Origin of the sequence: Enterobacter cloacae complex sp. IR5412 (assembly GCF_049237385.1) — a bacterium.
In the GTDB taxonomy this organism is placed as follows: Bacteria; Pseudomonadota; Gammaproteobacteria; order Enterobacterales; family Enterobacteriaceae; genus Enterobacter; species Enterobacter intestinihominis.
On sequence record NZ_JBMKHQ010000002.1, the window covers coordinates 55,967 to 162,769 of the forward strand.

Genomic DNA, 106,803 nt, shown 5'->3' on the forward strand with positions numbered 1-106,803 from the left:
AAACGGATTACCCGGGCATTGATGGAATAAAGCGATGCCGTGTTTTATTACCTTTCGACGATTACCCCTTTTCAACGCATCATGCCTGACTTGCGCCCATAGCGACCCTGCTGGTAAAAGACGTGTAGTGAAGCCCCTGTTTCGGTGAAATTAATGAAGAAGCTGTTTGTTCAGTTTTATTTACTGCTGTTTGTCTGCTTTCTGGTGATGACCATGCTGGTCGGGCTGGTCTATAAGTTCACCGCAGAGCGTGCGGGCAGACAATCCCTGGACGATCTGATGAAAAGCTCGCTCTACCTGATGCGTAGCGAGCTGCGCGAAATTCCTCCGCATGACTGGGCACGTACGTTAAAAGAGCTGGATCTGAATCTGTCGTTTGATCTGCGTATCGAACCCATGAAGGATTTTGATTTAGCGCCGCCGGCGATGCAGCGTTTGCGCGACGGAGACATCGTCGCACTGGACGAGAAATATACCTTCATTCAGCGTATTCCGCGCAGCCACTATGTCCTGGCCGTCGGGCCAGTGCCCTATCTCTATTACCTGCACCAGATGCGCCTGCTGGATCTCGCCCTGCTGGGCTTTATTGCCATCTCGCTCGCTTTCCCTGTGTTCATCTGGATGCGACCGCACTGGCAGGACATGCTGAAACTGGAATCCGCCGCACAGCGTTTTGGGGAGGGTCATTTAACTGAACGCATACATTTCGACAGTGGTTCCAGTTTTGACCGTCTCGGTATTGCCTTTAACCAGATGGCCGATAACATCAACGCCCTGATTGCCAGCAAGAAGCAGCTTATCGACGGCATTGCGCATGAACTGCGCACTCCGCTGGTACGCCTGCGTTATCGCCTGGAGATGAGCGAGAACCTCACCGCCGCGGAATCGCAGGCCCTCAATCGGGATATTGGCCAGCTTGAAGCGCTGATTGAAGAGCTGCTGACCTATGCCCGCCTCGATCGGCCTCAGACGGAGTTGCACCTCAGTACGCCGGATCTTCCCGTCTGGCTACAGACGCATATTAACGATGTGCAGAGCGTTAACCCTCAGCGAAAACTGCTGACAGCCATTACCCCCGGCGCGTACGGCGCGCTGGACATGCGCCTGATGGAACGCGTGCTGGATAATCTGATGAACAACGCCATGCGCTACAGCGAAACCACGCTGCGCATAGGTTTAGATTTGCAGAGGAGCCAGGCAATTCTGTGCGTGGAAGACGATGGCCCCGGTATTGAGCCAGCGGAGCGTGAAAAAGTTTTCGAGCCGTTTGTGCGCCTCGACCCCAGCCGCGACCGTGCTACCGGCGGCTGTGGTCTGGGGCTGGCTATTGTCCGTTCTATTGCCCAGGCGATGGGCGGTTCGGTTCGCTGCGAAGCGAGCGAGCTGGGCGGGGCCCGGTTCGTCTTTAGCTGGCCGATCTATCACAACATTCCTCTTCCCGTACCTGCCTGAACTAAACCGCACGCTGGCCTGACCCGGCGTGTTGTGCTATATCAGTAGTATGTTGTAACTAATTAAGGACTATTATGGCGACTTACGATCTCATCGAAAGGCTTAACACCACATTTCGGGAAATAGAGCAGGCGTTACTGACCCTGACGGCGCAACTACAGGGCTGCCGCCTGTTGGCCGCCCGCGTCTTTTCCCTGCCCGAGGTGGCGAAAGGCGCGGAACACGACCCGCTGAACACCATTGAGGTAACGCAGCATATCGGTAAAGTGGCGCTGGAACTGACGTTGCAGCACTATCGCCGCCTTTTCATCCAGCAGCAGTCCGAAAATCGCAGCAGTAAGGCCGCCGTTCGCCTGCCCGGCGTCATCTGTCTGCAAACGGATACCGCAACGCGTGAAGCCATTGAGGCGCAAATTACGCATATTAATACGCTGAAAGCCGCCTTCGAGAAAATCGTGACCGTTGAGTCCGGGCTGGCACCGGCTGCCCGTTTTGAATGGGTGCATCGCCAGCTTCCGGGGCTGATCACCCTGAATGCTTACCGCACGCTGACGGTACTGCGCCACCCCGCCACGCTGCGCTTCGGCTGGGCCAACAAGCACATCATTAAAAACTTCACGCGCGACGAGATCCTGGCTCAGCTGGAGAAAAGTCTGAAATCGCCGCGAACGGTCGCCCCGTGGTCGCGGGAACAGTGGATTGAACGGCTGGAGCAGGAGTACCACAGCATTGCCTCCCTGCCGGCTGATACCCGTCTTAAAATAAAGCGTCCGGTGAAGGTGCAGCCTATCGCTCGTGTCTGGTATGCCGGACAGCAAAAGCAGGTGCAATACGCCTGCCCGACACCGCTGATTGCGCTCTACGATGCCGATCAGGGTGCGGTGGTGCCGGATATCGGAGAACTGCTAAACTACGATGCTGAAAACGTTCAGCATCGCTATAAACCCCAGGCACAGCCGCTACAGCTGATTATCCCGCGGCTGCACCTGTATGTGGCGCAGTGATTACCTGATGCTGCCCACCATCGCTTCCGGGCGGACCCAGGCATCAAACTCGGCGTCCGTCAGGTAGCCCAGCGCCAGCGCAGAGGCTTTCAGGGTAAGCCCCTCTTTGTGCGCTTTTTTAGCGATTTCGGCCGCTTTGTCATAACCAATATGGGTGTTTAGCGCCGTGACCAGCATCAGGGACTCATTCAGCAGCTGGCTGATTCGCTCGCGATTAGGCTCAATGCCCACCGCGCAGTGCTCGTTAAAGCTCTCCATGCCATCGGCCAGCAGACGAATCGATTGCAGTACGTTGTGGATCACCATCGGGCGATAGACGTTAAGCTCGAAGTTACCCGACGCGCCGCCCATGTTGACCGCAACGTCATTACCCATCACCTGACAGCACAGCATGGTCATGGCTTCGCACTGCGTCGGGTTTACTTTACCCGGCATAATGGAGCTACCCGGCTCGTTTTCCGGAATGCTGATTTCGCCGATGCCGCAGCGCGGGCCGGAGGCCAGCCAGCGCACGTCGTTGGCGATTTTCATCAGCGAGGCTGCCAGCCCTTTCAGCGCGCCATGGGTATGGACCAGCGCATCACAGGTCGCCAGCGCTTCGAATTTATTCGGGGCGGTAACAAACGGCTGCCCGGTGATCTTCGCCAGCTCTTCGGCCACGCGCACCGCGTACTCGGGATGGGTGTTTAACCCGGTGCCAACCGCCGTTCCGCCGAGCGCCAGCTCCGCCAGATGCGGCAGGCTGTTGTCTATATGCTTAAGATTGTGCTCCAGCATCGCCACCCAGCCGGAGATCTCCTGGCCAAGCGTCAGCGGCGTGGCGTCCTGCAGGTGCGTACGACCAATTTTTACAATGTCGCTGAAAGCCTGCGCTTTCTCGTTAAGCGTAGATTTGAGCACGTTGAGTTGCGGGATAAGCTGCTCGCGGATAGCGATGACGGCCGCCACGTGCATGGCCGTCGGGAACACGTCGTTGGAACTCTGGCTTTTATTCACGTCATCGTTCGGGTGAACCTTCCGCTCCATGCCGCGCACGCCGCCAAGCAGCTCGCTTGCGCGGTTCGCCAGCACCTCGTTCATGTTCATGTTGCTCTGGGTGCCTGAGCCGGTCTGCCAGATGGCAAGGGGGAATTCGTCGGGATGTTTGCCCGCCAGCACTTCGTCGGCGGCATTGATGATGGCGGAGGCTTTATCGGCATCCAGCAGGCCCAGATCCTGATTAACTTTGGCGGCAGCACGTTTGGTCAACGCCAGCGCCTGGATTAGCGAGACGGGCATTTTCTCTGTCGAAATGCGGAAATGCTCCAGCGAACGCTGGGTTTGCGCGCCCCATAGCTTGTCGGCCGGGACGTCGATGGCGCCCATGGAGTCTTTCTCGCGGCGATGCATTGTCATTACTTACTCCTTGATAACAAAGATGGGATTGCTCACATGCTTAAGAGATAAGTATTGATGACTTCTGAGAAACGTTATGGCGCTTTGTGCGCTCTTTTTGATGTCGGGTGGCGGCTGCGCCTTACCCGACCTACGAGGATGTAGGCCGGGTAAGCGTCAGCGCCACCCGGCAATTTACAGAATTACTTCACACACGCCGAACACTGGGAAGACTGGATCTGTTTGAAGAAGTCGTTACCTTTGTCATCCACAAGAATGAACGCCGGGAAGTCTTCCACTTCAATTTTCCAGATCGCTTCCATACCCAGTTCCGGGTACTCCACGCACTCCAGGCTCTTGATACTGCCCTGTGCCAGCACCGCTGCCGGGCCGCCTATGCTGCCAAGGTAGAAGCCGCCGTGCTTGTGGCACGCGTCCGTCACCTGCTGGCTGCGGTTACCTTTCGCCAGCATGATCATGCTGCCACCGTTGGCCTGCAACTGGTCGACGTAGGAGTCCATACGGCCCGCCGTGGTTGGGCCTAACGAGCCGGAAGCATACCCATCAGGCGTTTTTGCCGGGCCTGCGTAGTAGATCGGGTGATCTTTAATGTACTGCGGCAGCCCTTCGCCGTTGTCCAGGCGCTCTTTCAGCTTCGCATGGGCGATGTCGCGACCCACGATAATCGTCCCGTTCAGGGAAAGGCGCGTTGAAACCGGATACTGCGAAAGCTGCGCCAGGATCTCCTTCATCGGGCGATTCAGGTCAACGCGTACCGCTTCGCCCTCACCCGCTTTACGCAGTTCTTCAGGGATGTATTTGCCCGGGTTGTTCTCCAGCTTTTCGATCCAGATGCCGTCGCGGTTGATCTTCGCTTTGATGTTACGATCCGCAGAGCACGACACGCCCATCCCCACTGGACAGGATGCACCGTGGCGCGGGAGGCGGATCACGCGAATGTCATGCGCGAAGTATTTGCCGCCAAACTGCGCGCCCAGCCCCAGATTCTGCGCTTCGGCCAGCAGTTCCTGCTCAAGCTGCACGTCGCGGAACGCCTGACCATGTTCGTTACCTTCCGTTGGCAGGCCATCGTAGTATTTGGTTGAGGCCAGCTTAACGGTTTTCAGGGTGCTTTCAGCAGACGTACCGCCAATCACAAACGCGATATGGTACGGCGGGCAGGCCGCAGTGCCAAGGGTGCGCATCTTCTCAACCAGATAGTTCTTCAGCTTGCCCGGGGTAAGCAGCGCTTTGGTTTCCTGGTAAAGATAGGTTTTGTTGGCTGAACCGCCGCCTTTGGCAATGCAGAGGAATTTGTACTCGTCACCGTCGACGCTGTAGAGGTCAATCTGCGCAGGCAGGTTGGTGCCGGTGTTCACCTCTTTGTACATATCCAGCGCCGCGTTTTGCGAATAGCGCAGGTTATCTTCGGTGTAGGTATTGTAAACGCCGCGCGCCAGCGCCGCTTCGTCACCGCCGCCGGTCCAGACGCGCTGGCCTTTTTTACCGGTGATAATCGCCGTGCCGGTGTCCTGGCAGGTCGGCAGAATGCCTTTCGCCGCGATATCAGAGTTACGCAGGAATTGCAGGGCAACGTACTTGTCGTTCTCGCTGGCTTCCGGGTCGCTCAGAATATCGGCAACCTGCTGCTGATGCGCCGGACGGAGCATAAAGGAAGCATCGTGGAAGGCTTGCTGCGCCAGCAGCGTCAGCGCCTGCGGGTCAACTTTGAGGATCTCCTGCCCTTCAAACTCAGAGACAGAAACGTAATCGCGGGTTAACAGGTAATACTCGGTCCGATCCTGACTGAGGGGGAAAGGATCCTGATAATGGAAGGGTTTATTCGACATTGTTCTCTCACTTACTGCTTCGGTCTGTTTATTCAGGGCAGATGTTCCGCTGCCCGGCTTAAAAGCGAGTCAGCTTATCCTACACAATTTTTTAACAAAAACTGAGACTAGTACGACTTTTTACATCCGCAGGTTACTTCCATTCGGTTTATTGCTTTAATACGCGAAGTTAATTCCACATATGAATCAGGGCTTGATAATGCAAAAACTCATCAACTCAGTGCAAAACTACGCCTGGGGAAGTAAAACTGCGTTAACGGATCTCTACGGTATCGCCAACCCGGACAACCTGCCGATGGCAGAGCTGTGGATGGGCGCGCACCCGAAGAGCAGCTCAAAAATTGAAGATGCCAGCGGCCAGGTGCGCAGCCTGCGTGATGTCATCGATGCCGACAAAGCCGCGCTGCTCGGCGATAAAGTGGCGAATCGTTTTGGTGAGCTGCCTTTTCTGTTCAAGGTATTGTGCGCCGACCAGCCGCTCTCCATTCAGGTTCACCCGAACAAAAAAGCCTCTGAGCTGGGCTTTGCCAAAGAAAATGCCGCCGGTATTCCGTTAGACGCCGCAGAGCGTAACTACAAAGATCCTAATCACAAGCCGGAACTGGTTTTCGCCCTTACCCCTTTCCTGGCGATGAATGCCTTCCGCGAGTTTTCCGAGATCATCTCCCTGCTGCAACCGGTCGCTGGGGCTCACAACGCGATCGCCCACTTCCTGGAAAACCCGAACGCAGAAGCCCTGAGCGCGCTGTTTGCCAGCCTGTTGAATATGCAGGGCGAGGAAAAATCCCACGCGCTGGCGGTGCTGAAAGCCGCGCTGAACGACCAGCAGGGTGAGCCATGGGACACCATTCGCGTAATTTCCGCGTTTTATCCGGACGACAGCGGCCTCTTCTCTCCGCTGCTGCTGAACGTGGTGAAGCTCAACCCGGGCGAAGCAATGTTCCTGTTCGCTGAAACCCCGCACGCCTACCTGAATGGCGTGGCACTGGAGGTGATGGCTAACTCCGATAACGTACTGCGCGCGGGCCTGACGCCAAAATACATCGACATCCCTGAGCTGGTTGCCAACGTGAAGTTCGTGGCGAAACCTGCTGCGGAGCTGCTTACTCAGCCGGTGAAAAACGGCGCAGAACTGGACTTCCCGATTCCGGTTGACGATTTTGCCTTCTCCCTGCATGACCTCAGCGCAGACGAAACCGCCATTGCACAGGAGAGCGCCGCGATCCTGTTCTGTGTGGAAGGCGAAGCGACGTTGCATAACGGTAGCGAGCGTCTGCTGCTTAAACCGGGGGAGTCCGCTTTTGTCCCGGCAAACGAGTCGCCTGTCTTCGTGAGCGGCACTGGTCGCCTGGCGCGCGTTTTTAATAAGCTTTAGGGACTTACTGAATTTTTTAACAACTCTTGCTAAGCTAGTAACAGGCGTTGTAACACCAGGCGGTTTTAACCGCCTGGTTTCATTTTAGGGATAATCGCAATGAAAAAATCGGTCGTAGCGGTAGGAGTGATTGTTGCTTTAGGCGTGATCTGGACGGGTGCTTCCTGGTATACCGGGAAACAGCTGGAAAGCCGTCTGGCAGAGATGATGGCACAGGCAAACAGCGAAATTAAGCGCAGCGCGCCTGAAGCAGGTCTGGAGCTGAGCTACCAGAACTACCAGCGTGGCGTCTTTACCAGCCATATGCAGGTGGTGGTGAAGCCGGTAGCGGGCAATCAGAACGCCTGGCTGAAACCGGGCCAGAGCGTGGTACTGGATGAAGTGGTCAGCCACGGTCCGTTCCCGCTGGCACAGTTGAAAAAGTTTAACCTGATCCCCTCTATGGCATCCGCCAGAACCGTACTGGTAAATAACGAGGTGACGAAGCCAATTTTCGATATGGCGAAAAATGAGTCGCCGTTCGAGATCAATACCCGCATCAGCTATGCCGGTGATACGCGTTCCGACATCGACCTGAAAGCGCTGAATTACGAACAAGGCACCGATAAAGTCGCCTTCAGCGGCGGTAATTTCCAGCTTGATGCCGATCGCGACGGCAAGAATGTCTCTCTGACCGGCGATGCCGCCAGCGGCCTGGTGAATTCAGTCAATGAATATAACCAGAAGGTCCAGCTTACCTTCAACAACCTGAAAGCCAGCGGCAATAGCCGTATGACCGATTTTGACGAGCGTATTGGCGATCAGAAGCTGAGCCTCGATAAGATCGCCATTGCGATTGAAGGTAAAGAGATGGCAGTGCTGGAAGGCATGGATCTGGACGGCAAGTCTGACGTTTCCAAAGACGGTAAAAGCATCAACACCCAGCTGGATTACAGCCTGAAAAGCCTGAAAGTACAGAATCAGGACCTGGGTACCGGCAAGCTGTCACTGAAAATTGGCAACATTGACGGCCAGGCATGGCACGAATTTAGCCAGAAATACAGCAAAGAGAGTCAGGCTCTGCTGACCGATGCCGCCCTGCAACAGAACCCGCAGGCGTACCAGCAGCAGGCGATGGCCGTGCTGTTTAATAACCTGCCGATCCTGCTGAAAGGCGAGCCGGTAATTACCGTTGCGCCACTGAGCTGGAAAAACGACAAAGGCGAAACCAACTTCAACCTGTCGCTGTTCCTGAAGGATCCGGCGGCCGCGACCGGCGAGCCGCAGACCCTGGCGCAGGAAGTTGACCGCAGCGTGAAATCGCTCGACAGCAAGCTGACCATCCCGATGGATATGGCAACCGAGTTCATGACGCAGATTGCGAAACTCGAAGGGTATGGTGAAGAAGATGCAGGTAAACTGGCAAACCAACAGGTGAAAGGCCTGGCGGCGATGGGCCAGATGTTCCGCATCACGAAGGTGGAAGACAACACCATTTCCACCAGCCTGCAATATGCTAATGGCCAGGTAACGCTCAACGGCGACAAAATGCCGCTGGAAGATTTTGTCGGCATGTTTGGTATGCCGACGCTGGGCATTCCGGCACCGGCTGAACCGGCAGCGCCGCCAGCAGTACCGCAGCAGTAAACGAAAAACCCCTCGCATGAGGGGTTTTTTATTGCCGGGCGATGTGCAGCAGAGATTACTTCACCGTCACTAACCGCGCCGCCACAATCTGATGGCCGGCCTGCACGTCCGTATTTTCAATACGCTGCATAATTCGGTCTGCCAGGGTGTACCCCATTTCACGAGCCGGCGTCGTCGCCCAGACGATGGGGAGATCGTCTAGCGCATTTTCACCGACATCCGCAAATGCCCCCAGCGCTACCTGATGGCCGAAGAACGTTTCTACCCCGCCCTCACCGCTCTGGCGTCCGGCGCGGATCAAGCCGAACCACGCCCCCATCGCAATCACATCGTTATAGCAAATCACCGCGCTGATTGTCGGGCTGTTGCGAAGCAACGTGCCGATGGCTTCGGCGGCTTTTTTCTGGCTGGATTCACACTCCACCACCCATTCGCTGTGAAACGGCAAGCCGTATTTGATGAGCGTGGAGCAGTAACCGCCCACCCGCTCGGCACGCGTCAGGGACGAGCTTTTACCGCCGAGCCAGGCGATGCGCTGATGGCCGCGATGAATAAGATGCTCGGTCAGCATTTGCGCGGCCTGCATGTTATCCGGCCGAAGGGTATCGGCTTCGTCGAGATAGCTGGCGCGTGACGCAACCACCAGCGGTACGCCTTTCTGCGCCGCGCGCTCACACAATTCACTGCCCACACCGGACGCGCCGGCCACGATCACCCCATCCACCCCTTGCGTCAGCAGCATATCCAGCCTGGAGAGCAGCTGCTCCGGTTCGCGCCCACCGTGGAGCAGGAAAACCATTCGCCCCTGCGCTTCAAGCGCCTCGGTAAGCCCGGCGGTCAGTTCTGCATAAAACGGCGACGCGAGGTCGCGAACAATCAGCCCTATCACCCCGCTTTGCCCACCGCGCAGCGCCGACGCCTGGCGATTACGCACAAAGCCCAGTTGCTCAACGGCCTCGTTGACGCGCTGACCCGTAGCAGGAGAGATGCGCCCTTTCCCGCTCAATACCAGCGAAACGGTGCTAACGGAAACCCCCGCCGCCAGCGCGACATCGTTGATGGTGATCTTTTTCGCTACAGCCATGTGGTGGCGTGACTCCTTGATAATGAGATCGCTAAAACGTTTTATCAATACGTTATCTTTATACTACCAGTAAAAGCCTGAGAATGTGATTTAGCGCGCACTAAAGTTTGATAAAACGTTTTATCTTTTCGCCCCATCGCGGTCGTTAAATCTCTTTCTACCATTTAAGGAGTCGTTTTATGACGACGAAAGCAGCACAAAAAATATCGCTGTGGGAGTTTTTCCAGCAACTGGGCAAAACCTTTATGCTGCCCGTGGCGCTTCTCTCTTTTTGCGGGATCATGCTGGGGATCGGCAGCTCGTTAAGCAGCCATGACGTCATTACTCTAATCCCTTTCCTCGGAAATCCGGTACTTCAGGCGATCTTCATCTGGAGACTATTAAGTCTTTTAACGAAGTGGCTTGATGTTGGATTGATGTGCGGTAACTTCTGCTATGTTGCCGCGATACGATTTGTCATGTGCAATGAACTAACGTCGTTTCGCGGTAACTTTATGCCCCACCCATGCCCCATCACACCACCCTGTCATCCTGCATCACGCTGTTGATGAAGAACGTCACCCGCCCCATCACCTCAACCTCTTCCGCAGCCTCCCCCTCTATCGCTTCACCATCATCACAAATCAGCGCCCTGCCCATGACCCTGGCAAACTGAGTCCGTCCGCCGCTGAGGATTAGCAGAACCTGATTCTGTGCCAGTCTGGTGCACGGCTCGATAACCGCAAAGCCAGACGAGGTTTCGAGGATGCGGCTGTCCATGCCGATCCCGCAGATAATTTCCGGAGATAAACGCGGTGCTACGAAATCAGCCGCCGGTGAAGGAAATCCCATCAGTGCACCCTCCCCATGTTACGCAGGATCCAGTATCTGTTATCACTGCCGTCAGTTGTCTTGTCAGCAAAGTCTGGTTGGTATCTCTTAATCCATGCATTGGCATCTGCCTGGCTGAAATGCCAATTCCTAACGCGCAATTCAGTGATGAATTTGTCAGTGTTCAAACAAAGATATCCCTTTGGATTCTGTTGTATGGCCGCTAAAAAGGCTGCACGTATATCAGGTTGACGAGGCATGAACGCACCCTCACTCGCTTATTGACTGTATGCATATACAGTAGTATTTTTATGAAAACAGATCAAGCACAGGCAATTTTCACTTAAGAGGGGATCGGTATGTTTGTTGAACTGGTTTATGACAAGCGAAATGTTGAAGGGCTCGAAGGGGCCAGAGAAATCATACTGGCCGAGCTGAAGAAGCGGGTGCATCAGATTTTCCCTGATGCCGAAGTGAAGGTGAAGCCGATGCAGGCAAACGGCCTGAATAGCGACGCCAGCAAAAGCGATCGGGAAAAACTGAACCGCATGCTGGAGGAGATGTTTGAAGATTCTGACATGTGGCTGACCTCTGAGTCTCCTACTGTTCGCCAGGTTGGGCTTTAACTATCTATCGTGTAATATTCCCCGCGTTTGCTCGGGCGTGAACACTGAGCAACCAACCGCCGCCCGTTCTTTCTTAAGTCGGACGGCGGTTTTCTTAGCGAAGCCGTTTCAATATGCTGTCTTCAGGTATATCAAGCTCCAACCTGTTTTAGCTCATCAACCTGTTTACTAAGTTCTGCTACCTTTGCGTTAAGTGCCTTAATGGCGGCCAGAGCATCCATAAGCAATGGGTTAAGGTCAAGGGTCATTTTGCCCACTCCCTCGGCGCTGTGAACGTATTCCGGGTCAATCTTTTCAATTTGCTGCGCGATTACACCACGGCGTACTGCTTCACTGTCGTCATCCTTATACCTGAACGATACGAACTCCATCGCATCGATGTTTGCCAGCGCGATTTCCGTATCAAGTTCAGTGATATCTTTCTTAAAGTTGATATCAGATGTCCCAACCGCCTGCATCTGCGTCCACGGTATTGTGGATGATGAGGTGTTCATTGCAGATGCGATGAGGTTTCTTACAAAAAGATTACCGGATATTCCTGTGAAGATTTGCTGTCGGCGAGTTGGGTCATACCCGCATACAATTCCAGATCCTGCTTGCGGCGCCCAGGAAGTACCAGAGCCGTCAATACCATAAAACCCTGATTCGGTACTTCCTAAAACGTTAATACCTGGAGTTCCGAAACCAAAGTATCCAACACCTAAGACATTACCAGTATTAGGGCCAACATCCTTAGTGGCGGCATTTCCCAAACCGAGGTTTGTGCGAGCGTCAGCAGCATTCTTTGCACCTGTGCCGCCCTGGCTGATACTGAGCGCGGTAGTCAGGCCGCTTAGGCTGGTTATATCGCTGTTAGCCCCTTTCTTCGCCAGTGATTTCTGGCCCGGCACGGTAACGGCCACACCGTTAATCGTGATAGTGACGTCTGTAGTACCGTTCATCACATCAGCGAACCCGCTCATGTAGCGCTGGTACATCGTGAAGGTTTCAGCGATATCCTGCGCCAGACCGTCAACGCTCAGGCTGTCGCTCAGCAAAATGGAATATTTGGTTCCAGCAGGGATAGCAGGGTTAGCAGCTGGCGTAACGGTGAGAGAGGTTGCGCTTCCAATCGCGGTAATCTGGAAAACCTGCGCTGGGCTGGTCAGCGCGATAACAGTGCAGCCGTTACGAATAAGTGAGCCAGCTGCAGTGAAGTTTGTGCCGGTACCTGTAAGGGTGTTTCCGCTGATGGCAATAGTGCCAGTGGTATAAATCATGTTTTCTCCAGGCAATAAAAAACCCCGCCGGAGCGAGGTTTGTTTGAATCAGTTTGTTTATTTGCAGGTCGTGCTGGTAAATGTATTTGCACTTACCCAGGTCCAGTTAAATGGATAACCCGCTCGGTACTGAATTTGGTTATTTTGCTTGCGAACGCCATAAATTTGCACGCTGCTTTCCTGCCCGCCTACCAGTGCTGTTCCGCTACATACAGGCTGTTGCCTCTCAATAACGCCAGCACAACCTGAAAGCAAAAAAGCCAATGACAAACAAAAAATTATATTTTTCACAATGGTTCCATCCCAGGGGAACGAGGAAGTAACACAATAGCAATATGGATAACGTGGGTATAATTGATTCTGTAGATCAATTTTAGTTAATTGATCGCTTAAAACGATCAATCATAACTTGCACAGTTGATGGCCATAATCACGTTTCTTAAATTTGAATAAGCAACATTCTGTAGGCTTCCGCTCGGTGTGGTTTGCGGTCTGGCAAATATCCGCGTATTGCTTCCCTCAAGTTTTGCCATGCTCTTGTATATGGCCGAGTAGGGCTGCGGTTGACCGCCAGCCGATACAACCCCGGTAATTAGTCCCAGCATGGCAGGCATGCAGGCCCACTTCCCCGCCAGAGTTGTATTGATGTTGTATCCTGAGCTGGCATCCACCCCGGCGGTACCGAGGGTGACAACATCGCTCAGCGTGCGCGTTTCGTTTGTTAAAATCAGCGTCCCTGATGCATCCCACACAGCCAGCCCGTAGTCTGGCTTTGTCTGCGGGAAAATAGAGAAAAAATAAACGTACGCTGTGCCGGTTGCATTCGGTCTGAGAAAATCAATCGTGATGGTGTTCCCGCTTATCGTCTGAGTGATTTCGACCTCAACCGTGCAATGAACGAACGCGACAACGGGCTGACCTGCGGGGAATGTGTGCGTCACTTTGGTATTGAACCCCGATGTTCCCTGAAGTGCCGCTGTCTTTCGCGCCTGTAGAGCGATTGGCGAGCTGTTCGCGGTCACCCATACTTCCCCGCTCGTGGTCGTCAGTAAAACGCCATACTCCGCCATTTATGCCCTCTCGATCTGGAAAATGAGATAAGCCGCTGCCGCAGGCTCAGTCCCTGCTGAGTAGTCGGTATCACCTGCTGCTGACACTGTTGCTGTTCCCCCCGAAATGGTGATCTTCCTCCGACTCGTACCAAACTGATCGCCGTTCATGCTCTGAAAATAGGTCAGCCTGCAACCCGGTGGAAGCGCTACTGTGTAAGAGCCTGTTTTCTGGTTCTGGGCCAGCTGGAGATAGCCACAAACGCTGACAGGCTTAACGCCATAGTTGTTTACCTTGCCTGATGCGTCCCATGTCTGAACACCATATTCCGCCATCCAGTTCTCCTGAAAAAAAAGAGGCCCCGTAAGAGGCCTCCCGTTACCATGTTCCCGTGATTCTCCCGATCTGCACCCTCAACACATTGTTGGCATCCTTGACACTGATCGTTTGATTAGTCTGCTTCATGGCTCCCTCACCAGCTGTCGAACCGTAGTTCTCAAACGTACCTCCCTTATCCAGCCTCCATCCGACTGAGCCAGCGACATAGTTATTGGACTGGATGTAGTTGCCAATCTTGGCGTTGCCGATGGTGCCGTCCTGAATGAAGGTTTCCCGGATAAACACCTGCCCGTTCTGGATAACGAACGGCAGTGTAACCGCTCCCCCCGCCTGCGCCATGACGGCGAAGCGATCCGCCAGGAACAGCACCTGCGACTGCATGCCCGATGGAGTGTTTTCTACACCGATCCCCATTCCGGCGGCATACTGCTTTCCATTCGCGTCCACGGCAACCTTGATGCTGTACATCGCCTTCAGGTCACCACTAACGTTTGCTATCGCCTGCGCGTTGGTGGTGATCGCTGAAGTGTGCCCGTTGATGGTCGCCGTAATGCCGTTTATCTGCGTGGCCGTGGCCTGCTGATAATTGGAAAACGTCTGATTCAGGCTGTTGATTGCTGCCTTGTTGCCGTTCACGTCAGTCTGCAAACTCAGTAGCGAACGCGCTGTTGCCTCCCTGTCGCTTGCCATAACATTATCAATACGATCGATGCTGGCCTTACTGTCACCGTACTGCGCGCTGAGTCTCACCTGCTGATCAACCTGCGCCAGCGTACTCGTTATTAGCGCGATGGAGTTACTCTGAATGCCGCCGCTGGCAGTATCTGTCCTTGCTCCCAGTTCCTCCAGACGGGATGCCATTGAGGAATCGAGGTCCGTGACAACCTGGCTAAGGTCAGTGATTGATGCTGTATTCTGAGCACCTACAGCAGCTGCTGAATCAGCTTTGTCAGATGCGACCTGAGTGGCAGCCGTCAATTGACTTACCGCAGAAGCGCGAGCTTCAGTTTCCGTTGCTAACGCCTGGCGAACATCAGTAATACCCGCTTCATTCTGGGCAGTTTTCGCTTCTAGACGAGTAACATCCGTGACGCGTGCCTCCGTCTCAGTGGCGATCACCTCCCGGAGCTGTTCGAAGGTCGCAGAGTTAGCGCCCTGCTGGGCTGTCTGCCGCACGACAACATCAGCAATAGCAAGCGCGTTGCCGATGATTGCTTCTGCTGTCTGCTTATTCGATCCAACCGCCGCTGCAAGACCGTTTGCATTCTCTTTGATTGCATCAGCCAGTTCTGCGAACTTTTCACTGCTCTCCACCGCGCTCTCGATCAGGTCTTTGAACGTATCAGTCTCTTTAATCTCCTCCAGGATTGCATTGGTGATATCGCTAAAGTCATCCGTTGGCTTTCCTGAAGCCTCAACAAAATCAGAAACCCCGAACGCGTTGCGTGTCCGGACATAAACGTAATAGACGTGGTCAAACTTGAGCTTTTGAATGGTCCACTGGTTCCCCCTTCCGAGGAATTGAGTTTTGTTCTCAATATCATCGGTTAATGGGATTGGCGTCTCGCCAGCGTACCAGAACTCAAAAGAGGTATCTGATGTTGCCGTTACAGACATAACTGGCACCAGAGTGGCCTGTAATGGTCCGGGTATCCACTGAACGGAGTTAGGAGCCTTTGGCGCGCCTATAATAAGACTCACCTGAGTTTCGGCGCCTTTCATCCCGTTTTCATTGCGCCCACGAACGCCGAGCGTGTAGCTACCGGCAGCAAGGCCGTAAAACTCATACCGGAACTGGTCAGTTTCGTACTGAGATACCAGCTTCCCATCAGCACTGTAGATGTACAGCTCAAACACCAGTTTTTTAGTAGTGGTTGCCGTCTCCCACGTTGCTGTAACCTGGACGGTCTCGGTGTTTGTGTTCAGGATTCGCAGGTTTTCCACGTTAGGCACGCGGTAGCCGTTCAGCGTATCGCTGGGAACTTCAAACACTGCACCCTCGTCAACGATGGCCTGTTTGTTGGGGTCGTGCAATGAGGCCGTTATGCTGTATACGGAGTTGTTTTCCGTTTCGGCAACGCTCAGTATCCGGAAAAGGCGAATCGCAACGCTTGCGGTTGAAATGGCAAATACAGTTCCCGCCCTCACCCATTCAGGTTCGTTTTTGAGTGTGACGTTGTTTCCGTTAACGCCATCAATCTCATAGCGAGAGAACTTTCCGTCCCTCCCCATAATCGACATAGTGGAGCCGTCCGTTACTACCGAGGAATCAACCGCGTCAACCGTTATCACCCTCCCGGAATGAGAAACAATTCTCCCCCCGAGGCGAGTTCCTGCGTAGTCATTATCCATGACCTCAACGATATCACCCGGCGTGAAGTGGATAGCATCGCGTGCCATCTGGAAAGACAGTCTGCTGCTTTCACGCTTTGCTGTTTCCAGCAGCCATTTACCTGCCCGCCATGCCTGTCCGCGAGAGGTGCAGCCAAACGCCTCCAGAGTGGTTTCGTTGTAGTTCCCTTTGGCTATCATCTCATCGTCGGAAACGTACTCTTTCACCTGCTCCCATCCGTTGTCGGGGTCAGTCCAGGACACTACAACCGCATTGTATTTCTCTGAACGCTTTACAGAGCTTCGTTTGAACTCGCCATTCACAACGTTGGCGTTCGTGATTGTCGCAATCGGATCCTGTGGAGCGTCCAGCATTACGGACAGGCGCAGGCCGTCCCACAGCGCAATGCCACGGAACATGCTCGCTATCTTGTCGAGAATGTCTCGCGCACTCGCCTGCTCTGTGATGTAGGCGTTGAGCGTCATGCGTGGCTCTTTGCCGCCATACCCATCATCTACAAGCTGATCGCAATATTGCGACAGAATGTAGAGTGCGCCATCGTCAACATCGATGTATCCGGCGCGTTTCGCCAGGCCAAATCGGGTGTTTTTCGCCAGCTCACGGAACAGCCACGCCGGGTTGTTAGTCCATGCCTTTTTGAAGCCCCCCGTCCACAGACCGGAGTAAGTTCTGGCAATTGGCTCGTAGTTATCCGGTACGTCAACGATCAGCCCGCGAAGATGATATGTGCGGCTCGGCGTGTCGGTGTACTGGTCACGGTCGATGACTGAGCCGGCAACAGCAGAGAACGGATAGCTAAGGTTGTCGTCGGTGATCTCGCTGTAGCTGTTCCAAACAGTCCCGTTTGACAGCAAATCGCTGCTGCTGTCAGGCGTAATGCGGCGAACGCGGATATCAAACGGTTTGATGTCGGGGGCATCAATGACGTGCGCCTCAAGGTACTCGCCAGAGATTTTCCCTGTAATCGTCACCGTCTTCTCCATGACCCAGCCCGACGAGCCAGTTCTGGTCTCGATAACCATCGTTACAGAGGTGTTTTTCTGGTTACCCTTGGAGTCCTGCTCCATGAGCCCGGTGACGCCGATGTTAAAACGAACGCGGGTCACGTCCTGATCTGTCACGGTTCTAACCAGCGGGGTATCGTAAGTGACCTCAGTGTTAACAATGGTCGTCGCTTCGATTGCAGAGAAGCCGTTGATTGGCTCCTGAGTTTCCGATCCAGGTCGCCAGGCAACACTGATGCCGTTCACGTTGACATTACCGTTCGAGTCAGTGATAGGCGTCTTATTCAGCTTGAATGAAGACAGGTGCTCCTGATCCACCGGGCCCGCGATTGGCCCCTCAGATATCAGATCCAGTACCCGATAGAATTGTTTTGATTTGAGGTTATCGTCGAGTAGTTTTGGGGTTGATGCTTTACCGCCACCTGAAGACATAGCGCCACCTTAGCTGATTGATTCTTCCCAGTCGGAATTATTAGATGTGTCGATCCCGAGACTTATTACGTTGCTGCCGACCTCCATCTCGCCGAGGAGTATGGGGACAGGATGCCCCTGTCCGACCCTGTTTTCTGCACTGGTAAACGAGTTATTCGTGAGGGTGTTTGTTTCGGCCGCTTCCGCTGAAGTTTTGCTTTTCATGTTCCGTGACATGTAGATGGAGTAAGCAACCGAGGCGGCAGACAGCACCAGTGAGGCAATGAGAACTATCGTACTGGTCTCAAGTCCCGCCCCCTCAATCACCGGGACAAACAGCACTACAGAGCCATCCTTCAGGCGCCGATCCATGTGCCACTGCACCGAAGACGTTTCAACATCCTCACCCGCCACTCGCATTCTTACTCTGGCGTTCAGGAATGCTTTTTTGAACTCATGATTCTGAGCAAGCAAAAGGCGAATTCCCTGAGCAGGGGTATCAACGTTCAGCTCGACTTTGCGGAAATGTCGGCGTAAATGCCCTGCAAATTTAAAGATGAGCACTGTTCATGTCTCCATATGGAATGCATCTGCTTAACGTATGCCGGGCGCATTTGCTCTCTCCGGCTTAAATGCCCGGAGCAATCGTGGTGAAGAACCATATTGTCATCGAGCAGAATCATTGCGTGGCAAGGGTCAGCTCCGGGGAATGGCTGCCTGATTATTACGTCACCTGGCAGCGCTTCTCCCGGCGTGACCTGATTGAAGCCATTGCGCGACATGTTGTTCAGATAAAGGTTCTCCCCTCTCAGCCACCAGCCATTCGTCCTTTCGAAGTCAGGAAGGTCAATTCCGCACAGGTGATACGCATCACGGAATAGCGAGTAACAATCAGTCACTCCGTGCTCGAACCGCCTCCCCAAAAGGTAATCCACCGGCCTGAACGTTCTGATTTTCCCGTTACAGGCCAGCACCCATGGAAGGCCCGATGCAACCTGGCATTTACGGTCGGCGCCGGACAGAACCGGGCTGTTCATTGGGTGAGAGTGGAATACCGCAGTCACCTCTCCAGCCTCCTCGGCCGCCAGCCAGTCATCATCACTGATTCGGAAGTGATTTCCCGGCTCCGGGTGAACATTCCGACAGCGGAACAGTCGCCCGCCTTCCAGAATTAAGCCGCACACCTCATCCTGCGACGATGCCGCATAATCGAGTAATTCCTGCATCATGAAACCTTCTGAGAGCCGGGGAAGCTGCTGATCGGCATTGGTTCCGGTCGTGGATAACGGAAGCGGCAGCCGCTACGGCGGTGAGAGCACTTATCTTTCGCCGGGTCAGTGGTTGGATTGTCGCGCTCATCTGCAACCGGCGGCCCGTCATATCCGCACCCGACGCCGCGATACTGCCACTGGCACACGTCGGCAAGGATGGTTCGCGCCGGGATGATAGCGTTGTCGCAGTCAATCGGTGTCGCCAGCGTGTAGGTCACCTGCTCGAACGTCTCTTCCGTCATCTCCTCAACAACGTAACGGGAAACCGCTTCCTGCGTCGGATCTGCGTCAGGGTTGCCATTGGGGAAGTTCACCGCGTCCAGGTATTTCACCGGAACCTGACGGCGGGTGATCACCACCCCAAGCATGTCGTCGAAGTCATGGTTTATGCCCGTCAGTAAACCCGTGACGTTCGCCACCACCATTGTTGGGCGGGCATATGTGCCTTCGTTCTTTGACTCGAACCCTTCGACTGCTATCGGGTATGCCTGATACTGATTCCCCTTCCAGATCACATTTCCGTAATATCCATTGGTGCCGGAATGGAACCGGATAAGGTCTCCGCCAAAGGGTTGCAGGTCGGCTTCGAACAGGTCGATAAACGCGCCTACTCCGGAGTCGACGCTATCAATAATCATACTGGCTGGTATGTCGCGCACGGCAAACTCCCATAAAAAAAGCCACCAAGTGGTGGCTACTGTTTGAATATCAGGATGTTGCTTACTGATAACCCTGGTTAACGTGTAAGCTCAGCTCGTCAGTGGTGGGACACTGGCGTAACCATCGAAGGGGGATGGCTGATTACCTCTGATAAAGGAAAAATAATGTCAGAATTGAAATTAAACGCTATTGACTTTATTTCTTTTGCGGTCGCTGGAAATACATTTAAATTAAAAGCTAATTTGATTGGCCCTAATGACCAATTTTATTCGGTAAACCTAGATATAGCGCCAGATGAGATAAAGAATAAAACCATCGGTGAGATTGAAAAACTTGCTATTCAAGCCTTGCGTTCAGCTTGAATTACGGCAATTTGATCTAATTTCGCAGTGATTTGATTATAAGCACAGGTGTGAGCGCTAATAACTTCTTCCATCTGTGCTTTCATTGAATCAACAATAGCCTCTAACTCTTCAACACGTTGTTCTAAAGTCATAACTGTCTCCCGCCTTTCGGCTTATCGTGGTACTTGTTCAAAAGTGGCCGTCAGTTCAAACAGCGGCCCGGTCTTTGTCATATTCCAGGAGCGGCAGACAAACAGCTTCCGCACTCCCGTATCGGATGGCGTCCAGTAGAACGATTCAACCGCCCCCCTGGCTTTGAGGAATGCCTCTGCATCCTTCGCAGGGTTACTGCGGCACGCTCCGCTGACGCCGCGAAAGGTGAGCGAGTATTTATCCATCAGTGGATTGATACCCTTCACCTGTCGCTGTTCGTAACTGTCGCCGAGCTTAACGACGGCTACGTTGGGTGTGCGTTCAACCTGGTAAGCTCGCTGCGGTGTCCATGTGAATGTTTCTGGCATAGTTGCCTCAAAAATTGCAATAATTGAATTTCGCGAAAGCTCTTTTAACTACCTAGCTAATAAAAGAGGCAGTCAATGGAAAAGAACCTCCCTCCAGAAGTTGAAATATTGGCTCTTAGAACCCTTACCGCATATGTAATATCGGTTCTCGATGACAACCAAAAAGAGCGCCTTAGCCAAATGGCAAAATCCAGACCTATTGAAGTTCCTTCAGAAGGCGCTACCCCTGAGGTAATGGATTATCTGAATGGTGCCCAAGAATACATCCGTGACATTGTTAAATTAGGGCTGGGACAAGCTTAGAGCATCTGATGGCGGATAAACTCCGCCATTATCTACCCTTGCGCAGTAGACCATTTGGTCGCTGCTCATTACTTATCGCTCGTAGTGCGGCGTTGTAAGCCATTTTTTCAAATTGCTTAACGGTCTCAGGGCTGTTTGGGCTTCCATCAAAATGGTAATGGTTCGTTTGCTGCACAACCACCCCACCGCCACCTCCAACCTTATCAGCAGGAATGATCTTCCCTGACTGGTTCGGGATGAATGCCTGCTGACCCCCGGCGGTCTGGAAGATTTCAGAACGACCATCCTCGTTGACACGATAGGCGTTTCCAGCAGATACCGTGCCGCCGTAGCGACGACCGCCACTCATGGTGACACTTGCAATATTCGAAAGCAGGGAAGCGCCGGCCGAGGCGATGGCTGCGTAGTTCGCCATTTTTTGTGCTGGCGTAAGAGCAGTCGGATCGGCCATGGCTTGCATAATCGCCGTGTTAAGACTCAGGGTTGATTGCGCTATCGCGAATGCTTTTGCAGCAGCGAACATGGCAACATATGCACCACTGCTCTTTCCAGACGTGTTTGCGATAATTGACGCCAGGCTATCAAACCCCTGTGACGCCGAGCCGAGAATGGAGCCTATCGCCTCAGTTTGTGCATTGGCCTCATCTACAGCAATTTTCCTCCTGGCGTTTGCTGCCTGCTCCTGAATGGCCGTCTTGGCATCTTCGTAAAGCTGTGTATTTTCCTTGTCTATGGTCTGATACTTAGCAAGTGCCGCTAACTTCTGCTGCTCCTGCAAATCAATAAGAGCCGTTGGATTTTGCACTGCGCCCGTTACGGCGTCAGGGGTGGTCACGTTTGCAACGATCTCCTGCTGTGCAAACTTTTTACCTTGCTCGGCCTGCTGCCGCATCTTCACCGCATTGGCTGCGTCCCATTCAGCGGCAGCATATTTTCTTATTTCATCAATTTGCCCAGCCGTAGCGCTTTTATTAAGAGACTGCTCAGCCCTTAGCATGGCCTGTTCGCGTGACAAATCCTGTGTTGCCCCGGCAGCAGTTTCTGCGCGCTGCTTATAATCAGCAATTTTCTGGGCGTTGGCCTCCATCTGAGTGGCTGCGCTTTTTCCCTGCTGTTCATTCTGCTGCTGCGCTTTGCGCCGTGCCTCCTCAGCTTCCTGTAGATCGTAATTCTCTGCAGCCAGACGCTCAGCAGACGCGATCTGATTAGGGTTGTCAGTAACCTTAGATGCCGCCATTCTGGCTTTTGCCACTGCCCGCTGGCGTTCATCCTGTATTTTCAGAAGCTCGTTCTGCTCTTCAAGGTTCAGGATTACTTTATCGCCATCTGCAGTTGGAGGGGCGATCTGTAATGACTTGGGGTTGAAATTCTGCCCGGCCTGATTGGCCCGGTTAATCTCATCTGCAGTATTACCGAAGGCTTTCGCAACAGCTCCTTGAACTCTCTCCAGAGTGGTGCCTTTTTCAATGAGTTGATCATGCACACCCATCGATGAAAGCATATTATTAGTAAGCAAACGGTTCGCTTCTGAGGCAGTATTTTCTGTTCTAGCAAGCTTATCCTTTTTGTTGGCGAGATCCCGAATCTTCCCGTTCAGTTCATCTGAAACCTCAGCCTGCCGTTGGCTGAACTCTGCTCCCTGCCCCATTGAATCCGCATAAGCTTGGGCGGCTGGAGTAAAGCTCTTGTAGCGATTTTGAAGCGATGCGATATCCGACTCTAAATCAGCTATTTCATCTTTTTGCGCCCGGATTGACACATTGGCATCAGCAATGGTTCCTCGCAGTTGAGTGTTGCTCAATGATTTTAAAGATGAGTTGAGCTTGTCTAAACCATCAGCAAAGGCAATTGCCTCTTGTTTGGCTTGCTGAGCTTTCTGCCAAAAATAGAATATGGCTCCAGCCGCAATCATGGCTGCACCAGCAGGACCACCAATAAGGGAAAGAGCACCTCTCGCCAAGGCGGCTGCAGCTGAAGCCGCGCGTGATGCCACTGCTGATGCCTCTTGCGATGCGATAAATCTACCATTGGCTGCTGTTGCGACGCCAGTGGCATTAGCCAAGGCGATTCTTGCAGCGGAAACCTTAGCTTCTGCAGATGCAATTGCAGCTGCCCGGGATTGAGAGGCAGTAGCCTCGGCAGCCGCAAGTCGCGTAGTTAATGCAGCAGATGCCTGCTGCAGCTGAGCCATGCGAGTTGCAGCCTGAATCCGGCCTTGTTCGGTAATTTGAGCGCGTAAACGCTGAGCCTCAAGCGCTTTCTCAGAGTTAATTTGCGCAAGCTGCGTTCGGATGGTTTGCGCTTCCGCAGTCGCTAGTCTGACCTCTTCTACGGAAGAAGCAGCAGTTGCTTTAAGAGTGTTTAATCTGGCCTGAGCAAGATTGAGATCAGAGGTTGCTGCGTTCTTACTAGACTGAGCAGAGCGTAATTGCGCAGCAGCTTGAGCTTCAGCAGCTGAGGTAGTTACTACTGCTGCTTTGGCAGCAGCAATTTGCGAGGCAGTGTTACGAACTTGCGCAGTAGCAGCCATAGTCAGAGCGCCAATATATCGACTTCCCATTACAGCAGCGACTGCGGTCAAAGCCATGCTCAGACCTGAAATATTATTGCTTGCTGTGATTATGGCGTCATTGAAGATAGCAACACCCGCTTTCACAGAAGAGCTCTCTCCAATAAATTTAGTAATATTATTGCCAGCAACTTGCATTGCTTGGCTGATTGTTGTCGTAGTTTTGGCGAATTCAGCTCCAATGGTTGCTCCCTGGGATAGCAGGCCATTCACAACAACATCGGTAGTAAGCTTACCTTCAGCGGCTAACTGGCGCATCTGGCCAATTGTCACGCCCATTGAATCCGCAAGAGCGACAATTAGACGATTACCCTGCTCGTTTACAGAGTTGAATTCTTCCCCGCGTAATGCACCAGACGCCAAGCCTTGAGATAGCTGAATAATCGCGTTCTCTGCTTCTTCAGCGGTAGCACCTGAAACCACAAAACCTTGGTTGATTATCGTTGTGAGTTTTACAAGGTCCTGCGCACTCGTGCCGTACTGGCGGGTTGCACGCTCCAGTCGGGCATAGAGAGAGGCAGTAGCCTCCAGGCTAGAACGCGTTTGCTGAGTAATGTTGAATACCCGCTCTGTAACGTCCACCAACTCTTCATTTGGCCGCAGCGCATTCGCTAATTTGTTGTTCAGTTCGGTCCATGCATCGGCATATTGCGACACTTGGTTAACAGAAAGGATCGCCATTACAGCCGCGGCAATTTTACTCAATTCGCCCAGAGAAGAAGAAAGTGATTGCGCCGCATCATCAGCTGCGTCAAAACCATCCTGCATATTGTCGGTGGCTTTGACCACCTCCTTATCAGCACGCAGCAACTGTGCCGTATCGGCCTTAATCACATATTCAATATCGCCGACGTTCTGGGTCATTTCAATTTCTCCAGGCAATAAAAAACCCCGCCGGAGCGAGGTCTTGGGGGTAAGATGAGTCTTACTATTTTAATAAACCGAACATAAAAAGAATGAACATCAGCAAAATACCAGCGCCTATCCACTGGCCAATTGCATGACCTGTCGCCTCGCTTGATGCGGCTTGAGCGTTGAGTTTGGTAGTTTCATCATTTATTGCTGATGCTGAGGCTAGCATCTCTTCAGCGAGCGTTTCAAAAAGCACAACTTGTGCTTCTACCGGAGCTTCAGAAAAAAAGTCACTAACCTGATCTTGTAAATCTAAGGATGCGGTATGTATGTTCCCCCCATCAGCGATCACTTGCTGAATTTTCTGGTTCCGTATTTCAACAAGCGCCCTTATTCTGCTTCTGTTTGATTTATATGTTTTTTCTTCCGAGCCACTAACTGTGAAATAGTCATTGATAGCGCCCGGTATGTCGATATGCATATCCCTATCCCCATCAGTAAAAGATGGTCAAATCCTACCACCAGTTGACGGAATAATCAGCAGGGATCGGCGCAACGACAAAACCCGCAGTTAAGCGGGTTCGGATGCGCGCTTCAATCAGGCAGATTTGGTTGGAAGGTCGTTACGAATCTCTGGCTTCTTGTCGCAGGTAGTGCTGGAGAAATTGTTCTTTGATACCCACTGCCAGTTGAACGGATAGCCGGCGCGATACTGGGTCTGGTTGGCTACTTTGCGAACTCCGTAAATCTGCACGGTGGTATCTTGCCCGCCGAGCATTGCCACACCTTCACAGATCGGTTCCTGTTTCTCCATGATTCCTGCGCAACCAGCGAGGAGTGCAACGCAGATCGCAATAATTGGTAGTTTTTTCATTCCTTTATCCCTCTACGCCATTTTAGGCATTATCCTATAGCCATAGACTAAATGAGTAAACGACAACCACCCCCTCAATCTTTGTGGTTTTCAAATGCTCTATCACCGATTTTCCGCGCCATTGCGGATCTCTGATGGCCGTCAGTTTTCTGGCGGCTTCTTTTTCTCAGTAAATACCCGGCAAATACATTTGCACCTCATCAGCAACGCGATCACGCGCTGCATGGAGTAGCTTTTTGCGTCCGCCAACTCCCCACCGGGCCATCTGGCTGGCGCACTGACTGATCTGTTTGGTTTCGGTATTGATGATGTGGTCGATTTTGTTCAGGCGGGACATGGCACTGATGCCGTTTCGGATCACCATCTGAAAGGTTTGGTACACTTTTATTTCGAATTCAACACTAAGCCATGCGGCATAGCGAATCGCCACCAGTTCTAACCCCCAGATACCAGGCTGAGCACCACCTTTGATAATCTTGACCGAAGCTATTTTTGTAGCTTTGGTCAGTTCTTGCGCAAACTTTTTAATTTGGCCCTTTTGATGAAGTTACTTGGCCTCTGTGATTCCGTGGCTTTGCCTTCAGCCACAGCCGCTGTATGGAGATCAAGGAGATTAATGCGGTCCGTTACGTTGCGCGTCGATAGCCAGCATTTGCTCGGCCCAGTCCATAACCTCGTCGTATTTCTCCTGGGTTGGCACTCTGGCTTTCTCTTTCTGCGGGAACTTGGCATTCATGGCGGCGCGGAAGCTGGTCATTGTCATGTTCCAGGCATCAGACTCGCTCATGCCGAGGTGAGCAACAGCGGTGTAGACGAATGACCGTACATCGAATTTGTCACTGTATTCGCCCTTCTTACCTTCGAACTCTTCCGGCGGCTGATCGCCCATTACGCCATGCAGAATCAGGTGGCGGGCAATCTGGATAACATCCTCGATCGGGATAGCCCCAGGCTTGAACAGCAGCCGCCCTGCCGCGTTCACCGAGTACGAACCAATCAACTCTGCAACATCACCCTCCGAGCAATGGCGGACTACGTTTGCCGCCGACGCTGCCATTTCAGCAAAGCATCGGGCATTGGCCGCCTTCAGGATTTGAGTATCGGAGATTCGGTGTTTCGGGTAATGCCCGGCATGAACCTTCACGAAAGCATCAACAATCTGTTCCGGCGACCCAATACGAGACATGGCGAGGAATGATGGGTTGAGGAATATCTCTTTGCCACTGGCGCGGACAACGGCCTGGCCGATATCGGTTATTGCTTTCATGAAACCTCTCAAAAAAAAAGGGGCCGAAGCCCCATGATATCACGCTGCGTTGACAACAACCGTAGCAGACCCGGACGTCACGCTGCCCGCTGTGGAGGAAGACACCTGACAACTGTATGATCCGGCATCACCGGCAGCCACGTTTGCTTTGTTGAATGTTGCTGATGTTGCGCCAGAGATGTCACTACCCCCCTTCTTCCACTGGTAAGTCAGTGCTGAATTGTCAGACACAGTCGCAGCCACCGACAGGTTCAGCGTATCGCCAACGGTCAGCGTGCGATTCTGTGGCTGGGTAGTGATGGTGATAGTTGCGCCAACGTCACGCACGTCAACCTGACCGGCACTGGACGCTTCAACAGACCAGGTGGCAACGTCGTCGTGCGGCGCCTCATCACCCCATGATGTCACCATGAACGGCCCTTCGGTGATATCGTTCGGAGAGATGATTTTGAACCACACATACGGCTGGTTGCTGGTCTCTGCTGGCGGGTTGTAGACGTGACGCTTAAGCGCGTTCTGCGCATAAACATCCTCTTTGCGGGTCACGCCGTCACCTGAGAACGAAATATTCTTGTAGGTAACGAGGCTCTCTTGCGTAAATGCAGCGCTCATGTCGCCGGTCGCATCTGCGGTTTCCCACTCTGCATTTACTGTTTTGCCGCGCATCATGCCGAGTCGGCGGTAAGCGCTGGCGGTGGGTTGTACTTCAGGGCATCCAATCGCGTAATAAACGACGACGTCGCGCCCGGTAAAAGCGCCCGATTCACACGCCATAGTGATTTATCTCCGTGTTATCTGGAAATGATGGTTTGAAAGGAAATATCGAAGAGGTAACGCCCTTCTTCGGTCTGGATGGCGGTGATGCCGCCTATTGGCTGCATCGAAATGATGCATTCGGTTTTGTAGTCGTCGATCATCGCCTGGCGGATGGCGTCGGCGCGATCTTCAATCTCGTTAATATTGCTGTCGTTCTGGCCTGACAGGAGGAGGATGCGGAAATAATCGCGGGTTATCGCTACTTCTGGCTTGCCGCCACCGTTCTGCTGGATGACAAGGTATCTTTCCCCCTCGGTATTCTCCAACTCATTCCAGAATCGCTTCTGGACGCGATAACCAACATCAAAGCCATGCGACTGCAACCACGCTCTCAGAGCGTCATACACCTCGCTACGCGTCATACTTTGTATCCTTGCCTGATGATGGCCTTAATCTCGTTGAGGCCGTCTCGCTCAAAGCCTTTGCGGAGGAAGTCCGGTTCGCCATCTGGATCCCAGTAATTGCCGCTGCCGTCTGGCCTTGGCTTGCCTTTCAGCTTGCCCCTTGCGGCATTAACTGCGGCGGCATAGTTAGCCGTATAACCCACCCGCCCAATCATTCCTGATGGCATTGGTTCGAGTTTTTTGTATTGGCTGTTGATGAGAACTGATGTTTTCGCAACCGGAGTAATCAGCGCTGCATGGTTGGCCCCGGCATTCATGACTTCATAGAGAACCTTCTCCGTTCGGATGCCAGCGATATCACTCAGCACCTTGCGGGTGTTCATCTGAACACGCTTGATACCTTTAACGGGCATGATCCCCTCACGTCAGAATTTTGTAGTCTGGTTCTTCTTCGAAGAATGACATATCCCATTCCGTCACCGCCTTGATGACGTTTGCACCAGCTTTCAGCGGTTCGGCCTGAGATGTTGTGTCACCTCTGGCGATATACCAGTCGCGCTTCGGCATGGTCTCATCGATGCCATTACGCTTCAGTTCAGTGAAGAAAATCAGGTTCGTGGTGAACTCTTTCCCGCTGGCATCTACCGCAACTTCCTTGTTTGCCGTCCAGGTGCAGTCAATCAGGTATGGAGTTCCGTTTGTCCAGGTGCTGCTCCAGTCGTCGTAGACGCGCGGGTAGATGGTTGCAACGTTGGTGTAACTCCAGCGTGCTGTCTCAGACATTGCCATCCTCCCACCGGATCACCTCCGGTTTCTCCGCTGCAACCTTCCGGCACAACAGATACCAGTCACCGTTGCTTTTGACATAGCCGGTAACGCGCTTACCACTGTCGGTCATCACCCAGACTTTGACGAACGGCTCAGGCAATCGCTGCTTAACGGATATCCATGCCATTACTTACTCCCACACATGCATCCACCTCGGCCAATCCAGATACCAGCAAACGCTGTATTTGTCGGGTCAGGAGGGATGAGGTCATTAGCACAGCCGTGTTTGTCAGCGCCACGCAACAGTGCCAACGCCCCTTTCCAGCGATCGGTGAACGACTGATACCGGAATGAACGCGATGCACCATTGGGTGCAGTCTGGGAGCTAATGTACTTATCGCCTTGCCCCAGACCCATCAGTGCAAGCAAATACATCTGGATTGCCAACGCCTTTGATGCCGGATAGTGAGAATCAAGGCATTCCTGAATGCTGTTAACATCATCCACTAACGACTGAAGCATGAAGTCAGGAAGATTTATTCCCTGGCTCTGCAAATACTCTTTGGCCTTCTCCAGCGTTACCATAGCTATTCCAGCCCTGATAATTTATTGAGTTGCAGATCGCAAAGCGCGCGAAGATGCTTCAGGAGAATCAGTCGTTCCACGCTCGACGAGTCTTTAACCAGTTCGGTGGTACTGGATATTGCCAAACTGATCTCATCGGTGACGCTCAACGATGAAATCTCAGCAAACTGCGTGTGCGGCAATGGTTGCTTCATATCTTCTGGGATCATGTTATGCACCTTATTAGCCCCGCCGGAGCGGGGCATAAAAAAACCGCTTTCGCGGCGGTTATTCAGCAGGGAACAGTTTTTCGAGTTCACCATCAGGCAACAATTCACCGAGCTTTTCAGCCCCGAGATTGCCTTTAAACTCGATACCCAGCTCCGTCAGGCGCGCTGCGATAATCTCTTTTCGGGATTTCACATCCGTGCCAGCCTCTGGCGTCGCCGGTGTTAATGCCGCATCAGAGAGTTTCATAACATGAGGCTTTAGCGCAGGATGCAGTTTCTCAATTTCAACCACATCACCGACGTTCACTCCATGCCATGCTCTGGTTACCTGGTATTTAGCCATGCTGATCTCCTTATGCCAGATTGGCGGCGTAGACCACGCCGGACAGGCCTTCGCCGTCTTTCTTAATTTGCAGACCCTCAGCGCTCATAATCTGGAAATTATAATTCGACTGAGGCATTGGGCGCGGCAGAGGGACAACGCCGACAGCCATACCGACCAGCGGAGAAATCACGTCCTGACGACGCTCATAAGCGAGGAATTCATTACCGGAAAGCGCGTAGGTCATCTGGATAGACTTCGCAGGAATGAACTTGCTGATCGCATCCAAAACCGTGCCGCTCAGTAACGCATTGGTGCCGGTGTTAATGTCTACCAGGTATGGCTTCGCCATGTTGGCCCACACTTCCGGGCTAACCCACAGCTTGTCGTAAGCAGTTACTTTGTTGGTGCGAGCCGTCAGCCCAAACGGACCGGTCGGGCCGAAGAATGCCAGCAACTGCGCCGGGGTTGCAGTGGTGAGGTCGATGTTGGCACCGCCAGCACCGCTACCAAGGTTGATTTTCTGAGTGTTGCGGTGGTTTTTCATGCCCTGAGCCGGCATGCCATCTACAACGATGCTGGCATCGCCATTCAGGTAGAAGTTGACGCGTTTTTTGTGGAATTTACGCATCTTGGCCGACTGCGATTCCAGAGCCAGATCGATACCGACGGTGCTGAGCCCTGCAGCATGACGCCAGTTAACGCCATAACCAGCAGTGAATACCGGAACAGGGTCGCCATCAGAGCCAAACTCGGTATGGTCGAAAGAGTAAGGCGCCTGACCGTCAATGCTGATAGAGACATCATCAGCGATATCGCCGGAGACGTTATACAGCTTTGCAGTTTTGCCGATTGGCAGAATGGTCTGCACACCCATCAGGTCATTGACGATTTCCATGCCAATTTCCTGATCGCGCATCTGGATAATCTGGCGGTCAATCTCGGCCCAGAACTCACGGGCGAAGCCACCTACAGCGTTAGCTGCCAGCATTTCCGGGGTCATGCTCTGGCGATATGAGTTAACCATCATGTCGTGATGATGGTTGAAGATGTTGCGGTTGGCCCACAGCTCATTCCAGTGCCCGCGCAGTCGGCTGTTAGCAGCCAGTGTTTCGGGGGTAAAATACATTCTTGCTCTCCTTTACTCGCCGCCGCCGGTTGCCGGCGAAGCTACAGTGCCAACGCGCATACGCACGCGGATGAAATCGGTAGTGCTGGCGGCAATGGTTGCATCATCCTGGCTGTAGCCGATCACCGAATCGGTATCCGCCGTTGCCTTCGTGAACTTACCATCTGCGCCCAGCTTGATCGGGTCGTCTTTGGCGTAGGTTCCGGCGACGCAGAGCAGCGCCATCTCGCGGCCTTCTTCGACGTAGTTGCCTACAGCGGAATCACCAGCGGGAACCGCTTCTGTGATATTCAAGCCCTGATGGTAGGCCACGTCGATGATGTAGATGCGACCAGTAAGCGCAGTTGCCTGCGCAAACTGATTGTCGCCATTGATAACAGCAGCCGTACCAGGCAGCAGTGCTGCTGCGGCGGCGCGGGTTTCGGTCTTGTACAGAGACTGACCGTCGATATTAACGCGGCGATAACGTGCCATTAGTCTGGCTCCTTATTTCTTGAAGTATTCGTCAGGGTTCGGCGCACCGGTTTCTTTCTGCTGTTGCGCAGAATTAGTGCCCAGCGGCGCGGATTCACCGATGGTTTTGAACATCGCGTCCAGCGCTTCGCCAGAAAGCGCGTTGGCCACGATTTCGCCGTGAACTTTTGCGACCGCTTCACGCTTCGATTTCTCTTCGGCGCGGGAGTTGGCGGTCAGGGTTTCGGTCAGCTTGTCCTGGTTGGCCTGTAGCGCATCAACCTTCTCCGCCAGAGGCTTAATAGCCTTTTCGGTATTGGTGGCGACGGCCTCGCTAACCATGCTGCCGATTTGTTCCAGTTCTTCTTTGGTTAAAGGCATGTCGCCCTCCGTTTTGTGGTTTGGTGCAGGCTGTTCCTGCGGTGTGAAAAATGATTTGAGCTTGTTGACGACGGCAACCCATGAACTCTGGCGCTGAACATCTGTCCCGGTATCGTCAAAGACAATCTTTCCGCCCTCAGATTTGTATCCGTAAACCTTCGGATCGCCATTGTTGAGGATGATTACGGCCTGTGAGTCAGTGAAATCAGCCACCCAGGCGTATTCTTTCTCGCCGGGAGCGAATTTATCTTTCGCTGCCTTCTCCAGCCTCTGCTCACGCTCGCGATAGGTTTCCCCCACCAGAGCGCCGGAATTAGCTTTCAGTGGAGTAGCAAGATCAGCATTTACCATCATCCCTACCCCCTGTTCTGGCGTAGCTGCGCCAACCTCATCCAGAAGGATGGCGTCATGGTCCATCGCCTGAATTTTCGCAACCCATGAAGCCCCCTGAGCTTTCTGCTCATCGTTCGCTTCAAGTTCCTCCAGGAATACGGCAACGCTGGTATGGATTGGCGGAACATCCTCGCCTTTCTCCAGCGCTTCAAGACGCTCAAGGAGGCGCTTTCCGTCATCCGTGCGCTTTGCCACTTCTGTGTCGATCCATTTCTCGACGTAGACGCGGTTGCCGGACTTCTTGACGTTTTTGTTCCATGCCCCTACATAACCCACATTCAGCCCCTCAGGACTAAAAGCAGAAACAAACTGACCGTTGAACTGTGGATGTCCAAGCGGTGCCAGCGTCCCCTCCAGTCCACTGTAGTGCTGGTCAATCTCGCTGGCCGGATACAGACCGCCGTTCATGACCACGTTCGCCGGAAGGGTGTAGGAAGGAACAACCCAGTGCTCGCGTCCGTTGTGCTGTTCGCGCCGGATGGCCTTACTGTTCACCTTCGAGGTGACATTAACTTGCATTGGCATGAGTTAACCCTTAGCCCATTGGTAGCCACGGGCTTTCATTGTGTTAAATGTTTTCTGAGCTTTATCGATGATGGTGTCACTTAACGGCTTGCCGCTTTCATCGACCATAACCGCGATCGTGGAGCATTTGCAGTTCACGCCGTTTGCATCCTTAGCCCACCACTCCCGCTGCTCTTCTGCGGTATACAGATGGGCGTGACGCGCGGCATGGGTGCTTCGGGTCGTCGGGCTGAGCGCTGATATGTGCATCTGCTTTGTACGGATGCCATATCGTTCTCTGGCTTCGTCGTCTTCGTCCAGGCGCGCACGGCGCAGCGCGGTGGTAATCTCCGTCCTGGCAATACGATTAGCCCGGCGAGACTCAATCCCCGCCTGCTCAGTAAGGCGCTTAGCTATCTCCAGTGGATTTTGTCCGCGCCCAAGTCCATCGGTCAGTATCCGCGCCATATCCGCTTTCACACTGGCGCTGAGGTTCTTCATTTCCTCGAAGGTGCGAGCGCGAACCAGAATCAGTCTGCGTCGGTACGGCTCACTCAGAAGGATTGTCGATACGCTTTCCTGTCCAGCTGCGTACACGGCAGACTGCTGTGACAGATTGGCGAACTCCTGCGCCGTGCCGCGCTGATACGCCGGGTTGACGTAATCAGCCCAGAACCAGAATCCTGTCTCGTTATCTGCACCCAAAATCTCATCAACCAGCAATGAAGCATTGCTGAGGAGCATTGATAGCTGGGTGGAATCGAGGTCGAAGGTGTAACGCTGGTTTACTGATGGCGATGCAGGAATGCGGTCGAGAATGCCCTTGTACGCCTTGCCAATTCGCTTCATTCGCCTGGCGAACTCGCTCATTGCCCCGCGCTCAAGTCGGTCGGCACCCGTCGGGTCTTTAAGGTTTCCCGGAAGTATCGGTGACTTCGCTTTCCTCTTCGTCATCATCTACCTCTGGAAGTGGTTCGGGCGAACCCTCATACCCGGCGGCCACGCGAATTTCTTCACCAGTAAACACCTGCTCACCCGTGCCGATGGAAGCGCTGTTGATTTGCGACATCTTCTGAGCGGCATCCAGTTTTTCACTGTCGCTTTGCGCATTGAGGTCGTCCCAGATAACGGTCTTCTGGCTGACTGAATCGACGATCTGCAGATCGATAAGCTTGTCGCAGAAGTCCTCTATCTCGAAAGCGAGGTCTACTCGGCGCGACTGACAGCGAGCATTAAAGTATTTCTGGTCTTCAGTGCTGGACCGCTCAGCCTGCTGGTTACCAACCAGAATACGCGTAGGAATATCAACTCCTGCGGCGGCTGTTTGCAGGTTTACGTTATAGGTTGGAGACGGATCAGAAACCGGAGAAACGAGGGAGGTTACGCTGGCCCCCTGGAGAGAAAGCAGCACATCATTTCCGCGATTCATCTCGCGAGCAGCGTCATTAAATTTATCCTGCAACTCATCTACTTTAACGCCGTACATAGATGCAATGCTGCCAAAGTCGATTTCCTTGTCGAAACTAAGTGCTAACTGGCGAGCGGCGTTCTTCAGGAATGACTCACCAGACCCGCCCTCTACCTTCTCCAGGCTCACAAAGGCGTTATAAGCTGGCTCAAGGAAGCCAATAGCATCGTCTGAGTAATCACCAAGGATGAAAACGCGATCGGGGTGGATATTGACGCGGCGACTTGAACCATTCGGCAAGCGTTCGGCGTACTGCCACATTTTCGGCTGACCGTAAGTCTTCGAGTTCAGCCCAGTGTCCCACTCGCTCACCGTTAGCGATCCGGCCCATGCCACGGAAACCTTCTGCAACCCTCGCCCTTTGGTAACCGGAAGGTTCCAGTCTTTTTCATCGCGGACGTGCAGAAGGATGCCTGCATAACGACCGACAAGGCGACGACGATCCGCCTCGGCAAATGAGCGCCAGAACCGGTTGTTGAATACCTGCTTTGACTTGTTTTCCCAGGCGGTTTCGTTTTCGCTCTCGTCGGCATCGTCACCCTCGATGATTTCCGGGTTAGTCTGCCAGCATTTGCCCACCAGCTTCTCAACGGCACCGTGAGCGATACCACCGCGACGGTACAGGGAATAAAGGTTTTCGTAGGTTACTTGCTCAGGGAAGCCATACTCGCACCATGCAGAATGGCGCTTATTGTCCAGCCCCATAGTTGGCGCCATCAGTCCCATACGGGCGCGCGCCATCTGCGCATCGTTAAGAGCGTGATTTACCGCAAGTGTTAATTTATCACTCATTCGTGCCTCGCAAATTCGCCATGAAGACTCTCCCTCATCTCAATTAGCCAGGCCTCAACTACGCCTCTAGATGTAGAGAACTTGCGGTGGATTTTTCCGTTATCCCAAATTCGCCCCTGCCACCCGCAGTTTTTTGAGTGCCACGAAAGCCCCTTAACGCCGGATGAGTTATCTTTCCGAAGTGGGGTATTCTTTAGGTTTTCTGCTCTCGTTGCTGGGCGAAGGTTTTCGAGTTTGTTATTGGTGGTATTGCCGTCTTTGTGGTCGACATCAACCGATGACCCAAGCGCGCCATGCATCAATACCCATACCACTCTATGGGCAAGATACTTTTTCTTATTGATGGTGACGTAGTAGTAACCACGCGCGCCGTTGTAGCTTCCAGCATGGTCTCCGGCTTTAACTCTCCCAGAGCTTTTTATCCACACCAGGCCAGTTGGACTTAAAGGGCTGTATGCAACACACTCCCGGATTTTATGTATGTCTAAGCCCCCGTTATCACCAACGGCGAGAGTTAATTTGTCAGTCATGATTTATCCGTTGGTGGAGTTAAGGCATGAAAAAGGCCACCGAAGTGGCCTGAACTTATTGGTAGCTTTTCAACTTTATCGTATCGCCCTTAAATTGCTTCTGAAGCGCCTCTAGCAGAGCTGATTCTGTCTTCCCATTAGCAAGAACATCGTTTAGCTTTACCTGATTGCCAACCGTTGAACCCTTCGCGATACGCTGGAAAATGACGTTTTTGAAATGATGCTGCATAACTATCTCCTTGTAAGTACATCATTAATAAATAACGTCAATTCTTGGTGAATCTTTAATTTTTAACGCAACCTTTTGGGGATCATCATTCCGGCCATCTGCCCCTTACGCTTGATATGTCCGTCGAGGCTGTAGCGAATACCGTCCCAGCAGTGTTCATAGCCGTCGGCGAGTTTAGGCAAAACCTCGCCAGTAATGCGGTCCGTTTTGTACGACCACATGCGAGCCTCACGCGCCACGTTCTTGCAGCGGGGATGGATAATGATTTCGTCGAAGCCGCGAAGATGGGCGATCCCGTCCTCAACGCTACCCTGCCATTTCTCGGCAGCAGAGATGTTGAACCCCTGTCGCTTGAGATAGCTTATTGTCTCAGGTCGTGCCGAGTCGGCCTTAATTGGCCAGTCACGAGATCCGGGAATTGTGTCATACAGCTCTGGCATGTGGTCGAGCTCTGTCTGCTGACCGTACGCCTCATACTCGATGTAAAGCCGGTTATGCAGGATGAACGAGCGCACCAGCGTGTTAGGGTCTTTGGCGAAACCGAAGTCTGCGCCGAAGAACAGGCGCTCAGCTTCTTTCCAGAGGTTTTCCGAGAACTCAGCGATCCGGTATTTCCCGGCCAGCACCTGCTTATCGGAGTTTTCGAGGTAAGCGCCTTCCCACACCCATGCGTATGTCGCCGGGTCGAGGCGTCGCTGATCGTTCTGTCGCTCACCTTCCAGCACGTCAGGGAACCACGGGTTATCCGTGTAGTTCATCTCAACGGTGATGCAGTCGTCGCCAGCCTCTTTGCGGAAACGCTTGTCCGTGGCGCTACCGTCGCGCTCCGGGTTCCACGTCACCCAAATCTCTGAACCTTCCTCACGAACGGTCGGGCTCAGCTTCTGCCAGGCTATTTCGCTGACTGATTCAGCCTCATCTACCCAGCAAAGCAGGATGCGAGCTTTCGACTTGATGCTGTCGAGGTTATGCCGGAGACCGCAGAACACGTAGCTAACGCTCTTGTCGATGGTGCGGATGTACTTCTCGCCGATATCAAAGTTGGCGGCCAGCCAGGGAACAGACAGGATCGCCTGTTTCACCTCCTGCATGCTCGACTCTTCCAGCGAGTTCATGAACTCACGCGCGCAGAGCACCACGCCGCTTTCACCGTTCATCATCGACTGATACGCCTTTACGGCAGTCATCAGAGCAAAGGTGCGCGTCTTGGCGCTGCCTCGTCCACCGTGAGAGCACCGGTAACGCTTATTCACGGCGGTGAACAGTGGTGCAAGCTTTGCTGGGATCGGCAGTTGAACGGCGTTACTCATGCTTTCGGCTCAACGGGTAGTAGCTGGATGATGGTCGGTTGCGGCGTCATGCTGCCATCAGGGCTCGTATGCTCGACTTTCTGGCGATTAGTGTAGGCATCGCCCATTTCTTTGGCGGCCTGCTCGATAAGTTGAGAGGTCATGCCGTAGTTCTTCATCTTTTCAGCATTGGTCGCCATTCGGTCGAGAACGCGTAACCGGTACGCTTTGTTCGCGATCGGTATGTCGGCGATCTCATTCTGGAATCGTTTACGGGTGGCGTTGAAAAGGTCAATCCACTTCTGGCTCAACTTGGCCGCCATTGCGTTGCCTGGCGTATATTGCGACACCTGCTGTCGTGAGACATCAATGCCGTATTCAGCCTTTACAAGCTCAATGACTTTTACTGGGGTCTCGTAGCAGGCGAGTGACTGAACGATGAAGGCTTTAACCTCTGTCGATAATGCTGCCACAGGCTACCTCCATGACAATCTGAATAAAGCGTTACGCCAGCTTTAGCATGCACGTCCCGCATGACCTGGCTATATCGATGTGAGCCACTTCTGCTGGCGAATTGGCCGCATCAACGAGCTCCTGTACTTCTTTGCTGGCACCGTATCGACGTACGACACCTGTGAATTCTTCGACGTCGTGGCCACGCAGTGTAAGCACTGGCTGCCCGGTCTCTTTGTTGAACTTTGGCGCGCCGAAATCATCGGTGGCCTGGGCGATATGGTAAAGCTCATGCTCTACCAGTGCGCAGAACTCGAGGTCACTGCATTGTGAGCAGTAATCGGCTGCAAGCGTGATGATGAACTTCGGGATGCGCCCGAACCATTCATACATCTGCTGTTCCATTCTGGCTTTCTGCCAACCACCAGCGCGGAGCATTACCTGCTCGGCCTGACCGAGAACGTAACGCCCTTTCTTCGCGAATGAGTCAGACGCCCACATGAAGCAGAGATCAGCCTCTAACAGGTGTTCGTGGTCAGGGTTATGGATGCTGCCGGTATCGCTCAGGATTTGGCGGTTTATCCACTCATGAACTTCGTTTGCAGGAATCAGCCTGGTGTATGGCTGCCAGTTGTCGGAGGCGATGAAGTTAACTGGCGGATATGGCCTGCGCTCGTCATCGTTAACCATGGGTTACTCCGGCATTTCTTTCTGTTGTTCGATCGCTGCGAGAGATAAGGCTGTCATCGCATACTCTTTCTCGCTGGCATTGCTGCACAGTTTTATAATCTGCTCCTTCAGGTCGAAGATTTCGCTTCGGATCTCCTCACCCAGCGTTGAAACAGCACCTAAGATAACCAGCCTTTGAACTTCAAGCTCTTTGCTAATCGCCATGACTTACTCCGTTGCTTGTTCTGCTGGCTGTTCGGTTTGCTCTGCCGGTACCGGCGTAAACTGCACGCGCTTCACATCGGCCGGAGCGAAGTAAAGCCACTCGCCCGTCTCGGTCGCCAGCGGCACAAAGCCGTTAACCAGCTCTGGCTGGCGTCGTGACATCTTGCCCGTGAAGGTTTCGCCTGTTTGGGTGGTTAGCGTGATTTGGTAGATGTCGGACATGATTACCTCTTTGCCTTGTCGCAGCTGTTGCCCTGCTTCTCAGAAGTGCTTAGCCACTTACGGCTTACCCGTCAGCAAGATAATGATCACCGCCTTATTGGGGTTGAGCATTCTTTCCTTGTCGGGAGGATTCGATTTTGCGGATTGCCGCCTTATCCAGATTGCACTGCCCCAGCGCCGTATAGAGCTGAGCGTTTAACTCCAGACTTGCCTGCCACGTGAACGGAACCGTTATTCCGGGGATCGGCGTGTCAGCTGTCAGGTCAGCGCTTATCGGAACCACCGGGGCCGGAACGTAAACTGTCTGCGTATTCCCGCAGGCTGTCAGCAGCGGCAGAAGGAACAAGCTGGTTAGCGCACGGATCGCCTTCAAGCGCCTGCCTGATGTAGACAATGCGCGTCTCGCCTTTTTTAGCCAGTTCGTTCTTTGCATTCTGGGTAGCCTGTGAGATGTCACGGATGATGTTCATCGTGGTGATCACGTTGTTGGTGATCGCCTCTGATGTGTCTGCCCTGACCGTTGCTTTATCGCGCTGGTCTTTGTAGGTGATGGCGTTGTCGCGGTAGTGGTTCACGAAGAGCGCCAGCACGACGATTACCGCTATAACCAGCAACTGCAACCAGTAACGTTTAACCAGTGCGCCAATCACGACAGGAACAGAGCGCGCTCCGCCTCACGCCGACGGGCCAGCCCATTCAGGACCTTGCCACCAGCTTTATTCCAGCGCAGGAACTCATCGGCAGCACCAGCGTAATCACCGGCGTTGAGTTTTCGCAGGAGAGTCGATGTCGACAGTGACCGGGCGCCGAGGTTATACGTGAACGACACCAGAGCATCGAACTGCCCTTGAGTCAGCCCCACCTTAACCAGGCGAGACACGTCGCATTCGTAGCTGACCAGCCCGGTCTTCAGCAGGCGCTCTGCGGTTTCCTGCTTAATCGTCATCCCGGCGCGGATTGGTTTGCCGTCGACGGGCTGAGTCCAGCCATAACCGATCGTCCAGACTCCGACGCTGTCCGGGTAGGCGGTGAGCTTGCAGCCCTCAAACTCTTTTATCAGGGCAATGCCTTTATCACTGGTTTGCATTCTTCATCCCCGTCAGGCGCTCCCAGAAGTACGTCAGTGCTACGGAGCCCATCGCCCCGCTGATACCAGACGTAACCAGAATCATGTAAAGGCTAAGCCCGCTTTCAACGCTGATCAGGCCACCAATGAGTCCGGTAAAGCCGGACACTGCAATTTGCGCCAGCGCGTTGATCCAACTCCAGGTGGCTTTGTTCTGCTTAACGTCAATAAGGTATCGGACAAGGCCGCCCCAGCATGACAGAGCAAGGACAATCAGCCATGACACCCCGGCAATGCTTTCTTTATCTTGCATACGTTTAGCCATATCACCTCCGAAAGAACGGGGTGCTGTTTGTGTAGAGTGGAAGGATGCACGGAAGCAATGACCGGGCACCGCAAATAAAAAAGCCAGCGACAGGCTGGCAATGTGAGGGTAAGGCAATGTCGGCTCTCTGGCCGTAAATACCCTGGCTGGGTTTGGCTCGCCTGGCTGGATTCGAACCAGCGACCAACCGCTTAGAAGGCGGTTGCTCTTTCCTCTGAGCTACAGGCAAATAAAAAGCCCCGCACGATGGCGAGGCTTGGTATTCATTCATGTCACACACAACAATGGCAACATATACGAATTAGTTTGCTCATTTGTTCATTAAATTGCAAGCACGTTGTGTGATTTATTTGCAATTTTCCTCACATTTTCGCGATCGTTAAACGCATTTTGAAGCGGTTGGTATAAACAGAACAATGAAGCATTGATGATTTGCTTCACCTCTCTACGGATTGTCGAGATGCTTGGGTGTTTGTACTGATTGCCGCCACGCGTCTTCATAAGGCGAGGCTTACTTACTGCATGCTGCCATGATGCAATTCGGATCTCGCTGGAGTTGCAGACATAGTAGGCGAAGATAACCCGCCAGGCATTTTCATCCACATTCTTCAGGTAGTGGCGAATGACAGCATCAATGAGCATCCCGTCATCATCACTACATACCGGTCGTGATGCTTGCTGGGGCTCGACGGTAGCCATGAATCTGGCAATCATGTTGATCATCGCTTTATCAATCTTGCCGGTCTGGCACCATGCGCCCCACAACTGGAGCCACTGGTCTACCCATTGATGCTGGTCGTTGGTTAATTCCAGTTTCATTATGCGGCTTCCTTCTGTGGCTGGTTGGTTTTGGTCTGGCTGTGCTTTGCTACTGGCGGTAGGCTGGCGCGCTTAACGCTTTCTGCCTGGTAGCGGATAATCTGGTCACGTGTCATTCGTCCACCCTCTCGTTCTGCCAGAGAGGAAGTGGTGACTTATCCCCGGCGCGGCGTATGCGGGACTTGGCGTTCTTCTCAATCTGAATGAGCTTTTCGATGTTCTGGCGGCGCTGCTTTTCCTCGCGGCGGAGATATTTCACGTTCTCCATGTAGCGAGACTCCTGGTCGCAGAGCGTCATAAGGAAGTCAAAAGGCTCGATCAACGTTTCGCACTTCCGGCAGCGTAAAGTCCGGTCTTTTTCATTCACCCAAACAGTGGAGTGCAGGCACATAACCTTCTGCCCTTCGCGCTGAATAACCAGCCCGTCCTGTAGGTCGTTATTCTTCGTCGGGAACGCGACAATCTTGCCCAGTTCAATTTCAGTTTCTGTGCTCATGCTGCCTCCTGTCGGCGGGCGCGGCGTTTTTCCAGCGCGCGGGCTTTACGGGTGAAAATGGATTTGATTCGCTGCAGGTATGGAATGTCGAATCGGCGGACGGAGTTATCGTTGTTTATCGCCTCAACTTTTTCGGCACCGATGCGCTCAATAAGGCCCTGTTCAAATGCCTTTTGCGCGCCGTCCCGATCCTGGTTGCAATAGACACACTGGGCTGCGGTATTGTGAAGGTTGAAAGCGAGATGCGCCGCTGCGCCGCGGGTACGGTAGTGGCCGCAATCCATGGTTCCGCCAAACTTCTGCTCCGGCAGCCTGCCGCAGCTGATGCACGGCTTACCAGCATCCCTCAGGCGGACGTACCGGTTGAAAGCCGCCTGCGCTTCAGCCCTCCACTGCGGTTTAGTTTTTAGTGCCACCTTTCTCGCTTTCAGATCCCGGCGTTCCGCGCGCTCTTTCTCTTTGCGTTCCTTGATGCGTTTCGCCGCGGCCTTAACCCTCTCCTTCTCGCGTTCTTCCATCGCGAGGATTGCGCCATGTTCCGGGCTACACCAGCGGATCCGGATGTCGTGGAATTTCGGCACGAAGTATTCACCGCATACTTTGCACTTACGGCGGGATGGTTTACGCATGGGCACCACCTTGAACCTGTACCAGCGTGAGGTTTCCGCAGAACACGGCACCGGTATCGATGTACATCTGGTTGGCATACTTCAGGGGCTGGCGCGCTGGGGTGTGCCCGAAGATAAACAGATCAGCACCGGATATCGGCGAGACAATGCCGTCCTGAGCGTCGCTAACCCTCTCACGATTCCAGATGACCATATCTTTCGGGACGGGCTTATCGAACGCATATTCGTTATGCGGGTAGTCAGCGTGGCAGATAACGATTTTACGCTCAGCGGTAACCAGCTCGATGACGAGTGGCAGATCAGCTGCTTTGTGAACCAGAGCCTTAGCCAGCACTTCTTTGTCATAGTCGAGATTGAAGAACCAGCCGCCACCATTTGCCAACCAGTGATTGACGTTCCCATACTCCGATAGCCCATCAATCATCATCTGCTCATGGTTTCCGCGCACAGCCCGGAACCACGGCATAGTGATCAGCTCCAGGCACTCGACGTTTTCCGCGCCGCGGTCAACAAGGTCGCCAACCGAGATCAGCAAATCATGTGCCGGGTCGAACGAAACTTTTTCGAGCTCATTCATCAGCAGCGTGTAGCACCCATGCAGATCCCCGACGACGAAGATATTGCGCCAGTCAGCGCCATTAATGCGTTGATACATGCTCATGCGGATTTCCTCCTTGCCGCGAGACGCAGCCATTTCTGATCCACCAGGCGGGCGGTGTAGTCTTTCAGGGTCGGGATATCAGACGGCTTAACCGCAGGCTTACGCTGGCGGCGCGCTGGAACGCGGAAGATTTCGTTGGTGATGACGCGTGCGAGAGGATTACCCACGGGAAGTCCTCCACTCTTGCGCCCAGGCGATGCGCTTACTGGATGCTTCGGAGAACTTCACACCGCGGTCGGTTCCGAACCAGTAAATCGCCTCAATGACGTCGACCATGTAGCGTTTGCTGGATTTGGATGTGCGGACGCCGAAATATACGCGGCCGCCGTTGATGCCCGGCGCGGACTTCTGCTCCTGGTCCTGAGTCTGATTCACCAGAACTGTGATTAGGTCCTTCCATTCTTCGCGGGTCAGCTTTTCGCCGTGCCAGACTACCTGGTCAGACAGGTCTTTCAGTAGCGGCCACATAAGGCGGTTTTGCTTGTCGGTGCGGGTCTCTTCCCTGGCCTCGACTACCATCGGTGCGCGAGGGTTTACCTGCAGGGTGCGAATGTACGCGATGAGGTTCTCTTTAACGGTGTCGTTAACGATGCAGTAGTGCTGTTTCATACGCCACCTCCGAGAGGTAACGCAGAATGCAGAAATTCGCAGGTGCATTTCTGCATCTGTGACAAGGTGAGGAGTTCAGATTGTGGTCGCATTTAAGTCCCCTTAAATGCGCAGAAGTCACCGGAGTTGTTCAGGCTCCGATGACATGATTATGGCTGGTTGATTCAACAAAATCAACGCGAGAAAAAGGCCTCCGGAGAGGCCCTGGCTGTCGATATGGGGATTCCCATATCGCTTGTATGGCAGTTACACCAAATCGGGCAATTTGAAGCCTGCCATGTCTTCCGCCCGGATTGGAGGCGATAGGCAGTCAGCAAACACCAGGGTGCCATCGAGCAAAATCACGAAACCCCACCCCATAAACAGGTTGGCACTACACCAGTCAGCCTTTAGGGGCACATCTGGCATCTTGTCTGGAAAGACTGGGTAATGCTCAGCCAGCCACTCCATTGCGTCGCAGCGATTGAGAGTATATTTGTCGTACATCATGCCTCCTGCTGCGGTGCTGCTGGCAGCGGCATCCAGTGGGTTGGCTTGCAGTAGCAATCAAAGCCGTGTCCGTGTGCTGACCCGCCAACGTACGTTGCCATCTTGATTAATGGATCATTACTTTCCGGCGCGTCTGGACGGTACGCCAACACTTGTTCCCCTGCGGAAGGCATCCGCTCAACGCAAGCCACCCAACCATCCGGAATCACCGGAGAGTTGAGTTGTTCGGAATTACCGAACGACTGAAGCATGGCTGCGCGATAGGCGTTCCAGCCGACAGCTTTTCCGTGTTCAAACGCGCTGTCAAAGTCATCATCCATTTCCATCGCAGCGGGCACAGATACCGGCGCTGGCGGGGCGGTGTAAAGCGGCGTTACTTCTCGCAGCGGGTCGGCATAAGCATTGCCACTATCTAAGCTGACGTGGTTTTTAGCTCCGCCGCCTGACAGCAGCCACGCCACAGGCTCCGCTTCGAGCGATGCCAGCGCCGCGCACTTGGCTTCACCTTCAGCCACGCCAGCCTGGTACGCTTCGAACATGTGCTGCGTCATCTCGTACACAAAGCTTATGTCGTCTTCCATCGCTGGCGAGCAGCCGTTGTTGTTCTTGGTAAACCACTCGATAAATTTCTGTTTCATACCCCTACCCTCCCCCAAACCATCAATACCCTTCTCATCGCCGGACTGTTGCGGCACTCCTGGAAAATTGTGTTCTCGCCGTCGCGGTTGATCGGTTTCCCTTCGTCGTCTTCGGCGGCCACGTAAACATTGGTGCGCCAGTTACGTTCGCGAAGGACGATCTCGCCGTTCTGCCGCATCTTGAACGATGCTGCCAGCACCTGAGAGCGGGACACTCCGGTTGCTTCGCATACCAGCTCCGCAGTGAATGAGCCGTAACCTTCCAGATACCACTCGATAGCTTCTCTTCCAGTCATCAGAATCCCCCCTTCTTTTTCGGCTGTTGCTCACGCCCGCGGCGTTCTGCGGCGGCGGCCTGCTGGTCTGTGTCGTAAATTGCACCGTTGATCTGATTGCAATAAACCGTGCCGGTACTGCCATGGCGGTTAAGCCGCAGGATTAGCTCGGTTTCGCCTGGTGGCACGCTCTCATCGAAAGCACCTTCACGGTGGATGCCAACCCAGTAGTCGCAGTCCTGCTCAATCTGTCCTGTGTCGCGGGAATCGCTCGGTAACGGGCGTTTATTCACTCGCTTCTCCAGTTCGCGGTTGAGCTGAGTCAGCAGCACGACGACGCAGCCAAGCTCTTTGGCGAGGTTCTTCAACCCTTTAGTGATCATCCCGTAGGCCAGGTCATTACGGTCTGCCTTTTCGGCGGTCATCAGAGTCAGGTAGTCAACCAGAATCATGCCTACGCAGCCTTTCTCACGCTTAATTCGACGGCTTTCGGTAACGATGTGCGCCAGTGACAGGCCTGGGGTGTCGTCGATGTACAGCATGTCGATTTCACTCAATCGCCCTGCTGTAGCGATCGCCTTCTTAAAGTCGCCGTCGTAGTCGCCCTGGTACTGGTCATCGGCGTCTTCCGTGGCTGGCATGTAAAAAATGCTCGGGTTAACTCCAGACTTCTGACCAACCAGTTTTTCGAGGATCTGGTCGCCAGGCATTTCGAGGCTGAACATCAGCGCTGGCTTTTTCTCACGAACCGCGCAGTTTATCGCCATCTGCCCGTACAGGGTTGTCTTGCCCATCTTTGGCCTTGCGCCAATCACGAACAGAGAGCCTTTAACCAGACCTTTCGGCGCCAGCAGTCTGTCGAGGGATGGGATACCTGTACTCATGCCGCGCTGTTCGCCTGAAGGGTCAAACCGTTTCTCCAGATCCGCTACCCAGTCATCCATAACCTCGCCAAACGACCGCAACCCACGGCGACTACCGGTTTTAGAATGGTCTGCGAGTTGGGTGAAAATACCCTGAATGGCCTCGTACTTCTGCGTAGCACTCATGCCGTTGCGGGAGTACAGCAGCTCGGTAGCTTCGGTCAGTCGGTTTATACCGTAGCGCTCCATTGCGGCTTCCCGGACTGATGCTGCGTATGCCACGATGTTTGCAGCGCTGGGAGTGTTCTTGGCGATCTCCGCCAGGTATGCAAAGCCACCTACCTGTTCCGCGAGCCCTTTGCCTTCGAGCGCGTCGAACAATGTCAGACCATCGACTGGCTTGTTGTCGCGGAACATCTGGCGCATCTCGGCAAAGATCAGCTGGTGAGGTCGGCTGTAGAACGACTCAGGCTTGAGCATCGCCAGAACCTTCTGGACTCGCTCGCTGTTGTCATCATCCAGCAGCAGGCCACCGATAACGCTCTGCTCTGCTTCGAGGTTTTGTGGTACAGCCATGAAATCAGCGGTCATCACGATCCCCCTCGCGCACTTCGATGTAGAGCTTTTCGGTCAGGAACTTATCGAATTTCATGCGGCGCCAGGTCTTCCCGGATTTCTGGTCTGGTCGGTCTTCAAGCATCCAGCGGCAGTTCTGAGCGATGTAACGCAGATAACTTCTGAACCCATCCATATCCATCGGCTTGCCGTCCAGGTTGCGGGCAATCTTGTTAGCCTTACCCCAGAAGGTGCGGATCAGATTGCGTCGCTCATCAGTGAGGCATCTCCATCCCCGGGCTTCAGGCAGTTCGTCTTTCAGGCATTGCCATACTTCATCGCATGACAAACGGGACTTTTTCTCTTCAGCGGGTTTCTGGTCATTTGCGACATACTTACTACCGTTAGGTAGTAAGTTATTTAATATATTGTTATCTGTGGACACTGGCTGGACATCGGCTGGACACTCCACCTCCACAGGCATTGATATAACTGCGTTTGCGCTGGACACCGGCTGGACATCGGCTGGACAAAAATTTGACTGATATTCGTCATATTTGACCACTTTTAGAACAGTAAAACGGTTGTTCGATTTGGTGGTGATCATGCCCAGATTCTGGAATTTACGGAGAAGTGATTTAACGCGATCAGCGGTCAAACCCGTTTCCATTGCCAGTGTGTTTCGACCGGTAATGAACTCTCCGCGCTCGCAGATCACATCGCCAACATCAGTAGATACCAGTGTCTGTTCGTGATTAGCACGCAGGAGCAGGTGAACCCATAAATGAGCCGCCTCAGCGTCCTTGTAGAACGGCACATCCATAATTTTACGGTGCAGCAAGGCAAACCCCTTACCGTCATTCGTGCGCGGTTTCTGGAGCCTTCTGGCCTCTCTGGCTTCGGCTAAATTGGATACGTTACCCACGGCCACTCTCCTTACGTTTCAGCTCTTCCAGGATGGCGCGCATCTTCTCTGCCACAATCGGGTTAACCGAGCGGATGAAGCGGTCGCGGGTTATGTTTTTATGTACAGCGGTATGGTAATAGCGTGGATTTTTTGCCATTATTCCTCCTGCAACTACTCTCGTTTTTGCACCAGAAAGTCGGTTCTGTTCGCGCAGACCGGCTTTCGCCATTTCTGTAGTTCTCACATAACCCCCAGCATCGAAGTGACCATCGTCATCAGCGGGCCTGCCTGCTCAGGCATGAGGCGGAACAGCGAAGCTATACCCTCGCTTACCTCTTTCAGCTTCTGATGTTCTGGAGCGTCCAGCAGGACAGCCTGTTTAGCTTCGGCACACTCTTTCATCGCGGAGGCGATCAGCGACATCGTGTCGTTCTGTGGCGCCAGGCGGTTGCGGTACTCCAGCGGCAGGACGGCCAAGATTGCCGGCGTCAACTGGCGCACGTTCTCGCGGTACTGCTCAGAGTCGAAACGGTTATCCAGGAAGCGAAACAGTTTCTGGCGCGCCCGGCTGATGTCGTCCGGAAAGCTGATGGCGGTCCCGCCCTGCTCCCGGTATTCGTTGATGATCAGCGCCGAAACGACGTCCTGATTGTCCAGCGCCGACGACCATGCACGGACCGCATCGCGGATCTTTTCGTGGTCTGGCGCCGCTTTAGCTTGAGCGCGGTTTATCATCGCTCCCGGGTGTATTCCGGTATTGTGTTGATACGCAAGTGAATGCATTGCTTTCCTTTTCGTTGAATAGTTAATGATTGGCTGATTACTCAGCCGGTTTAATAGGGTTACAGATTGTTAAAGAGCGCGGTGCTTACGGGGCTTTGCTGTGCGGGAAAGGCTTAATCTCTTCAGCCTTAATTTTCCCGTCTGGCAGTCTGTTGATAAAAATCTGACGCCCAACCCTAATTGCCTTGCTGATTGCCGTCTGGTGTACACCGATAGCGTCAGCTGCTTTGGCTTGCCCGACTTCGCCAACAAATTCAGCTAAAGAAATCTTCATATGGTTGCTCCTTTGAGTGCATAAACAAACAATACCAGAAGTATTACATAAAGCAATACCAGCGGTATTTTTAAAATATGAGTTTTGGTATTAATATCTGAAAATGGAAAAGAAAAAGATCCTCACCCCCGCTCAAGTGGCTGATTCAAAGCGTTTAAAAGCCCTTTACGAAGCGAAGAAAAAAGAACTGGGTATTACTCAGCAATCCATTGCGGACGCGCTGGACATATCCCAGGGTGCCGTTGGCCATTATCTCAATGGAAGGAACGCTTTAAATACAGCGGTAGCATCGGTCTTTGCGAGGCTTCTTGGGATTAGTGTCTCTGATTTCAGCCCGTCACTTGCGAAGGATATCTCTGATATGAGCTCGGTGGCGTCGGAAAATACTTCTTTCGCAGGGCATTATTCACCTGGCTCAAAATATCCGGTGATTAGCAAAGTTCAGGCGGGCGCCTGGTGTGAAGCGGTTGAGCCGTACACCCTAAAGGATATAGACCTTTGGCTTGAATCAGATGCTCACATTCAAGGTGAGGCATTCTGGCTACAGGTAGATGGTGACTCAATGACAGCACCGGCGGGTCTTAGCATCCCAGAAGGAACCTTTGTCCTCTTCGATACTGGGCGCGAGGCAATCAACGGCAGTCTGGTAATAGCAAAGCTATCCGATTCGAACGAGGCAACATTTAAGAAGTTAGTGATCGACGGTGCGCAGAAGTACCTGAAGGGTTTAAATCCACAGTGGCCATTGGTAGCGGTGAATGGTAACTGTCGAATTATCGGTGTTGCTGTAGAGACGAAGATGCGGCTGGTCTGAATGGTTAGATCGTAGTTTTCTTTATCGGCCGATTCCTAATAAAAATCAAAGGAAATCAATAAGATATGGCGAATTTTGATGGTAGCGGATCCCTACACCAAATGCAGTTATTCCCTGTAGTCGAGGTTGTATCTGATGATATACCCATGGGGGTTCTTAATGATGGAACGCCATACTTAACCCTTTACGGCCTAGCTAAGCTTTGTGGCATTGATGACACGCCATTGAGGGTTTTCACATCCAACTGGGAAACAGAAAAAAATAAACCCAGAGGACAGAAAGTAGCATCATACTTGGCTGAGAAGGGATTCCATAATTTAGACCGCCTATATACAAGGGTGATGAACAGTTCAAACGTGGAGACTCATGCCTACCCGGATTATGTCTGCATGGCTGTTCTTCGCTACTATGCCCTCGATGCGACAAACTTCGACAGATCGGTAGCAATAGGTAACTTTGTTCGCCTAGCTGAATACACGCTTAAGCGGATGATCTATGAGAAATCAAACTATAATCCAAACGCCTCTATCGATGTCTCGTTCGAAAACTATCGGGCAAGAATTAAATTGAATGATCAGATACCTACAACTCACTTTGCTGTTTTCAGAGAAATAGCTGATATCGCAATGAATTTGATTGGTGGGGGATTCCCTATGGATGATACGACTTCCTTGGATGGAAGCGTTGGAAGCCACTGGGGTAAGTATTGGTCAGCCAATCGACTCTCTGAGCAATTTGGGGAAAGAGTGCAACATCCACACTTGTACCCTGATAACTACAGGCAATCAGCCGCTAATAAGTATATAACCGCCTGGATATACCCTATCGAGGCGTTAGGTATATTTAGAAAATGGCTCCACGATAATTATGCAATGGAAAAATTGCCTAACTATCTTGGTAATAAGAAGCTTAATAATGCTTCAGAGCTATTGGAGTCTATAAAAAAACCAGCACTACCCAATAGGCATTGAAAATATCACCACACTTGACCCGGCCACAGCACCGGGTTTTTATTGCCCTTTCCTCACTATCTCCGCAGCATCCCTGTTCACCTCCTTCCCTGTCACGTTTCCTGTTTCCTTCCGGTACTGCTCCAGCTTGTCGATGATGTTTTGCTGGGTCATAGGTAAATCTGCCAGTGACAACTCCATGACCGCCCGCCCCATCGCCTGAATTTTCATGCTTATACGCTCTTCATCCAGAACCATGCACATCCCTCCTGCTGTTTTTTTAAGCGTAGCACTGGTATTTACAAAAATAAAATCACATCAAATTCATACTCTTAGTATTAATCAAAGACTTATTAATACTGGCGGTATTGCTATATATTAATACCGCTAGTATTGTTAACCCATCGAAACGAAACATCGACAGCTGAGCGAAGTTAGCCAGCGGCGAAGTGGAGATTCGGTCAGTCGAACGGCGCGACAGTAAACCATGCGTCGGACCATAGGCGGGCTCAGGGAGAGCGGCAATTATGGCTAAACGATTTACCAGCATCTCTTTACGAGGGGCTGACGGTAAACAAACAGAGAGGTAATTATGCGGCCTGAGTTAAACCAAGAGTATCTCCGCACAATCCTAACTTACGATCCTGAAAGTGGTCATTTCAAATGGAACTTTAACAAAGGCGCTCGCAATAAATCTCCTTATGCGGGGACGCTAACCAGTTACGGGTACATCAAGATCCTGATCGACCAAAAGCAATACTTTGCTCACAGGCTCGCATGGCTTTATGTGCATGGGCACTGGCCTGAAGGTTTTATTGACCACATCAACGGCGATAAAGCTGACAACCGCCTCATTAACCTAAGAGAGGCTAAACGTGAAGAAAACTGCCGGAATGTTTCTCTTAAATCAACAAACACCAGTGGTTACGTTGGGATTTTCCTCGACAAGCGGAACGGTACATGGAGAGCCCAGATAACAGTTAGCAGAAAGCAAATCGTTCTTGGTTACTTCCATTCAAAAATTGAGGCGGTAAGGGCCTTTAATGCTGGCGCATCCCTTCATCATGGTGACTACGCAGTAAGAAAAATACAGCACAACGAAGAGATGCTCATGAAAGAGTTTGGGCATCTTTAGCATTTCTCCCGCATCAGCGGGTAACGACAGAGGGTAAGAGAATGGCGAGTAACAAAAAGCCGAATCACTCGGCAAAGGTTAAGTATTGGGCAGATGGCGTTACAGGTGAGTGCAGTGGTGGGATCGTAGGGTGTATCGAAATGCTTTTCTTCGCGCTGCCGAAGGATAAGCGTGAGGCTTGCCTGAAGCGATGCGAGGAGGCTCACAAGAGATGCTGTGAGCACGAAGAGAAGAAGAAAGCAGAACAAGCCGCCTAGTGCGGCTTTTTTCATAACTCAGTCGCTTCACCGAGGCGGCTTAGTTATGACAACCGGCGGCCATCCACCGCCCATTAGCGCAGAAGTCTTGTTTAACGTTCGGCGGCGCGGCCTTAAGCGCGGAGATGATTATGTCCAAACACTGTGAAAATTGCGGATGCGCAATCCGATCCGGATATTGCACAAACTGCCAGGAAGAAGCGTATATCGCGTTCGTTCAGGCTCCGGAGATGGAATTTAGTAAAGAGTTCTTACGTGAAGCATTCCGTCAGGACTCCGAATCAAATAGCCGGGAGACATCATGACAGTCACCCACAACGGCAAGCATTACACCGTCAAAAAGCTCAACGATAACGAGTGGCAGTTGACGTCGGTATCGGCACCGCGCGACAAACTGACGCTTAACCGCCAACAGATGAATATCGCTGGCCTCCTGAAACAGGTTGAGGTGAAGGCATGATTGGAATGCACTACGGCACCACCCCGCTCATTCGCCAGTGCGTCACGCCCGGCATGATGGCAATGCATGAAGGCCGCACTTATCGCGTCTCAGCAGTCATTCAGGAGCGAAAATGGGTATACCTGCACACCGATGCAGAAATCATCCGCCTCAATGACTGCGTGATTGACGTCCTTCTGGACGGTCACGGCAACCCAATCGTTCACTGAGGACGCTGATATGGAAATCAAAACGCCAGCCAACCCAAGCAAAAAGGCGACGGCCAGGGTAAAGAATCCTCTTCCCGCGCCAACCAGTTGCCACCTGTGCTCTGGTTCAGTGCGGATCGGCACTCATGGAGAAGTCTATGGGCGCGACTTCAGTGACTGGCCGTATGTATATCTTTGCGAATGCTGCGGAGCATACGTCGGACTTCATCCTTTCACTGCGATCCCGCTTGGGACTCTGGCAGACAAGCCAACCCGTGATGCCAGGAAGAACTGCAAGTCGCCATTTGAACGTATCTGGAAGTCGGGCGCCATGACTCGCACTGAAGCTTACCAATGGCTGGCTGGCAAGATGGGTATACCTGTTCATGAATGCCACTTCGGATGGTTCACCGTAGAGCAGTGCCAGACTGCAATGCATCACTGTAACGACTGGCTAAACCGCTAACCATCCTATTCAACCGATCGGCCTGGCTTTCTGCGGGCGGGATCTGCACATCCAAATTTCAGGAGTTCAGCCATGAACGCATACCTCACTTATGACCGTATCGAAGACCGGCGCTGGGTTGATCAGCAGCTCACCGACGAGAAAGAAAAGTGGATCGGCGACCGTGCACGGGAAATCATCGACATGATGCCAAAAGAACCGTCCGGCCTCTTCCACTTCACGATCCCGATTGACTCCAGCCCATACGAAGGACTTCGCAGCGATAAAGCTGGTGAGGCCTACAACGATTTCATTTCGGCAGTTGCTTACGCCCAGGCGGAATACGACTGGGAACACCGCACCGGCTGTCCGTTTTAATTTTTGAGGGGATTAACAATGAGTACTGCACTTTCCACCATGGCCGGGAAACTGGCCGCACGCCTCGGCATGGATGCCGGTACGGACCTGATGAATACGCTGAAGAACACAGCGTTCAAAGGCGGTAACGTCACCGACGAGCAGTTTACTGCCCTGCTGATCGTCGCCAACCAGTACGGCCTGAACCCATGGACCAAAGAGATTTACGCATTCCCAGATAAAGGCGGGATTGTCCCGGTCGTCGGCGTTGATGGATGGGCTCGCATTATCAACGAACATCCTCAGTTTGACGGCATGGAGTTCTCTTACGACAAAGAGGAAGGTGCGTGCACCTGCAAGATTTACCGCAAAGACCGCAAGCACCCGACAATCGTCACAGAGTACATGGGCGAGTGCAAACGCAACACTCAGCCATGGCAGTCCCACCCTACCCGCATGCTTCGCCACAAGACGCTAATCCAGTGCGCGCGTCTGGCCTTTGGTTTCGCTGGCATCTTCGACCAGGACGAGGCCGAGCGAGTGATTGAAGGAACAACGGCAGAGGTTCATGCGGGCCATGAATCAGATAGCCGCCGCCCGGAACTGATCGCAAAAGGTGAGTCCGCCGCGCGCCTTGGAACCGTTAAGTACCAGGAATTCTGGGTGGCGCTGAGCGCTGAAGAGAAACAGGTGATCGGCGCAGTTGAGAAGCGACGCATGTATGACTTGAGTCTTGCTGTCGACAACGCCGAACCTGTCAATGTCGCAGAGACGGAGGCTGAATGATGGAGCAACGCACCCCTGAATGGTTTGCTGCGCGCTGCGGCAAGGTCACAGCGAGTCGCCTGGCTGATGTCATGGCCCGGACTAAGTCGGGCTACTCTACCAGCCGCCAGAACTACATGGCCGAGCTGATTTGCCAACGGCTGACCGGGAAGCTGGAGGAAGGGTTTTCGAATGCCGCGATGATGCGCGGCACTGAACTTGAACCAGTGGCGCGCGAAATGTACGCGCTGAATGAGTTCGATGCGGAAATCACTGAAGTTGGACTCATCGATCACCCAACCATACCCGGATTCGCAGCCAGCCCGGACGGACTTGTTAACGACGACGGGCTTATCGAAATCAAATGCCCCAACACCTGGACCCATCTTGAAACGCTGAAAACTGGCGAGCCAAAGCGCCAGTACATGCTGCAAATGCATGCGCAGATGATGTGCACCGGGCGGAAATGGTGTGATTTCGTTAGTTTCGATGATCGCCTGCCGCCTGACCTCGCCTATTTCAAGAAGCGCATTCATTTCGATGAAGAGCTGGCGCGCGAAATCGAGTCTGATGTTAAGAGCTTCATTGCAGATCTGGAATCTGAAATTCAGAAAATCACAGAGCGTGCAGCATGAAACGCACACCCTTCTACCGCAGGCCCGGGCGAACCGGGCAATTCTCCGGCCTCCGTGAGCGCGTTATCTGGATGATTCAGACACGCGGGCGCCCGGTAACAGGCAGCGAAATCGCAGAGAAGTTTGGCGTAACGCTCATCGAATTTAACCGGGTCGCCAACGGCATTACCCGCGGCTCCGGACAGATAGCGCAGCTTGTTGAGTCGAAAAAATGGCTGAACGAAGACGGCATCTGTGACCGCACTTTCGACCTCGTAACGAAGCCGAAGGTCGTAACTCCGCAAGGTAAATCGCGCCTGTTCACCCGGCGCGCCATTGAGCAATCTCAGGAAGGTAGACGGCAGGAGTGCATAGCGCGTGCCGCCCGCCGTCGCCGCCTCATTGCCCAAGGCCTCTACATCGACGAAATGGAGTCAGTGCTATGAAAGCATGGTCCCTTGAAGAGCTGGCGCTACTGTGGCGGCACTCAAACGCTGAAGTCGCAGAGATTACCGGCCGCTGCATTGAAGAGGTCGGAGATAAGCGGCTGCAAACCAATATTGAACGTAATGGCTGGGATGTTAACGATCCGGAGCGGGAGGAATCATGACCGATTACACCGGAAGTAATACCCCAGCGGATCAGCGCGACCTCTGGCGCACTCCACCAGCCATCTTCGCCTCCCTTGATGCTGAGTTCTGCTTCCAGTTGGATGCCGCCGCAGCGTCGCATAACGCGCTGTGCCGGAAGTTCATCACCGCCGAGCAGAACACACTGGAAACGCCCTGGGCTGATTACCTGAATGTTCCCGGCTACGTCTGGCTGAACCCTCCATACAGCGACATCACTCCGTTCGTGAAAAAGGCCGCCACCGAGAGCGCCAATCAGATCGGCACGGTCATGCTGGTACCGGCAGACACTTCGGTTGGCTGGTTTAAGGAGGCTATTCAAACCGCCAGTGAGGTTCGCTTTATCACCGCCGGGCGACTGGCTTTTATCAACCCGGTCACCGGTAAGCCAGTATCGGGAAATAACAAAGGGTCGATGCTTATCATCTGGCGATCGTATCCGCGTACACACTGCCACTTCGCAACTGTGGACCGGGACGAGCTGATGACTTTCGGGGCGAAACTTCTCGCCCGCCGGGAGGCCGCATGACGCCAGAAACAGACAACGCCATCCGCGCCGCCTGCCGCCGCTGCACCGAGGAAATCCAGCAGGCCATGCGCAAGAAACCAAAGCCAAACTGGAACGAAACGGTGCCTCCCATCATCAACAAGCATCACAAGAAAATTGAAGCTCTGGGAGTTAGCCTCCTGGAGTTCGTCGTATACACAGGGCGCCTGAATAAAAGGTTTGGAGCTGAACAATGACCCTTACGCAAAACAGGTTAAAAGAAGTGCTTAGTTATGACCCCTCAACAGGGGTTTTTTATTGGCTAAACCCTACTGCTTACTGCATGCATCCAGGTGATGTCGCTGGGTTTGTAGATTACACAGGCTATGCCTACATAAAAGTAGACAAGGTCAAATATTCAGCACATCGCCTCGCATGGATTTACGTCTATGGACACTCACCAATTGAGCAGATCGACCACATTAACAATGTCAGATCGGATAACAGAATTGTTAATTTAAGACTGGCCACACGCTCTCAAAACATGATGAATCAACCAGCCAGAAAGGGCAGCATTTCAGGGGTTAAAGGAGTTAGCTGGGACAAAAAAATGCAAAGCTGGCGAGCAAGATGCCAAGCCAATGGTGAAAGGATAAACATTGGGTGGTTCGACTCAATAGAAGAAGCCGCAGAAAGTCTCAGAGTTTATAGACAGCAATACCACGGCGAATTTGCTAACCATGGAGATCATCATGACAACAGAAATTAAAGCCCTACCCGTCGAACGTGACCAATACGGCTACTGGACTCACCCGCTTTATGATGAATTTTGCGATGGTCGTGAATCTATCTCGCCAGCTGAATTTAACGCTTGGCTGGATAAGAACGGCCTTGAGTGGAAAGTGATTTACCGCGATGAAGATGAGGCTGATCCCGACTTGGACGGCTATGACATTTCAGCGTGGCAGCCAGAAACACCCGCCGGTGATGGTTGGTTTGTTGGATCAATTCACGATACGGAAGATGGCGCGGTCTGCATCTGGCTGCGCAAAGTTGGCGGTGCGACATGAACAGAGCCTCACCAGTTGATTTGAGGAAAAGCCTCGAAATTGCCAACAACCTCGCGCACATCGGGATTCGCTTTGTGCCGATCCCGGTGGCGACCGACGAAGAATTCCAGACGCTGGCCGCCGAGCTATCGCTACGGCTTGAGCGGATGGCAGTCGAAGCCGAGAAGAATGAAGGCGGTGCAACATGAAAGCACAAATCACCAGGTCGCTAAGTCGGCCTTTTTTATTGCTGGCGTTCGCCTTCAACAGAATTAACCGACAGTTCCGGGAGGACTGATCATGGCTGACATCATCGATACCGCAGCAGAGATTGAAGAGCTTCAGCGTAACGCTGCCCTTTCCGCTCACCGCATCGACCGCAACGCCGTATCAGCTGAGCGTTGTGAAGAATGCGACGAACCAATTCCCGAGCCGCGGCGCGCTGCCGTACCCGGTTGCAAGACGTGCGCGGAGTGCCAGGGTGTTATCGAATTGAGGAATAAGCAAAGGGGGATCCAGTGAAAGAGCGCGGAATGATTTTCAACGGCGAGATGGTGCGCGCCATCCTCGAAGGCCGGAAGACACAGACACGCAGGATCATGAAGGTACAGCCTGTCCTCAATGGTAGTTTTTATGAGGTATACGGTGCTGGATGGGTCAGGAGCATGAAATCTGTTCCTGCAATTCCAGGACACAGTCTTGCCAATAATTGTCCATTCGGCTTGGTTGGCGATCGCATCTGGGTACGGGAAACGTGGGGCGTAGTGAGTCATGAACTGGATGAAGACGGTCGCATTCAGCCATGGAGTCCTGATCGTCCTGCCACAGCCATTAACGAAATGCCGTTTGGTAATGGTTTCTACTCTGGTCACGCTATCTACGCAGCAGACGGGGATTTTACCTGGGGTGATGACGATGGCTATGAAGATGGCCGTTCGTGCTGGAAACCATCTATCCACATGCCTCGCGCAGCCTGTCGCATTCTGCTGGAGATTACCGGTGTACGGATTGAGCGCTTGAATGGCATCAGTGAAACGGATGCAGAAGCGGAAGGCATCGACATGGATGCACTTGCTGACTCACAGGACTGTTACGACTGCATTGCAGACCACAATATGACCGGAAGACCAACGGCAACAGGCGCATTTAAGTACCTGTGGGAATCAATCTACGGCGAGGAGAGTTGGAAGGCCAACCCATGGGTCTGGGTTATCGAATTTAAGGTGGTGCCCAATGTTCAGGATAATCCAGCCTAATACTTGGTACGCCGACATGTTTGGTGAACCCTGCAAAATCCTCCGCGCTACCCACGAAGTAGTCCACTACATCCGCAACGGCCGCACCTGCATTGCCAGCATGGGCCGCTTTCAGCACGAATTCGAACCGCTGACCAAAGCACAGGCCGAGCGGATCGCAGAAGAAATCGAAACAGCAGAACACCTGAAGAAGCTGCGCGCCCAGCGTGCTGCATGAGGAGAAAATATGGGAAAGATGACGTTCGTATTTGAGTATGAGGACGGTAAAGAGCCGCCGGTTAGCGCTGGCATGTCGTTTATGGGTGGGAAGATTGTAGCGGCTGCTTTTCGTGACGCTCTTGAGTGCCTCGAAGAGGATTTTCATGAATGCTCACGGGGTAATTTAACAGTTGAACAAATTATTTCTGACCTCAACGAGTCTGGTCCGATAAGCAGAGCCTTGACCGGCAATATGAATATCAAAACCATTGGCTAAACCCACCAATGAAGCAACTGATAGCCAGTTATGAGCTGGCTATTGGGTGCGAAAGCCCACCTCGTAAATACCTTGATGTTATTGCCGCCTACGGGCGGCTTCTTTTTTGCCTGGAGGAAACCATGAGCGACATTATTCAGTTGGTACCGAATAAATGGGTCACAGAGGAACTTTTAACTGCGACAACCGGCATGTCAAAGCACATGATTCAGCATGCTCGCCGGTCTACCTGGATGGAGGGAAAGCATTATCGCCATGTTGCCCCTGATATGGCACCTAAGCAAAACAGCCCAATCATGTATAACCGCGATGAGATAAACCACTGGATCGAGCACCAAAGCCCAGCGAAACGCCGGAGAATATCTGCTTAAATGTCCTTTGGCACATCAAACGAGGAATGATTATGGCAGCATACCCAACAGGCGTAGAGGTTCATGGCGAATCGTTACGCATATGGTTCATATATCAGGGGAAGCGTGTCAGGGAAAATCTCGGCGTTCCTGACACGCCAAAAAACAGGAAAATGGCAGGCGAACTTCGGGCTTCAGTCTGCTTTGCGATAAAGACAGGCACATTCAATTATGCCTCGCAATTCCCTGATTCATCGAACGCAGAGAAATTCAGCACTGTCAGAAAGCAAATCTCACTACTTGAACTGAAATCGAAATGGCTTGGGCTTAAAGAGATGGAGCTTAGCCTCGGGACGTTGAGGCGTTACGATTGCCACCTCACAACCACTATCGAAACAATTGGTGAGCACAGGTATATCGGCAGCCTGAACACTGAAGATATCCTTAGCGCCAGGAAGGAGCTACTGAACGGCTGGCAGAAGACCAGACATGGCCTAAATCATCCACCCAAAAAGGGAAGAAGCGTTCCTACAGTCAATAGCTATATGGCATGCCTTGGCGGGATGCTGAGCTTTGCTTTCAAAAGTGGCTACCTGAAAACCGATCTGATGGCAGGTATTACCCCTCTCGCAAAAGAAAGACCCATTCCAGATCCTCTTACTTCTGATGAGTATCAGAGAGTGGTTGCGGCCTGCCCAACACTACAGTTTCAGAATATGGTTATCTTTGCGGTAAATACAGGCGTCAGGCATGGCGAACTAAGCGCGTTATCCTGGGAGGATGTGGATACTGTCAACTGGACTGTTACAGTGTCACGGAACTATTCCCTGAAGGGAAACTTCACCCTGCCAAAAACCAACGCCGGGATTCGAACAATACAGCTGACCCAGCCAGCAATTGATGCACTCAAGGCACAAATGCCACTGACCAGAATGATGGCATCCCACAAGGTAAGCGTCAGCCTACGGGAATACAAAAAAAAGAGAACCGATGAATGCACCTTTGTATTCTCGCCGTCCATTACTTCAATGAACGGTAAGAAGACGATGTGCTACGTCCCCGGATCCATTAATTCAGCCTGGCGCACTGCCCTGCGTCGTGCAGGCGTCCGACAAAGACGGTCTTATGAAACCAGGAACACATATGCGTGCTGGGCACTGGTCGCCGGAGCGAACCCAAATTTCGTTGCGCACCAGATGGGCCATTCGTCAGCGCAAATGCTATTCACGGTTTACGGTAAATGGATGACCGAGAATAACCATGACCAGGTGGGCATTTTGAACGCATCATTTACTCAAAATGCCCCACTGATGCCCCATAGAAAAACCGCATAACCTTAACTATCTGATTTAACATATTAATATCACTTCAATCATGATTCATCTGGATGAGCAAGGTCGGCTCTTTTGCCTTTAGCTTCCTGCCGGTAATGTTCTGTATCGCCATTCCTCTGGGTCTGGCGCGCGAAAACAAAGGCGTGGCGGCGTTTGCGGGCTTCGTTGGCTATGCGGTCATGAACCTTGCGGTTAACTTCTGGCTGACCGCCAAAGGGATCCTGCCCACGACCGACGCGGCGGTACTGAAAGCCAATAACATTCAGAGCGTGATTGGAATTCAGTCCATCGATACCGGGATCCTTGGAGCCGTGATCGCGGGAGTGATCATCTGGATGCTGCACGAGCGCTTTCATAACATCCGCCTGCCCGATGCGCTGGCCTTCTTCGGCGGCACCCGCTTTGTGCCAATCATTACGCTGGTTGTGATGGGTCTGTTTGGTCTGATCATCCCTCTGATTTGGCCGGTTTTTGCCATGGGGATCACCGGTATTGGCCGCATTATCAACGGCGCGGGTGATTTCGGCCCGATGATTTTCGGTACGGGTGAACGTCTGCTGCTGCCATTTGGTTTACAGCATATCCTGGTTGCCCTGATCCGCTTTACTGAAGCAGGCGGCACTATGGACGTTTGCGGTCATTCCGTTAGCGGCGCGCTGACCATCTTCCAGGCCCAGCTGAGCTGCCCGACCACGCACGGCTTCTCTGAAAGTGCGACGCGTTTCCTCTCTCAGGGGAAAATGCCTGCCTTCCTCGGCGGCCTGCCGGGCGCTGCGCTGGCGATGTACCACTGCGCCCGCCCGGAAAATCGTCATAAAATTAAAGGCCTTCTGATCTCCGGCGTTATTGCCTGCGTGGTGGGCGGTACGACAGAACCTATCGAGTTCCTGTTCCTGTTCGTGGCACCGGTGTTATACCTCATCCACGCCGTACTGACAGGCCTGGGCTTCACCGTGATGGCTGTGCTCGGTGTGACCATCGGTAACACTGACGGTAACGTGATTGACTTCGTGGTATTCGGTATCCTGCACGGCCTGTCCACCAAGTGGTATCTGGTGCCGGTTGTGGCCGCCATCTGGTTCGCGGTTTACTACGGGATCTTCCGCTTCGCCATCACCCGCTTTAACCTGAAAACGCCTGGCCGCGATACCGATACGGCCACCAGCGTTGAACAGGCAGTGGCCGGTACCGTTGGGAAATCCGGATATAACACGCCGGCTATTCTGGCGGCGCTGGGCGGTGCGGATAACATTACCTCTCTGGATAACTGCATCACCCGCCTGCGTTTGTCGGTGGCGGACATGTCCAAAGTGGATACCAACGCACTTAAAGCTAACCGGGCTATCGGCGTGGTACAGTTAAATCAACACAATTTGCAGGTCGTCATTGGCCCGCAGGTACAGTCAGTGAAGGATGAGCTGGCAACCCTGATGCGAACCGTCGAAGCCTGATGCCTCGCCCCCCTCGTCATGAGGGGGTTTTACTTTACGGAGCACCGTCATGTTTGATTTTTCTACCGTCGTGGATCGACACGGCACCTGGTGTACCCAGTGGGATTATGTCGCTGACCGTTTTGGGGCTGCCGACCTGCTGCCCTTCACCATCTCTGATATGGATTTCGCTACCGCTCCCTGTATTACCGATGCGCTGCACCAGCGCATCAACCACGGCGTGTTTGGCTACAGCCGCTGGAAAAATGACGAATTTCTGGCTGCCGTGGCGCACTGGTTCCGGCAACGCTTTAACAGTCAGATTGATACCGAAACCGTAGTGTATGGGCCGTCGGTCATTTATATGGTCTCGGAGCTGATCCGCATATGGTCCGCGCCTGGCGACGGTGTGGTGGTTCATACCCCGGCTTACGATGCCTTTTATAAAGCCATTGAAGGCAACCAGCGTACCGTTGTTTCCGTGCCGATGCAGAAAACGGCGCGTGGCTGGGACGGCAATATGGCCGCGCTGGAAGCGGCGCTGGCAAAACCGGAAAACACGGTTCTGCTGCTGTGTAGCCCGCAAAATCCGACCGGCAAAGTCTGGACCCGGGAAGAGCTGGCCACTATTGCAACGCTTTGCAGCCGTCATGATGTGGCGGTAATCAGCGACGAAATTCATATGGACATGGTATGGGGCACGCATCGCCATACCCCGTGGAATGAGGTTGCACGCGGTAAATGGGCGCTGCTGACCTCCGGTTCCAAAAGCTTCAATATTCCGGCACTGACGGGCGCCTGGGGGCTTATCGCCGATGACGACAGCCGTAACGCCTATCTGAATGCATTAAAAGGGCGGGACGGACTCTCTTCCCCTTCCGTGCTGGCGCTGACCGCGCACATTGCTGCTTACCGGCAGGGCGAACCCTGGCTGGACGCGCTGCGGACCTATCTCGAAGAAAACCTGCGCTACATTGCTGACGAACTGAATGCTGCGTTTCCGACACTCAACTGGCAACCGCCAGAGGCCACCTATCTGGCCTGGATTGATCTCAGCCCACTCGGTATTGATGACAAAACGCTGCAAAACGTGCTGATTGAACAACAAAAAGTGGCCATCATGCCGGGATATACTTATGGGGATGAAGGAAAAGGCTATGTGCGACTGAACGCTGGCTGTCCGCGTAGTAAGCTTGAACAGGGCGTTAAGCGCCTTATTGCGGGTATCAACACTCTGCTGTAAATAATTTGCGCAACGGAATATTCCCTTGCGCAAATAGCTTTTTCCCCCGTTTTGTTTTTATAATATGGCGCACTTTAACCAGCAAAGAGTGCGACCATGATTGATACACGCCTGCCTTTAACTGATATTCACCGCCACCTCGACGGGAACATTCGTGCCCAAACTATTCTCGATCTTGGTCGCCAGTTCAATTTAACGCTTCCTGCCGAAACGCTTGAAACCCTGATCCCCCATGTCCAGGTGACGTCGAACGAGCCGGATCTGGTAAGTTTTCTGAGCAAGCTTGACTGGGGCGTGAAGATGCTGGCCTCGCTCGATGCCTGTCGCCGTGTCGCCTTTGAAAACATCGAAGATGCCGCTCGCAACGGCCTGCACTATGTCGAACTGCGTTTCTCTCCGGGCTATATGGCGATGACCCACAGTCTCCCCGTAGCGGGCGTGGTTGAAGCGGTCATTGAAGGCGTGCGTGAAGGCTGCAAAACCTTTGACGTTCAGGCGCGTTTGATCGGCATTATGAGCCGTACCTTCGGTGAAGCGGCCTGTCTTCAGGAGCTGGAAGCGTTACTGGCGCATCGCGACCAGATCACCGCCATCGACCTGGCCGGTGATGAGTTGGGCTTCCCGGGCAGCCTGTTCTTGTCTCATTTCAACCGCGCACGTGATGCAGGATGGCATATTACCGTTCATGCTGGCGAAGCCGCGGGGCCGGAAAGCATCTGGCAGGCCATTCGTGAACTGGGTGCGGAACGTATTGGTCACGGTGTGAAAGCCATTGAAGATCGCGCGCTGATGGATTTCCTCGCCGAACAACGTATTGGAATCGAATCCTGCCTGACCTCCAATATTCAGACCAGTACAGTGGCGTCGCTGGCGCAACACCCGCTGAAAACCTTCCTTGAACACGGGGTGCTGGCTTCACTGAACACGGACGATCCGGCGGTTCAGGGCGTGGATATTATTCACGAATACAACATCGCCGCGCCGCAGGCCGGGCTGAGCCGCGAGCAGATCCGTCAGGCGCAAATCAACGGGCTGGAGATCGCCTTCCTGACGCCTGAAGAGAAACAGGCGCTGCGCGATAAAGTTGCTCAGTAGTCCTCTTTACTGCCGGGTGGCGCTGCGCTTACCCGGCCTACGAAAGCGTTTGGCACTTATGCCAGACAGAGCGTTGCGCGATGTTTGGCGGATTCGATCCCCAGCTCGATGAGCTCCATAATCTGGATTGCCTGGCTCGCCGGAACCGGATTTTCACCTGAACCGTTCAGCGCGTCACGAATTGCGGCGTAATACGCCGGATAGTTCCCAGGCTGGGTCAACACCGTCTCTTCAACCAGTACCTCACCCTCCGCACGCGTCACCACCCCGTCCCGCATGTCGTAGCCCCAGTCCTCCTGCGGTAAGCGTTCGCCATTTTTGAGGCGCTCTTCCTGCGGATCCAGGCCGAACTTCACATAGCTGCCGCGCGCCCCGTGAAGGATATAACGGGCCGATTCCGCCGCCGCAAGCATTGTCCCGTGCAGCACAATGCGCCGCTGCGGATAACTCAAAACGGCGTGGAAATAGTCGGTGGTCTGCGCCCCCGGCCTGAGCTGCGCTAAATCGACCGTCATGCTTACGGGCAGACCAAACAGATGAACGGCCTGATCGAGAAGATGCGGCGCTAAGTCATACCAGATGCCGCTGCCCGGTCCCGCCTGCTCGCGCCAGCGATCTCGCACCTGCGGACGATAACGATCGAAGTGAGACTCAAAAAAAGCAATTTCGCCGAGTGTGCCTTCGTTTATCAGCGCTTTGATCGTCAGGAAATCACTATCCCAGCGCCGGTTGTGAAAGACCGACAATAAACGACCCAGGCTTCGCGCCAGCGCATCCAGCTCGCGCGCCTGTGACAACGTCACGGTAAAAGGCTTATCGACAACGACATGTTTGCCAGCCTCCAGCGCCGCTTTCGCCAGGGGGAAATGGGTGTCGTTAGGGGTGGGAATGACAATAAGGTCAATATTAGGATCGTTAAACAGATGCTTAGGCTCCGTTACCACCGGCACGGCTGGCCAGTCGGCATGGACTTTGGTTTCATCGCTGCTTGTGATAGCCGCCAGTTCCATTCCCGGCGTGCCGGCAACCAGCGGCGCATGAAAGGTTTTGCTTGCGTACCCGTAGCCAATAAGACCGACGCGGATGTTTTCACTCATCGTATGCCCCCTCGCTGTGCGCTTATTTATCACTGGCCTTGTGCTTAACGCACAGATTAATAACGTGCCCTGTAAGTTAAAATAGCATCTCGCGACAGCTTTTTTTGTTACCTCGCATTAAAGTGTGTATATGGGGCCCGGGAATCGTTCCCAAAGCGCTTGCTCTGTCGAAAAGGCCGCTGTAACATTTGCAATCTGTATTTATGGATAAATTACAAACACAAAATATGTCATCAATAATTAATCGAATCATTGAATTAGCGGGATGGATTGTCCTTGGCGTTTCAGTCGTGTTGCTCGGCATTGCCAGCCATATCGATAACTACCAGCCGCCGGAGCCTGTTACTGTTGCTCAACAAAAGTAAGCCGCATCGTCATAAAGCGTGACACATTACGTCATGGAACGTATTGCCAGCCGTAATGAACGGGGTTACCCTTCTCTTCCAGGCATCTGCTGATGCCTGAATCTTCGCAAAGAAAACTCCTAATTTCGTCGCGTTACCCGAGTGGACAGTTTACGTCTTTATTAATCCGTTTATTATTCGAACGCATTACCTTTATGGGTATTACCCTTTTATATGGAAACTTATTAATATGACAGTTCAGGACTATTTATTAAAATTTCGCAAGATCAATTCCCTCGAAAGCCTGGAAAAACTGTTTGACCATCTGAACTACACGCTGTCGGATAATCAGGACATCATCAATATGTACCGCGCGGCTGACCATCGTCGCGCCGAACTCGTCTCTGGCGGTCGTCTGTTCAACGTGGGGGAAGTACCTAAATCTGTCTGGCGTTACGTTGTATAAGAAAGTAGCCTTCGGCGTGAAATGTTATATACTCTCCGCCCTGCAAATTTCTGTATAACATTTCGCGCAGACTATGGGAGAGCGTATGACCGCATTGCCTGGAGAGAGAATTGGGGGCTGGTTAATCGCCCCGCTGGCATGGCTGCTGGTGGCTTTATTAAGCGCTTCGCTGGCGCTGTTGCTTTACACCACTGCACTGGTTACTCCTCATGCTATCCAGACACTGATGTCTCAGAGCGCGCTCAATATTGCGACGTGGTTTGTGTCGTTCGTTTTCGCAATCGCGATGTGGTACTACACGCTTTGGCTGACCATCGCCTTCTTCAAACGCCGCAAAAGCGTGCCGAAACATTACATTATCTGGCTGCTGGTCTCCGTGCTGCTTGCCGTCAAAGCGTTCGCTTTTTCGCCTGTGTCTGATGCGCTGGCGGTTCGCCAGTTACTGTTTCCGCTACTGGCGACGGCACTTCTGGTCCCTTATTTCAAGCGTTCGACGCGCGTTAAGAAGACCTTCGTTAACCCGTAATAACCTTACAGTTAACCTGTTGTGGCCTGTTGTCGTTTATCCGATAATAGGCGGCTCTTTTATTTCAGGCTAAATAATGACCGATTACTTACTGCTCTTTGTCGGAACTGTGCTGGTTAATAACTTCGTACTGGTGAAGTTCCTTGGCCTGTGCCCGTTTATGGGGGTCTCCAAAAAGCTGGAGACGGCAATGGGCATGGGGCTGGCCACCACCTTCGTGATGACGATGGCCTCCATTTGCGCATGGCTGATTGATACCTGGATCCTGATCCCGCTGGACATGCTCTACCTGCGCACCTTGTCCTTTATTCTGGTCATTGCGGTGGTGGTGCAATTTACCGAAATGGTAGTGCGTAAAACCAGCCCTGCCCTGTATCGCCTGTTGGGTATTTTTCTGCCCCTCATCACCACCAACTGTGCTGTGCTGGGCGTGGCGCTGCTCAACATCAACCTTGGGCATAATTTCATGCAGTCGGCGCTGTACGGTTTTTCCGCGGCGGTCGGTTTCTCTTTTGTTATGGTCCTGTTCGCGTCGATTCGCGAGCGTCTGGCAGCGGCGGATATTCCCGCGCCGTTTCGCGGTAACGCCATCGCTCTGGTGACCGCAGGTTTAATGTCTCTGGCCTTTATGGGCTTTAGTGGTCTGGTGAAGTTGTAATGAGTGCTATCTGGATTGCCATCGCGTCCATCAGCGTACTGGGACTCGTCTTTGGCATCATTCTGGGTTATGCCTCCCGCCGGTTTGCGGTAGAGGACGATCCGGTGGTTGAAAAAATTGATGAGCTTTTGCCGCAGAGCCAGTGTGGGCAGTGCGGCTACCCTGGCTGCCGTCCTTACGCTGAGGCGGTGGGCGTGCAGGGAGAAAAGATCAACCGCTGCGCGCCGGGTGGCGAAGCGGTCATGCTTAAAATAGCTGCCCTGCTGAATGTCGATCCGCAGCCTGTCGACGGCGATGAACAGGCGCAGGAGCCCGTTCGTGCCCTTGCTGTTATCGACGAAGCCAACTGCATCGGCTGCACCAAATGTATTCAGGCGTGCCCTGTCGACGCCATTGTAGGCGCAACCCGCGCCATGCACACCGTTGTGGCGGACCTGTGCACCGGCTGTAACCTCTGCGTAGCCCCCTGCCCGACGCAGTGTATAGAACTCCGCCCGGTTGAAACGACGACCGAAAGCTGGAAATGGGATCTTCAGACCATTCCGGTTCGCAATATTCCTGTGGAACAACATGCTTAAGTTATTTTCTGCTTTCAGAAAAGAGAAGATCTGGGACTTCGACGGCGGTATCCATCCCCCGGAAATGAAAACCCAGTCAAACGGTACGCCGCTGCGTCAAATTCCGCTGGCGACCCGCTACGTGATGCCATTGAAACAGCACATCGGCGCGGAAGGCGAGCTGTGCGTGAAAGAAGGCGATACCGTCCTTCGCGGCCAGCCGCTGACCTTTGGTCGTGGACGTATGTTGCCGATACATGCCCCGACTTCGGGCAAGGTGGTGGCTGTTGCCCCCCATACCGTTGCCCATCCCTCGGCGTTGTCTGAGCTGAGCGTCATCATTGAAGCCGACGGGGAAGATCTCTGGATCGATCGTGACGGCTGGAGCGACTACCGTTCCCGCAGCCGTGAAGCGCTGATTGAACGCATTCATCAGTTTGGCGTAGCAGGTCTTGGAGGCGCTGGCTTCCCGACCGGCGCCAAACTTCACGGCGGCGGCGATAAAATCGAAACGCTGATTATTAACGCCGCCGAGTGCGAACCGTACATCACCGCCGATGATCGTCTGATGCAGGACTGTGCCGCGCAGGTGGTGGAAGGTATTCGCATTCTTGCGCATATCCTGCAACCCCGCGAAGTGCTGATCGGTATTGAAGACAATAAACCGCAGGCCATTTCGATGCTGCGTGCGGTACTAGCGGACAGCCATGATATCGCCCTGCGCGTGATCCCGACCAAATACCCGTCCGGCGGGGCGAAGCAGCTGACGCAGATCCTGACCGGAAAACAGGTCCCCCACGGGGGCCGTTCGTCCGACATCGGCGTGCTGATGCAAAACGTGGGTACTGCCTACGCGGTAAAACGTGCGGTGATTGACGGCGAGCCATTGACCGAACGCGTCGTCACGCTGACCGGCGAGTCCGTCTCCCGTCCCGGCAACGTCTGGGCGCGTCTGGGTACGCCGGTGCATCATCTGCTGGAACAGGCTGGCTTCTGCCCGGGGAGCGAGCAGATGGTCATTATGGGCGGCCCGCTGATGGGCTTTACCCTGCCGTGGCTGGATGTGCCAGTGGTGAAGATTACCAACTGCCTGCTCGCCCCTTCCCCAACGGAGATGGGCGAAACGCAGGAAGAGAAAGGTTGTATACGCTGTAGCGCCTGCGCGGATGCGTGTCCTGCAGACTTGCTTCCGCAGCAGTTGTACTGGTACAGCAAAGGCCAGCTGCACGATAAAGCCCAGGCGCATAACCTGGCTGACTGTATTGAATGCGGTGCCTGTGCCTGGGTCTGCCCAAGCAATATTCCGCTGGTGCAGTACTTCCGTCAGGAGAAAGCCGAAATCTACGCTATCTCCATGGAAGAAAAACGTGCCGCTGAAGCGAAGGCCCGCTTTGAAGCGCGCCAGGCGCGACTGGAGCGCGAGAAACAAGCCCGTCAGGAACGCCATAAGCAGGCTGCCGTGCAGCCTGCGGCGAAAGATCAGGATGCGATTAACGCTGCCCTCGCCCGTGTGCGGGAGAAGAACGCGACTGCCGCTCAGCCGGTAGCGATCGTGTCTGGCCAAAAGCCGGACAATAGCGAAGCGATTGCCGCCCGCGAAGCGCGTAAAGCCGAAGCGCGCGCACGTCAGGCGGAGAAGGCGCAAAACGCCAAACCGGAAGCCGACACAGACCCGCGTAAAGCGGCGGTGGAAGCGGCTATCGCCAGGGCAAAAGCCCGTAAAGCCGGTCAGCAGACAGTGGTGGTTGAACAGGAAGCGACCGATCCGCGCAAGGCGGCCGTTGAAGCCGCTATCGCCCGCGCCAAAGCACGTAAAGCGGCACAGCTTCAGCCTGCCGAAGAGAGTGAAGCGCCTGTCGACCCACGTAAAGCCGCCGTTGAAGCGGCCATCGCCCGTGCCAAAGCACGAAAAGCGGCACAGCAGGACGAACGGCCTGCGGCCGCCAACGACGATCCACGCAAAGCCGCAGTCGCCGCCGCGATTGCGCGTGTTCAGGCAAAGAAAGCCGCGCAGCAAGCCGTTAACGAGGATTAAATGGTTTTCAGAATTGCAAGTTCCCCTTATACCCATAACCAGCGCCAGACATCGCGTATTATGATGCTGGTGTGCCTGGCCGCGTTGCCAGGTATTGCCGTACAGTGTTGGTTTTTCGGCTGGGGTACGCTTTTCCAGTTAGTTCTGGGTTGCGCCAGTGCCGTCGCAGCGGAAGCAGCGATCCTGAAGCTGCGCAAAATGGAGGTGACTCGCATCCTGAGCGATAACTCCGCCCTGTTGACCGGCCTGTTGCTTGCCATCAGCATTCCCCCGTTCGCCCCGTGGTGGATGGTAGTATTGGGAACGATATTTGCGGTGATCATCGCCAAGCAGCTGTACGGTGGGCTGGGCCATAACCCGTTTAACCCGGCAATGATTGGTTACGTGGTGCTACTGATCTCCTTCCCGGTACAGATGACCAGTTGGCTGCCGCCGCATGAGATCGCCGCCACGGTGCCCGGCTTTATGGATGCCCTGAACGTTATCTTTACTGGCCACACCGCGATGGGCGCGGATATGAACGCGCTTCGCATGGGCGTGGATGGCATCAGCCAGGCCACCCCGCTCGATACCTTCAAAACCTCCCTGCGTGCCGGCCACAGCGTCGAGCAGGTGATGAAATCGTCTATTTACAGCGGCGTACTGGCGGGTGCGGGCTGGCAGTGGGTCAATCTGGCCTACCTGTTGGGCGGTGCCTTCCTGCTGCAACAAAAAGCGATCCGCTGGCATATTCCGGTGAGCTTCCTGGTGACGCTGGCCGTCTGTTCAACGCTCGGCTGGGTCATCTCACCTGAGTCACTGGCCAGCCCACAGCTCCATCTGCTCTCCGGCGCGACCATGCTCGGGGCATTCTTTATTCTCACCGATCCGGTCACCGCCTCTACCACCAACCGAGGTCGTCTGATTTTCGGCGCGCTGGCGGGCTTGCTGGTCTGGCTTATTCGCAGCTTTGGTGGCTATCCGGACGGCGTGGCATTTGCCGTACTGCTGGCTAACATCACCGTTCCGCTCATCGACTACTACACGCGTCCACGCGTGTACGGTCATCGCTAAGGGTTACGCCATGCTAAAGACTATGCAAAAACACGGCGTCACGCTGGCGATCTTCGCCGCCGCCCTCACCGGGCTGACCGCGCTGGTAAATGAACTGACGAAAAGCACCATTGAAGAGCAGGCAATGAAGCAGCAAAAGGCGTTATTCGATCAGGTGATCCCATCAGACTTCTATGATAATGACCTGCAAAAAAGCTGCTTTGTCGTGCAGGCCCCGCAGCTCGGTAAAGGAACACACCGCGTTTATATTGCCCGTAAGGGCGAGAACCCGGTGGGTGCCATCATGGAAGCCACCGCGCCGGACGGTTACTCTGGCGCAATTCAGCTGCTGGTAGGCAGCGATTTTTCCGGCACCGTGCTGGGTACGCGCGTGACGGAACATCACGAAACGCCGGGCCTTGGCGACAAAATTGAAACACGCCTGAGCGACTGGATTTTACACTTTGCCGGTAAGATGATTCATGGCGAGGACGATCCTGCTTTCGCGGTGAAAAAAGATGGCGGTGAGTTTGACCAGTTCACGGGCGCCACGATTACGCCCCGCGCGGTCGTCAACGCCGTCAAACGCGCCGGTCTGTATGCCGAAACGCTGCCCGCGCAGATCAATCATCTTTCCGCCTGTGAGGAGTGACCATGAGCCAGGTTAAAGAGGTTATCGTCCAGGGACTCTGGAAGAACAACTCGGCATTGGTACAGCTGTTGGGATTGTGCCCGCTGCTGGCGGTGACGTCTACCGCCACCAACGCGCTCGGGCTGGGGCTGGCGACCACGCTGGTGCTGACCCTGACCAACTTCTCCATTTCTGTTTTGCGCCGCTGGACGCCATCGGAAATCCGTATTCCGATTTATGTCATGATCATTGCATCGGTGGTCAGCGTCGTGCAAATGCTGATTAACGCCTACGCATTTGGCCTGTACCAGTCGCTCGGGATCTTCATTCCGCTTATCGTGACTAACTGTATTGTCGTGGGACGCGCTGAAGCCTTCGCGGTGAAAAACAACCCGGCAATTTCCGCGCTGGATGGGTTTTCCATCGGCATGGGCGCGACTGCCGCCATGTTCGTCCTCGGCTCTCTGCGTGAAATTCTGGGCAACGGTACGCTCTTCGACGGTGCGGACGCGCTGCTTGGCGGCTGGGCGAAATCGCTGCGTATCGAGGTGTTCCATACGGACACCCCATTCCTGCTGGCCATGCTACCGCCAGGCGCCTTCATTGGCCTTGGGATGATGCTGGCGTTAAAATACCTGATTGATGAAAAACGTAAACGCCGCGCCGCTGAACGCAGCGTACAGGAAGGGATCCCCGAGAAAGCAGTATGAATAAAGAGAAACGCATTGCGATCCTGACGCGCCTGCGCGATGAGAATCCTCATCCAACGACAGAGCTGAATTTTAACTCGCCGTTTGAACTGTTGATCGCGGTGCTGCTCTCTGCGCAGGCCACTGACGTGAGCGTCAACAAAGCCACGGCCCTGCTCTACCCTGTCGCCAATACGCCGCAGGCTATGCTGGAGCTGGGGGTTGAAGGGGTAAAATCCTATATCAAGACCATCGGCCTGTTTAACAGTAAGGCCGAAAACGTCATTAAGACCTGCCGGATCCTGCTTGAGCAGCATGGCGGTGAAGTCCCGGAAGATCGCGCAGCGCTGGAAGCGTTGCCAGGCGTCGGGCGTAAAACGGCAAATGTCGTGCTCAACACGGCGTTTGGCTGGCCGACGATCGCCGTGGACACTCACATCTTCCGCGTTTCTAATCGCACCCGGTTCGCGCCGGGTAAAAACGTGGAAGAGGTGGAAGAAAAGCTATTAAAAGTGGTCCCTGCGGAATTTAAGGTGGATTGCCATCACTGGCTAATCCTTCACGGGCGCTATACCTGTATTGCACGTAAGCCACGCTGCGGCTCCTGCATTATCGAAGATCTCTGTGAATACAAAGAAAAAGTCTATCCCTGAAGGTACATCCACTTGTTACTGTTCAAGCCCTTAGATTAAACAAGGGCTCTGATATCTTCTCCCTTGGCCGTAATTTTCCCTCTCATTGTCCATAAAGTGTTGTCGATTCTGCGGATATTTAACACTCAAACAGGTTAATAGTTTTTTCATCACCAAAAATTTCTATACATCTGTGATCGCGATCACTCTGATAACTTGATGTTGGATTTTTGTTGTTAAAAGCCTCTCCACGCCTTTGCCAGACAAGATCTCATCCTTTACTCACCGCATATAAGACCAGTCATTTTTCAGAATATGGGCTATATCACTGCCTTTCACCCAAAATAGCAGAACATATCGCCATACAGCCATTCATCAGGGTCATTTACAGTGAAAAAAACCACCAATTCTCAACGGATGAAATTTAACGCTGCATAACATTTGCGTGAACCGATGATTATACCGCCACAGTTATATGTAACAGATTATTACAAACGTATTGCCAGATGGGGCTGGATAGTGAACATTACCCGCCGTTTCCCCTCCCAATATAACTATAAAGCGGATGGACTACGGTCATCACGCTATGAACACCCCCGTTAATATGGGATGTAAAAAAAGAGGTATATGTGTCTACTGCAAACAATAAACCAACAGATGAGAGCGTAAGTCTTAACGCTTTCAAACAGCCTAAAGCGTTCTATCTCATTTTCTCTATCGAATTGTGGGAGCGTTTTGGCTACTACGGCCTGCAAGGGATTATGGCCGTTTACCTGGTTAAGCAACTGGGTATGTCCGAAGCCGATTCCATCACGCTGTTCTCGTCCTTCAGCGCTCTGGTCTATGGCCTGGTCGCCATCGGCGGCTGGTTAGGCGATAAAGTTCTCGGTACGAAACGTGTCATTATGCTGGGCGCCGTGGTTCTGGCGATTGGCTATGGTCTGGTTGCATGGTCCGGGCACGATGCGGGCGTGGTATACATGGGCATGGCTACCATCGCGGTAGGTAACGGCCTCTTTAAGGCTAACCCGTCCTCCCTGCTTTCTACCTGCTACAACAAAGATGATCCGCGTCTGGACGGTGCATTTACCATGTACTACATGTCCATCAACATCGGTTCATTCTTCTCTATGCTGGCAACCCCATGGCTGGCCGCGAAATTCGGCTGGAGCGTAGCGTTTGCGCTGAGCTTCGTGGGTATGCTGATCACCGTTGTGAACTTCCTGTTCTGTCGCAGCTGGGTTAAAGATTATGGTTCTAAACCAGACTTCGAACCCGTGCATATGGGCAAACTGCTGGCAACCATCGTCGGCATTGTGATCCTGGCCGCTGTCGCTACCTGGCTGCTGCACAACCAGGGTATTGCACGTGCCGTACTGGCCGTGGTTGCGCTGGGTATCGTGATTATCTTCGCTAAAGAAGCCTTCGCGATGCAGGGTGCGGCACGTCGTAAGATGATTGTGGCGTTCATCCTGATGCTGGAAGCGATTATCTTCTTCGTCCTGTACAGCCAGATGCCAACGTCCCTGAACTTCTTCGCAATCCGCAACGTTGAGCACTCCATCCTGGGTATCGCGTTCGAGCCGGAGCAGTACCAGGCACTGAACCCGTTCTGGATCATGATTGGTAGCCCGATTCTGGCCGCTATCTATAACAAGATGGGCGACCGTCTGCCGATGCCGCACAAGTTCGCGATCGGTATGGTGCTGTGCTCTGGCGCATTCCTGGTGCTGCCGCTGGGGACGAAATTCGCGACCGACGCGGGTATCGTGTCTGTTAACTGGCTGATCCTGAGCTATGCGCTGCAATCCATCGGTGAACTGATGATCTCCGGTCTGGGCCTGGCGATGGTTGCACAGCTGGTCCCTCAGCGTCTGATGGGCTTCATCATGGGTAGCTGGTTCCTGACGACCGCTGGCGCAGCCATCATTGCAGGTAAGATTGCGAACCTGATGGCGGTACCGGACAACGTTACCGACCCGCTGGTCTCCCTGAACGTCTACGGCACCGTGTTCATGCAAATTGGTATCGCGACAGCCGTAATTGCCGTGCTGATGCTGCTCACCGCACCAAAACTCAATCGTATGACGCAGGACGACGACAAATCCGCTAAAGCGACCAACACCGCGAACGCGTAATGTCATCGGGAAACGACTGAACAGAAGCCGCTAATTGATTAGCGGCTTTTTTTTTATCTGAACGCGCACTAACATAGCGGGAACCTCAGCAAAAAGGAGTTACCGATGAAACTGTTCTATAAACCGGGCGCCTGCTCTCTTGCTTCGCATATCACCCTTCGCGAGAGCGGTAAGGATTTCACGCTGGACGGCGTTGACCTGATGAAAAAGCGCCTGGAAAACGGGGATGACTTTTTTGCGATTAACCCAAAAGGGCAGGTTCCGGCCCTGCTGCTGGATGATGGTACGCTGCTGACCGAAGGCGTGGCGATAATGCAGTACCTGGCCGACAACGTGCCTGATCGTCAGCTGCTGGCACCAACAGGCAGTATCTCTCGCTATAAAACCCTTGAGTGGCTTAACTACATCGCGACCGAGCTGCACAAAGGCTTTACGCCGCTGTTCCGCCCGGATACTCCGGAAGAGTACAAACCGACCGTACGTGCGTTACTTGAGAAAAAGATGCAGTACATTAATGAATCACTGAAAGACGATCAGTGGATCTGCGGTGCGCGTTTCACCATTGCTGATGCGTATCTGTTTACCGTTCTACGCTGGGCGCGCGCGGTGAAGCTGAACCTGGAAGGATTAGATCATATTGCGTCGTATATGGAACGCGTAGCGGCACGTCCTGCGGTTGCAGCGGCGCTGAAGGCAGAAGGGTTGAATTAATCCGAGCGCGCTGTATTGCCGGGTGGCGCTGCGCTTACCCGGCCTACACTATCCCTGCTCTTACAATTGGGTTGCGCTGAAATAATGCTCGGGCTTCGCGATGCGATCCTGCGCCGCGACCACCTGGAGCTCATATTCCTGCATCGTCTTCGTCGCAATCATGATTTCATAAACGGCTGCGGTTACGTGCTCCAGCGCATCGCGCAGGCTCGCGCCCTGCAATAGCTTCACCAGCAGCAAACCGCTGGTCACATCCCCAACCCCGACAGGCTGACGTGCACCGAAATCCACCAGCGGTCGACTGATGTGCCAGGCTTCATCCTTGGTCACCAACAGCATTTCAAAACGGTCCTGGCTCAACCCTGCGCGTGCCAGGTGCTTCACCAGGACAATCTCAGGCCCCTGAGCAATTAGCTCGCGAGAAGCGCTTACAGCCTCTTCTACGCTGTTGACCGGATGCTCGCACAGGATCTCAAGTTCAATCAGATTTGGCGCAATAATATCGCTGGCAGGCAATGCATGACGGACATGAAACTCCGCAACGCCCGGCGCGACGATGCAGCCTTTTTCCGGATGCCCCATCACCGGATCGCAGAAATATTTCGCCGCGGGGTTTGCCGCTTTCACCTGGCGCACAATGCCCAGGATATGTTCCCCCTGCTCCGCCGAACCCAGATAACCGCTCAGTACGGCATCGCAGCGTTTAAGCTGGTCGATATCCGCAATCCCCTGAACGATCTCCGTCAGATGCGACGGCGGCATCACGCAGCCGGTCCATTTGCCGTATTGCGTGTGGTTTGAAAACTGAACGGTATTGAGGGGCCAGACGTTGGCCCCGAGGCGGCGCATCGGGAATTCCGCAGCGCTGTTGCCAGCATGTCCAAAAACAACGTGGGACTGAATGGCGAGGATGTTCTTCATGTTGTACTTACCAAACCCTGTCAAAACAAAAGGGGCGTGGTTTCCCACGCCCCTGCGTACTTTTAATTACTTCCAGCAGACCAGGCAGTAATTTTTCTTACCGCGACGCAGCAGCGTGTAGCGACCATAGAGACGGTCGTTCTCGGTAAAGGTGTATTCCGGATCGGCCTGTTTTTCGCCATTAATGGTGATCGCGTTAGAGGCGATGGTTTTACGCGCCTGACCGCGAGACGGCTGGAGCTCGGAGTCCACCAGCGCCTGCATCAGATCGGCGCCTTTTTCCATCTCCACCATCGGCACGCCATCCTGAGCAAGCTGTTCGAAGTCCGCTTCGCTTAAATCGCTCAGGGTCCCGTTGAACAGGCTCGCCGTAATGCGTTTCGCCGCTGCCAGACCTTCTTCACCGTGAACCAGTTTAGTCACTTCGTCGGCCAGCACATACTGGGCGCGCGGTGCTTTACCGCTGTTCTTGTCTTCTTCTTCCAGCGCATTGATTTCTTCGATATCCATAAAGGTGAAGAATTTCAGGAAGCGATAAACATCGGCATCCGCCGTGTTGATCCAGAACTGGTAGAATTTGTACGGGCTGGTTTTCTTCGGATCAAGCCATACTGCGCCGCCTTCGGTTTTACCAAACTTGGTACCGTCTGCTTTGGTGATCAGCGGCACGGTCAGACCAAACACCTGATTCTGGTGAAGGCGACGGGTCAGATCGATACCGGAGGTGATGTTACCCCACTGATCAGAACCGCCAATTTGCAGCGACACGCCGTGCAGCTTGTTCAGGCAGGCGAAGTCATACCCCTGCAACAGGTTGTAGGAGAACTCGGTGAAAGAGATTCCCTGATCGTCACGGTTAAGACGCTGCTTGACCGCTTCTTTGTTAATCATCTGGTTAACAGAGAAGTGTTTGCCGATGTCACGCAGGAACGTCAGCACGTTCATGCCACCAAACCAGTCGTAGTTGTTCGCCGCAATCGCAGCGTTGTCACCACAGTTGAAATCCAGGAACGGTGCAACCTGTTTACGGATCTTATCCACCCACTCCTGCACGGTGTCTTCGGTATTCAGCTTACGCTCAGCGGCTTTGAAACTTGGGTCGCCAATCAGACCAGTCGCACCGCCAACCAGGGCAACAGGCTTATGACCCGCCATCTGGAAGCGTTTCAGGCATAACAATGGAACAAGATGCCCCAAATGCAAGCTGTCAGCGGTGGGATCGAAGCCGCAATAGAGCGCGATCGGGCCTTGCGCCAGTCGCTCTGCTAACGCTTCCTCGTCCGTCACCTGGGCCACCAGGCCCCGCTCTTGCAATTGTTTAATCAAGTTACTGCTTGCCATCAAATTCTCCATGTATAAACGACTGCACCTTTGCCGGTACACGACTTTTCGCCTGATGCGAAAGGACCATAGAATAAAGCGCCAGCGCGGTGTGCGCTAGCGCTTAAATCAACAAATTTTGGGGATTACGGTGCCAGTCGGTCTATTTTCCAGCCACCGTTGTCGCGCTGGTATAAAAAGCGATCGTGCAGGCGGTGCTCACCGCCCTGCCAGAATTCCATCTGCTCAATGGGGATGCGGAACCCGCCCCAGAAACTCGGCAGCGGTACTTCACCCTGCTGAAACTTCTGTTTGAGTTCGAGGAATTTACTTTCAAGTACGCCGCGGGCCGAGATTCGGCTGGACTGTTTAGAAACCCAGGCGCCAATCTGACTGTCGCGCGGTCGGCTGTGGAAATATTTCACCACTTCGAGCGTAGAGAGGCGCTCTGCCTTGCCGGTAACCATCACCTGGCGCTCAAGCATATGCCACGGGAAGAGCAGGCTAATACGCGGATTATTTTCCAGGTGATGCGCTTTACGACTGCCAAGGTTGGTGTAGAACACCAGCCCTTTCTCGTCATAATGCTTAAGAAGAACGATGCGTTGATACGGCTGACCGTTTTCATCAACCGTGGCAACGACCATCGCCGTCGGGTCGGCCAGTTTCGCTTCGCAGGCCTGTTTCAGCCAGCGTTCAAAAAGCACCAGCGGTTCGGCGGGAAGATCCTGGCGGCGCAGACCGCCTTTGGTGTATTCACGGCGCAGATGCGCAATTTGCTGTAGTTCGTCGTTATCTGACATGGCGTTAGCTGAAAGTGAGGTTGGGTGGCGCTATTGTGCGCGCCCCCTTCAAAAATCTCAACGCTTCGGATTTTCCAGCTGACAATTGTTCAGCACAATGCGGTCTCGCTTATAGACGGTGGCGCTGTCACCTTTTGACCAGAAGACGTAGATCCCATCCGTGTAACGCGCCCCGGAGGCGGACATCCCCTGCTTCAGCGTCAACAACTTATTGTCATAAACAAAGCTGGCTTCCTGGCGAGTGTTGTTCAGCTTCACCGTCAGCGGTTTTTCATCACAACGATATTCCAGCGTATCGGTTTGCATACGCTCAACGAACTGGTTATAGACGCTGCATCCGGTCATAAGAAAAGGTACAGCAATGAGAAGAAGTTTTTTCATGGGCAGATTCCGAAGACTATCCTGGTCCTGGAGGGCCTAACCGCCCTCCTGTTTTTCCCTATTTTACGGGTTATGCCTCCCGCTGAATTTCAGTTAACTCTGATTATGGCGCGGATTTGCCGGGAAAATAGCACCGAGGACGCTCGCCTCCCGCGCACCGGTTACGGAGGGTAAATTCCCGGGCAGACCGGCAACCGTACGCCAGGCAAGCCAGGCGAAGGCCAGCGCTTCCATGTCGTCTCCGCTGATCCCGGCTTCGTCAGTGGTCGTGACTTCGGTGCCCGGCAGCAGGGCGGCGAGGCGTGCCATCAGGAGCGGGTTGCGGCTTCCGCCTCCGCATACCAGCAGACGCTCGCACCCGCCGCTGAGCAACACCTGTTCAGAAATCGACACGGCGGTAAGCTCAGTCAGCGTAGCCTGCACATCCTGAGGCGCAAGGCCGGGGAAGCGTGCCAGATGACGTTCAAGCCAGCCGTAGTTGAAATACTCTCGCCCCGTGCTTTTCGGCGCTGGCAGGGCAAAGAATGGATCGCTTAAAAGGGCTTGCAGCAAGGGAAGGATCACTTTCCCCTGGCTGGCCCACTGCGCGTCTTTGTCGTAGGGTTTACCGTTCTGACGCCAGATCCAGGCATCCATCAGCATATTACCGGGCCCGGTATCGTATCCACGCACGGGCTGCCCGGGAATGAGCATCGACAGGTTGGCAATCCCGCCAATGTTCAGAACCATTCTGCGCTCCACCGGGTGCGCCAGCAGCGCCTGATGAAATGCCGGAACCAGCGGCGCCCCCTGCCCGCCGAGGGCCATATCGCGACGACGGAAATCCCCCACCACCGTCACGCCGGTTTTTGCCACAATCTGGTTATTATCGCCAATTTGCATCGTGTGCGGCGCCTCGCCGACAGGTTCATGCCAGACGGTCTGCCCATGGCATCCTATTGCCACGACATCCTGCGGATGAAGTCTTTCTTGCTGCATCAGAGCCAGTACCGCATCAGCAAACAGCGCCCCCAGACGCACGTCCAGTTGGCCCAGTTGGGAAAGCGTCAGCTGTTGCCCCTGGCAGATGCTCAGGATCTCTTCTTTTAACGAGACCGGAATAGGCCAGGTCAGGCTTGCCTGCTGCGCCACCATGTTTTCATCAATGGCGGCCAGAACGACATCCACACCGTCAAGACTGGTACCAGACATCACACCGATATAGCGACCCGATTTCATGCGCTTTCCTTACGTTACATGGGCTAAGTGCAACCACTCCATCATAAATAACGCTGCTTTGCTATCCGGTGATAATATTTTTTAACAATCTCAGACCTGTAGCACAGACGGTTTTTGTTTATGTCCCGTTAAGCCCCGTTCAGGTAAAATTTATCTATTCGGCATGCAAAGATATGAACTGTGGTCAGGAATGCCATATAATTTAGCCATAACGGATGCCCCAACCGGGCGTTTTTTGGTGAACAGGAGAGTCAAATGATTTTACGTGTACTGGGCGTTTCGCTGATTGGTTTAACACTGGCGGGTTGTGTGAACGACAATTCACTCTCCGGCGACGTATATAGTGCTTCTGAAGCTAAACAGGTACAGAACGTGACCTACGGTACTATCGTTAATGCCCGTCCTGTTCAGATTCAGGGTGGTGATGACACGAACGTCGTGGGCGCAATCGGTGGTGCTGTGCTGGGTGGTTTCCTGGGTAACACCATTGGTGGCGGCACCGGTCGCTCTCTGGCTACCGCAGCAGGCGCAGTTGCAGGCGGCGTAGCGGGTCAGGGCGTTCAGGGTGCGATGAACAAAACTCAGGGCGTTGAGCTGGAAATCCGTAAAGACGATGGCAGCACCATTATGGTTGTGCAGAAACAGGGTAATACTCGCTTCTCTGCAGGCCAGCGTGTTGTACTGGCAAGCAACGGTAGCCAGGTCACCGTCTCCCCGCGTTAATATCCCGACGGATGCGGTCCTTTCGGGCCGCATCCATTTACAAAAACTATCATTTTAAAAAATGTATTTATAAAAATACATTCACACGGCGTATAATTAATTCCCTCTGATATTGTTCCTGCGCAAAGTATTTTTTATTTCCCTCCTTTAGACTCGTCTGATTCTCTTTTTCCTCTTTTTAATTTTTTAACATTCTATGCTTGCGAACTGTCGATTTGTAATGAACCGCTTTGTGGCCTTTGCACTTGGGTGCATTTTTATCATTGCCGTGTTACAAGGTTGTTTTATAAAACTTGTTGAATGGGTTCCTTCATTCTCTCCGCTATTTTTCCCAACGCTCACTATTTTTCTTCTGGTATTCCATCTGTTTATCGCCTGTTTTATGGCAATGAAATACTGGTGTGATAAAAAACGGCTATATCTCGTTCCGATTGCGTCAGCCTTTGCCGGTTCAGCACTGCTGATGGTGGGTACGCTATCCAGTTTTCTAGGCTGGCTGGATCTCTATCAGTTCAACGAGGCGAACTATAATGACGCGATGATCTTTTATATGTTCCGACACCTCTTAATGGCGGTGCTCATGATGGCCTCAGCCTTACTTTATACGCTTCGCGTTTCCCCCCTTTCACGAAGCACCCACATCGGTATTGTTGTCGGATCGGCTCTCTTTACGGGCTGCATGCTTTGGCTGGCGTGGTTCTATTCCAGCCATTCCACGACGTTAACCCTGGATCTTGTGGATAATGAAACCCGGCAGTTCATGATTCTCTGGAGCCAGACCATCAACATCATTTTGGTCATTCTTTGGGTTGTCACATTAATCACCCTGATGGTCGTGACCCGGATAAGAAATTTGTTCTGGGCGGGCGGCAATTTTTTATGCGTCTGTTATGTCGTCACGCTGTTAATGCTGTTGTTAGGTGGATACGTAGAAGATGTATCATGGTACCGCGCCCGGTTATTCGAAACTGTCGCGACTTTAATGATTATTTTCATTTTGCTTTCCGACGTCTTTAATTTGTATCGTGACTCGCACGTCAAATACCAGCAGTCATATCAAAATTCAATCCGCGACCCGCTTACCCGTCTTTATAATCGCAGCTATTTTTATGATTCATTAAACTATGCCCTCAGCTCTGCAACGGAGGCACACCCGGTATCGGTGGTGGTAAGCGACCTTGACCGTTTCAAACGTATCAACGACTGTTACGGGCATTTGCAGGGCGATAAGGTATTACAGTTCGTCTCTAATCTGCTGACGGATTCCGTGCGCCCCCAGGATATCGCGGCCCGAATCGGTGGTGAAGAGTTTGTGTTGATGCTGACAAATACCCCTTCAGACGCCGCGCGGCAGGTGGCCGAGCGCATTCGCCTCAAGCTGAGCGGGTTTGATAAAGCCAGCAGCGGCGGTCATCTGCCGGAACCTATTACCATCAGCATGGGCGTATTCACCGCAACCTCGCCGGAAACCAGTGCGGAAACCTGCGTGGAGAGCGCGGATAAAGCCATGTATGAGGCCAAAGAGACAGGGCGCAACCGGGTGGTGGTGTTCAGATAATAAGAAAGGCCTTGATTTCGCAAGGCCTTTACGTTCGGTCAGTCGCGAGACTGCAGATCGTGGATGTTCTGCTCAAGACGGGCGATGAGTCCTATCAGCATCTCCAGCTCAGCGGGGGAAATACCTTCAAGGATCTCCCCACGCGTTTTACTGATGACAGCTTCCATCTCAGTAATAATCGGGGCCGCTTTTTCCGTCAATTTGATCCGCTTGGCGCGACGGTCGCTGGCGCAGGTTTGTCGGGAGATAAGTCCCTTCTCTTCCAGTTGGTCAAGAGTGCGCACCAGTGACGGCTGCTCAATGCCAATCGCTTTTGCCAGTTGGATCTGTGACTGGTCGGGCGGGAGCTGATGAATGTTATGCAGCGTAACCCAGTGCGTCTGCGTGAGTTCCAGAGGTTTCAGGCGATGGTCAATCAGAGCACGCCAGATGCGTACCAACCTTGCCAGATCAGAACCTAATGGCGATTCCAATTTCATCTCCTTATAATTAGCTTGCTAAGTGATTATAGTGATTTTAGAATAGTTTGCAGTATTTGTATTGCCAAAACAAATGCAATCACGGTATTCATCATTCCTGAAAGGATGATTTACACTGAACGGTAATGCGCCATCGCATTGAAATATGCCATTGTGGCCCTCACCCCACTGCAAAGGATCACTGCTTGTGACGTTCTTTTCCCTCTCCGCAGGGTTGCCCCTCCAGGATCTGATTGTCGGCGCATCGGTCTACTTTCCGCCACTGTTTAAAGCCGTGATGGTCGGTTTTGTGATCTGGCTCATTGCGCATCGTCTGCTGCGCGACTGGATGTATTCCGGTGAAATCTGGCACCCGATGTTAATGGATCTCTCCCTGTTTACCCTTTCCGTCTGTCTTGGCCTTGCCGTGTTAACCGTGTGGTGAGAATAGCATTGAAAACGTTAAAATATTTTTCCACTCTTTTCGTTTTAGCGCTGGCGCTTATGGCCGGCTGGTGGCTCTGGAATTATTACATGCAGTCGCCCTGGACGCGTGACGGCAAGATCCGCGCAGAACAGGTCAGCATCACGCCACAGGTGTCCGGCAGTATCAGCGCGCTGCTGGTGAAGGACAACCAGTTCGTTCATGCGGGCGATGTGTTATTCCGCATCGATGAGACCCCTTTCCACATTGCGGTGCTCAATGCCCAGGCGCAGCTCGCAAAAGCTCAATCAGATCTGGCAAAAGCCAATAACGAAGCCGAACGTCGCCGACATCTGTCGAGGAATTACATCTCTGCGGAAGATCTCGATACCGCCAATATCAATGTAAAAGCCATGCAGGCCAGCCTGAAGGTTGCAGAGGCAACGCTGAAACAGGCCGAGTGGCAACTGACCCAGACCGTTGTCAAAGCTCCGGTGGATGGATGGATCACGAGCCTGTCGACCCGTGTGGGGGATTACGCCACCACAGGCCAGCCGGTCTTTGCCCTGGTAGATAGCCACTCTTTCTATGTTGTAGGTTATTTTGAAGAGACTAAGCTGCGCCATATCCGCGAGGGTGCGCCTGCCCGGATCACGCTTTACAGCGGTGCAGAAAAGTTACAGGGTCACGTTAGTAGCATAGGTCGGGCAATTTACGATCAGAGCGTGGAAACCGATTCTGGTCTGGTGCCTGACATCAAACCCAACGTACCGTGGGTGCGTCTGGCTCAGCGGGTGCCTGTTCGCGTCGAGTTAGAGCAACTGCCGAAAGACATTACTCTGGTCTCTGGCACAACCTGCACCGTCGCCATCGGATCGCGATGATGAACCTGGGAGCTTTCTCCTGGCGCAATACGCCGTGGATAAAAGCGACACGGCCGCAGTGGCGTTACGCGCTGCGTAACGGCATCGCCATGTGCCTTGCGCTTACGGTAGCCTATTATCTGAATCTGGATGAGCCTTACTGGGCGATGACCTCTGCGGCGGTCGTCAGCTTCCCTACCGTCGGGGGCGTTATCAGTAAAAGCCTCGGGCGCGTGGCGGGTAGCCTGCTGGGTGCGACCGCTGCACTGCTTCTTGCCGGCCATACCCTGAACGATCCCTGGCTCTTTCTGTTAAGCATGTCGGCATGGCTGGGGCTGTGCACCTGGGCCTGCGCACATTTTACCAACAACGTTGCGTACGCGTTTCAACTGGCAGGTTACACCGCAGCCATTATCGCCTTTCCGGTCGTCAACGTGCTGGATACCACCGAGCTATGGGACATCGCCCAGGCACGCGTATGTGAAGTGATGGTCGGCATTCTGTGCGGCGGCGTCATGATGATGATCCTGCCCAGCACCTCGGATGGCACTACGCTTATCACCGCCCTTAAAACGATGCACGCGCGTTTGCTGGAACATGCCAGCCTGCTCTGGCAGCCTGATAGCAGCGATAACATCCGTCTAGCACACGAAAAGGTCATCGGCCAGATCCTGACCATGAATCTGCTGCGCATCCAGGCTTTCTGGAGCCACTACCGTTTTCGTCGCCAGAACACGCTCCTGAACTATTTACTACACCAGCAATTGCGGATGACGAGTGCGATCTCAAGCCTTCGCCGGATGTTGCTGAACTGGCCTGCGCCGCCAGCCCATACCCGGGAAGTTATCGAGGCGCTGCTCGCCGCCCTTGCGCGTCCGGATGCCGATATCTATACCGTGGCCCGCATTATCGCGCCGCTCGCCCCAACGGATGAATATGATTACCGGCACCGCGCCTTCTGGCAGCGTCTGAACTATTTCTGCCGCCTGTATCTGCGCAGCAGCCGCTGGTTAAAAGCCGTCGAAAATGCCACGCCCGTCACCGAATTTTCCGTTCCCGGTAGCCCAGCTCTGGCACGCCATACCGACGCAATGGAGGCGCTGTGGAGCGGTTTTCGTACGTTTTGCGCGTTGACGGCCGTGGGCGCATGGGCCATCACCACCCAATGGGAAGCGGGCAGTGCAGCCCTGACGCTTGCGGCAATCAGCTGCGTGCTCTATTCCGTCGCAGCTTCCCCGTTTAATTCCCTGACGCTTCTGCTGCGTACGCTGGTACTGCTGTCGCTGTTCAGCTTCGTGGTGAAATTTGGTTTGATGGTGCAGATAACCGACCTCTGGCAATTTCTGCTGTTTCTGTTCCCGCTGTTAACCACCATGCAGTTGCTCAAACTGCAAATGCCAAAACTGGCCGGTCTGTGGGGTCAGTTGATTGTTTTTATGGGCTCATTTATCTCTGTAACGAATCCTCCGGTTTACGATTACGCTGATTTTCTCAACGATAACCTGGCGAAGATCCTCGGCGTGGGGCTGGCGTGGCTGGCTTTCGCCGTGCTACGCCCGGGCTCGGATGCGCGTAAAAGCCGCAGGCATATTCGTGAGCTGCGCAGGGGTTTTGTCGATCAACTGAGCCGCAGGCCGCATCTGCGTGAAAGCGAGTATGAATCGCTGGTTTACCATCATGTCAGCCAGCTGAACAACAGCCAGGATTCCCTCTCCCGTCGCTGGCTACTGCGCTGGGGCGTGGTGCTGCTGAACTGTTCGCACGTGGTGTGGCAGCTGCGTGCCTGGGAGACGCGTTCCGACCCGCTTTCGCAGGTCCGCGATAATTGTATTTCCATGCTCCGCGATGTCATGAGCGAGCGCGGAGTTCAGCAACGCCCCCTGAGCGTCACGCTCGCCGAGCTTCAGCGTATTTGCGACGCTCTGGCGCACCACCATCAGCCTGCGGCCCGCGATCTGGCGTCCATTATCTGGCGGCTGCACTGCTCCCTGTCACAGCTTGAACAGGCGCCGCCACCCGGAACAATTGGCGATCAGATCACGCCGCAGGCATAGCGCGCCCCGCCGCCGCCAAGCGGTTTAGGTTGATCGGACATGTTATCGCCGCCCACATGGACCATCAGCGCCTTGCCTTTGACCTCGTCAATCTTTTTCAGCCGGGGCGCAACAACCGGATCGGTGGCTTTACCGTCGTTATTCACCACCAGCACCGGCAGATCGCCGAGGTGCCCCATACCTTCCGGGCCTTCATGCTTACCAGAGTTGTGCGGATCCAGATGCCCCCCAGCGGCCTCAGCGGCTGAAGGTTTCCCCTCTTTCATTGCAGGTTGACAGCTGCCTTTGGCATGAACGTGAAAACCATGTTCACCGGGTGGAAGGGCCTTGAGATCGGGAGCAAATTCCAGCCCTTTATCGGTTTCGGTGATTTTCACCGTCCCGATGGACTGGCCTACTCCCTGAGAAGTGACGAGATTCATTTCAACTTCTTCGCTGGCTGCCTGCGCTCCTGCGCAAACAACCAGCGTGACCACTGCCAGAGCAAAACGCTTCATAAGACCTCCACGGGTTATTTTTTGCACCTTAAGTCTATACCAGCGGCGCAGATTTCACCGGAAAGTCAGGTTCAGGCGTGCTCAGGGTACGTCGTAGCCCAGCGCCGCCTTGCGGATGCGGAACCACTGCTGACGCGTCATATCCAGCTCTTCAGCAACAAGCGCAGCGCGGACACGCTCAATTTTGCCGGAGCCGATAATCGGCAGCGGTTTAGACGGCAGGCGCAGGATCCAGGCGTAAACCACCTGCTCAATACTCTCCGCATTCAGTTCGCGGGCCACCGTTTCAAGCTCGTTACGCAGCGGCTGGAATGCTTCATCGTTAAACAGGCGGCCGCCTCCCAGGCAGGACCATGCCATTGGACGGATGCGCAGCTGTTGCAATTGGTCGAGCGTGCCATCCAGCAGCAGCGGCTGATGAACAGGCGAAATCTCCACCTGATTCGTCGCCAGCGTAAACGGCAGGCGAGACTGCAATAGCGCAAACTGTGCCGGGGTGAAGTTAGACACGCCAAAATGACGCACTTTGCCGCTCTGGTGTAGCGTCAGGAACGCTTCCGCAACCTCATCCGCATCCATCAATGGATCGGGACGGTGGATCAGCAGCAGGTCGATACGATCGGTGGCCAGGTTGACCAGTGACTGCTCAGCGCTTTTAACGATATGCGCGCTGTCAGTGATGTAATGCCCAAGTGCATGCTCCGGTTTTGCTGTGGTGGCAATACCGCATTTGGTCACAATCTCCATGCGTTCACGCAGCGCTGGCGCACGCTTCAGCGCTTCGCCAAAAGCGGCCTCGCACTGATAGCCGCCATAAATATCAGCGTGATCGACGGTGGTGATCCCGAGATCGAGATGCTCTTCTATAAAGTCCGCCAGCTGGACCGGAGACATATTCCAGTCCATAAGGCGCCAGTAGCCCATAACGAATCGGGAGAATTCCGGGCCCTGCGGGGCAAGGGTAATACGCTGAACCATAACATTTTCCTCAAGGAAGTCATGTCACCAGTATACGCAATTACCCTGCTAAAACAGTGAAGGTTGCTGAGGTTCTTCGGTTTCAACCGCTTTGTTTGCACGAATTTTGCGCAGCAGACGTTGTCGGCAGAGCCGTAAGACCTCCTGCTTTTGCGCGTCGCTGAAATTTTGCCAGTTAAAACGTTCATCGCGTGTGCGCATGCAGCCACGGCAGTATCCTCGTTCATCAACCTGGCAAATACCCCGGCACGGGCTCTGGACAGGGAAAAATTCCAGTTGCTCTGCCACACCTACCTCCAGAACGTCATTATTCCCTACAGTGAAGACCCTAAATGGCCTGCATGCAAGGCGTGTCCGTCACAAACAGGGCATTAAGGTTTCGCTAATCTTCCCTTCTTATACTCGCCGCATTGATATAACGAATGGTCTGGTCATCATGTGGCTCACTAAAAAGTTACACTGTAACGATACGAAATTTACCCTCGCCTGTGCGCTTTTCTTCACCGTGTTCAATGCGCTGTTTATCCAGCACAGCTGGTCAATCATCGCACCTACCCGTCTGCACGACGTGCTTTTTGCCGCCAGTGTGCCGCTGGTTCTGTTCTGCGGCTGGGTCATTGTTTTTAGCCTGCTGAATATTCCCTTTATTCGCAAGCCGCTCATGATTGCCCTGACCATAGGATGCGCCGCCGCGACCTGGTTTATGTACACCTATGGCGCGGTTATCGATCAAAACATGATTGTGAACGTGTTTGAGACTAACTCCCAGGAAGCGACAGCCCTGGTAACGCCGCAGCTGATCCTGTGGCTGGCCGTCGCGGGTCTGGTCCCTTCCGTCATCTTAGCCCTGACGCGCATTCGAACCGGAAAATGGTGGTATGCCCTGCTAACACGTTTCGCCGCTATACTGGGTGCGCTGCTGGTGATCATTCTCGTCGCGGCAGTGTTCTATAAAGATTATGCTTCGCTGTTCCGCAATAACAAAAGCATCGTCAAAATGGTCACTCCGGCGAACTACGTGAGCGCCGTTGTGAAGTACAGCAAAATGCGCTGGTTTGCTGGCGACCAGACGCTGGTCCGCATTGGCGAGGATGCCCATAAAGGGGCGCTGATTTCCGGCCAACGTAAGAAAACCGTGCTGGTTCTGGTGGTGGGTGAAGCCTCCCGCGCTGCAAACTATTCGTTAAATGGTTACCCACGTGAAACCAACCCCGAGCTGAAAAAGCGGGATGTCATCAACTTCCCACAGGCCTCCTCCTGTGGCACGGAAACCGCCGTTTCCGTCCCCTGTATGTTCTCCGGCATGACGCGAAAAAAATATGACGCGGACCTCGCCCATCATCAGGAAGGACTGCTCGATGTGCTTAACCACGCCGGGTTCAACCTGCTGTGGCGCGACAATGACGGCGGGTGTAAAGGTGCCTGCGACCGCGTGCCGCACACGGATATGACCCAGTGGAAACTGGATCAGTTCTGTAAGGACAAATCCTGTATCGACGACGTCAACCTGTACCGCCTGGACAACGTGCTGGACGGAATAAAGCAGGATACCGTACTGGTGATACACCTGATGGGCAGCCACGGTCCGGCTTATTACAACCGTTACCCGAACCGCTTCCGGAAATTCACCCCAACCTGCGATACCAATGAAATTCAGGATTGCGATCATCAGTCGCTGATCAATACCTATGACAACTCGATTCTGTATACCGATAGCGTGCTCAGCCGAACCATCGACGCGCTAAAAGCCCGGAAGGCCAGTATGAACACAGCGCTCATTTACCTCTCCGATCACGGCGAATCGCTGGGCGAAAGCGGAATTTACCTGCACGGTACGCCGTATATGCTGGCCCCGGAGCAGCAAACGCATATTCCGTTTATGTTCTGGCTCTCCCCGGACTATGCGAAAAACTTCGGCGTAAACACGGATTGCCTGCGTAACCATGCTGCAAAAGAGGCAGTTTCACAGGACAATTTGTTTGCCACGGTTCTGGGCATGATGGACGTGAAATCAGTGGTTTATCAGCCGCAGCTGGATATTTTGTCGCAATGTCGTCGCTAAGCGGGCTTGCATTAGACCGAACGGTCTATTAGAGTAAGGGCATGAGCAGACATACAGAACACGATACACGAGAACATTTGCTGGCTACCGGCGAGCGCCTTTGCATGCATCGCGGGTTTACCGGTATGGGGCTGAGTGAGTTATTAAAAACCGCTGAAGTGCCTAAGGGATCGTTTTATCACTATTTTCGATCCAAAGAGGCGTTTGGCGTAGCCATGCTGGAGCGGCACTACGCCAGCTACCATCAGCGCCTGGCAGCCCACTTCGCCAGCGGCGAAGGTGACTACCGGGATCGTGTTCTGAACTACTATCAGGAAACGCTGACGCAGTTCTGTCAGCAGGGCATCATCAGCGGCTGCCTGACGGTAAAACTGTCTGCCGAAGTGTGCGATCTCTCCGAAGATATGCGCACCGCCATGGATAAAGGGGCCAGCGGCGTAATCGCTCTGCTGGCTCAGGCGCTGGAAAAAGGCCGCGATGAAACAACGCTCTCCTTCTCCGGCGATCCGCTCACGCAGGCACAGGTGCTCTATTCCCTCTGGTTAGGCGCCAACCTGCAGGCAAAAATGTCTCGCAGCGCCGTGCCGCTCGAAAGCGCGCTGGCGCATGTGAAAAACTGTATTACTGCGCCTGGCGTGTAACCGGCGTTTTTATTTACCCTTTTACTAGTCGACTGGTCTACTCAGGAGCCATTATGTCCGCTGAAAAGCTATTTACCCCACTGAAAGTGGGTGCCGTTACTGCCCCAAACCGCGTGTTTATGGCCCCACTTACCCGTCTGCGCAGCATCGAGCCGGGAGATATCCCAACGCCATTGATGGGTGAGTATTACCGTCAGCGCGCCAGCTCGGGCCTGATTATTTCCGAAGCCACGCAGATTTCTGCCCAGGCTAAAGGCTACGCCGGTGCGCCGGGTCTGCACAGCCCGGAACAGATCGCCGCGTGGAAAAAAATCACCGCAGGCGTTCATGCTGAAGATGGCCGTATTGCGGTTCAGCTGTGGCACACCGGTCGTATCTCGCACAGCAGCATCCAGCCTGGCGGTCAGGCGCCCGTTTCTGCCTCTGCCCTGAATGCGAATACCCGCACTTCCCTGCGCGATGAAAACGGTAATGCTATTCGCGTCGACACCACCACGCCACGCGCGCTTGAGCTGGACGAGATCCCGGGTATCGTGAATGATTTCCGTCAGGCCGTCGCCAACGCCCGTGAAGCGGGCTTCGACCTGGTTGAGCTGCACTCTGCGCACGGCTACCTGCTGCACCAGTTCCTGTCACCGTCTTCCAATCAGCGTACCGACCAGTACGGCGGCAGCGTTGAAAACCGCGCGCGTCTGGTGCTTGAAGTGGTAGATGCCGTGTGTAATGAGTGGAGCGCAGATCGCATTGGTATTCGAGTTTCCCCAATTGGTACCTTCCAGAACGTCGACAACGGTCCGAACGAAGAAGCGGATGCGCTGTATCTGATTGAAGAGCTGGCTAAACGCGGTATCGCGTATCTGCACATGTCCGAGCCGGACTGGGCAGGCGGCAAGCCCTACAGCGAAGCCTTCCGCCAGAAAGTTCGCGAGCGCTTCCACGGCGTGATTATCGGGGCGGGCGCTTATACGGCAGAGAAAGCCGAGGATCTGATCGGTAAAGGTCTGATCGACGCCGTGGCCTTTGGCCGTGATTACATTGCTAACCCGGATCTGGTTGCCCGTTTGCAGAAGAAAGCCGAACTGAACCCGCAGCGCCCTGAAAGCTTCTATGGCGGCGGCGCGGAAGGTTATACCGACTACCCTTCACTGTAATCCCGCTTTGTACATTGATAGCGGCGACCTTTCGCCGCTATACTAAAACATCGTTTCTGTTCAAAAAGATAATCCATTCCACTGTTTAATGAGGAAATTATGCGCCTACTTCACACCATGCTGCGCGTTGGCGACCTGCAACGTTCCATCGATTTCTACACTAACGTTCTGGGCATGAAGCTGCTGCGCACCAGCGAAAATCCGGAATATAAATACTCTCTGGCGTTTGTCGGTTACGGCCCGGAATCTGAAGAAGCGGTCATCGAGCTGACCTACAACTGGGGCGTGGACAGCTACGAGCTGGGTACGGCTTACGGCCACATCGCGCTGGAAGTGGATAATGCGGCTGAAGCCTGCGAACGTATCCGCAGCAATGGCGGTAACGTCACCCGTGAAGCCGGTCCGGTTAAAGGCGGCACCACCGTGATTGCATTTGTTGAAGATCCGGACGGGTATAAAATCGAACTGATCGAAGCTAAAGACGCTGGTCGCGGTCTGGGCAATTGATCCCGCAGGGCGCACTATGCGCCCGTTGTTTTGCTGCATCCCCTCTCAAAATTTGCCATAATGCGCACTGCTTTTTCCCCCTTGTAAGAGACCCTGATGTCCGATAACGCTCAATTTACCGGTCTGTGCGACCGTTTTCGTGGTTTTTATCCCGTTGTCATTGATGTAGAAACAGCCGGATTTAACGCTAAAACCGATGCGCTGCTTGAAATTGCCGCCATCACGCTGAAGATGGATGAACAGGGCTGGCTTGTACCGGACACCACGCTGCATTTCCACGTTGAACCCTTTGAAGGGGCAAACTTACAACCAGAGGCGCTGGCCTTTAACGGTATCGATCCGACAAACCCGCTGCGCGGGGCGGTAAGCGAATATGAAGCGCTGCACGCCATTTTCAAAATGGTGCGCAAAGGCATGAAAGAGAATGACTGTAGCCGCGCCATCATGGTGGCCCACAACGCTACGTTCGATCACAGCTTCACCATGGCTGCCGCCGAGCGCGCCTCGCTAAAGCGTAATCCATTCCATCCGTTTGTGACCTTCGACACCGCCGCGCTGAGCGGCCTGGCGCTGGGGCAAACCGTGCTCTCTAAAGCCTGCATCACGGCGGGTATTGCGTTTGACGGCACTCAGGCGCATTCCGCGTTATACGATACCGAGCGTACGGCGGAGCTGTTCTGTGAGATCGTCAACCGCTGGAAACGTCTGGGTGGCTGGCCGCTGCCGATGGGCGACGAGGCCGATCTTCAATCGTAGACTGGGTAATCAACAGCCCCACAGGACAAAAAAAAGCGACCAACATAATGTGGTCGCTTTTTTATATTCGCAGAAAACTTATTCTGCGTCCGGCTCTTCGGTTTTATACTTCGCCGCAGTCTCTTTGATCAGCTGTTGCAGTTCGCCGCGCTGATACATTTCAATCAGAATATCACAGCCGCCAACCAGTTCACCGTCAACCCACAGCTGTGGGAAGGTCGGCCAGTTTGCGTATTTTGGCAGCTCAGCGCGGATGTCCGGGTTTTGCAGGATATCAACGTAAGCAAAACGCTCACCACAGGCGGACAGCGCCTGAACCGCTTGCGCGGAGAAGCCGCAGCTTGGCAGCTTCGGAGAACCTTTCATGTACAGGAGAATCGGGTTTTCAGCGATCTGGCGCTGAATTTTTTCAATAGTGGTGCTCATGTCTTGCTTCCTTTAACTTCTGTTACGGCATCAGTCTGACATTGTAGCGGGTCAGGCCGACATCGGAAAATAACATTTTTGTCACGTCTCATTATTTTATCCGCTATCGCGTAAAGTTGCATTGATAATGACGTTTAAGGCTACGCGCCGTGCGGTTTTGCTTAAGGAGCGAACAAGAGTGCGACAGAATGGTGAATTTTTTTGCACTTGCTAACGAAACACAATTTTTGAATGAAAAATGCTATTAACTTATTCCGATTTTATGGATTAGAATCGACTGGTTTTGTAAATCTCATGCGGGTATGTAATTTGGCTCGCACTTATCAGGGGACTGCCCAGTGGCGCGGATAACTAGAATCTCGATGACGCTCTGTGCTTTACTGTTTACCACACTCTCATTTACGCCAGCGGCGAACGCCTCCGAACAGGCGCGGCATTCTGCTGTACAAAAAACGCATCTGGCAAAAACCACAGAACGTAAGAAAAAAACCACCAGCAAAACAGTAAAGAAGAAAACCACCGCTCACACCAAAAAGACCGCCTCCAGTAAAACCAAAACTCTCCGTTCCGGCACGCACAAAACCACTCGCACGACCGCCAGCCTGGTGAATGATAAATGCACCGTGCGCAAAGGCCATAAAACGAAATGCGCCAAAGTGACGAAGCTGGCTGACGTGCATAAAGCGCGTATGCAGAAAGCGCAAAAAACGGCGATGAATAAACTGATGGGGCAAATAGGTAAACCATATCGCTGGGGTGGCACCTCTCCGCGCACCGGTTTTGACTGTAGTGGGCTGGTTTATTATGCCTATAAAGATCTGGTGAAGTTTCGCATTCCACGCACCGCCAATGAGATGTACCATCTGCGCGACGCCGCGCCTGTAAACCGTGGCGAACTGCAAAATGGCGACCTGGTGTTCTTCCGCACCCAGGGACGCGGCACGGCCGATCACGTTGGGGTGTATGTGGGTAACGGTAAATTTATCCAGTCACCGCGCAGCGGTCAGGACATTCAGATCACCTCCCTCAGTGAAGATTACTGGGTGCGCCACTATGTGGGTGCGCGCCGAGTGATGACGCCAAAAACCATTCGCTAGACCCTGCCCTGCCGCCTCCGTGGCGGGGTAAGTTCCTCTTTTGCATACTCTTTCAATTTGCTATTCTGTCCTTGTTGTCTGTAGGGTTATTGGCAACGTATAAAACTATAAGGAGAGTAGCAATGTCGTTCGAATTACCTGCACTACCGTATGCAAAAGACGCCCTGGCTCCGCACATTTCCGCGGAAACCCTGGAGTACCATTACGGCAAGCATCACCAGACCTATGTCACCAACCTGAATAACCTGATCAAGGGCACCGATTTTGAAGGCAAAACGCTGGAAGAGATTGTGCGCAGTTCAGACGGTGGCGTATTCAACAACGCCGCTCAGGTGTGGAACCACACCTTCTACTGGCACTGCCTGGCTCCAAATGCAGGCGGAGAACCTACCGGTGAGCTGGCCGCAGCGATTAACGCCGCGTTCGGCAGTTTCGCGGATTTCAAAGCGAAATTTACTGACGCCGCCGTTAAAAACTTTGGCTCCGGCTGGACCTGGCTGGTAAAAGAGGCTGATGGCAAACTGGCTATCGTTTCCACTTCTAATGCGGGTACCCCTCTGACCACCAGCGCAACGCCGCTGATGACCGTGGACGTATGGGAACACGCCTATTACATTGATTACCGTAATGCGCGCCCGAACTACCTGGAACATTTTTGGGCACTGGTTAACTGGGAATTTGTTGCGAAGAACTTCGCCGCATAAGGGACACGCAGAAGGGGCAACCCTTCTGCGTTTTTATTTATTCCGCCGTACACACCGCTTCTGGCTGTTTACGCCCGGACATCAACACCAGCAGCAAGCCGAGTGCGGCAATGATCGCCCCCATCACCGGCACAAAGCTGTAACCCAAACCACTGGAGATCACCGCCCCGCCCGCTGCGGCCCCCAACGCATTGCCCAGGTTAAACGCACCGATATTCACGGACGAAGAAAGCCCCGGTGCTTCGTGCGCAACGCGCATTACACGCATCTGCAACGGTGGCACCACGGCAAAGGTTGCGGCGCCCCACACCACCATGGCAATCGCGGCGCCCACTTCGTTTCGCGCCAGCCACGGGATCACCACCATGATGACAATCAGCAGCGTTAAAAAACCTTTCAGCGTCCCGCTGACGGAGCGGTCGGCAAATTTCCCGCCGAGATAGTTGCCAATCGAGAACCCGACACCAATCAGCACCAGCATCGCGGTAACAAAGAGTGGCGTTGCGTGGGTTATGTCGTGCAGCACCGGGGAGATATAGGTGTAGAGCGTAAACATCGCCCCTGCCCCCAGCACCGTGGTGAGCAGCGCGGACAACACCTGAGGACGCATCAGCACCGCCAGCTCTTTACGTACTTCCGGACGTTCTCCCGCACTTCCTTTCGGCAGCGAGAAGAACAGCGCGACCATCGCGACCACGCCCAGTCCGGCGGTTGCGAGGAAAGACATACGCCAGCCGATGGCTTCTCCCAGCCAGGTGGCAGCGGGAACGCCGCCGATATTAGCGATGGTGAGGCCCATAAACATAGTGGCTACCGCGCTGGCCTGCTTATGTTTTGGCACTACGCTTGCGGCAACAACCGAGCCCAGCCCGAAGAAAGCGCCGTGGTTCAGGCTGGTCAGAATACGGGAAAGCATCAGCGTGGTGTAATCCGGCGAAATCGCGGAAAGCACATTTCCGAGAGTAAAAATTGCCATCAGGAAAATCAGCGCATTGCGTCGCGCGCGGTGCGAAAGCAGCAGCGTCATCAGCGGTGCGCCCACCATCACGCCGATCGCATAGGCGCTAATCAACATACCGGCCGCAGGGATAGAGACGTCCACACCCCGGGCGATAACAGGCAATAACCCCATCGGGGAGAATTCAGTGGTGCCAATCCCAAAGGCGCCAATCGCCAGGGCCAGCAGGGGAAAATTGATTTTCATGAAAAGACTCCGGATACCGTGCCGTTGCCCGGCACAGACTAAGAAGGCAAAAGCATGACATCAATCACAAAAAATGAGAAGTTAACATTTTGGCAAAAGATTTTTGCCGGAGAGGTAACAATAGCGGCAAGGGAGGGAGAAGACTCTCCCTCCACCTAAATCAGTGCAGCGCAGCGGTTAAACCACCCGCAACAATCAGGGCAAGAACAACAATGGTGGTAAACAGCGAAAACTTCAGATCGGTACTCATCAATTTTTCTCCTTTTATTCACCCTACGAAAAGTGAGCTTGCTCATTTTTACACAGTTCAGGTCAAAAATCTTCCAGGATTTAAACGGATATCCACTTTACCTCTTCCCCTTTTCATCAAGATAGGACAAAATTCCACGCTAAATTTATTAGCGTACCGGCCACTGACCCCCTCCTGACGTCCTGTGTCGTTTTCCCGGCGTGTCGCAACTCATGTTTGCGTAATAAGGGTGAGAGAAGGCAAACGTTTACCTTCATTTTTTTCAGGAGCTTAGGATATGGTCTGGAGTGACATTTAATGGCAACAATTAAAGACGTAGCAAAACGCGCAAACGTTTCCACTACAACCGTATCACATGTTATTAACAAAACGCGTTTCGTCGCAGAAGAGACGCGTAATGCCGTTTGGGCAGCAATCAAAGAACTGCACTATTCGCCAAGTGCGGTCGCCCGTAGCCTGAAGGTTAATCACACCAAATCGATTGGCCTGCTGGCCACCAGCAGTGAAGCGGCTTACTTTGCTGAAATCATCGAAGCCGTTGAAAAAAACTGCTTTCAGAAAGGCTATACCCTGATTCTGGGCAACGCATGGAACAACATTGAAAAACAGCGCGCTTACCTGTCGATGATGGCGCAAAAGCGCGTCGACGGCCTGCTGGTCATGTGTTCTGAATACCCTGAGTCGGTGCTTTCCATGCTGGAAGAGTATCGCCACATTCCGATGGTAGTGATGGACTGGGGCGAGGCGCGCGCAGACTTCACCGACTCTGTTATTGATAACGCCTTTGAAGGCGGCTACATGGCCGGGCGTTATCTGGTAGAACGCGGGCATCGTGAAATTGGCGTGATCCCGGGCCCGCTGGAGCGTAACACCGGTGCTGGCCGTCTGGCCGGTTTCATGAAAGCGATGGAAGAGGCGCTGATTACCGTGCCGGAAAACTGGATTGTCCAGGGCGATTTCGAGCCGGAGTCGGGCTATCGCGCCATGCAGCAGATCGTCTCCCAGCCGCATCGCCCTACCGCTGTGTTCTGCGGCGGCGATATCATGGCAATGGGCGCGCTCTGCGCGGCGGATGAACTCGGCCTGCGCGTTCCGCAGGACATCTCGGTGATCGGCTATGATAACGTTCGCAACGCCCGTTTCTTTACTCCGGCGCTGACCACCATTCACCAGCCGAAAGATTCGCTGGGTGAAACGGCCTTCAATATGCTGATGGACAGGATCGTCAACAAGCGAGAACAGTCCCAGTCCATTGAGGTCCACCCGCGCCTGATTGAACGCCGTTCCGTTGCCGACGGTCCGTTCCGCGACTACCGGCGTTAATCTCTTTACGGGGCCAGCTACGCTGGTCCCCGCAACCACTCCCGGTTAAGCGTTTCGCTGTCTCCCAGATAATCCAGCAGCCAGGCCATGGCGGGCGAGACGTCGTTTTGCTGCCACGTCAGACAGCATGCAGCATCCGGGAAAGGGTTTTCCAGCGTCAGAGCCACCCACTCTCCCGCGTCGATGCGCGGGCGCGCAAAATGCACCGGCACCATGCCAACGCACAGCCCCGCGCTCAGACAGGTGGCTGACGACTCCCAGTCCGGCGCAACCACGCGGCGCTGATTATCCAGCAGCCAGGTAATGCGCTTGGGTAGCGAGCGGGAGGTATCTTCCAGCACCAGCGAGGGCCAGTTGCGTAAGGTGTCATCACTCAGCGGCCCGTCCAGCGCCGCCAGCGGGTGATCGCGCGCGACCACGCAGGTCCAGCTCAGCATGCCCATGTCGCGAAACGCGTAGCGCCCGCCAACCGGGATCGCCTGGGTTGCACCAATCGCCATCTCCGCCCTGCCGTCCGCCAGCGCATCCCATACGCCGTTGAACACTTCCTGCGACACACGCAGTTCGACGTCGGAAAAATGACGATAGAAATCGACGATCATCTGCCGGGTCCGCTCCGGCTTAACGATGTTATCCACCGCGATAGCGAGATGCCCGCGCCAGCCGTTGGCGATCTGCTGGCACTGCTCACGGGTGATCTGCATTTTTTTGATAACAGACCGGCCTTCCTTCAAAAACCACGCGCCGGCAGGCGTGAGCTCCACGTCGCGATGACGCCGCTCGAACAGCGGGACTGCCAGCCACGCTTCCAGCTGGCGCACCGTATAGCTGATAGCCGAGGGAACGCGGTGCAACTCCTGGGCGGCACCAGTAAAGCTGCCGTTACGCGCCACGGCATCAACCACTTCAAGGGAATAATCTGACCACATCTTTAGCCTGCAAATTTTTTGAATGCACCCACCAAATATTAGCGTTTCACAAGCCGCTTTGCACTCCCTACACTCTGCGCCAACGTACACCTGCCTCCTCAGGAGAAAAAAAGTGCAACCCAGGAAAGGATTTTTAGTCTGGCTCGGCGGCTTAAGCGTGCTGGGCTTTTTGGCGACCGACATGTATCTGCCCGCCTTCGCCGCGATGCAGGAAGATTTGCAAACTCCTGCCGCCGCCATCAGCGCCAGTTTGAGTTTATTCCTTGCAGGTTTTGCTTTTGCGCAACTACTCTGGGGACCGCTCTCTGATCGTTTTGGCCGTAAGCCCGTTCTGTTGCTGGGACTGGCGATTTTTGCCGTAGGCTGTCTGGGCATGCTGTGGGTCCGCGATGCCGCCTGGTTATTGGTGTTGCGCTTTATTCAGGCGGTCGGCGTCTGTGCCGCAGCGGTCACCTGGCAGGCGCTGGTGACCGATTACTACCCCGCCTCACGCACTAACCGCATTTTCGCCACCATCATGCCGCTGGTCGGCCTGTCTCCGGCGCTCGCTCCGCTGCTGGGCAGCTGGATCCTGGCGCATTTCGACTGGCAGGCCATTTTCGCCACGCTCTTTGCGATCACGCTGGTCCTGATGCTGCCCGCGTTCGGGCTTAAACCTGCGCATAAAAAAGAGACGCATCCGGACGCGAAGCCCATCACCTTTACCTCTTTACTGCGGTCGAAAGCCTATCGCGGTAACGTGCTGATTTATGCCGCCTGCTCTGCCAGCTTCTTTGCCTGGCTTACCGGTTCACCGTTCATTCTGCATGACATGGGCTACAGCCCGGCGGCTATCGGCCTGAGCTATGTACCACAGACCATCGCCTTCCTGGTGGGTGGCTATGGCTGTCGCGCCGCGCTGCAAAAATGGGAAGGCCAGCAGATGCTGCCCTGGCTGCTGGTGCTGTATGCGCTAAGCGTGATTGCGACCTGGGCTGTCGGCTTTATTCCCGGCGCCGGGCTTGCAGAAATTTTGATTCCGTTCTGCGTCATGGCGATCGCTAACGGGGCCATTTACCCTATTGTTGTAGCCCAGGCGCTGCGTCCATTCCCTCAGGCGACAGGCCGCGCTGCCGCGCTGCAAAATACCCTGCAACTTGGCCTGTGCTTCCTGGCAAGTCTCGTGGTCTCTGCATTGATTGCAACCCCGCTGCTCACCACCACCAGCGTGATGCTGGTCACCGTTGTGCTGGCAGGATTGGGTTATCGCATGCAGTCCTCCGCCCATCGCGAGCAGAGTGAAAACGCGCAGACAGAAACGTCGCACGCCTGATTACGCGGGAAACTATGTTAAAAACCAGTGATTAGGTTGCTAACAATTTTCTGTTGAATCACCAAATTTTGCGGCCTATACTGAATTTGGTTCGATTAAATACGATAAATATTAAGTGTTAACGGGAGCCGGAGCGCTCCCGTTTTACCATGGAAGGCATTTCGGCAAGGGTTATCTCCCTTCCTCTGTTCTACGTCGGATATTAGCCTCGCGGGCATTTACCGTGAGATTTCTCACAAACCAAAAAAGCGTCTACGCTGTTTTAAGGTTCTGATCACAGCAAGGTGATGGAGAAGCTATGAGTTCATCGTGTATAGAAGAAGTCAGCGTTCCGGACGATAACTGGTCCCGGATCGTCAGTGAACTGTTGGGACGTGCGGGCATTACGATTAATGGCTCATCCCCCTCCGATCCCCAGATTAAACATCCCGATTTTTTCAAACGCGTGTTACAGGAGGGATCGTTAGGGCTGGGTGAAAGCTATATGGACGGCTGGTGGGAGTGTGAGCGGCTGGATATGTTCTTCTCCAGCGTTTTACGCGCCGGTCTTGAAAATCAGCTCCCTCGTCATTTCAAAGATACGTTACGTATCGCTTCCGCCCGCCTGTTCAATCTGCAAAGTAAAAAGCGCGCGTGGATCGTCGGTAAAGAGCATTATGACCTGGGCAACGACCTGTTCAGCCGTATGCTTGACCCGTTAATGCAGTACTCCTGCGGATACTGGAAAAAAGCGACAACCCTGGAAGAGGCGCAGCAGGATAAGCTACAGCTGATTTGCGATAAGTTGCAGTTGCAGCCCGGCATGCGCGTGCTGGACATCGGCTGTGGTTGGGGCGGCCTTGCCTGGTTTATGGCGAAACATTACGGTGTCAGCGTAGTCGGCGTCACGATTTCAGCTGAACAGCAGAAGATGGCACAGGAACGGTGTCTGGGTCTGGATGTCGATATTCGGCTTCAGGATTACCGCGACCTGAATGAGCAGTTCGATCGGATTGTTTCCGTGGGTATGTTCGAGCACGTGGGGCCAAAGAACTACAAGACTTATTTCGACGTCGCCGACCATAACCTGAAGCCTGACGGAATTTTCCTGCTACACACCATCGGCTCTAAACGCACCGATAACAATGTGGATCCCTGGATCAACAAATATATCTTCCCGAATGGTTGTTTACCCTCTGTTCGCCAGATTGCGAACGCCAGCGAACCGCATTTTATTGTGGAAGACTGGCATAACTTCGGCGCAGATTACGACACCACGCTGATGGCCTGGCATGAACGTTTCCAGGCTGCATGGCCTGAAATCGCCGACAACTATTCGGAACGATTCAAACGGATGTTCAGCTATTATCTTAATGCCTGCGCGGGTGCGTTCCGCGCGCGGGATATACAGCTGTGGCAGGTGGTGTTTAGTCGTGGGATTGAGCACGGCCTGCGCGTGGCCCGCTGAAAAATAACCCCGGTTACCCGGGGTTATTTTTTATTCTTCTTCCACGGCCTTTATTATCGCCGCCTCTTTCGCCGCCAGCACGCGCTCAACGGTATCCACGACCGCCTGGGTCTGCGGATCAATTTCGATATTTACGCGCTGCCCCAGTTTTTTTGCGCCAAGCGTAGTACGTTGCAGCGTTTCAGGAATTAAATGCACGCAAAAACGCGTTGGCGTCACTTCACCGACGGTCAGACTAATCCCATCGATGCCAATAAATCCTTTATAAAGGATGTATTTCATTAATGACGGATCCTGCACCTTAAACCAGATTTGACGGTTATTTTCCGAGGTCACGATTTTCGCCACTTCTGCGGTGGTCATAATATGGCCCGACATCAGATGCCCGCCAATCTCATCGCTGAATTTCGCCGCACGTTCAACGTTGACGGTATCCCCCACCACCAGCTCACCCAGGTTAGTGATGCGCAGCGTCTCTTTCATTAAATCAAAGCTTATCTGGTTACCGTTAATTTCGGTCACCGTCAGGCAGCAGCCGTTATGCGCTATCGACGCCCCGGTTTCAATGCCGTCGAGCATATATTCAGGCAGCTCAACTACGTGAGTGCGGAAATTCGGTTTTTCATCAATGGACACCACTTTGGCAGTGCCCTGCACAATACCAGTAAACATGCTTACAGCTCCTGTTCATTCCGAACGGCGATGACACCGTATAATCCCACCACAATAACAGTTGAAAAAACAGGTTGCCAGTGATGCGCAATTTCTGGCGATTTTTTCACTAGATAATTAGTTAAACCCCGCTACAATAGCTGGCATCCCTCTGTTTTTTCTTCTTGCTGCCAGTAACGGCGGCCTTTTTAGTCTCTCAAATAACTACAATACAAAGGTGTTCACGTGCAGAAGTATATGATCGAAGCGCGTCAGTTATTGGCACTGGCCATACCGGTGATCGTCGCGCAGGTAGCCCAAACCGCAATGGGATTTGTGGACACGGTAATGGCCGGTGGTTACAGCGCCACCGATATGGCCGCCGTGGCGATCGGAACCTCAATCTGGCTCCCGGCCATTCTGTTTGGTCACGGCCTGCTGCTGGCGCTGACGCCCGTTATCGCGCAGCTTAACGGCTCCGGTCGACGCGACCGCGTAGCCCATCAGGTGCGCCAGGGCTTCTGGCTGGCCGGGGGTGTCTCCGTCCTGATTATGATCGTCCTGTGGAACGCCGGGTATATTATTCGCGCCATGCATAATATCGACCCGGCGCTGGCAGATAAAGCAGTCGGTTATCTGCGCGCCCTGCTCTGGGGCGCGCCCGGTTATCTCTTCTTCCAGGTGGCTCGTAACCAGTGTGAAGGGCTGGCAAAAACCAAGCCGGGCATGGTGATGGGCTTTATCGGCTTGCTGGTGAACATTCCCGTGAACTACATCTTCATCTACGGTCATTTTGGCATGCCGGAACTCGGCGGCGTGGGTTGTGGCGTGGCGACGGCTGCGGTGTACTGGGTGATGTTCGGCTGTATGCTCACCTACGTTAAACATGCGCGATCCATGCGCGACATTCGTAACGACACCGCCTTTAGCACGCCTGACTGGTCGATGATGAGCCGCCTTACCCAACTGGGTCTGCCCATTGCGCTGGCGCTGTTCTTTGAAGTGACGCTGTTTGCCGTTGTCGCCCTGCTGGTCTCGCCGTTAGGGATTATTGACGTGGCAGGCCACCAGATCGCCCTGAACTTCAGCTCTTTGATGTTCGTCCTGCCGATGTCCCTGGCTGCTGCGGTGACGATTCGCGTTGGCTTCCGTCTGGGGCAAGGCTCGACGCTGGATGCGCAAACGGCAGCCCGCACCGGGCTGGGCGTCGGCGTCTGCATGGCAGTCTGTACCGCGCTCTTTACCGTGCTGTTGCGTGAGCAAATTGCCCTGCTCTATAACGACAACCCGGAAGTAGTGACCCTGGCCTCGCATTTGATGCTGCTGGCGGCCATTTACCAGATCTCTGACTCCATCCAGGTAATTGGCAGCGGCGTGCTGCGTGGGTATAAAGATACGCGTTCCATCTTCTTTATCACCTTTATCGCTTACTGGGTTCTGGGCCTGCCGAGTGGGTATATTCTGGCGCTCACGGATCTGGTGGTGGATCGCATGGGGCCAGCCGGATTCTGGATGGGCTTTATCATCGGCTTAACGTCTGCAGCCATTATGATGATGCTGCGCATGCGCTTCCTGCAACGTCAGTCGTCTGCGGTAATTTTGCAACGCGCTGCGCGTTAATGACACAGTAGCCGCCGGCTGGCGGCTACTTTCTCTTCACTTTGCGCGGTAATGAAGCAATCGCGTGAAATCAGAGAGAAAAATGCATTTTCCCTCTTGCCACCTTGGGGCTGTGCCGCTAATATTCGTCCCCGTTGTCACCGACAACACAATGCGTTCATAGCTCAGTTGGTTAGAGCACCACCTTGACATGGTGGGGGTCGTTGGTTCGAGTCCAATTGAACGCACCATTCTGCGTCCGTAGCTCAGTTGGTTAGAGCACCACCTTGACATGGTGGGGGTCGGTGGTTCGAGTCCACTCGGACGCACCATTTCAGTCCTGAAATGGTGCAAAAATCCTCTTCTGAACGTCTTAATTTTTCCCTTCATTGAATGACTTAACCTTTCTCCTGCTACGCTTATTCTATGGTTCAGAAACGCAGGAACGCTTTCGATGAAAAAAATCGCCATTATCGGCTCAGGCCCAACAGGGATTTACACCTTTTACTCACTTCTTAACAACGCAGCACCGCTGTCGGTCACCGTGTTCGAAAAAGCAGACCAACCCGGCGTAGGGATGCCCTACAGCGACGAGGATAACTCCCGGCTGATGCTGGCGAATATCGCCAGTATCGAAATCCCGCCCATTTTTATCACCTACCTCGACTGGCTCAAACAGCAGAGTGAAGCCCATCTTGCCCGCTATAACGTCGACAAAGACAGACTGAATGACCGGCAGTTTCTGCCGCGTATTCTGCTGGGTGAATATTTTCACGACCGCTTTCTCGCCGTCGTTGCCGAGGCGAAAAAGGCTGGGTTTCATATCGAGGTTCATCCCAACGCAGAAGTCACTGATATTAAGGCTGATGCAGACGGCGTGGCCCTGTCAGTGAACGATGCCCCTTTCTCAAGGCGGTTTGATCTTGCAGTGGTCGCCACCGGTCACGTCTGGCCTGATGAAGATGAATCCACCCGCGACTATTTCCCAAGCCCATGGTCGGGACTGATGGACGCGGATATCCGAGCCTGTGAGGTGGGGATTATGGGTACCTCCCTCAGCGGACTGGACGCTGCTATGGCGGTAGTAATGCAGCATGGTCGGTTTAGCGGGGAGCAGTTCGTTGTCAATAAAGGTAGTGAGGGGCTAAACATCACGCTGATGTCCCGCTCGGGCGTTCTTCCGGAGGCCGACTTTTACTGCCCTATCCCTTATGAACCGCTGTCGGTGTTAACGGAGTCTGTGGCAGAAAGCGAAATTGCCAAAGGCCCTGACGGGCTGCTTGACCGCATCTTTGCGCTGATGGTGAAAGAGCTTGAGCTGGCCGATCCGCGCTGGTGCCAGGCGATAGCGATCGGCACGCTGAATGCTGACACGCTTCGTGATGTCTGGTTTGAGGATCGTAAAAAGCATGGTCCTTTCACCTGGGCCGAAGCGAATCTGAAAGAAGTGGAGCGCAATAAGTGCGAGAAACGCACCGTTGCCTGGCGCTATACCGTGCTTCGTCTGCATGAAGTAGTTCAGGCCATTGTCCCTTCACTCAATGAACGTGACAGAGAACGGTTTAAATCCGGGCTGGAGCGTGTGTTTATTGATAACTATGCCGCCATTCCACCGCAGTCTATCCGCCGGTTACTGGCACTGCGCGAGGCAGGGATCATTAGCGTAGTCGCACTCGGTGATGATTACGACCTGGATATCGGCAGCGATCAGACCGTCATCACCACGAAAGAAAAGCGTTATCGCTTCGACGTCTTTATCGATGCCCGCGGGCAGAAACCGCTCAGAAATAAGGATATTCCCTTCCCGACGCTGCGCAAACAGCTTGAGGAAACGGGGGATGAAATACCGGACGTGGGGGAAGACTACACGTTGCTGTCACCTGCGTCTCTGCGCGGACGTATCGCTTTTGGGGCGATCCCCTGGCTGATGCACGATCATCCGTTTGTTCAGGGTTTGTCTGAGTGCGCTGAAATTGGTAAAGCGATGGCGAAAGCGGCGGGGAATCCTGCGTCGGGCGTGCGACGAAAATTACCTTTCATGGAGTTTTAACAGGGCTTCCCTGCCCTGCGGTGTCGGATTACTCGAAGAAGACTTCCGGGTTTTCCGACAACGACACGAAGGATTTAGTGTTCTTGTCCAGGGCAAGGATTTTGCCGCTTTCAATATCATACACCCAGCCGTGCAGGCGAATGGCGTTGTTGCGCAGGCCTACCGCCACCGACGGATGGGTCTTGATGTTGCTCAGCTGAGCAAAGACGTTCTCCTGCACCATCGCATTCACTTTATCGATTGGCTGATCCCAGGTTTTCTTCTCAACCACCGCTTTTGCCGCATCAGAATAGCGCAGCCAGTGGGAAACGGCTGGCATCGGCTCCAGATCGGCGTTGTCAGCAATCGCCTTCATCGCGCCGCAGTTGGAGTGGCCGCAAATAACAATATCGGTCACGCCAAGGGCCACTACCGCGTATTCGATGGTTGCAGAGACACCGCCAGGCTCCGGCCCGAACGGTGGCACAATGTTGCCCGCGTTTCGAATGACAAAGAGCTGTCCTGGCTCCTGCTGCGTGACCAGTTCCGGAACCAGACGGCTGTCGGAGCAGGAGATAAACAGCGCTTTGGGATTCTGACTGGACGCTAAACTACGAAAAAGCTCTTTACGTTGCGGGAAAATCTCTTTTTGAAAGCTGAGAAAACCTTCAATGATATGTTGCATAGCCATTTCTCTTTTATCTGTTTTAGTTTAGGTATGATCGCGATCACACTCGTAAAATTTAACCACCGTGCCTTAGCGGAGACAAGCAATATATTTCTGGCCCGACCGCTGCACAATCTCATCTGCGTTCGCCGGGATGTTTTGCCCTTCAAAGGCCCCGTACAGTCGCTGGTACGTTTTCCCGGTCAGTCGACCGATCACCGCCTCAACGGTGCGGGCAGGCAGCGGCAGCATATTCGGATAACTCCACATAAACGACACGGCGTCCTTACCAGGCGTAACCTGCAAAATATCACCGGCCAGCAGCACGCCGTCGCCTGACTGCCAGTGCAGCACCGTGCCGCCTGCAAAATGCCCGCCCAGACGCAGCAGCGTCACCGACGGCATAATCTCCAGGGCGTCCTCCTCCCAGAAGCGTATCGCCGGACTGTCACGCATCACCCACTGCCGATCGCTGGCGTGCAGATAGATCGGCGCGTTAAACGCGGCGGCCCACTCCTGCATGGTGGTGTAGTAATGCGGGTGCGAAATCGCGATCGCGCTGATGCCCCCGAGCGCGTCAACTAACGCTCTGGTCGCCGGATCGAGGTTAGCGATGCAGTCCCACAGAACATTGCCCTGCGGCGTACTCAGCAGAAGCGCCCGCTGGTTGATGGCAAAAGCGGGAACGGTTTTGATGCTGAACAGCTGTGGCTCCAGCTGTTGCCATTTGTTGGTGTGCGTGGTCGTAAGGCTGTCGAAGTCCGTCCATGCCTGGCCCGTCACCGGGACATACTGGCGCTCATCGTCGCAAATCGGGCAGTTTTTGGGCTGTTCATCGTAAGCGGTACCGCAGGTTTTACAGAGTGTAATCATCGGCTTTCCTCAGCAATAAAGCACTGAGTATGGCAGGGATTATCCATATGTGCTGAGGGGTGCCTGGCCCGCTTTTTTTGACTTATACTGTGCCAGTATCAAAAACTGAATAACGCAGGTGGCACATGGAAATTGATCTCGATAACTTAGTCTTTAACGGGCTGGATGAAGCAGAAGAGCGCAACGCGGAACGTCTCGACGATGCGGATAAAAAAGCCCAGGCGATTGTCGCCGATGACGACTGCGGCGATGCCTGCAAGATCTGAAGAAAAAGCACCGGGCTCCCCGGTGCTTTTTTTATGAATACATTTGCTACCCGCTATCAGATCTCCGGCGTTTTGCTAAACCCGGTCAGCATCAGGATCAGGCTTTGTTGAGATGACCCCGTCTCAAACTGATAGTGATTTCCCTGACGATCGCCGCCGATATACCACGAAATATCGGTTTTCCCTTCTGCCAGCGCCTTGCGCACCGCTTTATCCACGTCCACCATCCGGTATTCGCGGGAGTGGTTCAGGTAAAGCACCGCATCCGAACGATAGTTGCAGGGCGGCCGTGAATGCCAGCTCACGGTGGCCGGATCCCAGTCGTTGCTCGCCGGATAGAAGAAGATTTGATCCGCGCCGTTGGTTTCCACTTTCCCGCCATAAATTCTCACGCGGTATTTAAACTGGGCAGGA

The 106,803-nt window shown here is 53.7% G+C and carries 138 protein-coding genes, 3 tRNA genes and 3 pseudogenes (1 of these 144 running past the window's edge); 65 read left to right on the top strand and 79 right to left on the bottom strand.

Features of this window, described 5'->3' with window-relative positions; all coding sequences use genetic code 11:
• Positions 1-153: 153 nt before the first annotated feature.
• Positions 154-1,452 (top strand): two-component system sensor histidine kinase RstB, encoded by a 1,299-nt coding sequence (gene rstB, locus ACOTX2_RS03570; RefSeq protein WP_045622834.1) that lies wholly within the window; start codon positions 154-156, stop codon positions 1,450-1,452.
• A gap of 74 nt (positions 1,453-1,526) precedes the next feature.
• Entirely contained in the window at positions 1,527-2,456 is a 930-nt protein-coding gene (gene tus, locus ACOTX2_RS03575; protein ID WP_022647930.1) for a DNA replication terminus site-binding protein, read from the top strand.
• Here the strand turns inward: tus and fumC are convergent, their stop codons facing one another.
• Both fumC and fumA read right to left on the bottom strand, forming a co-directional pair.
• Positions 2,457-3,851: a class II fumarate hydratase gene (fumC, locus tag ACOTX2_RS03580; RefSeq protein WP_045308487.1), complete on the bottom strand. Its 1,395-nt coding sequence runs from the start codon at positions 3,849-3,851 to the stop codon at positions 2,457-2,459.
• A gap of 182 nt (positions 3,852-4,033) precedes the next feature.
• Positions 4,034-5,680 (bottom strand): class I fumarate hydratase FumA, encoded by a 1,647-nt coding sequence (gene fumA, locus ACOTX2_RS03585; protein WP_022647928.1) that lies wholly within the window; start codon positions 5,678-5,680, stop codon positions 4,034-4,036.
• 199 nt (positions 5,681-5,879) lie between these two features.
• Between fumA and manA the strand changes: the two genes are divergently transcribed.
• Together manA and ACOTX2_RS03595 are read left to right on the top strand one after the other, a co-directional pair.
• Complete coding sequence (manA, locus tag ACOTX2_RS03590) at positions 5,880-7,055, top strand: mannose-6-phosphate isomerase (protein ID WP_032624354.1); 1,176 nt, start codon at positions 5,880-5,882, stop codon at positions 7,053-7,055.
• 99 nt (positions 7,056-7,154) lie between these two features.
• On the top strand, positions 7,155-8,681 hold the full coding sequence (locus tag ACOTX2_RS03595) for a YdgA family protein (RefSeq protein ID WP_022647926.1): 1,527 nt from the start codon (positions 7,155-7,157) through the stop codon (positions 8,679-8,681).
• 55 nt (positions 8,682-8,736) lie between these two features.
• On the opposite strand, the gene ACOTX2_RS03600 is transcribed toward ACOTX2_RS03595, so the two are convergent.
• Positions 8,737-9,765, bottom strand: a complete 1,029-nt coding sequence (locus ACOTX2_RS03600; RefSeq protein ID WP_023299968.1) for a Mal regulon transcriptional regulator MalI — start codon at positions 9,763-9,765, stop codon at positions 8,737-8,739.
• A 179-nt stretch (positions 9,766-9,944) separates the two neighbouring features.
• Between ACOTX2_RS03600 and ACOTX2_RS03605 the strand changes: the two are divergent.
• Positions 9,945-10,139, top strand: a pseudogene (locus ACOTX2_RS03605) (PTS sugar transporter subunit IIBC); the annotation flags it as partial.
• Between the two features lie 139 nt (positions 10,140-10,278).
• On the opposite strand, the gene ACOTX2_RS03610 reads toward ACOTX2_RS03605, so the two are convergent.
• Entirely contained in the window at positions 10,279-10,596 is a 318-nt protein-coding gene (locus tag ACOTX2_RS03610) for a hypothetical protein (RefSeq protein WP_045911179.1), read from the bottom strand.
• Complete coding sequence (locus ACOTX2_RS03615; RefSeq protein ID WP_058661240.1) at positions 10,596-10,835, bottom strand: hypothetical protein; 240 nt, start codon at positions 10,833-10,835, stop codon at positions 10,596-10,598. The genes ACOTX2_RS03610 and ACOTX2_RS03615 overlap by 1 nt, the downstream gene beginning before the upstream one ends.
• 99 nt (positions 10,836-10,934) lie before the next feature.
• Between ACOTX2_RS03615 and ACOTX2_RS03620 the strand changes: the two genes are divergently transcribed.
• On the top strand, positions 10,935-11,201 hold the full coding sequence (locus ACOTX2_RS03620) for a DinI family protein (RefSeq protein WP_058658498.1): 267 nt from the start codon (positions 10,935-10,937) through the stop codon (positions 11,199-11,201).
• A 131-nt stretch (positions 11,202-11,332) separates the two neighbouring features.
• Here the strand turns inward: ACOTX2_RS03620 and ACOTX2_RS03625 are convergent, their stop codons facing one another.
• From ACOTX2_RS03625 to ACOTX2_RS03660, 8 genes are all read right to left on the bottom strand, one after another.
• Entirely contained in the window at positions 11,333-12,460 is a 1,128-nt protein-coding gene (locus tag ACOTX2_RS03625) for a tail fiber domain-containing protein (RefSeq protein WP_129008744.1), read from the bottom strand.
• Between the two features lie 57 nt (positions 12,461-12,517).
• Positions 12,518-12,751, bottom strand: coding sequence for a phage exclusion lipoprotein Cor (gene cor, locus ACOTX2_RS03630; protein WP_074133710.1), 234 nt, complete (start codon positions 12,749-12,751; stop codon positions 12,518-12,520).
• Between the two features lie 107 nt (positions 12,752-12,858).
• Positions 12,859-13,530: a hypothetical protein gene (locus ACOTX2_RS03635; protein WP_213771672.1), complete on the bottom strand. Its 672-nt coding sequence runs from the start codon at positions 13,528-13,530 to the stop codon at positions 12,859-12,861.
• Positions 13,531-13,845 carry a hypothetical protein gene (locus tag ACOTX2_RS03640; protein ID WP_017382568.1) on the bottom strand — a complete coding sequence of 105 codons (315 nt, stop codon included), beginning with the start codon at positions 13,843-13,845 and terminating at the stop codon, positions 13,531-13,533.
• A gap of 43 nt (positions 13,846-13,888) precedes the next feature.
• Complete coding sequence (locus ACOTX2_RS03645; protein ID WP_332986750.1) at positions 13,889-17,638, bottom strand: phage tail tip fiber protein; 3,750 nt, start codon at positions 17,636-17,638, stop codon at positions 13,889-13,891.
• Between the two features lie 9 nt (positions 17,639-17,647).
• Positions 17,648-18,181, bottom strand: coding sequence for a tail assembly protein (locus ACOTX2_RS03650; RefSeq protein ID WP_058679064.1), 534 nt, complete (start codon positions 18,179-18,181; stop codon positions 17,648-17,650).
• A complete protein-coding gene (locus ACOTX2_RS03655; RefSeq protein WP_155033383.1) occupies positions 18,124-18,843 on the bottom strand; it encodes a C40 family peptidase in 720 nt (239 codons plus the stop codon). The genes ACOTX2_RS03650 and ACOTX2_RS03655 overlap by 58 nt, the downstream gene beginning before the upstream one ends.
• On the bottom strand, positions 18,843-19,547 hold the full coding sequence (locus ACOTX2_RS03660) for a phage minor tail protein L (RefSeq protein WP_059520813.1): 705 nt from the start codon (positions 19,545-19,547) through the stop codon (positions 18,843-18,845). The genes ACOTX2_RS03655 and ACOTX2_RS03660 overlap by 1 nt, the downstream gene beginning before the upstream one ends.
• A gap of 165 nt (positions 19,548-19,712) precedes the next feature.
• Here ACOTX2_RS03660 and ACOTX2_RS03665 point away from each other — a divergent pair, with 165 nt between their 5' ends.
• Positions 19,713-19,910, top strand: a complete 198-nt coding sequence (locus ACOTX2_RS03665) for a hypothetical protein (protein ID WP_059520814.1) — start codon at positions 19,713-19,715, stop codon at positions 19,908-19,910.
• On the opposite strand, the gene ACOTX2_RS03670 is transcribed toward ACOTX2_RS03665, so the two are convergent.
• Entirely contained in the window at positions 19,889-20,044 is a 156-nt protein-coding gene (locus tag ACOTX2_RS03670) for a hypothetical protein (protein WP_158606049.1), read from the bottom strand. The genes ACOTX2_RS03665 and ACOTX2_RS03670 overlap by 22 nt on opposite strands.
• A gap of 21 nt (positions 20,045-20,065) precedes the next feature.
• Complete coding sequence (locus tag ACOTX2_RS03675) at positions 20,066-20,413, bottom strand: phage tail protein (RefSeq protein ID WP_059520815.1); 348 nt, start codon at positions 20,411-20,413, stop codon at positions 20,066-20,068.
• Positions 20,414-20,488: 75 nt separating this feature from the next.
• Between ACOTX2_RS03675 and ACOTX2_RS03680 the strand changes: the two genes are divergently transcribed.
• Positions 20,489-20,716: a hypothetical protein gene (locus ACOTX2_RS03680; RefSeq protein WP_047653432.1), complete on the top strand. Its 228-nt coding sequence runs from the start codon at positions 20,489-20,491 to the stop codon at positions 20,714-20,716.
• A gap of 28 nt (positions 20,717-20,744) precedes the next feature.
• Here ACOTX2_RS03680 and ACOTX2_RS03685 read toward each other — a convergent pair whose 3' ends face one another.
• The 45 genes and pseudogenes from ACOTX2_RS03685 to ACOTX2_RS03905 form a co-directional block, all read right to left on the bottom strand.
• Positions 20,745-24,149, bottom strand: coding sequence for a tape measure protein (locus ACOTX2_RS03685; RefSeq protein ID WP_395034509.1), 3,405 nt, complete (start codon positions 24,147-24,149; stop codon positions 20,745-20,747).
• Positions 24,150-24,213: 64 nt separating this feature from the next.
• The gene (locus tag ACOTX2_RS03690) at positions 24,214-24,618 is read right to left on the bottom strand and encodes a hypothetical protein (protein ID WP_042889550.1); all 405 of its coding nucleotides are present in this window, start codon (positions 24,616-24,618) and stop codon (positions 24,214-24,216) included.
• A gap of 117 nt (positions 24,619-24,735) precedes the next feature.
• Positions 24,736-25,011: a phage exclusion lipoprotein Cor gene (gene cor, locus ACOTX2_RS03695; RefSeq protein ID WP_000735926.1), complete on the bottom strand. Its 276-nt coding sequence runs from the start codon at positions 25,009-25,011 to the stop codon at positions 24,736-24,738.
• A gap of 166 nt (positions 25,012-25,177) precedes the next feature.
• Positions 25,178-25,629 (bottom strand): annotated as a pseudogene (locus ACOTX2_RS03700) (KilA-N domain-containing protein).
• A complete protein-coding gene (locus ACOTX2_RS03705; RefSeq protein WP_063216497.1) occupies positions 25,625-26,278 on the bottom strand; it encodes a DUF6246 family protein in 654 nt (217 codons plus the stop codon). The pseudogene ACOTX2_RS03700 and the gene ACOTX2_RS03705 overlap by 5 nt, the downstream one beginning before the upstream one ends.
• A 39-nt stretch (positions 26,279-26,317) precedes the next feature.
• A complete protein-coding gene (locus ACOTX2_RS03710) occupies positions 26,318-27,052 on the bottom strand; it encodes a phage tail tube protein (protein WP_058685349.1) in 735 nt (244 codons plus the stop codon).
• A 17-nt stretch (positions 27,053-27,069) separates the two neighbouring features.
• The gene (locus ACOTX2_RS03715; RefSeq protein WP_100185487.1) at positions 27,070-27,456 is read right to left on the bottom strand and encodes a phage tail termination protein; all 387 of its coding nucleotides are present in this window, start codon (positions 27,454-27,456) and stop codon (positions 27,070-27,072) included.
• On the bottom strand, positions 27,453-27,851 hold the full coding sequence (locus tag ACOTX2_RS03720) for a hypothetical protein (RefSeq protein WP_049132822.1): 399 nt from the start codon (positions 27,849-27,851) through the stop codon (positions 27,453-27,455). The genes ACOTX2_RS03715 and ACOTX2_RS03720 overlap by 4 nt, the downstream gene beginning before the upstream one ends.
• Before the next feature lie 7 nt (positions 27,852-27,858).
• Positions 27,859-28,221 (bottom strand): hypothetical protein, encoded by a 363-nt coding sequence (locus ACOTX2_RS03725; RefSeq protein ID WP_421625876.1) that lies wholly within the window; start codon positions 28,219-28,221, stop codon positions 27,859-27,861.
• Positions 28,214-28,393, bottom strand: coding sequence for a DUF551 domain-containing protein (locus ACOTX2_RS03730; RefSeq protein WP_200030004.1), 180 nt, complete (start codon positions 28,391-28,393; stop codon positions 28,214-28,216). The genes ACOTX2_RS03725 and ACOTX2_RS03730 overlap by 8 nt, the downstream gene beginning before the upstream one ends.
• Positions 28,393-28,791, bottom strand: coding sequence for a DUF7370 family protein (locus ACOTX2_RS03735; RefSeq protein WP_180239545.1), 399 nt, complete (start codon positions 28,789-28,791; stop codon positions 28,393-28,395). Before ACOTX2_RS03735 ends, ACOTX2_RS03730 begins: the two co-directional genes overlap by 1 nt.
• A gap of 2 nt (positions 28,792-28,793) precedes the next feature.
• The gene (locus ACOTX2_RS03740) at positions 28,794-29,000 is read right to left on the bottom strand and encodes a hypothetical protein (RefSeq protein ID WP_180239546.1); all 207 of its coding nucleotides are present in this window, start codon (positions 28,998-29,000) and stop codon (positions 28,794-28,796) included.
• Between the two features lie 58 nt (positions 29,001-29,058).
• Positions 29,059-29,343 carry a hypothetical protein gene (locus tag ACOTX2_RS03745; protein ID WP_100148701.1) on the bottom strand — a complete coding sequence of 95 codons (285 nt, stop codon included), beginning with the start codon at positions 29,341-29,343 and terminating at the stop codon, positions 29,059-29,061.
• 10 nt (positions 29,344-29,353) lie between these two features.
• Positions 29,354-30,451, bottom strand: a complete 1,098-nt coding sequence (locus tag ACOTX2_RS03750; protein WP_421625877.1) for a major capsid protein — start codon at positions 30,449-30,451, stop codon at positions 29,354-29,356.
• Positions 30,452-30,463: 12 nt separating this feature from the next.
• Positions 30,464-30,925 (bottom strand): phage cement protein, encoded by a 462-nt coding sequence (locus ACOTX2_RS03755; protein ID WP_193048774.1) that lies wholly within the window; start codon positions 30,923-30,925, stop codon positions 30,464-30,466.
• A gap of 12 nt (positions 30,926-30,937) precedes the next feature.
• On the bottom strand, positions 30,938-32,203 hold the full coding sequence (locus ACOTX2_RS03760; protein WP_421625878.1) for a hypothetical protein: 1,266 nt from the start codon (positions 32,201-32,203) through the stop codon (positions 30,938-30,940).
• 3 nt (positions 32,204-32,206) lie between these two features.
• Entirely contained in the window at positions 32,207-33,136 is a 930-nt protein-coding gene (locus ACOTX2_RS03765) for a phage minor head protein (protein ID WP_094948577.1), read from the bottom strand.
• Positions 33,090-34,442 (bottom strand): anti-CBASS protein Acb1 family protein, encoded by a 1,353-nt coding sequence (locus ACOTX2_RS03770; RefSeq protein ID WP_421625879.1) that lies wholly within the window; start codon positions 34,440-34,442, stop codon positions 33,090-33,092. Before ACOTX2_RS03770 ends, ACOTX2_RS03765 begins: the two co-directional genes overlap by 47 nt.
• Positions 34,439-34,972, bottom strand: coding sequence for an HNH endonuclease (locus tag ACOTX2_RS03775; RefSeq protein WP_017383020.1), 534 nt, complete (start codon positions 34,970-34,972; stop codon positions 34,439-34,441). The genes ACOTX2_RS03770 and ACOTX2_RS03775 overlap by 4 nt, the downstream gene beginning before the upstream one ends.
• Before the next feature lie 55 nt (positions 34,973-35,027).
• On the bottom strand, positions 35,028-35,201 hold the full coding sequence (locus ACOTX2_RS03780) for a hypothetical protein (RefSeq protein ID WP_017383021.1): 174 nt from the start codon (positions 35,199-35,201) through the stop codon (positions 35,028-35,030).
• A 62-nt stretch (positions 35,202-35,263) separates the two neighbouring features.
• Positions 35,264-36,511: a PBSX family phage terminase large subunit gene (locus ACOTX2_RS03785; protein ID WP_059444862.1), complete on the bottom strand. Its 1,248-nt coding sequence runs from the start codon at positions 36,509-36,511 to the stop codon at positions 35,264-35,266.
• The gene (locus ACOTX2_RS03790) at positions 36,508-36,963 is read right to left on the bottom strand and encodes a DUF2280 domain-containing protein (RefSeq protein WP_023300389.1); all 456 of its coding nucleotides are present in this window, start codon (positions 36,961-36,963) and stop codon (positions 36,508-36,510) included. The genes ACOTX2_RS03785 and ACOTX2_RS03790 overlap by 4 nt, the downstream gene beginning before the upstream one ends.
• Before the next feature lie 31 nt (positions 36,964-36,994).
• The gene (locus tag ACOTX2_RS03795) at positions 36,995-37,633 is read right to left on the bottom strand and encodes a putative metallopeptidase (protein WP_059444863.1); all 639 of its coding nucleotides are present in this window, start codon (positions 37,631-37,633) and stop codon (positions 36,995-36,997) included.
• A 3-nt stretch (positions 37,634-37,636) separates the two neighbouring features.
• Positions 37,637-37,837: a hypothetical protein gene (locus tag ACOTX2_RS03800; RefSeq protein ID WP_059444864.1), complete on the bottom strand. Its 201-nt coding sequence runs from the start codon at positions 37,835-37,837 to the stop codon at positions 37,637-37,639.
• Positions 37,838-37,840: 3 nt separating this feature from the next.
• Entirely contained in the window at positions 37,841-38,059 is a 219-nt protein-coding gene (locus ACOTX2_RS03805; protein WP_059444865.1) for a hypothetical protein, read from the bottom strand.
• Positions 38,060-38,153: 94 nt separating this feature from the next.
• Complete coding sequence (lysC, locus tag ACOTX2_RS03810) at positions 38,154-38,342, bottom strand: Rz1-like lysis system protein LysC (protein ID WP_080400681.1); 189 nt, start codon at positions 38,340-38,342, stop codon at positions 38,154-38,156.
• Complete coding sequence (locus ACOTX2_RS03815; protein WP_059444866.1) at positions 38,323-38,709, bottom strand: DUF2570 domain-containing protein; 387 nt, start codon at positions 38,707-38,709, stop codon at positions 38,323-38,325. The genes lysC and ACOTX2_RS03815 overlap by 20 nt, the downstream gene beginning before the upstream one ends.
• On the bottom strand, positions 38,706-39,146 hold the full coding sequence (locus tag ACOTX2_RS03820; RefSeq protein ID WP_059444867.1) for a lysozyme: 441 nt from the start codon (positions 39,144-39,146) through the stop codon (positions 38,706-38,708). Before ACOTX2_RS03820 ends, ACOTX2_RS03815 begins: the two co-directional genes overlap by 4 nt.
• Positions 39,133-39,438 (bottom strand): phage holin family protein, encoded by a 306-nt coding sequence (locus ACOTX2_RS03825; RefSeq protein WP_122008274.1) that lies wholly within the window; start codon positions 39,436-39,438, stop codon positions 39,133-39,135. Before ACOTX2_RS03825 ends, ACOTX2_RS03820 begins: the two co-directional genes overlap by 14 nt.
• Before the next feature lie 165 nt (positions 39,439-39,603).
• A tRNA-Arg gene (locus ACOTX2_RS03830) sits at positions 39,604-39,679 on the bottom strand.
• 92 nt (positions 39,680-39,771) lie between these two features.
• On the bottom strand, positions 39,772-40,269 hold the full coding sequence (locus tag ACOTX2_RS03835; RefSeq protein WP_032180574.1) for an antiterminator Q family protein: 498 nt from the start codon (positions 40,267-40,269) through the stop codon (positions 39,772-39,774).
• Positions 40,269-40,385, bottom strand: a complete 117-nt coding sequence (locus ACOTX2_RS03840; protein ID WP_139154657.1) for a hypothetical protein — start codon at positions 40,383-40,385, stop codon at positions 40,269-40,271. The genes ACOTX2_RS03835 and ACOTX2_RS03840 overlap by 1 nt, the downstream gene beginning before the upstream one ends.
• On the bottom strand, positions 40,382-40,765 hold the full coding sequence (locus ACOTX2_RS03845) for a hypothetical protein (protein WP_058650881.1): 384 nt from the start codon (positions 40,763-40,765) through the stop codon (positions 40,382-40,384). The genes ACOTX2_RS03840 and ACOTX2_RS03845 overlap by 4 nt, the downstream gene beginning before the upstream one ends.
• Positions 40,762-41,394, bottom strand: a complete 633-nt coding sequence (locus tag ACOTX2_RS03850) for a recombination protein NinG (RefSeq protein WP_063843738.1) — start codon at positions 41,392-41,394, stop codon at positions 40,762-40,764. Before ACOTX2_RS03850 ends, ACOTX2_RS03845 begins: the two co-directional genes overlap by 4 nt.
• Positions 41,387-42,055 (bottom strand): serine/threonine protein phosphatase, encoded by a 669-nt coding sequence (locus ACOTX2_RS03855; protein ID WP_063843737.1) that lies wholly within the window; start codon positions 42,053-42,055, stop codon positions 41,387-41,389. The genes ACOTX2_RS03850 and ACOTX2_RS03855 overlap by 8 nt, the downstream gene beginning before the upstream one ends.
• Entirely contained in the window at positions 42,052-42,222 is a 171-nt protein-coding gene (locus tag ACOTX2_RS03860) for a NinE family protein (protein ID WP_063843736.1), read from the bottom strand. The genes ACOTX2_RS03855 and ACOTX2_RS03860 overlap by 4 nt, the downstream gene beginning before the upstream one ends.
• Complete coding sequence (locus tag ACOTX2_RS03865) at positions 42,215-42,664, bottom strand: recombination protein NinB (protein ID WP_063843735.1); 450 nt, start codon at positions 42,662-42,664, stop codon at positions 42,215-42,217. Before ACOTX2_RS03865 ends, ACOTX2_RS03860 begins: the two co-directional genes overlap by 8 nt.
• Before the next feature lie 246 nt (positions 42,665-42,910).
• Positions 42,911-43,153 carry a hypothetical protein gene (locus ACOTX2_RS03870; protein WP_125387033.1) on the bottom strand — a complete coding sequence of 81 codons (243 nt, stop codon included), beginning with the start codon at positions 43,151-43,153 and terminating at the stop codon, positions 42,911-42,913.
• Entirely contained in the window at positions 43,150-43,791 is a 642-nt protein-coding gene (locus ACOTX2_RS03875) for a DUF551 domain-containing protein (RefSeq protein WP_180240226.1), read from the bottom strand. Before ACOTX2_RS03875 ends, ACOTX2_RS03870 begins: the two co-directional genes overlap by 4 nt.
• Complete coding sequence (locus tag ACOTX2_RS03880; protein WP_063843734.1) at positions 43,788-44,087, bottom strand: hypothetical protein; 300 nt, start codon at positions 44,085-44,087, stop codon at positions 43,788-43,790. Before ACOTX2_RS03880 ends, ACOTX2_RS03875 begins: the two co-directional genes overlap by 4 nt.
• Entirely contained in the window at positions 44,087-45,520 is a 1,434-nt protein-coding gene (locus tag ACOTX2_RS03885; RefSeq protein ID WP_063843733.1) for a DnaB-like helicase C-terminal domain-containing protein, read from the bottom strand. Before ACOTX2_RS03885 ends, ACOTX2_RS03880 begins: the two co-directional genes overlap by 1 nt.
• On the bottom strand, positions 45,510-46,409 hold the full coding sequence (locus ACOTX2_RS03890; protein WP_045618179.1) for a hypothetical protein: 900 nt from the start codon (positions 46,407-46,409) through the stop codon (positions 45,510-45,512). Before ACOTX2_RS03890 ends, ACOTX2_RS03885 begins: the two co-directional genes overlap by 11 nt.
• Positions 46,402-46,548, bottom strand: a complete 147-nt coding sequence (locus ACOTX2_RS03895; protein ID WP_015571544.1) for a hypothetical protein — start codon at positions 46,546-46,548, stop codon at positions 46,402-46,404. The genes ACOTX2_RS03890 and ACOTX2_RS03895 overlap by 8 nt, the downstream gene beginning before the upstream one ends.
• Before the next feature lie 83 nt (positions 46,549-46,631).
• A complete protein-coding gene (locus tag ACOTX2_RS03900) occupies positions 46,632-47,174 on the bottom strand; it encodes a toxin YdaT domain-containing protein (protein WP_063843732.1) in 543 nt (180 codons plus the stop codon).
• An 85-nt stretch (positions 47,175-47,259) separates the two neighbouring features.
• Positions 47,260-47,448 carry a Cro/CI family transcriptional regulator gene (locus ACOTX2_RS03905; protein WP_032619413.1) on the bottom strand — a complete coding sequence of 63 codons (189 nt, stop codon included), beginning with the start codon at positions 47,446-47,448 and terminating at the stop codon, positions 47,260-47,262.
• Positions 47,449-47,551: 103 nt separating this feature from the next.
• On the opposite strand from ACOTX2_RS03905, the gene ACOTX2_RS03910 reads away from it, so the two are divergent.
• Positions 47,552-48,262, top strand: a complete 711-nt coding sequence (locus ACOTX2_RS03910) for a LexA family protein (protein WP_023303585.1) — start codon at positions 47,552-47,554, stop codon at positions 48,260-48,262.
• Between the two features lie 65 nt (positions 48,263-48,327).
• Positions 48,328-49,233, top strand: coding sequence for a hypothetical protein (locus tag ACOTX2_RS03915; RefSeq protein ID WP_032619410.1), 906 nt, complete (start codon positions 48,328-48,330; stop codon positions 49,231-49,233).
• Between the two features lie 39 nt (positions 49,234-49,272).
• Here ACOTX2_RS03915 and ACOTX2_RS03920 read toward each other — a convergent pair whose 3' ends face one another.
• On the bottom strand, positions 49,273-49,470 hold the full coding sequence (locus ACOTX2_RS03920) for a hypothetical protein (RefSeq protein WP_063843731.1): 198 nt from the start codon (positions 49,468-49,470) through the stop codon (positions 49,273-49,275).
• Positions 49,471-49,804: 334 nt separating this feature from the next.
• Between ACOTX2_RS03920 and ACOTX2_RS03925 the strand changes: the two genes are divergently transcribed.
• The 23 genes and pseudogenes from ACOTX2_RS03925 (at position 49,805) to add (ending at position 62,781) form a co-directional block, all read left to right on the top strand.
• Entirely contained in the window at positions 49,805-50,347 is a 543-nt protein-coding gene (locus ACOTX2_RS03925) for an HNH endonuclease (RefSeq protein WP_058687947.1), read from the top strand.
• Between the two features lie 558 nt (positions 50,348-50,905).
• Positions 50,906-51,064, top strand: a complete 159-nt coding sequence (locus ACOTX2_RS03930) for a hypothetical protein (protein WP_063843729.1) — start codon at positions 50,906-50,908, stop codon at positions 51,062-51,064.
• Positions 51,061-51,273, top strand: a complete 213-nt coding sequence (locus tag ACOTX2_RS03935; protein ID WP_063843728.1) for a cell division protein FtsZ — start codon at positions 51,061-51,063, stop codon at positions 51,271-51,273. The genes ACOTX2_RS03930 and ACOTX2_RS03935 overlap by 4 nt, the downstream gene beginning before the upstream one ends.
• Before the next feature lie 10 nt (positions 51,274-51,283).
• Positions 51,284-51,718, top strand: coding sequence for a zinc-finger-containing protein (locus ACOTX2_RS03940; RefSeq protein ID WP_074174033.1), 435 nt, complete (start codon positions 51,284-51,286; stop codon positions 51,716-51,718).
• Between the two features lie 72 nt (positions 51,719-51,790).
• Entirely contained in the window at positions 51,791-52,075 is a 285-nt protein-coding gene (gene gamL / locus ACOTX2_RS03945; RefSeq protein ID WP_063843727.1) for a host nuclease inhibitor GamL, read from the top strand.
• 18 nt (positions 52,076-52,093) lie between these two features.
• A complete protein-coding gene (bet, locus tag ACOTX2_RS03950) occupies positions 52,094-52,840 on the top strand; it encodes a phage recombination protein Bet (protein WP_063843726.1) in 747 nt (248 codons plus the stop codon).
• Positions 52,837-53,454, top strand: a complete 618-nt coding sequence (locus tag ACOTX2_RS03955; RefSeq protein WP_063843725.1) for a lambda exonuclease family protein — start codon at positions 52,837-52,839, stop codon at positions 53,452-53,454. The genes bet and ACOTX2_RS03955 overlap by 4 nt, the downstream gene beginning before the upstream one ends.
• Positions 53,451-53,879: a regulator gene (locus ACOTX2_RS03960; RefSeq protein WP_421625880.1), complete on the top strand. Its 429-nt coding sequence runs from the start codon at positions 53,451-53,453 to the stop codon at positions 53,877-53,879. The genes ACOTX2_RS03955 and ACOTX2_RS03960 overlap by 4 nt, the downstream gene beginning before the upstream one ends.
• A complete protein-coding gene (locus tag ACOTX2_RS03965) occupies positions 53,876-54,043 on the top strand; it encodes a hypothetical protein (protein WP_164972929.1) in 168 nt (55 codons plus the stop codon). Before ACOTX2_RS03960 ends, ACOTX2_RS03965 begins: the two co-directional genes overlap by 4 nt.
• A complete protein-coding gene (locus ACOTX2_RS03970) occupies positions 54,040-54,591 on the top strand; it encodes a phage N-6-adenine-methyltransferase (protein ID WP_048248676.1) in 552 nt (183 codons plus the stop codon). Before ACOTX2_RS03965 ends, ACOTX2_RS03970 begins: the two co-directional genes overlap by 4 nt.
• Positions 54,588-54,806, top strand: coding sequence for a hypothetical protein (locus ACOTX2_RS03975; RefSeq protein ID WP_063151917.1), 219 nt, complete (start codon positions 54,588-54,590; stop codon positions 54,804-54,806). The genes ACOTX2_RS03970 and ACOTX2_RS03975 overlap by 4 nt, the downstream gene beginning before the upstream one ends.
• The gene (locus ACOTX2_RS03980) at positions 54,803-55,318 is read left to right on the top strand and encodes an HNH endonuclease (protein WP_063860683.1); all 516 of its coding nucleotides are present in this window, start codon (positions 54,803-54,805) and stop codon (positions 55,316-55,318) included. The genes ACOTX2_RS03975 and ACOTX2_RS03980 overlap by 4 nt, the downstream gene beginning before the upstream one ends.
• On the top strand, positions 55,302-55,619 hold the full coding sequence (locus ACOTX2_RS03985; RefSeq protein ID WP_421625881.1) for a hypothetical protein: 318 nt from the start codon (positions 55,302-55,304) through the stop codon (positions 55,617-55,619). The genes ACOTX2_RS03980 and ACOTX2_RS03985 overlap by 17 nt, the downstream gene beginning before the upstream one ends.
• A complete protein-coding gene (locus ACOTX2_RS03990) occupies positions 55,616-55,807 on the top strand; it encodes a DUF1382 family protein (RefSeq protein ID WP_058660838.1) in 192 nt (63 codons plus the stop codon). The genes ACOTX2_RS03985 and ACOTX2_RS03990 overlap by 4 nt, the downstream gene beginning before the upstream one ends.
• 91 nt (positions 55,808-55,898) lie before the next feature.
• Positions 55,899-56,120 carry a TraR/DksA family transcriptional regulator gene (locus tag ACOTX2_RS03995; protein ID WP_063843718.1) on the top strand — a complete coding sequence of 74 codons (222 nt, stop codon included), beginning with the start codon at positions 55,899-55,901 and terminating at the stop codon, positions 56,118-56,120.
• Entirely contained in the window at positions 56,117-56,854 is a 738-nt protein-coding gene (locus ACOTX2_RS04000) for a hypothetical protein (RefSeq protein ID WP_421625882.1), read from the top strand. The genes ACOTX2_RS03995 and ACOTX2_RS04000 overlap by 4 nt, the downstream gene beginning before the upstream one ends.
• The gene (locus ACOTX2_RS04005) at positions 56,832-57,071 is read left to right on the top strand and encodes a DUF4222 domain-containing protein (RefSeq protein WP_421625883.1); all 240 of its coding nucleotides are present in this window, start codon (positions 56,832-56,834) and stop codon (positions 57,069-57,071) included. Before ACOTX2_RS04000 ends, ACOTX2_RS04005 begins: the two co-directional genes overlap by 23 nt.
• Positions 57,072-57,080: 9 nt before the next feature.
• Positions 57,081-57,329: a hypothetical protein gene (locus ACOTX2_RS04010; RefSeq protein WP_154060394.1), complete on the top strand. Its 249-nt coding sequence runs from the start codon at positions 57,081-57,083 to the stop codon at positions 57,327-57,329.
• Between the two features lie 122 nt (positions 57,330-57,451).
• Positions 57,452-57,700 carry an excisionase family protein gene (locus tag ACOTX2_RS04015; protein WP_022650951.1) on the top strand — a complete coding sequence of 83 codons (249 nt, stop codon included), beginning with the start codon at positions 57,452-57,454 and terminating at the stop codon, positions 57,698-57,700.
• 32 nt (positions 57,701-57,732) lie between these two features.
• Positions 57,733-59,013 carry a site-specific integrase gene (locus tag ACOTX2_RS04020; protein ID WP_100148679.1) on the top strand — a complete coding sequence of 427 codons (1,281 nt, stop codon included), beginning with the start codon at positions 57,733-57,735 and terminating at the stop codon, positions 59,011-59,013.
• Between the two features lie 44 nt (positions 59,014-59,057).
• Positions 59,058-60,464 (top strand): annotated as a pseudogene (gene malX / locus ACOTX2_RS04025) (maltose/glucose-specific PTS transporter subunit IIBC); the annotation flags it as partial.
• Positions 60,465-60,513: 49 nt separating this feature from the next.
• Positions 60,514-61,686: a MalY/PatB family protein gene (locus ACOTX2_RS04030; RefSeq protein ID WP_063148151.1), complete on the top strand. Its 1,173-nt coding sequence runs from the start codon at positions 60,514-60,516 to the stop codon at positions 61,684-61,686.
• Positions 61,687-61,782: 96 nt separating this feature from the next.
• The gene (gene add, locus ACOTX2_RS04035) at positions 61,783-62,781 is read left to right on the top strand and encodes an adenosine deaminase (RefSeq protein WP_022647922.1); all 999 of its coding nucleotides are present in this window, start codon (positions 61,783-61,785) and stop codon (positions 62,779-62,781) included.
• A gap of 56 nt (positions 62,782-62,837) precedes the next feature.
• Here the strand turns inward: add and ACOTX2_RS04040 are convergent, their stop codons facing one another.
• Positions 62,838-63,878 (bottom strand): oxidoreductase, encoded by a 1,041-nt coding sequence (locus ACOTX2_RS04040; protein ID WP_023306015.1) that lies wholly within the window; start codon positions 63,876-63,878, stop codon positions 62,838-62,840.
• Positions 63,879-64,117: 239 nt separating this feature from the next.
• Here ACOTX2_RS04040 and blr point away from each other — a divergent pair, with 239 nt between their 5' ends.
• The 12 genes from blr (at position 64,118) to gstA (ending at position 74,297) form a co-directional block, all read left to right on the top strand.
• Positions 64,118-64,243 (top strand): division septum protein Blr, encoded by a 126-nt coding sequence (gene blr, locus ACOTX2_RS04045; protein WP_151884424.1) that lies wholly within the window; start codon positions 64,118-64,120, stop codon positions 64,241-64,243.
• Between the two features lie 229 nt (positions 64,244-64,472).
• On the top strand, positions 64,473-64,688 hold the full coding sequence (ydgT, locus tag ACOTX2_RS04050) for a transcription modulator YdgT (RefSeq protein WP_000217941.1): 216 nt from the start codon (positions 64,473-64,475) through the stop codon (positions 64,686-64,688).
• An 85-nt stretch (positions 64,689-64,773) separates the two neighbouring features.
• Positions 64,774-65,214, top strand: a complete 441-nt coding sequence (locus ACOTX2_RS04055) for a DUF2569 domain-containing protein (RefSeq protein WP_015570663.1) — start codon at positions 64,774-64,776, stop codon at positions 65,212-65,214.
• Positions 65,215-65,290: 76 nt separating this feature from the next.
• Positions 65,291-65,872 carry an electron transport complex subunit RsxA gene (gene rsxA / locus ACOTX2_RS04060; protein WP_022647920.1) on the top strand — a complete coding sequence of 194 codons (582 nt, stop codon included), beginning with the start codon at positions 65,291-65,293 and terminating at the stop codon, positions 65,870-65,872.
• On the top strand, positions 65,872-66,450 hold the full coding sequence (rsxB, locus tag ACOTX2_RS04065; protein WP_015570664.1) for an electron transport complex subunit RsxB: 579 nt from the start codon (positions 65,872-65,874) through the stop codon (positions 66,448-66,450). Before rsxA ends, rsxB begins: the two co-directional genes overlap by 1 nt.
• Positions 66,443-68,464: an electron transport complex subunit RsxC gene (gene rsxC, locus ACOTX2_RS04070; RefSeq protein ID WP_023306013.1), complete on the top strand. Its 2,022-nt coding sequence runs from the start codon at positions 66,443-66,445 to the stop codon at positions 68,462-68,464. The genes rsxB and rsxC overlap by 8 nt, the downstream gene beginning before the upstream one ends.
• The gene (rsxD, locus tag ACOTX2_RS04075; protein ID WP_063148152.1) at positions 68,465-69,517 is read left to right on the top strand and encodes an electron transport complex subunit RsxD; all 1,053 of its coding nucleotides are present in this window, start codon (positions 68,465-68,467) and stop codon (positions 69,515-69,517) included. It begins immediately after the preceding gene.
• Between the two features lie 10 nt (positions 69,518-69,527).
• Positions 69,528-70,148 carry an electron transport complex subunit RsxG gene (gene rsxG / locus ACOTX2_RS04080; RefSeq protein WP_063148153.1) on the top strand — a complete coding sequence of 207 codons (621 nt, stop codon included), beginning with the start codon at positions 69,528-69,530 and terminating at the stop codon, positions 70,146-70,148.
• A 2-nt stretch (positions 70,149-70,150) separates the two neighbouring features.
• Positions 70,151-70,837 carry an electron transport complex subunit E gene (locus ACOTX2_RS04085; RefSeq protein ID WP_003857592.1) on the top strand — a complete coding sequence of 229 codons (687 nt, stop codon included), beginning with the start codon at positions 70,151-70,153 and terminating at the stop codon, positions 70,835-70,837.
• Positions 70,834-71,469, top strand: coding sequence for an endonuclease III (nth, locus tag ACOTX2_RS04090; RefSeq protein ID WP_015570668.1), 636 nt, complete (start codon positions 70,834-70,836; stop codon positions 71,467-71,469). The genes ACOTX2_RS04085 and nth overlap by 4 nt, the downstream gene beginning before the upstream one ends.
• Before the next feature lie 608 nt (positions 71,470-72,077).
• A complete protein-coding gene (gene dtpA, locus ACOTX2_RS04095; protein WP_023299961.1) occupies positions 72,078-73,586 on the top strand; it encodes a dipeptide/tripeptide permease DtpA in 1,509 nt (502 codons plus the stop codon).
• Positions 73,587-73,691: 105 nt separating this feature from the next.
• Positions 73,692-74,297, top strand: a complete 606-nt coding sequence (gstA, locus tag ACOTX2_RS04100) for a glutathione transferase GstA (protein ID WP_023299960.1) — start codon at positions 73,692-73,694, stop codon at positions 74,295-74,297.
• 60 nt (positions 74,298-74,357) lie between these two features.
• Here gstA and pdxY read toward each other — a convergent pair whose 3' ends face one another.
• The 5 genes from pdxY to anmK all read right to left on the bottom strand — a co-directional run bounded on the left by pdxY (position 74,358) and on the right by anmK (position 78,940).
• Positions 74,358-75,218 carry a pyridoxal kinase PdxY gene (pdxY, locus tag ACOTX2_RS04105; RefSeq protein WP_063148154.1) on the bottom strand — a complete coding sequence of 287 codons (861 nt, stop codon included), beginning with the start codon at positions 75,216-75,218 and terminating at the stop codon, positions 74,358-74,360.
• 66 nt (positions 75,219-75,284) lie between these two features.
• Positions 75,285-76,559 carry a tyrosine--tRNA ligase gene (gene tyrS / locus ACOTX2_RS04110; protein ID WP_022647913.1) on the bottom strand — a complete coding sequence of 425 codons (1,275 nt, stop codon included), beginning with the start codon at positions 76,557-76,559 and terminating at the stop codon, positions 75,285-75,287.
• A gap of 125 nt (positions 76,560-76,684) precedes the next feature.
• Positions 76,685-77,341: a pyridoxamine 5'-phosphate oxidase gene (gene pdxH / locus ACOTX2_RS04115; RefSeq protein WP_003857601.1), complete on the bottom strand. Its 657-nt coding sequence runs from the start codon at positions 77,339-77,341 to the stop codon at positions 76,685-76,687.
• Between the two features lie 57 nt (positions 77,342-77,398).
• On the bottom strand, positions 77,399-77,722 hold the full coding sequence (gene mliC, locus ACOTX2_RS04120; protein WP_022647912.1) for a C-type lysozyme inhibitor: 324 nt from the start codon (positions 77,720-77,722) through the stop codon (positions 77,399-77,401).
• A gap of 93 nt (positions 77,723-77,815) precedes the next feature.
• Positions 77,816-78,940: an anhydro-N-acetylmuramic acid kinase gene (gene anmK, locus ACOTX2_RS04125; protein ID WP_032624364.1), complete on the bottom strand. Its 1,125-nt coding sequence runs from the start codon at positions 78,938-78,940 to the stop codon at positions 77,816-77,818.
• 255 nt (positions 78,941-79,195) lie between these two features.
• Here anmK and slyB point away from each other — a divergent pair, with 255 nt between their 5' ends.
• A complete protein-coding gene (slyB, locus tag ACOTX2_RS04130) occupies positions 79,196-79,663 on the top strand; it encodes an outer membrane lipoprotein SlyB (protein ID WP_022647910.1) in 468 nt (155 codons plus the stop codon).
• A 196-nt stretch (positions 79,664-79,859) separates the two neighbouring features.
• Entirely contained in the window at positions 79,860-81,221 is a 1,362-nt protein-coding gene (locus tag ACOTX2_RS04135; RefSeq protein WP_421625884.1) for an MASE4 domain-containing protein, read from the top strand.
• Between the two features lie 38 nt (positions 81,222-81,259).
• Here the strand turns inward: ACOTX2_RS04135 and slyA are convergent, their stop codons facing one another.
• On the bottom strand, positions 81,260-81,700 hold the full coding sequence (gene slyA, locus ACOTX2_RS04140; RefSeq protein ID WP_032623345.1) for a transcriptional regulator SlyA: 441 nt from the start codon (positions 81,698-81,700) through the stop codon (positions 81,260-81,262).
• Between the two features lie 187 nt (positions 81,701-81,887).
• Between slyA and ACOTX2_RS04145 the strand changes: the two genes are divergently transcribed.
• Genes ACOTX2_RS04145 through ACOTX2_RS04155 form a run of 3 tightly spaced genes read left to right on the top strand, consistent with a single transcriptional unit; the run spans position 81,888 to position 85,020 of the window.
• Positions 81,888-82,124 carry a DUF1656 domain-containing protein gene (locus ACOTX2_RS04145; protein ID WP_022647907.1) on the top strand — a complete coding sequence of 79 codons (237 nt, stop codon included), beginning with the start codon at positions 81,888-81,890 and terminating at the stop codon, positions 82,122-82,124.
• A 2-nt stretch (positions 82,125-82,126) separates the two neighbouring features.
• Positions 82,127-82,987 carry an HlyD family secretion protein gene (locus ACOTX2_RS04150; RefSeq protein WP_038417029.1) on the top strand — a complete coding sequence of 287 codons (861 nt, stop codon included), beginning with the start codon at positions 82,127-82,129 and terminating at the stop codon, positions 82,985-82,987.
• On the top strand, positions 82,987-85,020 hold the full coding sequence (locus tag ACOTX2_RS04155; protein WP_063148176.1) for an FUSC family protein: 2,034 nt from the start codon (positions 82,987-82,989) through the stop codon (positions 85,018-85,020). The genes ACOTX2_RS04150 and ACOTX2_RS04155 overlap by 1 nt, the downstream gene beginning before the upstream one ends.
• Here ACOTX2_RS04155 and sodC read toward each other — a convergent pair.
• The 3 genes from sodC to ACOTX2_RS04170 all read right to left on the bottom strand — a co-directional run bounded on the left by sodC (position 84,999) and on the right by ACOTX2_RS04170 (position 86,783).
• Positions 84,999-85,517, bottom strand: a complete 519-nt coding sequence (sodC, locus tag ACOTX2_RS04160; RefSeq protein ID WP_022647904.1) for a superoxide dismutase [Cu-Zn] SodC — start codon at positions 85,515-85,517, stop codon at positions 84,999-85,001. The two genes, ACOTX2_RS04155 and sodC, sit on opposite strands and share 22 nt — an antisense overlap.
• Before the next feature lie 81 nt (positions 85,518-85,598).
• Positions 85,599-86,495 carry an aldo/keto reductase gene (locus ACOTX2_RS04165; RefSeq protein ID WP_003857612.1) on the bottom strand — a complete coding sequence of 299 codons (897 nt, stop codon included), beginning with the start codon at positions 86,493-86,495 and terminating at the stop codon, positions 85,599-85,601.
• 48 nt (positions 86,496-86,543) lie between these two features.
• Positions 86,544-86,783 carry a DUF1289 domain-containing protein gene (locus tag ACOTX2_RS04170; RefSeq protein ID WP_023299951.1) on the bottom strand — a complete coding sequence of 80 codons (240 nt, stop codon included), beginning with the start codon at positions 86,781-86,783 and terminating at the stop codon, positions 86,544-86,546.
• 148 nt (positions 86,784-86,931) lie between these two features.
• Between ACOTX2_RS04170 and eptA the strand changes: the two genes are divergently transcribed.
• From eptA to rnt, 5 genes are all read left to right on the top strand, one after another.
• Entirely contained in the window at positions 86,932-88,557 is a 1,626-nt protein-coding gene (gene eptA / locus ACOTX2_RS04175) for a phosphoethanolamine transferase EptA (RefSeq protein ID WP_063148155.1), read from the top strand.
• Between the two features lie 41 nt (positions 88,558-88,598).
• Positions 88,599-89,198: a TetR/AcrR family transcriptional regulator gene (locus ACOTX2_RS04180; protein ID WP_022647900.1), complete on the top strand. Its 600-nt coding sequence runs from the start codon at positions 88,599-88,601 to the stop codon at positions 89,196-89,198.
• A gap of 53 nt (positions 89,199-89,251) precedes the next feature.
• Positions 89,252-90,349 (top strand): alkene reductase, encoded by a 1,098-nt coding sequence (locus ACOTX2_RS04185; RefSeq protein WP_023299948.1) that lies wholly within the window; start codon positions 89,252-89,254, stop codon positions 90,347-90,349.
• A gap of 99 nt (positions 90,350-90,448) precedes the next feature.
• Positions 90,449-90,856 carry a lactoylglutathione lyase gene (gene gloA / locus ACOTX2_RS04190; protein WP_022647898.1) on the top strand — a complete coding sequence of 136 codons (408 nt, stop codon included), beginning with the start codon at positions 90,449-90,451 and terminating at the stop codon, positions 90,854-90,856.
• A 96-nt stretch (positions 90,857-90,952) separates the two neighbouring features.
• Positions 90,953-91,612, top strand: coding sequence for a ribonuclease T (gene rnt / locus ACOTX2_RS04195; RefSeq protein WP_003857625.1), 660 nt, complete (start codon positions 90,953-90,955; stop codon positions 91,610-91,612).
• 78 nt (positions 91,613-91,690) lie between these two features.
• On the opposite strand, the gene grxD is transcribed toward rnt, so the two are convergent.
• Positions 91,691-92,038, bottom strand: a complete 348-nt coding sequence (grxD, locus tag ACOTX2_RS04200; RefSeq protein ID WP_003832760.1) for a monothiol glutaredoxin 4 — start codon at positions 92,036-92,038, stop codon at positions 91,691-91,693.
• Positions 92,039-92,376: 338 nt separating this feature from the next.
• Between grxD and ACOTX2_RS04205 the strand changes: the two genes are divergently transcribed.
• Both ACOTX2_RS04205 and sodB read left to right on the top strand, forming a co-directional pair.
• Positions 92,377-93,135, top strand: coding sequence for a C40 family peptidase (locus ACOTX2_RS04205; RefSeq protein WP_058678002.1), 759 nt, complete (start codon positions 92,377-92,379; stop codon positions 93,133-93,135).
• Positions 93,136-93,257: 122 nt separating this feature from the next.
• Positions 93,258-93,839, top strand: coding sequence for a superoxide dismutase [Fe] (sodB, locus tag ACOTX2_RS04210; RefSeq protein ID WP_017693553.1), 582 nt, complete (start codon positions 93,258-93,260; stop codon positions 93,837-93,839).
• Positions 93,840-93,876: 37 nt separating this feature from the next.
• Here sodB and ACOTX2_RS04215 read toward each other — a convergent pair whose 3' ends face one another.
• On the bottom strand, positions 93,877-95,043 hold the full coding sequence (locus ACOTX2_RS04215) for an MFS transporter (RefSeq protein WP_063148157.1): 1,167 nt from the start codon (positions 95,041-95,043) through the stop codon (positions 93,877-93,879).
• A gap of 160 nt (positions 95,044-95,203) precedes the next feature.
• Positions 95,204-95,293 carry a YnhF family membrane protein gene (locus tag ACOTX2_RS04220; RefSeq protein ID WP_003857632.1) on the bottom strand — a complete coding sequence of 30 codons (90 nt, stop codon included), beginning with the start codon at positions 95,291-95,293 and terminating at the stop codon, positions 95,204-95,206.
• Between the two features lie 297 nt (positions 95,294-95,590).
• Between ACOTX2_RS04220 and purR the strand changes: the two genes are divergently transcribed.
• On the top strand, positions 95,591-96,616 hold the full coding sequence (purR, locus tag ACOTX2_RS04225; protein WP_006809011.1) for an HTH-type transcriptional repressor PurR: 1,026 nt from the start codon (positions 95,591-95,593) through the stop codon (positions 96,614-96,616).
• A gap of 17 nt (positions 96,617-96,633) precedes the next feature.
• Here the strand turns inward: purR and punR are convergent, their stop codons facing one another.
• The gene (gene punR, locus ACOTX2_RS04230; RefSeq protein WP_022647895.1) at positions 96,634-97,545 is read right to left on the bottom strand and encodes a DNA-binding transcriptional activator PunR; all 912 of its coding nucleotides are present in this window, start codon (positions 97,543-97,545) and stop codon (positions 96,634-96,636) included.
• 112 nt (positions 97,546-97,657) lie between these two features.
• On the opposite strand from punR, the gene punC reads away from it, so the two are divergent.
• Both punC and cfa read left to right on the top strand, forming a co-directional pair.
• A complete protein-coding gene (gene punC, locus ACOTX2_RS04235; RefSeq protein WP_023299943.1) occupies positions 97,658-98,857 on the top strand; it encodes a purine nucleoside transporter PunC in 1,200 nt (399 codons plus the stop codon).
• Between the two features lie 298 nt (positions 98,858-99,155).
• Positions 99,156-100,304 (top strand): cyclopropane fatty acyl phospholipid synthase, encoded by a 1,149-nt coding sequence (gene cfa, locus ACOTX2_RS04240; protein WP_022647893.1) that lies wholly within the window; start codon positions 99,156-99,158, stop codon positions 100,302-100,304.
• A gap of 30 nt (positions 100,305-100,334) precedes the next feature.
• Here the strand turns inward: cfa and ACOTX2_RS04245 are convergent, their stop codons facing one another.
• A complete protein-coding gene (locus ACOTX2_RS04245; RefSeq protein WP_022647892.1) occupies positions 100,335-100,976 on the bottom strand; it encodes a riboflavin synthase in 642 nt (213 codons plus the stop codon).
• Between the two features lie 225 nt (positions 100,977-101,201).
• On the opposite strand from ACOTX2_RS04245, the gene mdtK reads away from it, so the two are divergent.
• The 4 genes from mdtK (at position 101,202) to ACOTX2_RS04265 (ending at position 104,604) form a co-directional block, all read left to right on the top strand.
• On the top strand, positions 101,202-102,575 hold the full coding sequence (gene mdtK / locus ACOTX2_RS04250; protein WP_032622176.1) for an MdtK family multidrug efflux MATE transporter: 1,374 nt from the start codon (positions 101,202-101,204) through the stop codon (positions 102,573-102,575).
• Between the two features lie 153 nt (positions 102,576-102,728).
• Positions 102,729-102,805 (top strand) — tRNA-Val (locus ACOTX2_RS04255).
• A gap of 4 nt (positions 102,806-102,809) precedes the next feature.
• Positions 102,810-102,886 (top strand) — tRNA-Val (locus ACOTX2_RS04260).
• 122 nt (positions 102,887-103,008) lie between these two features.
• A complete protein-coding gene (locus ACOTX2_RS04265; RefSeq protein WP_063148160.1) occupies positions 103,009-104,604 on the top strand; it encodes an FAD-NAD(P)-binding protein in 1,596 nt (531 codons plus the stop codon).
• A 28-nt stretch (positions 104,605-104,632) separates the two neighbouring features.
• Here the strand turns inward: ACOTX2_RS04265 and ACOTX2_RS04270 are convergent, their stop codons facing one another.
• Both ACOTX2_RS04270 and ACOTX2_RS04275 read right to left on the bottom strand, forming a co-directional pair.
• Positions 104,633-105,268, bottom strand: a complete 636-nt coding sequence (locus ACOTX2_RS04270) for a carbonic anhydrase (protein WP_022647889.1) — start codon at positions 105,266-105,268, stop codon at positions 104,633-104,635.
• A 72-nt stretch (positions 105,269-105,340) separates the two neighbouring features.
• On the bottom strand, positions 105,341-106,123 hold the full coding sequence (locus tag ACOTX2_RS04275) for an MBL fold metallo-hydrolase (protein ID WP_048965526.1): 783 nt from the start codon (positions 106,121-106,123) through the stop codon (positions 105,341-105,343).
• Between the two features lie 125 nt (positions 106,124-106,248).
• Here ACOTX2_RS04275 and ACOTX2_RS04280 point away from each other — a divergent pair, with 125 nt between their 5' ends.
• On the top strand, positions 106,249-106,389 hold the full coding sequence (locus ACOTX2_RS04280; protein ID WP_003857665.1) for a hypothetical protein: 141 nt from the start codon (positions 106,249-106,251) through the stop codon (positions 106,387-106,389).
• A 56-nt stretch (positions 106,390-106,445) separates the two neighbouring features.
• Here ACOTX2_RS04280 and ACOTX2_RS04285 read toward each other — a convergent pair whose 3' ends face one another.
• A protein-coding gene (locus tag ACOTX2_RS04285; RefSeq protein WP_063148161.1) for a DUF1996 domain-containing protein crosses the window boundary here: on the bottom strand, positions 106,446-106,803 show its 3' portion. The gene runs 1,049 nt beyond the window's last position; the window shows 358 of its 1,407 coding nt (coding positions 1,050-1,407); the start codon falls outside the window, past its right edge — the gene reads right to left on this strand; its stop codon occupies positions 106,446-106,448.

Excerpts from the sequence above, each read along its gene's own strand:
- ACOTX2_RS03910 (WP_023303585.1), top strand. The coding sequence starts at position 47,552 with ATGGAAAAGAAAAAGATCCTCACCCCCGCTCAAGTGGCTGATTCAAAG.
- ACOTX2_RS04180 (WP_022647900.1), top strand. The coding sequence starts at position 88,599 with ATGAGCAGACATACAGAACACGATACACGAGAACATTTGCTGGCTACC.
- rsxG (WP_063148153.1), top strand. The coding sequence starts at position 69,528 with ATGCTAAAGACTATGCAAAAACACGGCGTCACGCTGGCGATCTTCGCC.
- bet (WP_063843726.1), top strand. The coding sequence starts at position 52,094 with ATGAGTACTGCACTTTCCACCATGGCCGGGAAACTGGCCGCACGCCTC.
- ACOTX2_RS03925 (WP_058687947.1), top strand. The coding sequence starts at position 49,805 with ATGCGGCCTGAGTTAAACCAAGAGTATCTCCGCACAATCCTAACTTAC.
- punR (WP_022647895.1), bottom strand. The coding sequence starts at position 97,545 with ATGTGGTCAGATTATTCCCTTGAAGTGGTTGATGCCGTGGCGCGTAAC.
- grxD (WP_003832760.1), bottom strand. The coding sequence starts at position 92,038 with ATGAGCACCACTATTGAAAAAATTCAGCGCCAGATCGCTGAAAACCCG.
- ACOTX2_RS03870 (WP_125387033.1), bottom strand. The coding sequence starts at position 43,153 with ATGATGTACGACAAATATACTCTCAATCGCTGCGACGCAATGGAGTGG.
- slyB (WP_022647910.1), top strand. The coding sequence starts at position 79,196 with ATGATTTTACGTGTACTGGGCGTTTCGCTGATTGGTTTAACACTGGCG.
- rsxD (WP_063148152.1), top strand. The coding sequence starts at position 68,465 with ATGGTTTTCAGAATTGCAAGTTCCCCTTATACCCATAACCAGCGCCAG.
- ACOTX2_RS03725 (WP_421625876.1), bottom strand. The coding sequence starts at position 28,221 with ATGTCTGAGACAGCACGCTGGAGTTACACCAACGTTGCAACCATCTAC.
- ACOTX2_RS03655 (WP_155033383.1), bottom strand. The coding sequence starts at position 18,843 with ATGCAGGAATTACTCGATTATGCGGCATCGTCGCAGGATGAGGTGTGC.
- ACOTX2_RS03965 (WP_164972929.1), top strand. The coding sequence starts at position 53,876 with ATGAAAGCATGGTCCCTTGAAGAGCTGGCGCTACTGTGGCGGCACTCA.
- ACOTX2_RS04245 (WP_022647892.1), bottom strand. The coding sequence starts at position 100,976 with ATGTTTACTGGTATTGTGCAGGGCACTGCCAAAGTGGTGTCCATTGAT.
- ACOTX2_RS04020 (WP_100148679.1), top strand. The coding sequence starts at position 57,733 with ATGGCAGCATACCCAACAGGCGTAGAGGTTCATGGCGAATCGTTACGC.
- ACOTX2_RS03865 (WP_063843735.1), bottom strand. The coding sequence starts at position 42,664 with ATGAAACAGCACTACTGCATCGTTAACGACACCGTTAAAGAGAACCTC.
- ACOTX2_RS04055 (WP_015570663.1), top strand. The coding sequence starts at position 64,774 with ATGACCGCATTGCCTGGAGAGAGAATTGGGGGCTGGTTAATCGCCCCG.
- ACOTX2_RS03845 (WP_058650881.1), bottom strand. The coding sequence starts at position 40,765 with ATGAGCACAGAAACTGAAATTGAACTGGGCAAGATTGTCGCGTTCCCG.
- ACOTX2_RS03600 (WP_023299968.1), bottom strand. The coding sequence starts at position 9,765 with ATGGCTGTAGCGAAAAAGATCACCATCAACGATGTCGCGCTGGCGGCG.
- pdxY (WP_063148154.1), bottom strand. The coding sequence starts at position 75,218 with ATGAAGAACATCCTCGCCATTCAGTCCCACGTTGTTTTTGGACATGCT.
- ACOTX2_RS03775 (WP_017383020.1), bottom strand. The coding sequence starts at position 34,972 with ATGACTGACAAATTAACTCTCGCCGTTGGTGATAACGGGGGCTTAGAC.
- ACOTX2_RS03745 (WP_100148701.1), bottom strand. The coding sequence starts at position 29,343 with ATGGCTAAATACCAGGTAACCAGAGCATGGCATGGAGTGAACGTCGGT.
- ACOTX2_RS03825 (WP_122008274.1), bottom strand. The coding sequence starts at position 39,438 with ATGCAAGATAAAGAAAGCATTGCCGGGGTGTCATGGCTGATTGTCCTT.
- ACOTX2_RS03820 (WP_059444867.1), bottom strand. The coding sequence starts at position 39,146 with ATGCAAACCAGTGATAAAGGCATTGCCCTGATAAAAGAGTTTGAGGGC.
- ACOTX2_RS04215 (WP_063148157.1), bottom strand. The coding sequence starts at position 95,043 with ATGAAAATCAATTTTCCCCTGCTGGCCCTGGCGATTGGCGCCTTTGGG.
- mliC (WP_022647912.1), bottom strand. The coding sequence starts at position 77,722 with ATGAAAAAACTTCTTCTCATTGCTGTACCTTTTCTTATGACCGGATGC.
- ACOTX2_RS03960 (WP_421625880.1), top strand. The coding sequence starts at position 53,451 with ATGAAACGCACACCCTTCTACCGCAGGCCCGGGCGAACCGGGCAATTC.
- ACOTX2_RS03670 (WP_158606049.1), bottom strand. The coding sequence starts at position 20,044 with ATGACTTTAGAACAACGTGTTGAAGAGTTAGAGGCTATTGTTGATTCA.
- ACOTX2_RS03610 (WP_045911179.1), bottom strand. The coding sequence starts at position 10,596 with ATGGGATTTCCTTCACCGGCGGCTGATTTCGTAGCACCGCGTTTATCT.
- sodC (WP_022647904.1), bottom strand. The coding sequence starts at position 85,517 with ATGAAGCGTTTTGCTCTGGCAGTGGTCACGCTGGTTGTTTGCGCAGGA.
- gamL (WP_063843727.1), top strand. The coding sequence starts at position 51,791 with ATGAACGCATACCTCACTTATGACCGTATCGAAGACCGGCGCTGGGTT.
- gstA (WP_023299960.1), top strand. The coding sequence starts at position 73,692 with ATGAAACTGTTCTATAAACCGGGCGCCTGCTCTCTTGCTTCGCATATC.
- rsxC (WP_023306013.1), top strand. The coding sequence starts at position 66,443 with ATGCTTAAGTTATTTTCTGCTTTCAGAAAAGAGAAGATCTGGGACTTC.
- fumA (WP_022647928.1), bottom strand. The coding sequence starts at position 5,680 with ATGTCGAATAAACCCTTCCATTATCAGGATCCTTTCCCCCTCAGTCAG.
- ACOTX2_RS03920 (WP_063843731.1), bottom strand. The coding sequence starts at position 49,470 with ATGGTTCTGGATGAAGAGCGTATAAGCATGAAAATTCAGGCGATGGGG.
- add (WP_022647922.1), top strand. The coding sequence starts at position 61,783 with ATGATTGATACACGCCTGCCTTTAACTGATATTCACCGCCACCTCGAC.
- ACOTX2_RS03710 (WP_058685349.1), bottom strand. The coding sequence starts at position 27,052 with ATGGCGTGTGAATCGGGCGCTTTTACCGGGCGCGACGTCGTCGTTTAT.
- ACOTX2_RS03875 (WP_180240226.1), bottom strand. The coding sequence starts at position 43,791 with ATGAAACAGAAATTTATCGAGTGGTTTACCAAGAACAACAACGGCTGC.
- ACOTX2_RS03780 (WP_017383021.1), bottom strand. The coding sequence starts at position 35,201 with ATGCAGCATCATTTCAAAAACGTCATTTTCCAGCGTATCGCGAAGGGT.
- ACOTX2_RS03885 (WP_063843733.1), bottom strand. The coding sequence starts at position 45,520 with ATGACCGCTGATTTCATGGCTGTACCACAAAACCTCGAAGCAGAGCAG.
- ACOTX2_RS03990 (WP_058660838.1), top strand. The coding sequence starts at position 55,616 with ATGAACAGAGCCTCACCAGTTGATTTGAGGAAAAGCCTCGAAATTGCC.
- ACOTX2_RS03835 (WP_032180574.1), bottom strand. The coding sequence starts at position 40,269 with ATGAAACTGGAATTAACCAACGACCAGCATCAATGGGTAGACCAGTGG.
- ACOTX2_RS03855 (WP_063843737.1), bottom strand. The coding sequence starts at position 42,055 with ATGAGCATGTATCAACGCATTAATGGCGCTGACTGGCGCAATATCTTC.
- ACOTX2_RS03785 (WP_059444862.1), bottom strand. The coding sequence starts at position 36,511 with ATGAGTAACGCCGTTCAACTGCCGATCCCAGCAAAGCTTGCACCACTG.
- ACOTX2_RS03595 (WP_022647926.1), top strand. The coding sequence starts at position 7,155 with ATGAAAAAATCGGTCGTAGCGGTAGGAGTGATTGTTGCTTTAGGCGTG.
- ACOTX2_RS04030 (WP_063148151.1), top strand. The coding sequence starts at position 60,514 with ATGTTTGATTTTTCTACCGTCGTGGATCGACACGGCACCTGGTGTACC.
- ACOTX2_RS04015 (WP_022650951.1), top strand. The coding sequence starts at position 57,452 with ATGAGCGACATTATTCAGTTGGTACCGAATAAATGGGTCACAGAGGAA.
- ACOTX2_RS03765 (WP_094948577.1), bottom strand. The coding sequence starts at position 33,136 with ATGACGAAGAGGAAAGCGAAGTCACCGATACTTCCGGGAAACCTTAAA.
- ACOTX2_RS03675 (WP_059520815.1), bottom strand. The coding sequence starts at position 20,413 with ATGCCAGAAACATTCACATGGACACCGCAGCGAGCTTACCAGGTTGAA.
- ACOTX2_RS04135 (WP_421625884.1), top strand. The coding sequence starts at position 79,860 with ATGCTTGCGAACTGTCGATTTGTAATGAACCGCTTTGTGGCCTTTGCA.
- ACOTX2_RS03685 (WP_395034509.1), bottom strand. The coding sequence starts at position 24,149 with ATGACCCAGAACGTCGGCGATATTGAATATGTGATTAAGGCCGATACG.
- ACOTX2_RS03850 (WP_063843738.1), bottom strand. The coding sequence starts at position 41,394 with ATGCGTAAACCATCCCGCCGTAAGTGCAAAGTATGCGGTGAATACTTC.
- ACOTX2_RS03690 (WP_042889550.1), bottom strand. The coding sequence starts at position 24,618 with ATGCATATCGACATACCGGGCGCTATCAATGACTATTTCACAGTTAGT.
- ACOTX2_RS03730 (WP_200030004.1), bottom strand. The coding sequence starts at position 28,393 with ATGGCATGGATATCCGTTAAGCAGCGATTGCCTGAGCCGTTCGTCAAA.
- eptA (WP_063148155.1), top strand. The coding sequence starts at position 86,932 with ATGTGGCTCACTAAAAAGTTACACTGTAACGATACGAAATTTACCCTC.
- slyA (WP_032623345.1), bottom strand. The coding sequence starts at position 81,700 with ATGAAATTGGAATCGCCATTAGGTTCTGATCTGGCAAGGTTGGTACGC.
- rstB (WP_045622834.1), top strand. The coding sequence starts at position 154 with ATGAAGAAGCTGTTTGTTCAGTTTTATTTACTGCTGTTTGTCTGCTTT.
- sodB (WP_017693553.1), top strand. The coding sequence starts at position 93,258 with ATGTCGTTCGAATTACCTGCACTACCGTATGCAAAAGACGCCCTGGCT.
- ACOTX2_RS03645 (WP_332986750.1), bottom strand. The coding sequence starts at position 17,638 with ATGTCTTCAGGTGGCGGTAAAGCATCAACCCCAAAACTACTCGACGAT.
- ACOTX2_RS03620 (WP_058658498.1), top strand. The coding sequence starts at position 10,935 with ATGTTTGTTGAACTGGTTTATGACAAGCGAAATGTTGAAGGGCTCGAA.
- ACOTX2_RS03755 (WP_193048774.1), bottom strand. The coding sequence starts at position 30,925 with ATGGCACGTTATCGCCGCGTTAATATCGACGGTCAGTCTCTGTACAAG.
- ACOTX2_RS03615 (WP_058661240.1), bottom strand. The coding sequence starts at position 10,835 with ATGCCTCGTCAACCTGATATACGTGCAGCCTTTTTAGCGGCCATACAA.
- ACOTX2_RS04220 (WP_003857632.1), bottom strand. The coding sequence starts at position 95,293 with ATGAGTACCGATCTGAAGTTTTCGCTGTTTACCACCATTGTTGTTCTT.
- rsxA (WP_022647920.1), top strand. The coding sequence starts at position 65,291 with ATGACCGATTACTTACTGCTCTTTGTCGGAACTGTGCTGGTTAATAAC.
- ACOTX2_RS04185 (WP_023299948.1), top strand. The coding sequence starts at position 89,252 with ATGTCCGCTGAAAAGCTATTTACCCCACTGAAAGTGGGTGCCGTTACT.
- ACOTX2_RS03915 (WP_032619410.1), top strand. The coding sequence starts at position 48,328 with ATGGCGAATTTTGATGGTAGCGGATCCCTACACCAAATGCAGTTATTC.
- ACOTX2_RS03665 (WP_059520814.1), top strand. The coding sequence starts at position 19,713 with ATGTCAGAATTGAAATTAAACGCTATTGACTTTATTTCTTTTGCGGTC.
- purR (WP_006809011.1), top strand. The coding sequence starts at position 95,591 with ATGGCAACAATTAAAGACGTAGCAAAACGCGCAAACGTTTCCACTACA.
- nth (WP_015570668.1), top strand. The coding sequence starts at position 70,834 with ATGAATAAAGAGAAACGCATTGCGATCCTGACGCGCCTGCGCGATGAG.
- ACOTX2_RS03980 (WP_063860683.1), top strand. The coding sequence starts at position 54,803 with ATGACCCTTACGCAAAACAGGTTAAAAGAAGTGCTTAGTTATGACCCC.
- ACOTX2_RS03740 (WP_180239546.1), bottom strand. The coding sequence starts at position 29,000 with ATGATCCCAGAAGATATGAAGCAACCATTGCCGCACACGCAGTTTGCT.
- ACOTX2_RS03840 (WP_139154657.1), bottom strand. The coding sequence starts at position 40,385 with ATGACACGTGACCAGATTATCCGCTACCAGGCAGAAAGCGTTAAGCGC.
- ACOTX2_RS04270 (WP_022647889.1), bottom strand. The coding sequence starts at position 105,268 with ATGCAACATATCATTGAAGGTTTTCTCAGCTTTCAAAAAGAGATTTTC.
- cor (WP_000735926.1), bottom strand. The coding sequence starts at position 25,011 with ATGAAAAAACTACCAATTATTGCGATCTGCGTTGCACTCCTCGCTGGT.
- pdxH (WP_003857601.1), bottom strand. The coding sequence starts at position 77,341 with ATGTCAGATAACGACGAACTACAGCAAATTGCGCATCTGCGCCGTGAA.
- ACOTX2_RS03995 (WP_063843718.1), top strand. The coding sequence starts at position 55,899 with ATGGCTGACATCATCGATACCGCAGCAGAGATTGAAGAGCTTCAGCGT.
- ACOTX2_RS04005 (WP_421625883.1), top strand. The coding sequence starts at position 56,832 with ATGTTCAGGATAATCCAGCCTAATACTTGGTACGCCGACATGTTTGGT.
- ACOTX2_RS03800 (WP_059444864.1), bottom strand. The coding sequence starts at position 37,837 with ATGGCGATTAGCAAAGAGCTTGAAGTTCAAAGGCTGGTTATCTTAGGT.
- ACOTX2_RS03880 (WP_063843734.1), bottom strand. The coding sequence starts at position 44,087 with ATGACTGGAAGAGAAGCTATCGAGTGGTATCTGGAAGGTTACGGCTCA.
- rsxB (WP_015570664.1), top strand. The coding sequence starts at position 65,872 with ATGAGTGCTATCTGGATTGCCATCGCGTCCATCAGCGTACTGGGACTC.
- ACOTX2_RS03900 (WP_063843732.1), bottom strand. The coding sequence starts at position 47,174 with ATGCATTCACTTGCGTATCAACACAATACCGGAATACACCCGGGAGCG.
- ACOTX2_RS03680 (WP_047653432.1), top strand. The coding sequence starts at position 20,489 with ATGGAAAAGAACCTCCCTCCAGAAGTTGAAATATTGGCTCTTAGAACC.
- ACOTX2_RS03905 (WP_032619413.1), bottom strand. The coding sequence starts at position 47,448 with ATGAAGATTTCTTTAGCTGAATTTGTTGGCGAAGTCGGGCAAGCCAAA.
- ACOTX2_RS04155 (WP_063148176.1), top strand. The coding sequence starts at position 82,987 with ATGAACCTGGGAGCTTTCTCCTGGCGCAATACGCCGTGGATAAAAGCG.
- ACOTX2_RS03930 (WP_063843729.1), top strand. The coding sequence starts at position 50,906 with ATGACAGTCACCCACAACGGCAAGCATTACACCGTCAAAAAGCTCAAC.
- ACOTX2_RS04275 (WP_048965526.1), bottom strand. The coding sequence starts at position 106,123 with ATGATTACACTCTGTAAAACCTGCGGTACCGCTTACGATGAACAGCCC.
- tyrS (WP_022647913.1), bottom strand. The coding sequence starts at position 76,559 with ATGGCAAGCAGTAACTTGATTAAACAATTGCAAGAGCGGGGCCTGGTG.
- ACOTX2_RS04165 (WP_003857612.1), bottom strand. The coding sequence starts at position 86,495 with ATGGTTCAGCGTATTACCCTTGCCCCGCAGGGCCCGGAATTCTCCCGA.
- fumC (WP_045308487.1), bottom strand. The coding sequence starts at position 3,851 with ATGACAATGCATCGCCGCGAGAAAGACTCCATGGGCGCCATCGACGTC.
- ydgT (WP_000217941.1), top strand. The coding sequence starts at position 64,473 with ATGACAGTTCAGGACTATTTATTAAAATTTCGCAAGATCAATTCCCTC.
- ACOTX2_RS03970 (WP_048248676.1), top strand. The coding sequence starts at position 54,040 with ATGACCGATTACACCGGAAGTAATACCCCAGCGGATCAGCGCGACCTC.
- ACOTX2_RS03975 (WP_063151917.1), top strand. The coding sequence starts at position 54,588 with ATGACGCCAGAAACAGACAACGCCATCCGCGCCGCCTGCCGCCGCTGC.
- ACOTX2_RS03635 (WP_213771672.1), bottom strand. The coding sequence starts at position 13,530 with ATGGCGGAGTATGGCGTTTTACTGACGACCACGAGCGGGGAAGTATGG.
- ACOTX2_RS03795 (WP_059444863.1), bottom strand. The coding sequence starts at position 37,633 with ATGGTTAACGATGACGAGCGCAGGCCATATCCGCCAGTTAACTTCATC.
- ACOTX2_RS03750 (WP_421625877.1), bottom strand. The coding sequence starts at position 30,451 with ATGTATTTTACCCCCGAAACACTGGCTGCTAACAGCCGACTGCGCGGG.
- ACOTX2_RS03625 (WP_129008744.1), bottom strand. The coding sequence starts at position 12,460 with ATGATTTATACCACTGGCACTATTGCCATCAGCGGAAACACCCTTACA.
- ACOTX2_RS04280 (WP_003857665.1), top strand. The coding sequence starts at position 106,249 with ATGGAAATTGATCTCGATAACTTAGTCTTTAACGGGCTGGATGAAGCA.
- gloA (WP_022647898.1), top strand. The coding sequence starts at position 90,449 with ATGCGCCTACTTCACACCATGCTGCGCGTTGGCGACCTGCAACGTTCC.
- ACOTX2_RS03935 (WP_063843728.1), top strand. The coding sequence starts at position 51,061 with ATGATTGGAATGCACTACGGCACCACCCCGCTCATTCGCCAGTGCGTC.
- manA (WP_032624354.1), top strand. The coding sequence starts at position 5,880 with ATGCAAAAACTCATCAACTCAGTGCAAAACTACGCCTGGGGAAGTAAA.
- ACOTX2_RS03985 (WP_421625881.1), top strand. The coding sequence starts at position 55,302 with ATGACAACAGAAATTAAAGCCCTACCCGTCGAACGTGACCAATACGGC.
- ACOTX2_RS03770 (WP_421625879.1), bottom strand. The coding sequence starts at position 34,442 with ATGAGTGATAAATTAACACTTGCGGTAAATCACGCTCTTAACGATGCG.
- rnt (WP_003857625.1), top strand. The coding sequence starts at position 90,953 with ATGTCCGATAACGCTCAATTTACCGGTCTGTGCGACCGTTTTCGTGGT.
- ACOTX2_RS04040 (WP_023306015.1), bottom strand. The coding sequence starts at position 63,878 with ATGAGTGAAAACATCCGCGTCGGTCTTATTGGCTACGGGTACGCAAGC.
- ACOTX2_RS03705 (WP_063216497.1), bottom strand. The coding sequence starts at position 26,278 with ATGAAAGCAATAACCGATATCGGCCAGGCCGTTGTCCGCGCCAGTGGC.
- ACOTX2_RS03735 (WP_180239545.1), bottom strand. The coding sequence starts at position 28,791 with ATGGTAACGCTGGAGAAGGCCAAAGAGTATTTGCAGAGCCAGGGAATA.
- ACOTX2_RS03940 (WP_074174033.1), top strand. The coding sequence starts at position 51,284 with ATGGAAATCAAAACGCCAGCCAACCCAAGCAAAAAGGCGACGGCCAGG.
- ACOTX2_RS03720 (WP_049132822.1), bottom strand. The coding sequence starts at position 27,851 with ATGCCCGTTAAAGGTATCAAGCGTGTTCAGATGAACACCCGCAAGGTG.
- ACOTX2_RS04010 (WP_154060394.1), top strand. The coding sequence starts at position 57,081 with ATGGGAAAGATGACGTTCGTATTTGAGTATGAGGACGGTAAAGAGCCG.
- ACOTX2_RS03715 (WP_100185487.1), bottom strand. The coding sequence starts at position 27,456 with ATGACGCGTAGCGAGGTGTATGACGCTCTGAGAGCGTGGTTGCAGTCG.
- ACOTX2_RS04265 (WP_063148160.1), top strand. The coding sequence starts at position 103,009 with ATGAAAAAAATCGCCATTATCGGCTCAGGCCCAACAGGGATTTACACC.
- ACOTX2_RS03760 (WP_421625878.1), bottom strand. The coding sequence starts at position 32,203 with ATGCCAATGCAAGTTAATGTCACCTCGAAGGTGAACAGTAAGGCCATC.
- tus (WP_022647930.1), top strand. The coding sequence starts at position 1,527 with ATGGCGACTTACGATCTCATCGAAAGGCTTAACACCACATTTCGGGAA.
- ACOTX2_RS03640 (WP_017382568.1), bottom strand. The coding sequence starts at position 13,845 with ATGGCGGAATATGGTGTTCAGACATGGGACGCATCAGGCAAGGTAAAC.
- anmK (WP_032624364.1), bottom strand. The coding sequence starts at position 78,940 with ATGAAATCGGGTCGCTATATCGGTGTGATGTCTGGTACCAGTCTTGAC.
- ACOTX2_RS03955 (WP_063843725.1), top strand. The coding sequence starts at position 52,837 with ATGATGGAGCAACGCACCCCTGAATGGTTTGCTGCGCGCTGCGGCAAG.
- cfa (WP_022647893.1), top strand. The coding sequence starts at position 99,156 with ATGAGTTCATCGTGTATAGAAGAAGTCAGCGTTCCGGACGATAACTGG.
- ACOTX2_RS04085 (WP_003857592.1), top strand. The coding sequence starts at position 70,151 with ATGAGCCAGGTTAAAGAGGTTATCGTCCAGGGACTCTGGAAGAACAAC.
- ACOTX2_RS03895 (WP_015571544.1), bottom strand. The coding sequence starts at position 46,548 with ATGGCAAAAAATCCACGCTATTACCATACCGCTGTACATAAAAACATA.
- ACOTX2_RS03805 (WP_059444865.1), bottom strand. The coding sequence starts at position 38,059 with ATGTCCGACATCTACCAAATCACGCTAACCACCCAAACAGGCGAAACC.